The organism is Nostoc sp. ChiQUE02 (assembly GCF_034531305.2).
GTDB lineage: Bacteria > Cyanobacteriota > Cyanobacteriia > Cyanobacteriales > Nostocaceae > Nostoc.
The window spans coordinates 1-115,343 of sequence record NZ_JAVRBN020000022.1 but is presented as its reverse complement, the minus strand read 5'-3'; the positions used below and the strand labels follow the sequence as shown (position 1 = coordinate 115,343).

Sequence of the window (115,343 nt, the reverse complement as noted above, 5' to 3'; positions counted from 1 at the left end):
CTGATTGCGGATTGGTGCTTTGAATCCTGCCTGTTTGAGAGTTTGTGCCAATAATTGGATGCGTTCTGTTTTAGTGCCGTCGATTTCACCGAGAGTAAAGCGATCGCCTTCAATATGCTTAATCACACCTGGTTCAATTATCTCTGTTGCTGGGTAAACAACACAACCGATGGCGCGGTCAGCACCGATACTAGCTTCAATAATCCCATCTGGGTCAACAGATTGAATCCGCGTACCTTCATACTCACCGCCATGCTGACGAAAGTACCACCAAGGAACGCCATTTTGGGCTGTCACCACCATTGTGTGAGGATTGTAGAGTGCAGGGAGAAAAGGTGCGATCGCAGGCACACTGTGAGCCTTAACAGTTAAAATTACTACATCTTGTAGCCCCGCTGACTGGATATCGCTAGTTGCCAACGGAGTAGCAATTTGGCTAGAACCGTCTGCCATGAGCAACTTCAGCCCCTTTTTTTGAATTGCCTCCAAATGAGAACCACGAGCAATTAGCGTCACTGCTTCACCTGCTAGTGCCAGTTTTGCCCCTAAATATCCACCGATCGCACCCGCGCCAACAATACAGATTTTCATTTTTAGGGATAGTTAGCAAATAATTAACTAGTTATTTATCCTCAAACAGGCAGGCTTTCTATCGCTTTCAGCAGGTCTTGATGAACAGATTTTGAGGCCGCTACTATCAATCCAGGCAGGCTATAGTTTTGACAAGTATGCAGTGGTGGTAAAGTCGAACCGTCCAGAGTAGTTACAATCCAGCCAGCCTCTTTCGCAATAAAAGCGAGTCCAGCGCTGTCTATAAATTTACCTGATTTAATCACTGCTCCACTCAAGTCGCCGCTGAGAATACCATTGAGATTGGGAATTTGAATATCACTAGAGTAATCAGTCGCTATATCGATTACTTTATATCGATCTTTTAGTAAATGTGCGATCGAATTCATTCCCCATCCCAACAAAATAACAGGTTTAGGGGATGTTATATGTAACGGGGCACAGGCTTCTAAGTTCATCTCCAGCGTCCCTTTAAAAGCACCTTCGCCTCGAAGGGCGTAAAAATAAATGTTTTGGGCAGGGGAAATGGCGAGTACTGCTTCAAAGTCATCCGAATTTAGAATACTGAGAATAATTTGGTAATTAGAATGTCCATCCATGTAAAACTTCGTGCCATCGATCGGGTCGAGTGTGACTAAGTAATCACCTTCTAAACCGAGTTCGGTAGCGCGAAAATACTTAGTATTGTGAGAACTTGCATACTCTTCCCCAAAAAAGCGAATCTCTGGGAAAGTGCCCAGTAATACTACTTCTACTAAATTTTGAATCGCCACATCCGCATCAGTAAGTGCAGCACTAAAAAAGTTGTTTCCTTGTTCTTTGGCAGGAAGTGCAGCAATTTTTGGTTGAAGAAAATTGGCATAGGCTGCTGCTACTTTGAGATGGGGGAGTAAAGTCTCCAAAATTAGTCGAGTAGTTGGGGTTGTGGACATTGCAGCAAGCTCCTTTCAGAAATAATCTACCGTTGGCAGGGCGATAGAATTCTATCTATACAAAAGTACGGTATCATTTGGATGCAATGATAGCACCGTTGCTATATTACTTTAATCTGTTTGTCTCAAAGAGCCTATAGGGACATCGAAATTTTTATCAGAGAGTACGCACCTCATTTCCTTTCTAAAAAAAGTTTGATGGCACGAAAAAGATGATTGCAGTAGTTAAAATAGTAGGGACATAGTAGAAAATTTTCGATCTCAATTCCTAAAAAATAATATAGGAATCCAACTAGAGTCTTGCTAAATATAGGAATAACCAAAACCTGATCTAGTAAGCTTTCAGTCAGCTTGGCGTTTAAAAAATAAAATGGGATTCCTATCAAGTGAGGTCAACCAAAGGCTTTTTTGGAGGTTATAGCCATGATGGGAATATATTTGCTTTTCGTTTCCTGCTTTATTGGGTTAATTGGTTTAGCGCTTTTGGCGGAATATTTTCTGTATGAAGAAGAGCAAGAGTTGTGAGGGTGAGCACAGCTAGATAAATCAATCTGAAATCAGGCTGTCTCTAACTTTGCATGACATTTTTGCAGGATGATTGTGATGAAATTGTGGGATGGGTGTATTGTCCATCCCCTTATTTTTTGGGATATTTACATACATGTTTTTCACATAAAAACTTTATTAGTTAGTTCTCCAAGTTCTGTAGAAAGTTCTCAGAAAACTATTATCATACCTTCTGATACTGAAGGATTTTGGGTAGAACAATTGGTGCGATCGCACATTATTCAATGCTTTTAGGAAACTTTTTCGAGCTTCTTATGAGTAAATTTGGATAGCTTGTTACGCTTTAGTGCTGAAAGTGCGCCGAGACCAGCGAGGACGGGTAAGCTGAGAAGAGAGGTAGGTTCAGGGACGGTGATGATGGTTGCAGAGAAACTAATAGGTAATTCACTATCTTCCAATCCCAAATTTTCAAAACCTGGTATGATTGGCGGCGCAGAAAAAACCTCTAAATAACCTGGTGTTGGCAAAAAACTCGCGAAAAATGGACTAGAATAGTTTCCTCCCGAAGTTGAATACCCAAAACCGTCACCCGTTAACTGCACAGTATTCAGACTAATTAAATTGTCAACATTAAAAGGTTCGTTTCCCGGTATTGGAGTCCCAGTGGCTTGCAGACCAGTAATTGTTTCACCATTTCGTGTACCAGTAATTTCAGAAATCAGGTAAAAACCCAAATCGTTAGGGGTGTCATTAGTGGTGAAAGTACCGTTCGCCGCGATTCCAGTACCAGAATAATTCCAGTTCCAACTTAAAGCAGAGGCAGCTTGCATTGTCCCGAAAACTAATCCAGATGTGATGGCAAAGGCTGTGGCAGATAGTAGAGCTAGATTTTTCATGGAGGTCGTTAGTGCGATCGCGGATCTTGTAGAGGCTTCCCGTGTATTATACGGAAATTGGGAAAGGTAGTATTATTTGGGCAAGAATAATTCAAGAAGCATAAATTCAATCTGTTCACTACCAAGATGGAAGTGTTACAGCAAATGCCTCTGTTGATGCGGTACTCGATTTTTTCCGGCGTTGCATGGTTGCGGGATGATTTAGCAACTTCCAAAATTCTCCCCCTGCTTCCCCTGCTTGCCTTAATTCATCCCACTGTCCTGCAACGCCTTTTTTCCTAGTCTGATCGGCGGCTTCAGCCTTCTTGCACAACTAGTGCAACTTATCAAATAGCCATGCTAAAGCACCATCAACATCGGTAACCTGTTCCCCTGGCGGTATGGCTGGACGATTTAGCATTACAACCTTTATGCCCAGTTCTCGCGCTGCAATAATCTTCGGCTTTGTGGCATCGCCACCGCTATTTTTACTTACTATGGTATCAATTTTGTTACGAATCAGGATTTGTCTTTCATTATTGAGGGTAAAGGGCCCGCGATCGCACAATACCATCCCCAGCGGCACTAAAGCATCATCAGTAGGAGGATCAATCATCCGCATCAGAAACCAAATTTTCTCTAGGTGAGCAAAGGCGGCGAGTTCTTGCCTACCAACTGTCAAAAATACCCGCTGTGCCTGGTTTTGTAGGGCTGTTACAGCGGCTTCAACATTATCAACTTCAATCCAGCGATCGCCACTTACTTTTTCCCAAGGCGGGCGAATTAACATCAGACGGGGTACTCCGACTTCGGTTGCCGCATTTGCCGCATTGAAGGATATCTGAGTAGCAAAAGGATGGGTTGCATCAATTAATAAGTCGATTTGCATTAATCGCAGATAGCTAGCCAATCCAGCCACACCACCGAAGCCTCCAACCCGTAAATCGCCCAACGGTACTGACGGTTCACGGGTGCGACCAGCTAGAGACGTGATTGCTTCTAACCCTTGGATAGTCGCAACCTTGGCAGCTAGTTCTGCTGCATCTCCCGTACCACCTAGAATCAAAACGCGCATCATTAAGGTAAAGGGGGAATTTTTGCCAAAATGCCCTTTTTCAGAGCTTCTGGACGCTCTGACCAAGGCAGTAAACCATCTGTTTTGGCATAGTATTGACTAGCACATTGCAGCACAGCAGAAGCACTACCATCAACGGCTAAGTCACCAAATAAATATGTTAACTTGCCTTTGGCAGCAAAGGCGACTACACAAGAACGATTACAAGCACTCATGCATTCAACTTCCTGAATCGGAAATTTATCTCGTAACTCCCAATCTTCTGCCAGCTGCTGAAGTTGGTGTAGAAGTTTTTCACCACCACTTTCACCTAAGCGTTTTCCATTTTGCCAAATACTGGCACAGGTTTTGCAAACAAATAAAGTATGTTCAGCAACATCCAAGGGACTAGTTGGGGAAATATTTACAGTAGTAGTCATCTGTACCTCGCAGATATGTGGAAATGATAAATCTATTTCGGCGGGCATCCTGACTCACTCAATTTGGGATTTTCGATTATTTAGTTCCTTAATCTCAAATTGGTTCACAGTTGCGGGACAGCGCCGGATTTGCACCGAACTTTCCCCGTTACCTCTGGTAGCTGACTCCCACCAGAACCGAATAACCTTATCGATCATACACTAGGGTCATCTGAGAATACGAAATGTCCTGCGATCGCAAGGCATTGGTTCCTCTGAAAAAGCCTACCCTGTACGCACATCTCGGCACTAGATCCGAAACAACAAGCTTTGCGCTAATCATCAAACTGGACGACAACCAGACAAAATACTGTGCATATTCACTACTTGTCCAATGACTGCGATCGCAGGCGCACCAAATCCAGTTTGCTCTACCTGTTCTACAATTGTCTCTAAAGTACCAATCAATTCTTCTTGTTCTGGGCGCGTACCCCAGCGCACTAAAGCAATGGGCGTTTCTACATCCAACCCAGCTGCACTTAACTGTTCCACAATATAAGGGAGATTGTGAATTCCCATATAAATTACAATGGTTTCGGAACCGTGCGCGATCGCATTCCAATCCACTTTCGGTCTATACTTACCCGCCGCCTCATGACCAGTCACAAATGTTACTGAAGAACTATATAGCCGATGAGTCAATGGAATACCTGCATAAGCTGCTGCTGCAATCCCCGATGTAATACCTGGCACAACTTCCGTTGATATTCCAGCGTTGACTAATTCTTCCATCTCTTCGCCACCACGACCAAAAATAAACGGATCGCCACCCTTTAGCCGCACCACAATTGCATGATCCTGCGCTTTCTCAATCAGTAATTGAGTTGTTTCTTCCTGGAACAGCGAATGTTTTCCCCTCCGCTTACCAGCGTTAATTTGCTCGGCTTGGGGATTAATCATTGCCAGAATTGGCGGACTCACTAAGGCATCATAGATAACTACATCTGCACATTCCAACAAACCTTTCGCCTTCAGGGTAATTAGTCCTGGATCTCCTGGCCCCGCACCTACTAAATAAACCTTTCCCAAATACTTGTTCTCCTGTTTTTCTGTGCGGTTCATCTATCTGTTAAATCCCAAATTAGCTCGGCTAATTCTGCACTTGCTCCCAGTGGCTGTGCCAATTGGAAATTCACCGCAGAAAATTGTAATTTTAGCTCCTCTATTGAGGTGGCGATCGCATCAGTTATTCCACCTGTGAATAAAAAGTATGGCAAAATTGCAATTTCCCGATAACCAGCAGCTACCAACTCTTTCACCCGTGATTCTAAACTAGGAGGTACAGACCAATACGCAACCACTGCTCCCAAACTTCTTGCTATTGCTTGGACTGGTTTTTCCGAATCGGGGCGACGGCTACCATGAGTTAACAAAATCCATGCTTGTGCTTCTATAGTAGCGATTTGCTTTGCCAGTAATTTTTCCAAATCTGGGTGAGAACCTAAGTATGGTTGCAGGTCAATGATGATATCTTGACCAAGAGCCTGTTGTGCTAGTGCTACTTCGGCGGGAATATCTGTCATTACATGCACTCCCGGCAGCAGAAATAGCGGTACAATTTTGAGGTGATTTTCGTTTTGAGATAATTTGCGATCGCTTTGCCCGCCGCAGGCATCGCCAAAAGCGCTCTTAGCAAATTGTTGAATCTGCTCGTGTAAAGGCTGAGGACTCATTTCCAAAGCAGCTATGCCAACAAGATACTCGCTATTGTCGTGATTTTCTGGCAATTTTTTACATACCAGCTTTGCTAGTTGCTGCATAGCAACTTCTGGGCGCGGATCGCGACTTCCGTGAGATACTAGCAGATAGGCAGATGACATTGGCAAAGCTTGAACTCTCAGTGACTAATTCTCATATCTTACTTAATATTAAGCTGATGGTAATAGGTACTTTGGTGATTATTGAAACTATTATCAATTACTAAATAGAAGTATTTTTAATCACTTTTACAAGGAACTCCAAAAATTAAATTACTCAATTCCTACATCCAAGACGACTATCAGCTTCTGCTTCCCCTGCTGTTTACCTTATTGTTCTTCGGCAGTGTAAGTATAAAATTGATCAAAGGCTCCTACCGTTTCAAATTTGTAAGAGGGTATCCAAGAGTTTATTTTTAAATCTGTACGGTAAATGCTAAAAATAATATAATTTTGTCTTTCTGTAGTCCTGGCAATAATTCCTTGGATTTGTGGGTTAGCTGAGTCAACCAACTTATCACAATTAAAATGGATTAAATTTTCTATAATATTCGTGGTTTTTTTGCATACATCGGTTTTTAAGTACTCTGTCAACCGTTGCACTGCATATTCTTCATATTCAACCTGACTGGGATTAGTCTTTGCCATTGTCACACCCAAGGCGGCGAGTCCTGCTGCTGCTCCAGTATATGCAATGATGGTTAGGGGTTTCATGTTTGCCAAGTAAAATACATTGTAATCGTTAGATTTCAGAGACTCTAAATCAGTTGAGTCCGTTCCTTGAACATAAACTCTTGATCGTTTGCCAAATTATTGCTATAATTCAAATTGTTAAATGGCGAGCGTAGCCAAGTGGTTAAGGCAGTGGTTTGTGGTACCACCATTCGCGGGTTCGAGTCCCGTCGTTCGCCCTATAGAATTTTGTATTAATACCTATACTCCTGTAGAAGTGGGTTAGATGGTGTGAACCCTCATAAATATCACTTTAACAAGGATTTGTAATCTATAGCTTTGTAGACTTAGAAGGATTACAAGCCCACCATAATTCATTAGCTTATCTTATCGAGGAAGGCAGGAGTCCTCCTGCCTCCTTCAACGAACAAGTGCAAGCGGCGAATGAGGCGTTGTCAGAACTTGATCGCGCTAAGACCGTATTCTTTAGGTAAATTCTAGTAATAAAATTACCATAGCCGTTGGTTGAGCGAAGTTGAAACCAACTGAGTAGTCGAGAGTTGAGCGAACTTGTACTGAGTGACTTGTGCCGAGCGTATCGCTAAAGCGAAAGCTCCGCTAACGCGTAGCGTCTCGCAGAGAAGCCGAGGTAAGTCGAAGTAGTCGAAACTCGTCAACATAGGTATTTTTTCATCAGAAATCACCTTAGCAATATCTCGTATGAGTTTCGCACGCCTTTAACCGCTTTTAACGCTAGACCTATTACTCGACACTCAAGCCCCATTAGTACCACAACAGCGCGATCGCCTTGAACTCGTGCAGCGAAATGGACTTCGGTTGCTGAAATTAGTCAACATGCTGCTTGAGTTTTCGCAATTGCAAGCGGTAGGGATTGAAGCTTCATCAAATATGAATGATTCTAAAAACTTAGTCGAGAAAGTTATCACGTGCTTTTTTTATCTGTGACTCTATGTAAAGCTCTTTCATATTAAGATTCCCGACATTTTAGAAAAGTCGGGAATCTAAGCCTGAGAAGTTTTTGAACGCACATTTAACTCTTAGAAAATGCCTAGAAGTATTATAAGAGTCAGCCCACAGAAGGCAAGTAAAGAAAAAATCAAAATATTGCCTATACTGTGGTCAGAAGCTGTTAACTTATGTGTATTGGTAGCCATATAAATCGACCCCATTTAAACAACTTTCGCTTCAATTATAAATAGGCTAAATCCAAAATAGTCTATCTATAAACAAAAATTGATTTTAATTAATTGAAGTTTAACTGAATAATCAAGCTATAGGCAAAACAATTAACTTTTGTTTCATTTCTGGGAAACTAGATAATAGCAAAATAATTACTTATTCCTCAAATTTATAGAAGATCAACAATTATGATAATTGCAGAAGAGATTATCTACACCGGCTATGAAAATGAATATTAACACTCTGGAATAATTCAAAAAAGTATTGATTTACAAGTCTTGCCGAGCTTACCAGCTAAATCTTGACATTATCGGTGTGCTGATAATCAGATACACGCAAATCAATGATATAGTAAAGATTACATCAAGCATTTGAGGGCATGTTAGATTGTGCCCCAAATATTATTATGCAATTATTTACTAACATCTATCAAAAGAAATAAAAATTGTATTCCTTTAGTTAGAGCAAAAAATACTGAGTCATAGATACTTTAGGTAAAGTAGAACATGATTTAAGTGCCTGCTGAAAAGTTGATACTTGTAGGTACACAGATAAATAGGATTTATCTGTGTTATTTCGTGTTTATATGTGGTCTAAGAAAAGGTAGAGGCTTTTTTGTCTCGCCTTGAAAGTCAACAATGCAAACATCGTCATCTAGTGGAGTTGCCATGTCTGAATTGCTTCAAGCAGTCTTAGATAGTGAAGAAAAAAGTGATTTGCGTTCCTTTCTTAGTGAATTACGCCAACAAGAAAAGAAATACTTGCTGCGGAACGACATACTCAATGTATATAGTGAGTATTGCTCAAAGTCCCAGAAACCAGAGGCTTATTACACTACCTCTGAGTTAGGCAAACTGATTTACTATACTCAAGAAATTATTCAGGAGGACTCAAACTTTTGTTTCATCATCCGTTCTAAGATTGCTAGCCAAGAAGTTTATTGGTTGACATCAGACTTGAGCATTCAGCCGATGACGGTACAGGATTTGCTGGATTTGCGCGATCGCTTGGTGAATAAATTTCATCCCAACGAGGGCGACCTGCTAGAATTGGACTTCGGCCCGTTTTATGACTACACCCCAGTCATCCGCGACCCCAAAAATATTGGTAAAGGGGTACAATTTCTCAACCGCTATCTATCCAGCAAAATATTTCAAGATTCCAAACAATTGCTGGAAAGCTTATTGAATTTCTTGCGCCTGCACAACTACAACGGTGTTCAACTGCTAGTCAACGATCGCATTCAATCACAGCAGCAACTTTCCGAGCAAGTTAAGAAAGCTATAGCTTTTGTTAATAATCGCCCCGATGATGAACCCTACGAACAATTCCGATTCCAATTGCAGTCAATGGGTTTTGAACCAGGTTGGGGTAACACCGCAGTGCGAGTGCGAGAAACTTTAAATATTCTCGATGAATTGATTGATTCTGCCGATCCCCAGACCCTAGAAGCTTTCATTTCAAGGGTTCCGATGATTTTTAGAATCGTCTTGGTGTCAGCTCACGGTTGGTTTGGGCAAGAGGGAGTGTTGGGGCGTCCCGACACCGGCGGTCAGGTAGTTTACGTCCTTGACCAGGCAAAGAGCCTAGAGAAGCAGCTACAAGAAGATGTCCTGCTTGCGGGTTTAGAGAAATTGAATGTCGAGCCAAAGGTAATTATTCTCACCCGCTTGATTCCCAATAGTGATGGCACTCTTTGTAATCAACGGCTAGAAAAAGTCCACGGTACCGAAAATGCCTGGATTTTGCGAGTGCCTTTACGGGAATTTAATCCTAACATGACTCAAAATTGGATTTCCCGGTTTGAGTTTTGGCCTTATTTAGAAACCTACGCTATTGATTCAGAAAGAGAACTACGGGCAGAATTTCAAGGCACGCCTGACTTAATAGTTGGAAACTATACTGATGGCAATTTAGTGGCATTCTTGCTGGCGCGACGTTTGAAAGTTACCCAATGCAATGTTGCTCATGCTTTGGAAAAATCTAAATACTTGTTCAGTAACCTCTACTGGCAAGAATTAGAGGAGAAATATCATTTTTCATTGCAATTCACAGCCGACTTAATTGCGATGAATGCTGCCAATTTTGTGATCAGCAGCACCTACCAAGAAATTGTCGGAACACCGGATAGTGTGGGACAGTACGAGTCTTATAAGTGCTTCACCATGCCGGAGTTGTACCATGTGACCAATGGGATTGAATTATTTAGTCCCAAATTTAATGTCGTACCGCCTGGAGTAAACGAAAATAATTACTTCCCCTACACCCGGACTAAAGACCGAGTAGAGAGCGATCGCCAACGCCTTGCAGAAACACTCTTTACTCTAGAAGACCCCGCGCAAATCTTTGGCAAACTCGACGATCCTAACAAGCGCCCCCTCTTCTCAATGGCGCGTCTTGACCACATCAAAAACCTCACAGGTCTAGCTGAATGCTTTGGTCAAAGTAAAGAATTACAAGAGCATTGCAACTTAATTTTGGTGGCGGGTAAATTGCGCGTCGAAGAATCAGGTGACAACGAAGAACGTGACGAAATTATCAAACTCTACCAAATAATTGATGAGTACAATCTCCACGGAAAGATTCGTTGGCTGGGTGTGCGCCTGACTAAAACTGATTCTGGTGAAATTTATCGAGTGATTGCCGATCATCAGGGAATTTTTGTACAACCAGCTTTATTTGAAGCTTTCGGTTTGACAATTTTAGAGGCGATGGTTTCAGGATTACCGACTTTTGCCACACAGTTTGGTGGGCCACTGGAGATTATTCAAGATAAGGTTAATGGCTTTTTGATTAACCCAACAAATTTAGATGAGACAGCCACAAAAATGGTGGACTTTATCACAAAATGCGAACAGAATCCTAACTATTGGAATGAAATTTCGCAGCGAGGGATTGACCGAGTTTACAGCACCTATACTTGGAAAATTCACACTACTAAGCTGTTATCATTAGCACGAATTTATGGCTTCTGGAACTTTACATCGAAGGAAAATCGGGAAGATTTGTTGCGCTATATTGAGGCTTTGTTTTATTTAATTTACAAGCCAAGAGCGCAAGAGCTATTAGAGCAGCATAAGTATCGTTAGTTTGTCATTTGTCATTTGTCATTTGTCATTAGCTAAAGACTAAAGACAAATGACTAAAAATGACTAAGGACAATGGACAAATGGCTAAATTGTCAATGCCCGCCAAGTTCGTTGACCAACTACTCCATCCGTTGCTAAATTCCGTTGATTTTGAAAGGCTTTAACAGCAGTCTCTGTCAGTGCGCCATAAATCCCATCCACTCTAACGGCATAACCGTTAGACACTAACAGCCGTTGTAAGACTCTGACAGCAACACCAGAGCTACCGAAATAAAGAGTCGGCATAGGTTGGCTACTAAACTTCTGGAACCGTCCTGTAGCCTTTGTACGGACTTTACCTTCAGATTGAGAATACTTCTTAGACTCACCTAATTTAGAAGAAGCTAGGAACTGATTATTTTTGCCGATTTTCTTAAGTATGTGTTCTTTCTCTAGTGCGATCGCTGAGGGAGAAGCCTGGGAAATCTCATCTGTCTGCATGAATTCAGGTGGTGTGACTTGAGCAGTTATCTCTAACTGACTCTGTTTTGACTGGTTTACGTCATTTTCCATCTGAAATAATTGCTGCTGTGGCAAATTGGCCCCAGATGCTTGTCTTATTGTTAACACGCCCGTCATCATCAGGCCAATTTCACTCATTGTAGTTCATTTTAGTTCAACCAATATTTCTTTTAACCAACAACATTGCTGTTGTCCGGGATAGTGCATAGTGACCAAATAAAAAAGTCATGTACTAATTTTTTCAGCTAATATTGTCAGGCTCATGTTTCCTCACCTCCTATTCCGTTTAATCAGACTAATATCATTAGCTTTGTGCTTTTTTTATCTTTAATCAAGTCATCAAGCTGTCAGATATTGTATTTAAATCAACGGTTTAGACAATAACATACTATATGATCATCTGGGAATCTCATGAAACAAATTTGCCTAGCTATCTTTGGCTCATCCTTGGTATGCTGATGCTGCTTTTATCATATTTATACTGCCATAAAAAATACTGCTGTATTCACTGAGTCAGTTTTTTAAGCATTCATCAATGCAACATTTGACAACAATGATTAACTTTTAATTTCAAACAATTTGTCCTCCCTCAGAGGTTATTTTAAAGAAGAAGTCAGCATTCAGAAACTCTGGAAGTATTTAGCCAGAATTCGTAAATATCTGCTTTCTTGTGGAATTATTCTGGGAAAGTGCATACTTCAGCCTCAAGACAATTAAACTGCACAACGTTGTTGCGTGGTCTTAAATTTTCACTAGAGTTTAGACTACTGCATGACAAAATTACACAGGGGCACTGAAAAGAATGTCTATCCGATTCTCTTGCCTAATCTGTGTTAATTTTTATATCATTTTTAAATCTTGAGAAGAAAAGCACCTCAATAAAATGCGCGTAGACGTAGCTCGCCCTTAGACATCGCTTAGTACGCCCAGTTGTGGATACTAAAAAACTTTTTACTTTTTCTCATCTCGCCACAAAGCAATACCACCTAATAAACCAGTGATATTAGGGATGAGTTTTACATTTAACGGTAGCTGGAAATTGACTCTCACGGCTTCACCACCGCCAATGTAAAGGTAATCATAATTGAATAGATGTTGCAAGGATGCGATCGCTTTTTCTAAACGTCTATTCCATCTTTTCTCACCAATTTTTTCCAACTCTGCACGCCCTAACTGCTGCTCGAAAGTCTCTCCTTTGCGAAACGGATGATGCCCCATTTCCATATTCGGCACCAGCTTCCCATCCACAAATAAAGCCGAACCAAACCCTGTACCCAGAGTAATCACCAATTCTACACCTTTACCTGCGATCGCACCAAACCCCTGCATATCTGCATCATTAATCACCCGCACAGGCTTGTTTAAGTGTTTTAACAATGCTGTTTCCAAATCAAATCCGATCCAATCTGAATGTAAGTTTACCGCTGTTTCTGTGACTCCACACCGCACCACACCAGGAAAACCGACCGAAACGCGATGAAATTCACCTTGAGCCGCTGCTAACACAACAATTGCATTAATTACAACATCTGGTGTAGCAGGTTGGGGTGTATCTAAACGCGCCCTTTCCGTTACAGGATTCCCCGTAATATCCAAAACCATAGCCTTAACGCCACTACCGCCAATATCAACCGATAGGGTACGAATCGATCCATTTTCTTCAACCATTGGTTACATCCTTCTTACTGCTTGGTTAGTGTTTGTTACTTCGTTATTATGCTCTGCTGCATCTGATAATATCTGGATGTTTGGAGAGTCTTTATATTGAGGGGAAGTGGGGAGACAACGGAGGCAGGGGGAGCAGGGGGAGAGCAGAGGAAAATTGGGGACAAGGTGACTTGAGTGAGAAGTTGTAACAAGTCTTTCCCCTTGTCCCCAATTCTCCTTGTCCCCAAGTCCTCTTCTCCATGACCAATGACCAATAACTAATGACTAATGACTAATGACCAATGACCAATGACCAATGACCAATCCCCAATACCGCTAAGATAGAAATGGCACAATTTCAATAATATGCACAATTTCATCCCACCGGAACGCTTTTTTCCCTACCTCACCTGGACTGACATCCAGGCAATGCCAGATAAGGAAAATGTGGTAATCATTCAGCCAGTGGGGGCAATTGAACAACATGGCCCTCATCTGCCGTTGATTGTAGATGCTGCGATCGGTGTGGGGGTGCTGGGAAAAGCAATGGAAAAGCTCGATGCCAGTATTCCTGCTTATGCTTTACCTAACCTTTATTATGGCAAATCTAACGAACACTGGCACTTTCCCGGTACGATTACCCTAAGCACAGCAACTCTGACGGCAATCATTATGGAAGTGGGAGAAAGTATTTACCGGGCTGGGTTTAGAAAACTGGTGTTAATGAACTCCCACGGTGGACAACCCCAAGTTATGCAAATGGCAGCGCGGGATTTGCACGTTAAATATGATGACTTTTTAGTATTCCCATTGTTTACTTGGCGCGTGCCTAATATTACTAAAGATTTATTGACTCCGAAAGAAGCAGCGTTAGGGATGCACGCTGGAGATGCTGAAACTAGCATTATGTTATCGATTTTGCCAGAACAAGTGAAGCTAGAGAAAGCTGTTGCAGAATATCCGCCAGAACAGTCAGAAAGTAGTTTACTAAGTTGGGAAGGTAAGTTACCTGTGGCTTGGGTGACGCGAGATATCAGTAAAAGTGGAGTGATTGGCGACGCCACAACCGCAACTAAAGAAAAAGGCGATCGCATTCTCGAATCTGTCGCTAACGGTTGGGTACAAGTTATTCAAGATATTTATGCCTATCGACAACCAAAAGTGGGGGAGGGATTGACACCTTTTACTCAAAGTTAAAAATCCCATACATTAAATGCGGGACAGCATTTAGATTTGCTAATGTAAGAATAATGGAAATATTACTGGCGTAGCTGTTTAAAATCTATCGAGCAGCAAATTTCTATTAAAAGTAATATAAGAAAAAGAATTATGACGGCCTTTGAACCCAAGAGCCTCCGCTCTTATAGCCAAGAAGATGTCCAACAAATTCTGCACTTAGCGATCGCTCGTCAAGCTGATGATAAAGACACAGAATTTTCTTATGAGCAGATATTAGAAATTGCTGCTGAGTTAGAAATTTCACCTGAGTCTTTAAAATTAGCAGAACGCGATTGGGTAGTACAACAGGGTCAAGTCCAACAGCGAAAAGCTTTTGACGCCTATCGCATCAGAAGATTTCAGAAGAGACTCGGCAATTATACGATTTTCAATGGCTTTTTGATACTAGTTGATTTAATTGCTGGTGGCGGAATCTCTTGGTCACTGTACATTTTACTATTCTGCGGATTGCCAGTAGGGCTTGATGTCTGGAATACATTTCAAATCAAAGGTGAAGAGTATGAAATCGCATTCCAGAAGTGGAGCCGTAATCATCAGATTAAGAAAACCATCAGCACAGTTTTGAATAAATGGTTTAAGGCATTACAAGCTTAGTAGATTTGCTTGCTTGCGTAAGCATATCTTTACAGGGAAGCAAGCTACGCGTAGTGTCTTGTAGAGAAGCTCGTCGTAGACATCGCTAATTCAAAGAAAAACACTGCTTTTCTGTAATTTCAGTGTAGGGACAGCCTGAATAACAGCAGTATTTAGTTTGGTGACTTGTTAGCTGCCTACCCTACTTCAAGTATGGTTTTGTAGCCGAATCAGGAGGATGATATCATGTCCGGCTGATTAGTTATGATTCCTGCATCTGTGTAAAAACCTGAAAACTCTTTCTCCCCCTGCTTCCTGCCCCCTGCCCCCTGCCCCCTTGCGGTCTTAATGATAAGTCTTTAACCAGACACGATATGACTTCTTGGCTTAGGTATGCCAGATTGTCTAAACATTATTTGCTGAATTAAACTAGTGGCGATCGCTTCAGGAGGCAAAACTTCAACTGCTGCATTTAGCTGAACTGCTGCTTTCGGCATTCCATATACAACAGAACTTTTTTCATCCTGAGCGATTGTATGCCATCCCCGCGATCGCAAAAGACTGAGTCCCTGGGCACCATCTTGCCCCATTCCAGTCAGTAACACGGCGGTTCCTTTGCCGTTCCAGTATTGGGCAAGACTTTTGAAAAACAGTTTATGATTATTTATGGCGATGGAGCTCGCCATAACCGCCTTTCCAGTATAGGTTAAATTAATAACTGGAAGGCTGATGGCTCCTACTTTCCTCACTTACTGTGGGAGGGTAGGGCTTGGCTAAATGCATTACCTGACTCCCCTGTAGAAAGTGTAAGTCTACAAATCGCATCTCAAGGAGTCATGGTATGAAGCAGTTTCGTAAGTTTGAACCGTTTATTGCGTTACCCCACCTGATCAAGTGGTTGCCTATTTCCTTTGTAGTTGGCATTCTTGCTGGAACAGCTTCTGCGGCTCTTTTGGTATCATTGGAATGGGCAACTGATTGGCGAGAATCGCATCGGTGGATCATTGCCTTGCTGCCACTTGGTGGCTTATTGAGTGGTTGGATTTATCATCAATTTGGTCAGACTGTAGAAGCTGGAAATAACCTTTTACTTGAAGAAATCCATAATCCCAAAAATATTATTCCCTTCCGCATGGCTCCTCTTGTTTTACTAGGAACAGACCTCACTCATTTATTTGGTGGTTCAGCCGGTCGTGAAGGTACAGCATTACAAATGGGTGCTTCTTTGGCAGACCAGTTAACTAAAATATTGCGCTTTAAAGGAGCCAATCGGCGAATTTTGTTAACGGCAGGTATAAGTGGGGGATTTGCTTCAGTTTTCGGTACTCCCTTAGCTGGAACCGTATTTGGTCTAGAAGTTTTAGCGATTGGTAAAATTAATTATGACGCTCTTTTGCCTTCTTTAATTGCTGCGATAGTTGGAAATCAAGTAACCTTACTATTGGGTTTACATCATATAGCATACTTACACTCTCCCTCTATACCGCCGCTTACAATTTTGGCGCTGATTTATGCCATTATTGCAGGTGCAATCTTTGGAATAGTGGCAAGATTTTTTGCTCAAATAACTCACAAAATCAGCCACTTGTTTAAAGCCAAGATATCCTATCCTCCAATGCGTCCTTTGGTGGGCGGTGCGCTGATAGCAATAATTGTTGGATTGAGTGGTACAACTAAGTACATTGGGCTTGGTATTCCAACTATCGTTGATTCTTTCTCCACTCAGCTACCTCCTTGGGATTTTGCAGCAAAATTGGGTCTGACTGCTTTAACTTTGGGTGCTGGATTTAAAGGAGGAGAAGTGACCCCTTTATTTTTTATTGGTGCAACTTTAGGTAATACTTTGTCGTTGCTTTTGGCATTACCTGCACCACTATTAGCAGGAATGGGATTTGTGGGTGTCTTTGCAGGTGCAGCAAATACACCTTTAGCATCGACTCTAATGGGAATTGAGCTATTTGGTCTAGAATCGGGGGTATTTATTGCTATTAGCTGTGTAGTGAGCTACCTATTTTCAGGTCATTCCGGAATTTATACTTCACAGCGTATTGGGTTGAGTAAATACTCTGCTTTATATTTAGAAGAAGGGGTGACTTTGGCTAATTATGGACGAGAAAAAGTTAAGCCAAAAATTGATTTACCTGATGATGGCAAAGAAAGAGGAAGTGGAAGCATCTAATTTCGCCACTAATAATTTCAATTACAGCGACCAGATGTTAATTTTTCTAACCATCTTGATGCTTCGTTATAAGATTTGAACTGGCTTTCACTGACACGAAACTCTTTAGTGTGAACCATTCTTTTTCCCTGAACCCATTTCGTACCGTGGTATTTGTGCAGCAATTCATGATACAACACAAACTCAACTACAAATTCAGGTACTTTAGCATTATCAAGAGTCAAGCTCATCACTATTTTATCTCTGGCTGACTCGTAGTGTCCTAATTTACGGTAAGTGTTAATTCGGCTCCATGCTAGACGTGGTTTGACAAGACTTGCTGCGAAATATTCATGATTGACTTTATCAAATAACTCATCTAGATTATAAAACTTGCCTTGGGGATTTTCTGCTACTACCTCAGCAATCAAATCAAGCTCTAACAATACAGCAATATATTCTTCTGTACTGGCAAATGATCTGATGAGTCGTGTATTATCTTGACTCTTGCCAAAAAGAGCAGATTCCACTAACGCTTGTAAAACTGCTTTTGGTGCATTTATAAACCCCTCACTAATCATGATATCCGCTGCGTTTACAGACCTTTTACTCTGATATAGCCCAGCTAAATTAGTTATTTCAATCATTACTTGGAGTGATTTTTGACCATGTATAACCAGAAGTTTTTTAGCACTTTCCAGCAAATAGCCAGTAGTTTTCAGGTGAAGTTGTAGGTATTGTTCATCTGTCAAAAACTTGAGCCATGAGTAGATTTTACGAGATGAACTCGTCAGGTTTGATGGCGTTGCTTGTTGATTAGAACAGATTTTTTCAATTGTTGTTACTATTTGAATTAAAGTCTGATTCAGTTGTTGTATTTGATCTGACTCATAATTAGGATTTGAGGCTAAACGAAAAATTTTCTGTAATATACTATTTTGTTGTAATTTGATGTTTTTAAGTCGAATACTTTCAACGTTCATTTTAGTTTTGTAACTATAAGGAATATACCAGTTCTCACACCTCAATATTACTATTTGAGCTGAGGCAATGATTCCTTATAAGGAAAACGACAGTCAGGACAGAAACCAGAGCGATGCAATTATTAGGATTAACACTGTTGTTACCTAGTTATCTGAAGTATCCTTTCTATCTGTCTACGGTTACGACGATCTATCAATTGTCTGAAAGATGATTTTATCTAAAGTGGTTTTCAGATAACACCAGATGAAGCACGAAATAATATTTTTGATTTGTAAAAGATTTAGATAAGCCAGGTATAACCTGGCTTGAAAACCGAGATTTATTCTTAAAACAAATACTAACAGACCTTTATCACAACAACCAATAGATATGAAACAGCACCTATAAGAAAAACCAAGGAGGGTAGGGGCGCAAAGCCATACATGTCAACTTAAGGTAAAAGCGAGTCCAACAAGCTTTTACAGATTGTCTCGTTCCCAGTCGGAGACTGGGGAGGCTCCGCCTTCCTAACTCGCAGCAGCCCAATGAATAGCATTTCCAGCCTCTGGGCTGAAAATGAGGTTTTAAAGGAGTTTTAGCTTAATTTGACACCAATGGGCGCAGAGTAGCTCTTTCAAAAGGTGACTCATCCTGAGTGGACGGAAATACAAGGGACGGGCAAGATGCCATCCCACACAACCAGCCTTCGTCATCCCGCTTTCTCTGCAACACCGATAAAATCTCTACTTTCCTCTCTGCGTTCTCTGTGTCTCTGCGGTTCCATAAATCACTTTTAAACCGCAGAGGCGCAGAGAACATAAAGAAAACCTACGCTATTGTATTTATTTAAGTTTTTCGTGAGCAGCCAAAATAATTTTTTCAGTTTCTTCCCAGCTAATACATTTGTCAGTTACAGAAATACCATATTTTAATTCTTCTTTCCCAGTAATTGGTTGACTACCTTCATACAAATGCGATTCCAGCATCATGCCAACTATTGATGTATTACCATCCACTATTTGCTGAATAATATTTTCTAAGACAGCACCTTGTAATTTGTAATCTTTATTGGTATTTCCGTGGCTACAGTCAATAACAATTCTCGGTGGTAAATTTGCTTGTTTTAATTTCTCTTCTACCAGTTTGACATTTGCTGCATCAAAGTTGGGTTGACTACCACCCCTTAAAATTACGTGACCGTAGGCATTACCTTTAGTTTGAAAAACGCTGACCTGTCCGTTTTGATTAATTCCCAGAAAATTATGCGGGTTTCTAGCTGATTGTAGGGCATTCAGAGCTACTTGAATATTGCCGTCAGTACCATTTTTAAAACCCACGGGCATCGAAAGTCCGCTTGCCATTTCGCGGTGAGTTTGTGATTCGGTTGTGCGTGCTCCAATGGCAGACCATGTAATCAGTTCACTAATGTATTGAGGTATGATTGGATCTAGTGCTTCTGTACCAGCAGGTAATCCCAACTCTGTAATTTTTAATAATAGATCCCGTGCAATTAATAACCCATTCTCTACATGGAAAGAATCATCCATATCTGGATCGTTAATTAACCCTTTCCAGCCTACGGTTGTTCTTGGTTTTTCAAAGTACACTCGCATAATTAGTAGCAGGTTATCCTGGACTCGCTCGGCCAATATTTTCAACTTCTCAGAATATTCGAGCGCTGCTTTTGGGTCGTGAATTGAGCATGGACCAACTACTATAAATTTTCTACGATCCTGAAAATCCAGAATCTGTTCTATTTCCTGCCTATATGCTAAAACTCTTTGTTCGGCTAATTGTGTTAAAGGTAATTTTGATTTAACTTCATTAGGAGTTAATAAAATGTGATCGTTCTCAATGTTAGCGTTGTCGATATTACTATTAAATAATTTGTTGTGCATGGGGATGCTCTGGCAATTTTATTTACGCACTTCAACTCAAAAGTGTAACACAAACACATGAGATTTTAAAATAGCTTATTTTTTACTTGACAAATTTCTAGTTAAACTGTAGATGAGTTAGATAATAACTAAAAAAGGGGAAATATTTTTCCCCTTTTTCTTTGCTATTGGACTACTGCCTCAGTGATAGTGTATATCTTTACTGCCATACAAACACTTTAGCTTCGTATGGTCCCAAGTCAGTTATGATGCCATCATCACCAGCTTCGACATCATAATTGCCTGTCCACTCGTGCCATGTACCAGCGCTAGGAAAGTTCGGAACATGATAGTCAGCTAGGAAGTTTTCTGAGAAATTTGCTATTACGACTACACGAGAACCTTCATCATTCCAACGAGTATAAGCTAATACTTTTGCCTCTGGATTTTCGTGGATAAAATCAATATTTTCTGTGTAAAGGGCATGATTGCTTTTACGCAGGTTAGTTAAGCCTTTGTATGATTCAAATAAACCACGATTTAGATCGTTACCTAACAGCGTCCAATCGATTTTGGATGATTCAGGTTGTTTAGGTTTATACTCGCCGAATTCCTCTCCCATCCAAATCAAAGGTACTCCAACAGCAGTCATTAGGATGGCTACTCCTAATTTAGCCCGCCTAAAGGCTTCTTCGTCAAAAATTTCACGGTTCCCCAGTTCTACCATGACATGGTTATGGTCATGGTTGGTAAGATAATTTACTACGTTGGTGGCACCCAAGAAGCCTTGGCGCTTACAGTCAATGACATCTTTTAGACGCTCTAAATCAAATGTATCACCGCAGATATGTTCTAAAATGCAGTGATAGAAACTGTCATGCCAGCAACCATCCATTGGCCCATCTACATTGGTAATGCTGGTAGTTTCAGGAATGTGCTCGGCAACGTTATAAAAAGGCTTCATGCTAGCAGTTTTTTTGGCTTCCTGAACAATCCAGTGCATGAAATCGTAGTTGGCAATTTGCCGCGCTGCATCATAGCGAATACCATCAAGATGATATTCTGATATCCAGAAACGGATTGTTTCACCAATAAATTTCCGTGCTGGATAAACATCTAAATTTTCGTCGTAATGCTCGTAATTAAACTCGGGACCCCAGTTATTATCAGGATCGCGAGGTTCGTGATGATACCAATAATCGTGGTCAATTTGTGTTAACGGACTAGATGCTTCTGAGTGGTTATAAATACCGTCAATAATTACACGAACACCTCTGGCATGACACTCGTCAATCAATTTTTTTAACTCAGCAGTAGAACCATAACTAGATTCTGTTGCAAAGAAGTGGCGGGGGTTATAACCCCAACTATAATCACCAGGATATTCTTTAAGTGGCATCAACTCAATAGCGTTGATTCCTAGTTCACACAAATAATCTAATTTTTCAATGACATGTTTGTATTTGCCTCGTGCATAAGGATCATCCTCGCCACCAGAAAAGTCACCAACGTGCAATTCATAAATTACCAATTCGTGGTCAGCAGGTAAAGGTTTATCATCATGTTGCCAAACGTATGTATCGGTAATCCTTTCACCATCTTTAACCCGGACAATACTATCATCTTTTCCACTCAGTTCATCTATATCAGTTGCATAAGGGTCTGTGACATCAACCCATTGTTCTGGTTCAAAAAACCATGAATTTGACTGGATACGGAATTTATATTTATAAACGCCGTCTTCTAGTTCAACACTTGTGCGAAAATAACCATCATCACCTTTTTCCATTGGAATTTCTTGCCAATCAGAAAAAGAACCAATTAATGCGGCTCCTTTGTTGTAAGGTGCAAATAAATTAAATTCAATTGGCTTTGCCATAGAAGTGTTTGTAATATCAAGGGTTGATAGAAGTATTCTCTGATGCTCAATTGAATTTGCAAATCGCTCTAGAGAAAGAATTAGATAAGGTGTGCTTCTATCTTCAGGTATAATTTATAAATATTTTACATAAATTAACTGATTATTTTATTATTGACTGTTTATAGTATTTGTTGATTGGCTTAAATCCAGATTTACCATAGAGTATATTTTGCAAGTAATACTACTAAAATTAAAATTCCCTTGTATCAGATTGCAAAATTCACTAAATCAATCAATAGATTTCTATTAACTACTAATACAGCAGATAGTCGGTAAAATAAGATATTTTGTTGCCAAATATCTACTGATTCAGATTACTCTATTTTACCGTGAGTTTGTTGCAGATAACTTAACAACCAATTCGCTGCCGTGGCTCTGCGAGTTTGCCGAGGCCCAAATTCACCAATTTTATAACCTTTAAAACCAAGTTTTTCTTTGAGCATTTGTTTATTTTCAGCAGGAATGGAACGAGTCAACTTGACTGTTGCGGGACGAGATTCTATGAAATTTGGTGGTTGTGGGTACTCATCTTGCCATTCTGGTGCAACTAGGCTGATGTCCCATTGTGCAGTTGAGGAATCATAGCGATAACCTAAATAATGCCATAGCAACTGATTGACTGTGGCATCATCAAGTTTCTCGTCAAGAATTGCCCAAATTGTTTCTGTATTGAGTGGTGGCAGGTTAGACATAAGCAATTCAAAATTCTAAGTTGAATAACTGATTACTGACTAATTAAATTCACTACAGCAGTAGGTGTTGAAAAATCAATACGGTTCAGTTAAAAAAAATGTAGGTTGGGTTAAGCAAAGCGTAACCCAACAAAGCCACAGAAATGTTGGGTTTCGTTCCTCAACCTAACCTACACAGTTTAAGATTTTTGACGCTAACTGAACCTTATTGATTGAAAAATACTTTATCACTACTCTGCGACACTCCCAAAGAGAGGGATGATTTTATTTTTATCTACACCTACTGGAAGATTTATCCGCCACAAGCATTAGACAAACTACTAAAGTGACCGTAAATAAGGAGATTCGCCAACTCAGGAGGAAAATTATGGGAATAGGGGATATGTTCAGAAATATAGTCGGTGGCAAGCAGAAACAACGTGATGAAGAATGGGATAATCGCGATCGCCAGTACAGACATCGCAGTGATGATGACGATGACCGCGAGTACAGACATCGCGGCGATGATGACGACGAAGACCGTGAGTACAGACATCGCAGTGATGATGATGAAGACGAAGACCGGGATTAATTTCGCAATTTGGAGTTAAAAACAGATTGTGTATACACAAACTAGGTAGACTGGAAATCGTAAAGATTAGACCAGTCTATGCAGAATTCCACAGCACTGCCAAAGATCATCCGCGCCCATGTATTCATTTCTGGCCGAGTCCAAGGAGTGGGTTATCGCTACGCGACTGTGGACACAGCTAGCCAGTTGGGATTAACTGGTTGGGTGCGGAATCTCCCTGATAATCGAGTAGAAGCAGTCTTTGAAGGGGCGCGAGAGGTTGTAGATGATATGGTTCGCTGGTGTCACTCTGGGCCACCTGCTGCTGTAGTTAAAGATGTTGTGGTTGAGTATGAAGTACCGGAAGGGTTGCGGGGATTTGAAGTTAAGCGGGTTGAGTAAATAGTTGGTCATTGGTCATTGGTCACTTGTACTGAGCGTAGCCGTTGGCGCAGCCTCTCCAAGAGTTGTATTGGTCATTGGTCATCCACTAAGGACAAATGGCAATCAACCGCTATGGTGAAGTGACTTGTATGCTCGTGGGGTTTTTCCTGTCCATCGCTTGAAGGCGCGGTGGAATGCACTCGGTTCAGAAAAGCCACATCATGTATTGGTGTAGATGATTGGTCTTTAAAGACGCGATAAATCGCGTCTCTACATCAGGGTTTTGGGCTTATCTGAACTGTATTGGGTTAGAAACCACGTCTACACAAACAAAACCCACGGAGATGGGTTTTAAACCCTGAATTTTTTCTTACTTTGCCTGGTAACCGCGTACTCCTAGGTCGAAGTAAGCTACACGCAGTGTGCCGCAGGCAATTCCATTCGCTTGGGCTTAAGTTGACTAATCTATAACCAAAACAGCAGAACCTTCAATTTTCCCACTACGAAGAGCATCCAGAGCCTCATTCGCTTGAGTCAAGGGAAAGGCATTTACCTCTGTGCGAATCGGAACTTTGGGGGCTAAAGTCAGAAATTCTTCACCATCTCTGCGAGTTAAATTAGCAACAGACCGCAACACTCTTTCTTCCCAAAGAATGTCATAGGGAAAAGAGGGAATATCGCTCATGTGAATCCCTGCACAAACTACGACACCGCCTTTGGAAACTGCACGCAAAGCAGCTGGCACTAGTTTCCCCACTGATGCAAAAATAATCGCTGCATCCAAAGGTTCTGGAGGTAATACATCTGAGTCACCTGCCCAAGTTGCACCCAATTGACGGGCAAACTCTTGTCCCTCAAGGTCGCCAGAACGAGTAAAGGCAAAAACTTGACGCCCTTGATAACGAGCCAGTTGAATCAAAATATGGGCAGATGAACCAAAGCCATAAAAACCCAGTTTTTCGGCTTCACCTGTCATTCTGTAAGCGCGATAGCCAATTAAGCCACCGCACAACAGGGGTGCAGCTTGCAAATCAGGAAAGCTAGGGTCTAGGGGAAAGCAAAAGCGATAATCGGCAACGGTGTATTCTGCATAGCCGCCGTCAAGATTGTAACCAGTGAATTCGGCATAATCGCAAAGATTTTCACGATCGGAAAGACAGTAGCGGCAGCGATCGCCACAAGTATAACCTAGCCAAGGAACACCAACTCGTTGACCAACACTAAATTTATCAACGCTCTCGCCCATCGCCTCTATAGTACCGACAATTTGATGCCCAAGTATTAGAGGTAGTTTAGGGTGTGTCAATTCTCCATCAACTATATGCAAATCTGTACGGCAGACAGCGCAAGCATGAACACGAATCAGTACTTGCTCAGGATTGGGTTTTGGGACTGGCAATTGGACTAACCGTAGGGGTTGATGCGGTGCTTCCAGAATCATTGCACGCATAAGCGATTCCAAATTTTTTAACTAAATGGTGGCAAGTAACCTGTCTGTGAAGCTGATATCAGAATTTGTGGTTTATTTATTTTATATTTGCTTTGCGATCGCTCGCACCCATCACCATAAAAAAGTACTCAGGATTTTTGCCCGCTAACCATAGTTGGTATTTGAGATAAAAGTCTGATGGCAGCAAAATATCTAACTTATTGCATTTGATTTTAATATTCTTGTGTAATGGTATGTGATTTGATGGCTATAGCTTTCCACATTACCCAGCTTCTATCCAAAATTCCTATGTATAAATATGCTAGAAACTAAATCAAGTCCTCATACAGATACAAACACATCAACCAAAGCTGATACCTTAGCTGGCTCTGTTGTTTCCTCTTCTGCTCCTCAGAAAATCTACGATGTTGTAGTGGTTGGCGCTGGGCCTATTGGGTTAGCAACTGCTATTGGCTTACGTAAACGTGCTATTGAAAATGTTCTTGTCATCGATCAAACTCGCGCCTTTCGTCAAGTTGGACAAACATTGGATCTTCTCCCCAATGGATTACAAGCTCTCAAATATTTAGATTCTAACGCTTACGAAGAAGTCAAAAAAACTGGACTTGGTTTATTGAATCCCAAGCAGTCTAATGACCAGAAAACTGTCGAACCTACTCAAGGGCAACAACCTCCAAAGACTTCACCCCAATGGGCTTACAAAGATTTAAAAGGGCAGATAATTCGGTCAACCTCGCTTAGTTTCGATGACTGGTTTAAAGATTATGGCGAGGGTCGAGTGTCAATTTCTTGGTACAATTTGCAGACAACCCTCAGACAGCTACTTCCCCAAAACCGAGTTAAAGCTAATCACCGTTGTGTTAATGTTGTGAATGAGTCGGAAAACGGTTGTGTCCGGATAGATTGTCTAGCTGACACAGAAATAGAAGCCAACCCCTATGCGTATTGGATAGATGGGCAGAAAGATAATGACACACAGCCCCAAACCTCAGATATTGCCCCCCAAGAAATCGCAACAAAATCGATTAGAGCTAAACTAATTGTTGCAGCAGACGGGATTAATTCTACAGTTCGTAGGCTACTTTACACAGATAGTGAATACCATGATTTTGCCCGGCCTGAATACTCTGGATTTGCAGCTATATTTTGTATGGAAATAGCTGAGATAGCAAAGGAACTGTGGACGAAATTAAAAGAAGATTTCTTTCAAGACTCACCACTTGTAACAATCACTAATGATGAAATATCTGGAAATTATGTTTGTATAAAGAACATCAGGATCATTTTATTTCGTAGACCAACTGGTGAACTAGGGTACATAATACATCTTGCTTTGCCTTTAGACTCATTGCAAGGAAAGTCTGAAACTTCTTTAATTGACTTAGCTTTGCAGGAGTTGCAGAAGGCAAACTTTCCTAATGCACTGAAGCAATTAGTACGTATATCTCCTCCTGCAAAGATGCAGCAACGTCCATACTATATTCACCGCGCTACGATTTCGGATTCTCTACAAGTTTCTAACAATCCTGAAGGTAATCCTGGCAAAATTCCACCAGCCTGGAGTGTCGGACGAATCGTCTTAGTTGGCGATGCTGCACATGGAATGCCTCCCTTCATGGCTCAAGGAGCTAATCAAGGACTTGAAGATGCGCTAGCAGTTGCAACACTAATCGCTAAAATTGCCGAGGAGAATAACTGGGATGATACGCAAGCTATAGCCAAAGCCTTTGAGAAATATGAGTGTCTTCGTCGCCCATTGATAGCATACATCCAACAGGCAACATTAGAGCGATCGCCCTATTCTTCAGACAAACAGTGGCAGGAATATAACCAACAGGTATATCGCCGCAATTTCGCTCAATTCATAGAGGCGCTGTTGTAAGTACATAGAACAGGAGGCAGGTAACTAATTGCTAGAGTGAACATAGTAGTTTACCGCCTGTGAAAAATTTTGATTACAATGCAGATGTCCACTAGGCGGCGTGCTGTCTATCCACGTAAATCCAGAAGATAATCGATGAGTAATCAACTACAAGACTACAATCCTAGCGGCGTCGGTGAAATAAATGGCAACCTCTTAGGTTTACCCTGCGATTACGAGTCTGCAAACCTGATTGTCTTTGGTGTGCCGTGGGAAGTCACAGTTTCCTATGGTGCTGGCACTGCTAACGGCCCACAGCGAATTCTCGATGCTTCGACTCAACTGGATTTGTTCGATTTTGATAACCCTGATGGTTGGAAGCAGGGAATTTTCATGGTGGAAATTCCCCAAGATATTTTAGAGAAGAACACATACTACCGCACTTTGGCAGCAAAAATTATTGAGCGATTAGCTCAAGGGAAAGAACTCTCAGATACACCAGATTTAACTCCTGTTTTGACAGAAATTAATCAAGCTGGTGAACAGGTTAATCAATGGCTGTTTGAAAATTGTCAAGAAGCAATTAATAATGGTAAGCGAGTTGCAGTCATTGGTGGAGATCACAGTTCGCCTTTAGGTTATTTTCAAGCATTAGCAGCTAAATACCCAAACTATGGCATTTTGCACATTGATGCCCACGCAGATTTACGCGATGCTTATGAGGGATTTGAGTTTTCCCATGCGTCGATTATGTTTAATGCGATGAAAATACCGCAAATTTCCAAGCTGGTGCAGGTGGGTTTGCGTGATATTAGTCATGATGAAGTGCAAATGATTGACCAATCTGATAGTCGCATTATTGCTTATTACGACCCAGCTATTAAGCAAAAGCTTTACTCTGGAACAACTTGGATTGATTTATGTCGAGAAATTATCAGTCATTTACCTGAGTATGTTTACATTAGCTTTGATGCAGATGGTCTAGATCCAAAACTCTGTCCGAGTACAGGTACTCCTGTTCCAGGTGGGTTGGAATTAGAGCAAAGTTTTTGTCTGTTCCGGGAATTGGTTAATAGTGGGAGAAAAATTATTGGCTTTGATATCTGCGAAGTTGGTGATGCAGAGTGGGATGGTAATGTTGGAGCGCGGGTAGTTTACAAGCTGGCAAATTTAATGGATTTATCTCAGCAGAGTTGACAAGTAGCGATGTTTCCGATGGTCACTGGGTCATTGAGCGAAGTCGTACCACTTGCCTACGGGACGCTACGTGAACGTGGAAGCAAGCTACGCGCAGCGTCTCGTAGAGAAGCGCGGCAATCCCAAAGCGCAAGCGAATTGCTACCCTGCGGGAACGCTTCGCGAACATTCCACTTCGTTGCATTCGCAATGACATATCGTAAGTGATTTACCGAACTTGATATTACTCGAAGTGTCGAGTTCAGAACTCGGAAGTTGCACCTTTTAACTCGAACTGTCGAGTTAAAAAGGTAATTGCTTTGTCTTTTTTGAGAATTGGTCAATAGCGATCGCAAAATTATTTACTTTAATATCTGTAAAGTTAGTAATCCTGAATGGGATAACAATGTAGATGCACGGCTTGTTTGCAAGCTGGTGAATTTGATGGATTTATCTCGGCAACAAACCGCAGTTTGATCCCAGAGAATAAATAAATACTCTCCCTTTGGGCTTTTTTTTTGGGAAAATTAACTTATATACTCCTATACAGCTATTTAATCAAGTAGATTCAAGAATATGTCTAATGCGGTTAAAGTATTTTTTTCCTATTCCCACAAAGATGAAGCGTTGCGAGACGAGTTGGCAACTCATCTGAGCATGATGAAACGTCAAGGAGTTATTGAGGCTTGGCACGATCGCGAAATCAGTGCTGGGAGTGAATGGGCAAATGCGATCGATGACAATCTGGAAGTTGCAGATATCATTCTGCTACTGGTAAGTGCTAACTTTCTGGCTTCAGATTACTGCTACGACAAAGAAATGACACGGGCAATGGAGCGACATGAAACGCGGGAAGCTCGGGTAATTCCGATTATTCTTAAGCCGTCAGACTGAAATGGTGCGCCTTTTGGTAAACTGCAAGCACTACCCAAAAATGCTAAACCTGTCACCACCTGGCAAGACCAAGATGAGGCTTTTTTAAATGTCGCTCAAGGGATTCGCAAGGTAGTTGAGGAAATAGCGAAATCTAAACCCTCCTCCTCAACAGCTTCTGGAACTACTACACCCGCGACTTCTAGCCCTGCTGTAACGAGTGGGGGTTTAACTGAACGCCAGCGTCGCCGATTAGAGCAAGAACGGGATTCACTGCAACAACAGTATGACCTGGCTAGCACAAAATTAGGTCGGCTGCGCCAAGCTTACGCCATTGAAACAGATGTATCTACAAAATTGAAGCTAGAAATGCAAATTCAGGAAGCCGAAACAGAACAAAATAGATTAGATCGGCAGCTTGAAGAAATCGAGCAAAAACTTTTGTAGTTATATTTTAAAACAGCGACAGTATCGCCATGCCCCCAATGAAGTCTATTGAAGTTTTTATTTCTTACCATCAGAAAGATGAAGAACTATGCAAAGAGTTAGAGACGCATCTAGCGGCTTTGCGTCGGGAAAACATTATTACAAGTTGGAATAATCGCAAAATTGTTGCTGGGCAAGAAATCACAGGTGAAATTGACGAGCATCTAAACCAAGCTGGATTGATTTTGTTGCTAATTAGCCCTGATTTCATGAATTCTGACTATCATTGGACAGTTGAAGTTACGCGAGCCTTAGAGCAGAATGCAGCGGGGAAGGCTTGTGTTATCCCAGTGTTGCTACGCTATGCGGATTGGAAAACTCCTCCCATTGATCAACTGTCTCCACTACCTAGTAATATACCGATAAAAGCCTGGAATGATCGAGATGAGGCATTCTTGGAGGTTGTTAAAGGAATTCGAGAGGCGGTGCAATTAGTTGCTAACTCGAATTCCTCACCCGCTAAACAAACAACACAAGAACTGGAAGAACGTCAATATCAAGTCACAAGCCTGATAAACGAAGCAGATCGTTTGCACGAAGCTAAAAAGTTCGAGGAAGCAGCCGTGCAGTACAAAGCAGCTCTCTGTCTTGACCCGAACTCTGTACTCGCTCAGAATAACCTGGGGTTTGTTCTTAACGAGCTAGGTAGGCTAGAAGAAGCGATCGCCGCATATCAAAAAGCCCTGCAATTCGACCCAAACTATGCAACCAGTCACAATAACCTGGGGAGTGCGCTGAAAAAGCAAGGGAAGTTGGAAGAAGCGATCGCCGCATATCAAAAAGCCCTGCAACTTGACCCAAACTATGCAACCGCTCACAATAACCTGGGGTTAGCGCTGTCCGAACAAGGAAAGCTAGAAGAAGCGATCGCAGCTTACCAAAAATCCCTGAGCCTCGACCCAAACGATGCAACAATTCACAATAACCTGGGGTATGCACTTTCCCATCTAGGTAGGTTAGAAGAAGCGATCGCCGCCTACCAAAAAGCCCTGCAACTTGACCCAAACGATACAACAATTCACAATAACCTGGGGTTAGCGCTGTTCAAACAACGGAAGCTAGAAGAAGCGATCACCGCCTACCAAAAAGCCCTGCAACTTGACCCAAACGATCCAACCAGTCACAATAACCTGGGGTTAGTGCTGTCCGAACAAGGGAAGCTAGAAGAAGCGATCGCAGCTTACCAAAAAGCCCTGCGCCTCGAGCCAAACGATGCAACCAGTCACAATAACCTGGGGTATGCACTTTCCGAACTAGGCAGGCTAGAAGAAGCGATCGCCGCTTACCAAAAAGCCTTGCACCTCAACCCAAACTTTGCAACAATTCACAATAACCTGGGGTTGGCGCTGTTCAAACAAGGGAAGCTAGAAGAAGCGATTGCAGAACTGGAAAGAGCTGTTCACCTCAATCCTAATAGCACTCTTTTTCGTGAAAACTTAGAAATTTTTAGGAATTAAGAAGAAGGGTTTTTAGAGGCGTTTATTTGGTTAGTAGAATATTCTCAGTTTTATTCATGTTAATGGTGTGTGATCGCCTGTTGTTGATGATGCGATCGCTCCCCTTCAAACCTTCATCATTCCAGTTCGAAACTCGGAAGTTGCACCTTTTAGCATAAACTGTCGAGTTAAAAAGGCGAAGCCGATTAGCCCGTCGTAGGCATCACTTATAGTCTTGTGTACATTGCGTATTTGCAGAATGATTTAGCACAAAAAATCTTTCCTAGTTGTCCAGGCGCGGATAAGCATTACCATTGAAACTAAAGTCTCAAAGAAAATTATGTTAGATGAAGCAAATCTTGAACAACGTTTAGCGACTCTTGAACAAACAGTTGCAGATATCAAACATCGAGTCATTGATGCGCCTACCTATAGTAATTGGCTAGAAAAGGTTATTGGCTCAATCTCTGATGAACCAGCATTTTTGGAAGCTTTAGAGTATGGTCGGTCATTACGCCACGCTGACATATTTACAGAAGAGACTGGCGAACAACTGTGAGATATCTACTGGACACTGACCATATCAGTTTTCTTCAAAGACGCTCAGGAACAGAGTAAAGATTTACTTTCAACCTTCACTGTTTAACTTCTGAACTCGAAGCTTGCACCTTGGAACACGATCTGTCGAGTTAAAAGGGCGATCGCCCCATCTCTGAACTCGAAGCTTGCGCCTTTGAACTCGGAAGTTGCACCTTTTAGCATGAACTGTCGAGTAAAAAGAGCGATCGCTTGACCTTTGACCCTCGAAGTTGCACCTTTAACCCTCGAAATTGCACCTTTGACCCTCGAAGTTGCACCTTTGACCCTCGAACTTGCGCCTTTGACCCTCGAAGTTGCACCTTTAACCCTCGAACTTGCGCTTTTAACCTACATTCCGCAGGTGAGTTAGCAAAGCGCTTATCCTAAATCGTCTCACCGCTGAAGATTCATTTTATAAATCATTTCTTACAGTTGTGTTAAATCAATAACTTTATCAATCCGAAAATTATTAATCCAATCAGACAGAGTGTTTGCCAAAAGAGCAGATTCTTCAGGAATTTGCTCAAGTAAGCTGAAAATCAGCTTTTCATCAGTACAAAGTGCCGCTTGGTGTAGCTGTGTCACCCACTCAGTGGGCATCTGAGCCAGAATCTTTTCTAATGATAAAAGTTCAAGGTCTAAATTTTCTGCAATTTGGTTTGTTTCGAGGCGTTCCTGTTCATACACATAACGCACCCCCAAATATTTAGACATCATATTCAAGATTACTTCCTCTCGAAAGGGCTTACGCACAAAATCGTTACAGCCTGCCGATAAAACCACAAACCGCTCCTCGTCAAAAGCACTAGCAGTTAGAGCAATAATGACAGTAGCTTGACCTTTTAAAGTAGCTCTGATTTGTTTAGTAGCTTCATACCCATCCATTACAGGCATTCGCATATCCATAAAAATCAGATGGGGTTCCCAAGTTTGCCAGAGAGCGATCGCTTCTTGACCGTTAGCTGCTGTCAGAGTTTCAAAACCAATACTATTAAATAACTGCCTTAATAAATCGCAATTGTCTTCGCGGTCATCAACTATCAGAATTCTGTATACCGGTTGCCCTGGTTTCAAACCAATTACTCTGCGTTTAAGTGTTAATGGTGCAATTTCAAATGACTCTGCAAGTTCAATTTTGATATCGAAGTAGAAAGTTGAGCCACAGCCGACTACAGTATGAACTCGGATATCGCCACCCATTAACTGCACAAATTGACGGCTGATTGTTAATCCTAGTCCTGTGCCTTCTCTCACTTGTCTAGCACTTGCAGTCTGAACGAAAGGCTGAAATAAATTATCTAATTCCTCGGTGGCAATTCCCAATCCTGTATCTTCAATTTCAAAGGTAATCAGGGATTGGGGATTGGGCACAAGAGGCAGAGGGGTAGAGGGGCAGAGGGGCAGAGGAGAAAGACTTACTGCAACTTCTCCCCTGCTCCCCTGCTCCCCTGCTCCCCTGCTCCCCAAGCTTACCCGCAACGTCACTCCTCCGGTATTGGTAAATTTGATGGCATTTCCCAATAGGTTGATCAGCACTTGTCGGAGCTTACTTTCGTCTGTGAGGATATATTGGTGCAAATTCGGGGCAAGTTCAAATGAGAGTGATAACTTTTTGTCATTGGCTCGTACCTGGAACATCTGTTGCATTTCTTGCAATAATCTATACAAATCAAAGGATGTAGGGTTAAGCACAATCCGTCCAGCTTCGATTTTGGACATTTCCAGCACATCGTTAATTAAGTTGAGCAGGTGTTCTCCACTACGATTTATCGTTGCTAAAGAGTCTCGCTGACGTTTGCTGAGGGTAGTGTCTCGTTCCATTAACTGGGCAAAACCCAAAATGGCATTGAGTGGCGTTCGCAGTTCATGGCTCATGTTGGCTAAGAAGGCGCTTTTTGAACGGTTGGCAGTTTCGGCGGTTTCTTTGGCAATCCGTAGTGCCTCCTCGGCTTTGTGCCGCGATCGCCCTATGGCTATGAGTTCGCTCACCAATTGCAGTAAGTTGATTTCCTCTTGGCTCCAAGTTTTAGATTTGTTAACAGCATCTAATTCCAGTAGTCCAACGACTTTGCCAGCGTAAATCATCGGGACAGCAACTACAGATTTAATTAATTCTCTGTGGGTTAATTCTGTCTCGGCTCTCGCCTCTGGTGAAATATCTGCAATGCGAGACGCTTGTAAACCTTGGATAGGATTACCATTAAGAATTTGATTGTAAAACCAGGGCAACGGCTCAGATGAAGCGGTGTTGTTTAATAATAGTCTGTTGCTAGGCTCATACCACTCATGAGCCATCTGAAATTGCTGTTGTGGCTCGTGATATTCAAAGATACAGCTGCATTCAGCTCCCATAAATTCGGCGATCGCTTGCAGTGTAAAATTGATTGCGGTGTCTGCATCCTGGTCGATAAACTGGCGAGAAATGCTGTTTAGCAGTCTGTCTACCTGAGCGCGGTGCCAAAGTGTGGCTTCAACTTGCTTACGTTCAGTCAAGTCTTGCACCAACCCTTGAATAAGTGTGCGTTCACCCAACTTAAATACAGTTAACCACACCTCAGCCGGAAAATCTGTACCATCGGCGCGACGGTGAACCCATTCAAAACGATGTCTGCCTTGCTCGTAGGCGATGGCAATTTGTTCACCGGCTAAACTAGCAGAAGTTTGACCATTTGGTTGAAATGGCGGTGAAAATTCACTTGGATGCTTCTGCAAAAACTCTTGCCGAGAATAGCCGAATAGTTCTTCTGCTGCCCGGTTACAATCAAGGGGAATTCCGTTTTCCTGTAACATAACAGCAATACTGGTTGATTCGTAAAGAGCGCGAAATCTGGCTTCTGATTGTCGCAAAGATTCTTCGACAAGTTTGCGTTCGCGCAGCGCAGCTTGCTGTTCGCTAATATCTGTAATTACAGCATCTATACAGCCATCTTCAGCATTCCGTCTCAGTGATATTAGTCCCCAACCAAGAGATTTATCCCGACGACACAGTTGCAATTCAAAGTTACGTACTTCACCCTGCTGTGCCATTTCTGCCAACAGCTGTTGGCGATCGTTTGGATTCGCGTAAAACTCCGTCGTGAATTGCTTGCCAATGAGATCGGTGGCGGAACTATAACCCAAAATTTCGGCTTGGCGTTGATTAGCTTCCAGAAATAGCCCATCTTCTAAGCGAATGCGAGCAATCCCCACTTGAAAGTTTTCAAAAATGTTGCGATATTTCTGTTCGCTGCGACGTAGGGCTTCTTCTGCCTGTTTGCGCTCGGTAATATCGCGGAAGTACCAAATTCTACCGTAGTAATCTTCTGTTAGCGATCGCACAGATGCCGAATAGCGGTCTAAAGTCCGCCCATCTTTCAGGCGAATTTCATCCCGGCTGATTTGGTCTGGATGGGCGTAGAGATACTCAACTTTTGCCAGAAACTCCTGTGGCTGTTCCAGTTTATCGAGTGCTAATTTCAGTAATCGCCGATTGTTACCACTGACAAATATTTCTGGAATTTGCCATAACTTACAAAAACGCTGATTATAAGATACAACACGATTATTTTCATCAACGACTAAAATTCCATCAATTGAAGCTTCTTGTTGAGCTTTGAGTATGGCATTACTGCGGTGTAAATCTGCCTCTACTTGCTTGCGATCGCTAATATCAGTAACTACTGCTTCCATGCAGTTTTCTTCCAGATTCAAACGTAAAGAAAATAACCCCCAACGCACTTCTCCATCGCACCGACGAAACTCAAACTCGAAGTTATTGATTACACCTTTTTGTTGTAGTTCAGTTAATATAGAGGCGCGAACATCTGAATTTACATAAAAATCCGTGGTCAATTTTTCCTGAACTATGTCTGCGGCACAACTGTAGCCTAATAGCTCGGCCAAGCGTTGATTAGCATCCAGAATCAGCCCATCCTCAATCCGGCTACGGAAAATACCTACTTGAGAATTCTCGAAAAGGTGGCGAAACTTTTGCTCGCTCTTGAGCAAAGCTTTTTCAGCTTGTTTACGCTCTGTAATCACACGCGCAACGCTGATTAGTACCAAGTCACCATTGATATCATTTGTTGTAGCTAAATTCGTAGCTTGCCACTGCCAACTACCATCCTTGAGTCTAGCTCTATACTCAACTTCCAATCTCTCCCCTGTTGTTACTACCCTGTTGACTGCATCTAGACAACTTGGTAAGTCGTCAGGATGAAGAAAATCTGTAAATGCTATACCTTCTAACTCAGTGGTATCATAGCCTGTGAGCTTGGCTAAATTGGGTGAAATATAGCTGATTCGTCCTTCTAAATCAATCAGAGAAATAATATCATTAGAATTTTCTACAATGCGGCGGAACTTAACCTCGCTTTCGCTCAAGGCTTTCTCTACTTGCTGGCGTGCAGTAATATCCCGAAAGCTCCAAACACGTCCAATAATTTTACCTTCCTTCGATTGGGGTTGAGAGTAACGCTCAAAAACGCGTCCATCTTTCATCTCTACCAAATCAAAAGCTTCTTGTTCTGGGGACTCATAAAACAGTTCCTTGACTCTGGCAATAAACGCTTCAGAATCTCGCGTTTGTTCAGACATAAACTTGAATCGTTTATTGCTTTGAGAAGGTAGCAACAACGATTCTGGTATTGACCACATCTGGAGAAACTTTTGATTAAAGACTGCTACATTAAAGTCCTGATTTACAACTATAATTCCATCAGCTGTAGATTCAAGTGTTGCTTGCAAAAGAGACAAAGTTTCTGCTTGTTTTTGTTGTGCTAAGTAGCGTTCTGCTTCCCAGTGTTTTGCTTGAGTGACATCTCGAATTACTAGTATAGATGACCTGTCACCTCCTGCAAGTTCAACGCAGTTGCCTGATATTTCTAAAATTAAGGAGCGATGTCTGCCATCATGACATTCATATTCTTCTGTGATTTCATACTCTCCCCCTAGAACCCTCATATTTGGATAGGACTCTGGTGCAACGGCTTCACCAGCTAGGCTCAGAAATAACAAGTCACTCAGCTTGGCATTAAGAACTAAAATATGTGGTTGGTTGACCAGTTTGTCAAAAGCAGTATTGCACCATTGTATTTTGCCATCACTGCCAGTCCAGACAATAGCATCAGCGATCGCCCCCAGCGCCACCTCCATCTTGCCCAAAATTGCCCGTAATTGGTTGACCAAACTAGTCAAATTTATGCTCATCGGCAGACTCCTATTTTACAAGCAAGGGTAGAGATCAATTTCTGGTTTCTTTTTCTACCCATCTCTCCATTTCTTTTAAAGAGGACGCAACATGGCCATAAACACCCATTCTTCTTGATGTTTCTCTGCCATAATCAAATGCTCGGCTTCGATTTCTAGACCATCTTTGGTGATCCCAACTAAACGCAGTGGATGATTGAGAATAGTAGAATTTTCTGTTGAAAGAAAGCGGGAAAAACCAAGATGGTGCGGGGCATGAAAACCCTCTGGAATAACTACCGTAATAATTTGACCATTAATTTCAGCCATGCTCCAGCCAAAAACAGAAGTAAAGCGATCGTTTACATAAGTGACGAACCCTTGTTGATCTGTAATTACAACTGGCACGTCTATTTCTCGCTTCATGTCACTCAGGGTTTTCATCGCTGCTTCAGTCATAAAGTTGTGCTACGGTTGTCCCAAGAATAGATCACTTTTATTTTAATTGCTTAATTTTTTGATTTAGCCCCCGTTTCAGAGCTAAAACTGCCCCTAGAATGCCTATAGCTAATAAAAATCTCCTAAAATTAACTGTACAAGTACCTCTGTGACTAGCTTATGAGGTGCGATGCCTACGGTGAGTTGCACCAAGCCAGTTTCGTAGTCAGGCTAGTTTCTACAAGATAATAAGACTTTAAAATATTTATTAATAATAAATAGACAAAAAATGGTTATGTACATTCATACTAACTTAGTAAAAACCAACAAGAAAACTGTTTAAAATGTTTAGACATCTGCCCTCTGAATCTTATTAGTGAAACTCCTCACCAAAAGAAGCACTCCCAAGAAAGCTAGAAAAAGTAACTAGCATCCAGCCAAAACAAATATGCTTTTGGGTTTGCCAATCGTATCTACCTTCTATCGTCGGGATTGTGTTAGCTTCAACGATTTCTAATCCCCAGTAGCCCAACGCACTCATGCCAAACAACGTAGCGCTGACGATGGACAAATTAGCAATGATTTTTAGAATGTAATTGCTTAAAGTAGGCGGTATCTGAAAGGATTGTCTGTGACGATGATGGATAGTGAGTTCACTAGGAGCTACAACCTCTACATATCTTGGTTTTTGTTGAGTGAGTTGGGAGACAATTTGTTTATTATCAGTCATGGGTCGAACCTTAGCCGTTTGGTTGTAGCTAGATTAGTTTCAGTAATTATATTGTAAAGTTCCGTCCTAAATATGTGGTTAATTTTACATAAGATTATCACATTCAGAAAAGATATTGTAGTGATTAAGCGATCACAGATTTAGAAGTCCCAGTTCAGATAGAGGGACTCTCGGAAGTAGAGCCAAAACTAGATATACTGGGCTACCTCTTCATGCCTGTAGCCGTATTTCTATTGTCTCTAGCTGCAATTTTCATTAAATTGAGCGAAACCGAAATCAGTTCAAATGCTACAATTTTCAATCGATTTTGGATTGGCGCTGTTGCTTTTGGGTTATGGAATAGTATTCAGGCTAGGCGATACAAGCTATCGGCAGATTTCCCACTCCAAAAGGAATCGTACACAACCAGTGACATTATTCGTTTTGTGGTTTTAGCTATTATTAATATCGGTTCCTTACTCTCCTGGGCTTGGTCTATAAATCAGACCAGTGTTGTGAAAATACATGTTTATCGGAAGTGTTCCACTTTAAGTTCACGATCCACTAAACTTCAGAGTCAAGCAGCAATCAGTTGAAAAATCTATTATGTCAGATCAAACACGACCACCCACCAAAACGCAACAGGTGGTACAGGAAGCCGCTACTAAAGAGAATTCCGATATAACAACTCATACCATCTCGTCCCGACTGCTCAAGGCAATTCAAGCCCAGACCCCCAGCGAACTCCTTGCCAAGGCAAACTACATGAATCGCAAGCATGAACAGGGGAGCATTGATTTTACAGAGGGTGACGCCCACGAACTGCCTCCACTAGGCTTTGTGGAAGCCCTTCAGCGCTGGAGTATTCCGCAAAATGAGAGTTGGTTCGGTTACAAAGACAACCTCCCCCAGGCACGAGTCACTGTGTCAGAAGGTCTGAAGACGCAACGCGGGATCGCGATCGCACCTGAAGATATTTTCCTGACCAATGGTAGTCTGATTAGTCTGACTATTTGTCTTCAGATGCTGACCGAAATGGGAGATGAGGTGATTATCATCACCCCACCCTGGCTAAACTACAGGCGGATGATTCATGTCGCTGGTGCGGTTCCGGTTGGCGTTCCAGTAAATCCAACTACTTTTGATCTGGATCTAGATGCGATCGCAGCTGCCATAACTGAACGTACCCGAGCGATCGTTATCAATTCACCCCACAACCCCACAGGCAAGATTTTTTCAGCAACAACCCTACAGCAATTAGCAAGTCTGCTCACCAATGCCTCCAATCGCTACGGCAAACCAATCTACCTGATTTCCGATGAAACCTTCAGCCGCATTGTATTCGATCAACGAACTTGTCCTAGTCCCACCCAGTTCTACCCGTTTTCCTTCCTGATCTATGGCTACAGTAAAGTCTGGATGGCTCCTGGTCAACGCATCGGTTATATTGCCTTGCCACCCACAATGCCTGAACGTGACTCAATACGGCGCATAATTCGGACACTGCAAGGTAGTCCCTTTGGTTGGTGTTTCCCCAGTGCCCTGATGCAATACGCCCTCACTGATTTGGATGAACTCACCCTCGATCTGGATCATCTACAACACAAGCGGGATTGGATGGTGAAAGCGCTCCAGGAAATGGGTTACAAGTTGCAAATTCCGGAAGGGGCATTCTTTTTGTTAGTAGAGTCACCCTGGTCAGATGATTGTGCTTTTGCCGAGTTACTAGCAAGCCACGATGTTTTTGTGTTCCCTGGAACGCCCCAGGAAATACCGGGTTATTTCCGCATCTCTCTGACTGCCAACGCAGACATGATTTCCCGTGCCTTGCCAAAATTTCAAGTAGCTATAGAACACGCTACTGCCAAAGCATTTGGTGGAGTTTAGTCTGAAGTTTTTTCCCCAATATCAAATGGTAATACAACATTAGAAAATACTAGAGACATTCGGATGGCAACTTACAATAATATTCTGGAAGCGGTTGGCAGAACTCCCCTGATTAAACTTAATAGTATTAGTCAAGAAATTCAATCAATAATTTATAGCAAGGTAGAATACCTGAATCCGGGTGGTAGTACGAAAGATAGAATAGCTTTATCCATGATTGAAGCCGCAGAGAAAGCAGGAAAACTGCAACCCGGTGGGACAATAATTGAGGCAACAGCCGGAAATACGGGAGTTGGTCTGGCGCTAATCGCTGCGATCAAAATTATAAATAATTTTATCCAAAAAAAATCTAGTTAAATAGAATGAAAGATTTAGTTTTTTTAGCTGCTCATCAATTGGCAAATGCAATCCGCGATCGCCAAGTCTCTTCAACAGAAGTAATAGAAGCTTATTTGAGTCAGATTGCTCAATATAACCCAGGACTAAATGCGATTGTGACTTTGGATGCGGAAAATGCGATCACACAGTCGAAAGCGGCAGATAAAGCATTAGCTCAAGGAGAAAATTGGGGGATCTTACATGGAGTACCCGTAACTATCAAAGACACCCTCGAAACCAAAGGATTACGCACAACCAGCAGTTATCAACCCTTAGCTAATTATGTCCCCAAGCAAGATGCTACCGTCGTCGCTCGACTACGCGCCGCTGGAGCAATTATTTTGGCCAAGACGAATACACCACAACTAGCTGATAACTTCCAGACCAACAGTCCTCTGTTTGGTAGAACAAACAACCCCTGGAACCATAAGTGTACCCCAGGTGGTAGCACTGGGGGTGGGGCGAGTGCGATCGCTGCGGGATTATCCCCCCTAGAACTTGGTAGTGATATTGGTGGGTCAATCCGCGTTCCGGCTCACTTCTGTGGCATTTACGGCTTGAAACCAACCGAGCATCGAGTGTCAACATTTGGACATATTCCAGAGTTGCCAGGAACACCTAAAACCATTCGGCACTTACAGACAATAGGGCCTCTTGCCCGCTCTGTGGAAGACTTGCGATTGTGCCTGTCACTGATTCAATGTTCAGAACTGCGCCAGCCAGAGGTCATGTCGATATCTCAACAAGCCAACCCAGTGTCCACGCTACAGTCCTACCGCTACGCTTGGTCAGAAGGTTTTGGTGATATTCCAGCAACAGCCGAAACCAAAGCCACTCTAGAAAAACTAGCATCATCCCTAGCGGCTCTAGGGTGCTGTGTAGAGCAACACAACGAGCCGCCAAATTTTGATAGCAATGCGGTACGAAATACTTACCTCAACATTTATAATTTTGAATTGGGTTTATCACAACCAGACCTGACGCAAATTCAACAGCAACAAAACTATATTACCGCCCTGAGTGAGCGTGATACTTTAATTGCAACTATGGAAAATTTCTTATCAAATTGGGATGCTTGGCTGTGTCCAGTAGTACCAGTGCCTGCCTTCACCCATCGTCAGCCAGGAGAACCCATTGAGGTCGATGGTTGCGAGTTTTCTTATTTAGGAGCAATAGGTGCTTACACCACAATTTTCAACCTAACTGGCAACCCTGCTGTAGTAATGCCCTTTACCCAGTCACAAGATGGATTACCCATTGGTGTGCAGGTCGTAGGCCAACGTGGGAGTGATATGAAGCTGCTAGAAATTGCTGAAACATTAACTCAAGTAACTGGTTTTTTTCAACGCCCACCTGGATATTGAAAAGCGGTAAGTTTTTACAATTGATGATTTTACGTTACCCGACGAACGAGAAGGTGTGTATTTTCAACCTCACGCGCTCAAGAAGTTTCTGAAACATTGGGAAGAAAAATTGCAATCAGAAGTGACGCACCCTCATACTGGACAAAAAGTAGTGTACCGTCGCGCTCTTGAGTTGCAGGTACGGGAATATATTTCATGCTTGAAGGGTGAAGTGGAAGTTTACCGACCGATGATTTGGGAGAGATAGCCAAGAAAACTTATGTTAAGTTTGCGGTTGACGTTGTGAAAAATCCAAGGTGCTTTGTTGTACTCTTTGATACAATAACATAACCTTGAAAACTTAATCTTACGTTTCTAGGTGAAAGCAAAAGTATTTGTTTGAACTTTGCACACGTAAGTTTTTAGCGGGGGTAGACCGATCCCTGAAACCCTGATTATTTCGTTTACCCCCACTAATCGCTTACTGTACAAGGGTTTCAATACCGTCCATGAGTCGTCAATTGTCAATAACATTAATCATTCCCAGCGATCGCTCAAACAGTTTGCTGGGGATTTTTATTTTGTCTTTGATTTGACCCCATATTGCAGTAGTACTACTAACAGCTTTATCCCCTCCTGGGGATGAAAACAAGATAAAATATAGAAACTGTGGCTCAAATGATACTATGCCTCGACGCTCTCAAAAAAAGCCAAATATCCCTCCATCTCCGCTGACATGGCCGCTGGACACAGAGTTAATCGGCTTGGAATTTGAGTTAGTCCCTGCAAAAGATTGTGACCTCTTCCCTCAATACACCATTGGACTACACGCTTGGTTTCTCCAGCAAGTGCGTTCTACAGACTCAGAACTTTCTGCTTACCTCCATGATGGAGAGTCAGAGAAACCTTTTACTATCTCAGCTTTAAATGGAGAGATTACCAGTAGCGGTAGACAAATACAACTATCTGCAAACACTTCCTATCGTTGGTATGTCACAGCTTTATCTCATCGAGTACAACAGTGGATGGCGCAATGGGTAGAAAATTTGCCAGAGGTGCTGGAATTAAAAAATGCCCCTTTGCAGATTCGTTCTGTCAAAATTGCCCATCCTCCTACGACTTATATGCAACTGCTAGAATCTGAGCTTAATGAAACTTTCGCTCTGAAATTTCTCAGTCCTACAAGTTTTCGCCGCAAAGGTCATCACTTCCCCCTACCAGTACCAGTGAATGTATTTCATAGCTACCTGCGGCGCTGGAATGACTTTTCGGGGATGTCTGTTGACCAGGATGCTTTTTTAGCTTGGGTAGATGATTATATATTGATTACTCGTTGCCAACTAACAACCGCGAAGGTATTGGCGGGGAAGAAAGGCGCAGTCACAGGATTCACTGGGGCGATTGAGTTGAGTTTAGCTAAAGATGCAGCCAAACAGCCAGAATTTGGGCAGTTATTTTCTGCTTTAGGAAAACTTGCACCTTACTGCGGTACTGGTCACAAAACTACCTTTGGCTTGGGACAAACACGTTTGGGTTGGTCATCTCAAGTTATCCAAGACATACCTGATGTGCAAACTGTCTTGGCGAAACGCATTGAAGATTTAACACAGATTTTTAAAGCACGACGCAAGCGGACGGGTGGCGATCGCGCAGATGAAATAGCCTCAAAATGGGCGACAATCTTAGCACGGCGAGAAATGGGCGAGTCATTGCAGGTGGTAGCAGAAGATTTAGAGATGCCTTATGAAACGGTGAAGACTTATGTCAAGTTGGCACGACGCGCTTTGAAGAGTGAGGAGTAGTTTGGTATATTCTTGTTTAATCAAGCGGAACCTTGAAAATTTAATATTCCGTTTCCTAGTGAAAGTTAAAGTGTTGGTTTTTACCTTAAACACGCAAATTTTTCGCGGGGGTATGCCAATGCTTGAAACCCTGATTATTTCGTTTCCCCCCGCGAATCGCTTACTGGGTAAGGCTTTGAGATGTCTGTCTTAGTGGTTGATTGTCATTAAAATATGCTTATTGACAGCAAAATTAGACCCCCCGCGAAAATGGCACTTTCAAACCCAGTCGTAGCAAGTGTTCTAGAAGGGTAGGGTTTTCAAATCATTACCCCTCACGGGGATGGAAATACATTCAGGATTTAGTTAAAGTTGGAGTGGATTGTGCGATCGCTTTTAGTTAAAGTTGAATTTGTAGAGTGATGCGATCGCGCATGATTAAATAAATAATTGCTATAAACAAAATATCTATGGATTGGCTACCCTCAATTGATTTACCTCACCTGTGGGATTTGGTGATTTCCCAAACTCCAACTCCTACACCCACACCTTCACCAGTATTAACCCCTGCAAAAAATCTCAATGATATTGAACTACTCAAAAGCCAGTTAGAATTTCTTAAAGCGACAAATGGTCAACTAGGTGAAAGCTTTAACAGATTTGTTGGAGCGATGCAATTTACTTTAGTGGCATTTGCCTTTTTGGGCGGAGTTGTAGTTTTTGTGTTTGGTAACAACTTAAAAAGTGCTAAAGAAGTTGCCACTCAGACAATTCAGCAGGAAATTGATAATCATATTGCCGGGTTAGTAAAAAAGGAAGTTAGGAACGTTAAACGGACTTTACAGCGCGAACGGGTTATTAGTTCAACTACTGTAGATTATTATCTACCATCATTAGATGGAGAACCAAATGAGTATAAATTGCTGGTAGCTAGGGAATTTAAAAATGTGAAGTTTTGGAATAAAACAACGATTCCACAGAGATTTTTAGCTGATGTATGTGTTTTAGACTTAGAGAACTCTATCGATGCTGCGGGTAAAAAGTTTTCTGAATTGCCACCAGACAAACGACAAGAAACTGGTAAGCGAATTATTGATGAATTTCTTCAAAACTTACCACAAGCAGCAATTTTAGTCATCTATGTTGCTCCACCACATCTGAACGCAATTAATAATGCCACATTTAAAGGTAGGTATTATGCACCTGCAAATACAGTAATTACTTTAGTGGGTATGGTTGCTGATGCTGCTTATGTAGCACATGGACAGAATACTTAGGGGTAAATTATGATTCCTGAAATCATAAATACAGCAACTTATTTAGATGGTTTTTTAGGATAGCGTTCCCAAGGTTTTGGAGGTTCTACAGCTTTTGAACCTTCTGTTTTAGGAGATTTTATCGGCTTGGGAGAATCTGATGTTTTAGGGGGTTTTAAAGCTTGTGAATCTTCTGCTTTCTTCGGTTCTATCAGTTTGGGAGTTACAGGTTTAGAAGGCTTTGACAATTGAGGAGGTTCTGATATTTTTACGTCTTCTGTTTTGAGAGGTTTTGTCTCCTTGGGAGTCTCTACTAATTTAGGAGTTTTTCTCACTATTAATTCTGTTTGTATAACTGGTGAAATATCAGGCTCATCATTATTATCTACTGTTTTATAATAACGCATTAAGCGTTGCGACCAGCCTAATATTTGTATAATTACTAAGGGTTTTTTCTCATAAAGCCTGAGATATTGATTACATATTTCATTAATACTTTCGTAGTAACTAGTAGTTTTTTTGCTATGCCCAATTGTTTTGCCATATTCAGCTAATTGTTCAATATATGTAAAAAATCTTGAAGGTTTTCTTTCTTTTTTATCAATATTTAGATTTTGTTTTATTTTCGAGTCAAGATAAGTAATCAATTTACTTAATTCAGTACTAATACCTTCTTTACCTGGTTCAATACGCTGTTGTTCTTGGACTAAAAACTTAGCAATTTTATGAGCTATTTGCAGATGCTCATCAGCTATAAAATAGGTAATATTATTGTTCATGTTTTTTCATCAATAACTCTCGTGAGGTATACGATTAGTAGAAGGACTGAGAATTTCTGATAGTTTTTTTAATTGAGCTTTTTCAATTAATGCTTCATGCGCTTGTTTAATTTTATTTTGAATAAAAATATTTAGCGGCTCATCAGTTAAAACTTGATTGGATGGTAGAGTCCAAGACGTATAGCGATTGTATAAATCAGCTTGATTTTGAATGATTTCAGCTTCAGTGATGTCTACGCTTATGCTTCCCATCCCAATCGGCTTACCTGCACCAACTTTTAAGACTAGGGGATAGTTTTTATCTTGTCCTAAAGCAATCAGTAAAGCTCCTAATTCTTCTGACTTGAGATTTTTAAAATTTAATTGAGTACTAAATTCGTCATTTCTAAATGCTACTTGGACAGGAATACCATTATCTAAACCTTTGTCGATGGAATTTTTCATATTGTAATAAAATTTCCAACCTACGGTTTTTTTATCATCATAATATGCCTGATTCTCATCTGGTCTTGGTCGCCAAAGGTTAGGCATAAAATCAACTTCAAAACCTCTCACTTCACAATGAGCATCTTGAATTGTTATCAACCCTTGCCATCCCCATTTTTCACCAGATGCACCAAAAACTATACTAGCAGGACAAAGTTGATTTTTCTCAGTGGCTGGTAAACGTTCTTCTGGGTATTCATTAGGTTTTTTCGGCTTGACTCCTACACGACTATTAGTAATTGCCTCATAAACTGAACGAATACAACCTTTTAAAGAACTACCTTGAATTAATAGTTCTTTGTCATTCCCTTGAACCATTGTTTTTATTAAAGGAATATGTTCTCGATTAATATCGCTTCCCATAAGTACTACACCAGTTGAGATGTGCAGCGTTGTCTGAACTTTTAGGGTAAGAAATAAAGTCCCATGTAAATGGTTAGGTAAATATTTATCGTGTCCAGGAGGACTGTTTGAAGTTGGTGCTTTTTCAAGAAAATAAACAAAATCGTATGGTCTGGGGCCGCGTTCTTGATTTGAACCACCAAAATTTTGAGAATGGGAGGAATTGTTAGCCATGATGATTTTTAATCGTTAGTGCAACAAAATGTACAGTGGCAGTATTTTGATCGCGAAAATATCTTTGAGCAATATTTTTTATATCTTCAGAATTCAAACTTTTAGGAAAGCGGGTTTCTTTGGGTGAATGCAATAATGCATCTTGCTCTAAAATTTCCCAACTACCTTCTTTAATGGCACGAAAATTATATTGCTTATCTTGAGGCTTAAAAATAGGTGCTTCATCTTGGGAACTGAGAAGTAACACCTCATATTTTCCTTGTTTTTGCTGCCAACGCACTTCCAATATTGAATTAAATAGCTGTCCTTCCGGACTGGGGAAACTTTCGGGTTGTTTGGGGGTAGAATTATTGACAGGATTTGGTTGCAGATTGATAGGATTTTGTTGTAGGCGATCGCATATATCTGCTTCCAGACTAGAATATTCAGAATCTTCCGAACCTAGTCGCCAAAACCCTCCCACCCGATGCGCCCAGCGTAAGAAGTAATAACTGGGTGGAGTCGAAAGTTTTTCAAGTAGTTTAATTAATTCTTCCGCAGATAGTGGTTGCTGATTTACCCCTACGAAGCACATACCGCACCTCCTGTTTGCAGCAACTTACTCCAAGCAGCAACAGCTTTGGTAAATAAATCTGGGACACCATTTTTACCATCACCTTGCCAACGCAGTTGTACGCCAAAGTTAAAATCCATTGCTGTTAGCAAAATATCTTTTACTTCTTGTTTTTCTTGGTCGTTAGTTGGGAAATTATAAGGATTGGCGTTATCACCTCGTAAAAACTCCCCAGCCCCTAAAAGATAAATCTTATCCCACGGCGTTAAACTGCCAAATGGGTAAACTTGCTTGTCGCGCAATATGCAACCTGGGTATTGTACTACAGCGCTGTTGTACTCTAAGCGGACTATGCCTAAACCCCGTGATTTAGCAAACCCAATCCCAAACCAACCTGCATCTAAGTCACGCAACACCAATGCTATTAATCCTAACTGCGCTAAAGAAAAGTTTTTCAGGTGGATTTTGGTCTTAAACGCGCCACTGGTGCAAACTTGATAATCAAAAGGCCCGTGTGCTACTGAACCAAATACCCTATCGATCGCTACACCATTACGTTCTTCGATTTTGACTGGTACTGAGGTATCAGGATATGCATCTTCAATACGCAGACGGCTAGCGATCGCAACATTGCCAAATATCTGGTCAGTGAAGGATGATTCTTGGTAGATTTTATAAATTTCATCGGCAGGTAATTTCTTTTTGAATTCTTCTTGAGCTTTAATAGTTTTTTCGTCTAATGGATTACTTGCCCAAATTAGTTTGGAGTCAGACTCAGAAGGTTTTTTATCGTCGCCAACAGTACGCACAATGCGTTCTGCGTGGGCGCGTATAGCACCTTTAAGCGAACTACCAGGAAGATAAATTGTGGGTCTACCATTATGGAAAGTTTCGACAAATTCCATCTGTGGTTTAGTGGGATCTGCACCTTCTCGACCAGATTTAATCAAAATAGGGCCATCTGGAATAATTGTTAGGTCAAGTGTGCAGTGGTTAACAAATAGCTTATGCATGATTCTGATGGGAAGAAGTGGCTGTAGTGTTGGTGCGTTTATGCAGTTCAATAGAAAGGTGATTGATAAAAGTGTCCGCCCAAGCTTTTTTTAAAGGTTGGGCATCAATATAGGGAGAAGCTGGATTGGAGTTACTATCAATCAAAGCTTTGAGGTAATTTTTTACCTTGTCTGGGTCTGTTTGCGGTTTGTAATTTTTATCTTGTTTGTAATTTTCATCTCGGACATCGACCCAGTTCATCTTCTCAATTATGAGCTTGACAACTCCCAATCCACGAGAACGTCCGCCACCAAGGGGAATTTGTTCGGTTTGAAATTGATGCAACCCAATCATCAACATACCTAATTCCCATTCTTCAGCATTTTCAATCACTGCATGAAAGATAAATGGAGTCCCGGCTGGTACAACTTGAAAGTCATAAAGTTTACCATCACCAGCAGTTTCAGTATCTCTATCAATGGCAACACTATTGCGTTCTTGATATTGGTCAAACCAGTTTTCTTCAGGTTCGCTTACTGTTAAATCACGAATTTGGAATTTGCTTGCCAGCCAAGGAGAACCAAATAGTGAAGAAACTAAATCAGTGTTGTTGATAATAAATTCGTGTAATTTCTCTTCTTTTTCTTGTGGATTTAAATTTTTAATTTGCTCTTTAAATTCAGACATCATATCTGGAGGAATTGACCACTCCGATTCTTGGGTTGGGTTAGCAGCAAAATCAAGATGAATTCCGCGCAAAAAACTTTCAAGACGTGAACGTAATGCACCTTTGAAACTCGAACCTGGTATTAGGGGTCTACCTAAAGCATCTTTGATAACTGGTAAATCCGAGCCAATTGGTTCAGATGAACGTCCGGCACTGATTCTTAAAGCTGTAACAGTTTCGAGAATACCAATAATTTCTAGACGATTTTTAAAGATTTCAAACATAATTCAGAATATTTGTGTTTTGTAAAATATCTACACTATTTTTCTTTGTCACTTATTTTCATTTTTAAGATATTTAAGACGGCGTGAGCCATAACCGAGATAACGCCGAGTTAATTCCAACTTTACATATTTTAACTTTTCGGTATACTCTACTTTCTTAACTATCTCGCCAGCTTTTTGTGAGAGAAAATTATCAATATCATTAATAATTTTTTGAGCCAGTGAGTTTTTCCCTTGTCCCCATTTTTCACCCCGCCCTAATTGGTATCGTAAAAAATTTTTAATAACTTCTGTGCTATCAGTTGTATCAGCAACGTGCATTAAATTCCGATATTGTGATTCTTCTAAGTTCTTACATGAATCTTTGTCTTTTAAAATTTCCTCAATAGCTATGACTAAATCATCTTCAATTTGACGGATTTCTTTTTGAATTTTGAGTTCTTTTTGTTGTATTTCTCTTTGCTTCTCAAATTTTTGTTGCTGTTCAGTTAAATTTGTCATACTGCATCCTCACGAAATATTTGATGAAACTCGTTGCAAATTTCCACTTGTCCAAATCCCTCACAGGTGCGATCGCCTATTCCTTTTGCTTCTATAATTTCTAATGCTGCATACCATTTCTCTGGTTCGGTTGTGCTGAACAAGTACACAGAACCTTTATTCGTCAACAGTTCTACATCTTTCATTAATCCCCAAGCAGAATTCCAGCCAGAACGATATTCATAGCTGCTGTAAGCAACGTGCATGAACAGCGATGAATCAACTTTGGCAAAATCTTTCAGCATCTCGGCTGAAACTACTGTTGTGCGTTGCCAATTTTCTGTAAGAATCGCATCAGATTGCAAATCGAGAGTGAAATAAGTTCTATCTGTCAACAAGTCATGTTGAGGTTGACCAAAAACAGACCAAAGTCTCCACCTATTTTTTAATGCTTCGTTAAACTCCTCAATCCGAGATTTAATGCTTTTCGCTGGTGATTGTCCTTCGTTAACTGCTATTTTGACCTTACCTAAACCTCTAGAAGCCGAACCACCAATACGGAAGTTGCAAGAATTATTCTCGATGAATCTTTGCAACGCTTCAGCCAAAGTTTCATCAGGAACCACAACAAAACTATGAAAAACGAAGTTATCCCATTCATCCGTTTTAGTATTTTTCAAAAAAGACTCATTCAAAACTTGCACACTGTAAAGGATTTCTTCTTCTGCGGTAGCGCGACGACGATTAATTCCCACTCGTGTCAAAAAGCGGCTAGTTGCATCGTGGCTGTAATATTTATTTTTTACTTTGCTGTAAAAACTATTGTAAGTTTCGACCTGGGGGTTTGTTCCTTGTGCGATCGCTTTTGGGTCGCTGGGGTCGTAAGGTTGATTATAGGCTGCTGCACAAAACGCATCAATGAGAGTATCAAAAACTCCATGTCCACCACGACTGGAAGTAAAGCCTGGATTGGTTTTAGAACTAACAGCAGTCGCAGGTAAAACCTTAATCTGATGATTTACGACTATCGATTCATTGTCTATTTTCGTAACTGCGGGGTAAGCATTGCTAAAAATCGCTGGATTCTCCCCCAAAAATAGAGTTTGGAAGTTGCCGCCATCCTCCGCCAAATTTGCTGATTGCTGACCAGATAGTTGTAAAATTAGGGAAGCGATCGCACCCCGCAACACCGAACCAAAAATATAGTTTTCCACCTCGCTAACCGAACCACCGGGTTTTTGTCGTCCTGGTGCGAGGGGAGATAAAGCTGTAATGGTTAATTCCAGTCGTGTCATGATTCCGCCTTTGGTAATAAACTTAACCAAACTTCATCATCACTAAAAATTTGCGGTAGTCCCTCCCAATGCAACCATCCTAACCCCGCAGATTTGCTACCACCCAAGGCATGAATATGATGTAAAGCAGCAATTATCAAAGGTTTGGCGTAATTGGGACAATTTGGTAATAGATGAATTTCCCCTTCAAAACTTAATTGAGTATTTACTGGAGAAGTTTCTAATAAATACAATTTCTTCTCTTCTGCGGTACGTCTTTTGCGGTTAATTGTCACCCCAGGACGTAAAACTTCTGGTAAATCTCCTGCTGCAAAAGAGCAAATCAAATCATCAACAATCACTCGTGAAGGTAAAATCGGATCGCCAAATATCTGAGAAACAAAACAGTGATATCCTCGATAGCCTTCAACTTGATAATCGTTTCTAAACTGACTCAATACCTGTTCTTCAGTCGGACAAAGTAAATTAGCGGCTGGTGCAGAAAAGATTTGCCATCCTAAACTACGCGCTAGCTTTTCGCATTCATGACGCAATCTTCCTTTAAGTTGTGAAGCGGGTATCAGGAGTTGTCCTCGTGCATTGCGGACGATAGGTTTATCTGCCAATGAACCAGAAGAACCACCAGCACCTACACACAATGCAGTATCAATTACAGCCTTAAATCGGATAGTATCAGTTTGAATAGAGGAAAGGTTATCTAAATAAATCATTGCCTTACCTCTGGTGCGGTTGATTGTTCGGCAAGAGATTCACCAGGATTATCTGCTTCTTCAGCAATAAACGGATACAAATCAACTAATTCTCGCCAAATAGTCTCATAAGTCATTTTGGAATTATTTGCATCTTGTAAATCAGTTTCTTGTAAAGACATCCAAGGTGCTAAATTTCCATTATTAGATGATTCTTTTGGTTGACACCAAGCTGATTCAAATTGTTTTTTTAACTCTTGTTTAGCTGCTTCATTCGTCAAACGAATCCGAAAATAGCGATAGTTCAGAATAGCTGTACGCTTTCCTCTTTCTAATAAGCTGCGAATTTGGTAAAGTTGCGATCGCGGAAATTCTGCTTTTGTAAATGCTTTGACGGTTTCTATAAGTCCTCCCAATTCATGTAGAGTGTAGGGAGAAGCATAAAGCTTTAACTTAGATTCTCCATCTTTATTTTTGATTAATCCCTGTTCTCGAAACTCCTTAATATTCGACGAAATCATCGTTACAGCCTTCATAACCAAAAAATCAACTGTTCCACCATAATATTTATGGTCTTTCTTTAATTCCTTGGCATATTTCTTAGCCGATTTTAGTAGTTGACTTACCAGCTTGTCTGCATAATAAATTGGCGTATCCTGGGCTGTGATTAATACCCCTGTTGACATACTCAACAGACATTTAGAAGCTGGTGGTATATTACCTGTAGTGTAGCGATGAGCTAATAAATTAGGTGTTGTCTGCTGTAATGAATATCGGCCAGTTATCGACAAATATTCTTCAAACTCATCACCAATAGTTTTAGCAATTTCTAAAGATTTATCTGCTGGGACGATTAGCAATACATCATCACCACCAATAGTAAGAATTTCAAAAGGATGAATCCAAACAGGTTCTTTATTAATTCTGCTAGATTTAGCATCAGGTGTATATTGATAAGGATGCAAATATTTAGCTAAAGCTTTGTAAACGGATTTCTCTGTAGCATTAAAAATATCTTTACTAAAAAGTCGATAGTCTTGTGGTGTTTTAATTTTCTGACGAATATAGCCACCCATATTGTTACCATCAGCATAGATATAAGCCACAAATCCTGATGGATGACTGGCTGATGCAATTTCTCTCAGAGAACGCGCTTCTTTTACATCCTCTTGATTGACAGCACCATAATATCGATTAGCTAATTCTTGATTATTTTCTTCATTGAGAAATTCCTTAAACTTATTTACCCAGCTAGGAATATCAAAAGGCTCCCATTCCAAGTTAGCATTGTCATACCAAGCACGAGAACTTTCGCGTTTCGCTATCTCGCCTACCAAGCGTTTTCGTGCTAAAGGTTCTGACAAAAAACTGCTATTTGGAAACTCTACTTTCATTATTGCAGAACGGCGATCGCTTTCATCCCGTTGCAGATACGGATGAGTTTCAAACATAGGTGGATAGCAGCGACTGGGACGTTCTTTATTAGCTTCTTCTTTTTTGGGTAATTTATTACCGTTGCGTCTTTGTGTGAACTGGTTGGCTAATTTTCCTACCAGTTCGTTAAAATTCTTGCGATTTTGGAAACTTTCAAAAGGATCGCTAACTTCTGACTGGTCAAAATAAGCTTTGATGATGGGATTTCCTTGATTAATCTCATATTTATCAAACCAGAAAGTATCTTCAATTTTGTCTTGCAACAAACCAAATCGAAATTCTAATAACTTAAAAGTATCGCCAACTGCACAGGAATTAGCTGTTAAAGTTTCATGGGTATAGCGTTTTTCAATAGCATTTGCTAAATCATCAACAAATGCCGCAGGACAAAATGCAAGAATGCTACCACCTGTAGAATAAATAATTAGTTCAGGAATTAAAGCTTGTCTTAAATTAGGAAAATTATTATCTAACCACTCTTCAATTGATTTTGACCGTTGTCCTTTACCAAAAAATGCAGGTAAATCAACCAAATTTATCCTGTCAAGAAGTGCTGAAGTACCACGAATATCAGGTAATTTCGCCGCTTCAAAAACATATTGTTTAATTTTTGTCGCACCACCATAAACCAAGCCAATACGCGTTTTATCTTTCCAAAGTTTTAAGTAATCCTCTTTTTCATTTAACTCGTTGAGTTTTTTAGGAGTGTAGTCTTTAGGAATATCGTAGAGTCGTTGTGCTTGTTGAACAACATATCCCGTACTTTCCGGCACATCCTGCCCTTTTTGCAATGCTTGTCGCATTTGATGCAACGCACTGAGTTCATCCTGATTGAGATTGTGCTTTTTGCCCCAAGCAAGACACCAGGCTAATGCAGTAATTGTGCGTGTGCGAGAATCGTTTGTCATCGGCTTAAATCAAAGCAATGAGTGATTAGTCTCAACCTACCGGTAGTCTTATTTTCTGCTGAGATGGTTTTGTAGGAAGTAACTTTTTTATCTGTTAAGAAATTACACTACTATATACTAGGTGTCCAGTAAAAATAAAACTACTTTAGTGACTGACTCTTAAAAGTTAAGGGATCATCAACAAAAAACAAGGCTGGGAGAATTGAGGCAACTGGGGAAACCTACGCTAGATCTAGCGGTGCGTTAGTTTAAAGCCGTAATACACTCTACTTAAGATTTACTGCTGTAACTCGGCAAAAAGTTTTATTGAGTGAATAGCGATCGCTCTCTTAGCACTGGTGGTTCTGGGTTAGGGCAAGCGATGTCTGCGACAAGACGAAGCGTCTACGCACTGATAAAATTGCCGCAACCTGGGCAACAATTCTAGCCCGTCGGGAAATGTGCGAATCACTGGGAGCGATCGCTTGATTAATGGCTGGAGTTTAGTTTGCGGTTAGATCAGGTATAAACTCCAGTGTTCAAGCTAGACGAGAAAAAGGAACCTATAAGTACACAATGTGTTAAATTTAACTTTAATCACTCTAATTAACTATTGTTATATACTTGTAAATTTCCCCGCCAACTTACTCAATATTGAGATATCAAGTAATTCGCACTTGATTAACCATTATCATGTATAGTTATTAACTATGAGATTATTCAAATACTCAGTTAAGCTTGCTTCCTGTTGCGTTGCCGCCTGTATTATCGCTTCTACGGCTGCGGTAATTGCTCAACCCAAACCTTCACAAACCAACTCGGTATTAAAATTAACACCGACTCAGTTAAAAGTTTTGCGATCGCTAGGGTTAAAAATAGCATTACCAAGCTACATACCTGCAAATTTTCATGCCGACAAAGTATTAGTTGAGGCTGGGCGCGAAAATGTTCAGAGCTTACGTTACTTAGTTGTTTATCAAAATTTAAGTGCAGATAAATGCTTTGCGATTGAGTCAGCATCTGGTGGCATTGGCGACTTGCCCTCTGGGTCACGCAGTTACCCGATAAATTCTCCGATATTTGGAAGAAGCGTTTTGGAGCAAGGATTATACGGTAATGCCAAACAACCAACATTGCTATCACAGTGGTGGGGAGAGCAAAATGGGCCCTTTTACAGATTTGTTGGTACGGGAGTAATACCAGAATTGTCTAATTGTAGTAACGTTACTCCCCAAGAAGCAGTCAAAGTTTCGCAGTCGATTCGATACTTTAATTAATCGACTACGGCTACTAAACCGCAGCTTCTTCATTTCTTGGAGTCCAATTTCTAAGTTGCTATAATTTTAAACGCAGACATGATCCGACTGAGCCAAGAACACTTGCAAACTATCCGCATCCATGCAGAAAGCACCTATCCAGATGAGTGCTGTGGTATAATTCTGGGCTATCTGGCTAATGAGGGCAAAACTGTGGTAGAAGTCATACCAACAGAAAATGTCTGGAATACAGAAGCGGCTGCTGAGTTTCCAGGGGAACGCACAACAGAAAGTAAAAGACGGCAATATGCGATCGCACCCGAAGTTATGCTAAAAACACAAAAGGAAGCACGCGATCGTTCGCTGAACATTATCGGCATTTTTCATTCCCACCCAGATCATCCTGCTATCCCTTCAGAATGCGATCGCCTATACGCTTGGCAAGGATACTCGTATATAATAGTTTCCGTCCAAAACGGCAAAGCTGGGAAACTCCAAAGCTGGAGCCTTGATGATACTCATCAGTTCCAAGCAGAGGAAATTGAAAATATAATTTAATGGCTTAGTTTAAATACAGTCACTCATAGCGGTTTTTACCGCCACCACGGATGAAAATTCGTCTTCCCTACTAGACATCTCTATATGAGATCCAGTTTTTCGATAGGATTAATATTCCGCTCTCCCAGATCATAACTGCTATGCTCAATCCCAATCTGGATGAAATCCAGTTGACCAAAGACGACTATGAACGCTACTCCCGACACCTGATTTTGCCGGAAGTCGGACTAGAAGGACAGAAGCGCCTGAAAGCCGCCAGTGTACAGTGTATCGGTACAGGTGGACTAGGTTCACCACTACTTTTATATTTGGCGGCGGCGGGTATTGGACGCATCGGGATTGTCGATTTCGATGTTGTCGATACTTCTAACTTGCAACGCCAAGTAATCCACGGTACATCCTGGGTGGGTAAACCTAAGATTGAATCGGCTAAAAACCGCATTCACGAGATTAACCCCTATTGTCAGGTTGATTTATACGAAACCCGCCTAACTTCCGAAAATGCCCTGGATATCCTCCAACCTTACGATATCGTGGTGGATGGTACTGATAACTTCCCCACCAGATATCTAGTTAACGACGCCTGCGTATTGCTGAATAAGCCCAACGTCTACGGTTCAATTTTACGCTTTGAAGGGCAAGCTACTGTATTTAACTACCAAGGTGGCCCCAACTATCGTGACCTTTTCCCAGAACCCCCACCACCAGGAATGGTTCCCTCATGTGCGGAAGGTGGGGTATTGGGAATTTTGCCAGGAATTATTGGTTTAATCCAGGCAACTGAAACTGTCAAAATCATTCTGGGACAAGGTAACACTCTAAGTGGACGATTGTTGCTATACAACGCCTTAGAGATGAAATTCCGGGAGTTGAAGTTGCGTCCTAACCCGATTCGCCCAGTGATTGAAAAGCTGATAGACTATGAACAATTCTGCGGGATTCCACAAGCTAAGGCAGAGGAGGCAAAACAGCAGATGGAAAGTCAAGAAATGACCGTCAAGGATTTGAAGGAATTGCTGGATAGCGGTGCAAAGGATTTTGTACTGCTGGATGTCCGCAACCCCAATGAGTACGAAATTGCCAAGATTCCTGGTTCAGTGTTGGTGCCCTTACCAGACATTGAAAATGGGAATGGCGTTGCGAAGGTGAAGGAATTATTGAACGGTCACCGTTTAATTGCTCATTGTAAGATGGGCGGGCGATCGGCAAAAGCCCTGGCCATTCTCAAAGAAGCTGGGATTGTCGGGACAAATGTCAAAGGCGGAATTACCGCTTGGAGTCGAGAAATCGATCCTTCAGTTCCAGAGTATTAACAAGAGAGGCAGGATAGCGCAGCGTAAAGCCTTCGGCATGGCTTCGCTTAGAGCGAGTCCGCGAGCGTCGGCAGGAGGCAGAAGGCAGGAGGAATACTAGCCTCTGTTTTCTGCCTTGAGCAGAGCGAGTTTGCGGTTTAAGTTCCCATTCCCCTATCTCCTGATGACCTTTTTGGAATTAAAAATTAAAAGTTAAAAATTAAGAAAAAGAATAATTTTTAATTAATTTTGGTACAAAGCCAACAATAATATATGAGGCAGTGTTAGCGAGTCCACATACTCCTTCCCTATAGGACGCTGCGCGAATAGAGAAGCAAACTACCCGCAGCGTCTCTTAGAGAGCGTCTTGGAATTTTTAATTAATAATTTTTAATTTTTAATTGGAGCGAAGCGACTTGACTACCTCGAAATCTCCTCTCAATATTTTATGGGTGCAAGTTTGGGTGTTGGCAGCCGTGCAGGGAGCAATTACCCTCACCTGGTTAATTTATAATATCTATTTGCCACAACTTTTGACTCAGTTTGGTTTTCCCGCCTCATTGGCAGTTGGCTTGGTGCTGATCGAAAATGCCTTGGGTGCGGTGCTGGAACCACTGATGGGCGGACTTTCAGATCAAGCTAGGCGTTGGGTAGGAACTCGGTTTCCCTTCATATCAGTAGGTATGATTTTGTCAGCGACTTTGTTCATTGCCATACCGTCTGTTGTCAGCTTGATCCCGCCTACTACCGTGATGCGATCGCTCTTACCTATAGTATTGGTAGCTTGGGCATTAGCAATGACAATATTTCGCTCTCCAGCTATGTGCCTATTGGGGATGTATTCGACACCAGCCCAGTTACCTTTAGCAGTAAGTTTCGTAACTTTAACAGGCGGTGCGATTGGAGCTTTTAGACCGATAAGCTACAAGTTTATTCTAAGCTTAGGCCCAGTTTATACCTTTGCGATCGGTTCTTTCGTGATGTTGGGGGCGGCGGCTGTATTGCGGTTGGTTAATCCCCCAGAAGCACCAGTGGATAGACACCAAGCAGAAACAGTAAAGTTGCCCTTACAGAAATTGGCTTTGATTTTAGGAACTGGTTTCGGTGTAGCGTGGGGTATCCGATTTCTCATGGATGTCTTGGGCAAAGTGCTGAAAGCCCAACTGAATACTGATAATATTGATGTGCAAATGGTGTGGATCGGAATAGCGATCGCAATTGCCAGTATACCAGCGGGCATCTTCGCCGTCAAAATTGGCAATCGTCAAGCAATGCTTTGTGGGATCTGTGCAATCATTCCCTCGTTATTGATAATCATATCTGTGGGCGCACAAATTCCGATAATTTTGTTAATCGTTGCTGCCTTTAGTTTAATTGTCAATGGAGCAATTCCTTTTGCTTTGGGACTAGTGCCTCAGCGGTGGGTGGGATTAGGAATTGGGATGTATTTTGGTGGGTTCGCTTTAGCCATGAGTTTATTTGGCGTCATATTTCCTCAACCTCAAGCAATTACACCTCTTTTTGGTGCTGTTGGGGGTGCATTGGCATTTTTCCTCGCTGGTGTTTGCATTACGGTGAGTGGCATTTCGGAAATGCATAGGAACGCAGAGGTTTAACGCAAAGAAATGCAGAGTTATCTCTGCGTCCCTCTGCGTTTAAAACCTGACTTTCTTAATTACGAATGAGTTACAGGTTTCACTTGACTCAACAAACTGTGCAGTTTTTCCCCTTCAATGACCTCTGTTTCTAAGAGTTGAGTAGCGATCGCTTCTAGCAAGTCTCGATTCTGTCTGAGAATCTCTAGGGCTTGTTCGTGGGCTGTTTCCACAATTTCCTTGACTTCGCTATCAATGGCTTTGGATGTGTCTTCACTCACCGCCCGCCGGGGATTAGCCCCACCATTACCCAGGAATGCTGCTTGTTGTCCTTGTTGGTAAGCTAATGGTCCTAAGACTTTGCTCATACCATAAGCTGTTACCATCCGTTCTGCCAAGTCAGTTGCTCGTTGTAAATCGTTGGAAGCTCCTGTTGTAATACTGTTAAACACAATCTCTTCAGCGGAACGTCCACCTAATAGAGTCGCAATCTGACCCCGCAGTTCTGCTTCATTCATCAAAAAGCGGTCTTCAGTTGGTAATTGCAGAGTGTAGCCCAAAGCTGCCATCCCACGCGGAATAATCGAAATCTTTTCTACGCGACCGTTTCCTGTCGTGAGCGCCCCGACCATTGCGTGACCAACTTCATGGTATGCAACAATCTTTTTCTCAGTCTCGTTCATCACCCGACTCTTTTTCTCTAAACCGGCGACTACCCGCTCAATTGCTTCGGCGAAGTCTTCTTGAGCAACACTTTCACGGAGATTGCGAGCTGCTAATAATGCTGCTTCATTTACCAAGTTTGCCAAATCTGCACCAGCAAAACCGGGGGTACGAGTAGCGATCGCTCTTAAATCTACATCATCTCCTAATTTCACCTTTTGAGCGTGAATTTTGAGAATTGCTTCACGACCAGATAAATCGGGACGGTCTACCAACACTTGGCGGTCAAAGCGGCCTGGACGCAGCAATGCTGGGTCTAGTGTTTCCGGGCGGTTGGTAGCTGCTAACACAATCACTGTTGCATCCCCAGCCGCAAACCCATCCATCTCTGTTAATAGTTGGTTGAGGGTCTGTTCTCGCTCATCATTACCACCGTAGAAGCCATTACTACTACGAGACTTACCGATCGCATCCAATTCATCAATAAATACAATACAAGGAGCTTGTTTTTTGGCCTGTTCAAACAAATCTCTGACTCTGGAAGAACCTACACCGACAAACAGTTCTACAAACTCGGAACCAGAGATACTAAAGAATGGAACTCCTGCTTCTCCTGCTACGGCTTTCGCTAAAAGTGTCTTACCAGTACCAGGAGGGCCAACCAACAGCACACCTTTGGGAATCCTAGCGCCAATTTGCGTAAACCGTGCCGGAGTCTTGAGGAAATCGACAATTTCCACTAACTCAGTTTTCGCTTCTTCTACCCCAGCCACATCTGCAAAGGTGATTTTAGCTGATTCGCCTTCAACGTAAACCTTAGCTTTGCTCTTACCAATGGAAAGCGCACCTTGAGGGCCACCGCCACCACCACGGGCGAGAAAGAACTGCCAAATCCCAATAAAAATCAGTGGTGGAATCACCCAACTCAAGAGGGTTGTAAACCAAGTATTTTTGGGTGGAGGTGTAGCAGCGAATTCAACTCCCTTTTCTTCTAAAAGTTTGGGTAACTCTAAATCAAAGATTGGTGTAGTTGCAAATACCTGCCCCGGCTCGGCATTTTCTGTTTTTAGTTGGTAGATAATCTGGTTTTGACCAACGGAAACGCGACTAACTTCCCCTTCTTGTACTTGATGAATAAATAGGCTATAGGGAACACCAGCAGGGCCAGAAGCAAATAAACCCGGCAAAAATAAATTTAACAGCAGGAATAGCCCTGATACTGCCAGCAATATATTAGCAATGATCCGAAACCGAGGTGACTTAGGCTGTTCTTTAATTGCCATAGATGTTACCAATCCTTAGAATGAAAACTGTTGAGAATGTGACTTTCTGAGAAAGTCTGCTATTTCCAGCCCAAATAGTTAAAGCAGCAACTTATACTGTTTCCAACCAATCAAAAATTTGGGCTAACTGATCTAGTGTTACCAGCCCATACTGCCAGAGGGTCATGGCTAGAAAGTTGGGGGTCTGTTCACAATGTCGTAAGGCGAGAGAAATTGCTCTGCCAGGAATACCTAACTCTTCCTCTAAAAAATGCACCAATTGATCTGTAGCTTTCATCGCAATGTTAAACAATGTTAAATAAACGTTATTTTTGATTTAGCTCAAGGAACTTGATTAAAGATTTTTTACTTCCCTAAGAGCTTGTGGGGAAGGTGCTTTGCTGATGGCCAATTAGACGGACATCATCTAACGTAAATCCTAAGTGCAATGGGGTATCCGCCCACAGCAGGCGATATCTACGCAAAGTTGTTCAGTTTGTCTTGAGGGTCAAGAATACTACTGCATCTCATAATTTATCCCGTTTAGCAATGTTTGCTGCTATTTTTTATTTATGTAACTAAACTTAACAATTAAATTAATCTTTGGGAACTAACGAGCAAATACGGTTTACCGTACTCAAATAATCAAGGGACTTCCAACTAAAAAAATGTCCCATCGCTGTGTAAGCAGGAGGAGCGTACTTTGACTCCCTTCTCTACGAGAGGCTTCTCTTTCAGAAACGCGAACGCCAACGACTACGCTACCTCGGCTCCGGTTCCATCGAGCGACTTGTACTGAGCATAGTCGAAGTAAGTCGAGATGCTCGGCACAAGTCAGGGCATGTCGCTCAGTAACCGGGGGAGCAGGCGAGGAAGAATCTGATCATCATCTTCGCTCTAAAAATTGGATAATTTAATTTCTGGAAATCCTCAATACTACTAGCAAACAACATTATGTGAAAGTAGAGGTAAAGAGAAGTCTGAGCGACGGAAGCCGCTCCTCATAGCTTCGGGGAACATGGTGAATAAATTAAATTAATCTCTGTGTCCCCGCGTGCTATTACGTATTATATTTATGTTTCACCAATTATCTACATGTTGAGATAGAGATTTTCTCAACAGAGCGATCGCAAAATCCAATTGCAAATGTTTTTCTAAAGTCTTAAGCAATTTTTATTGCCAGTTTATCTTTACTTTGAATCTGCGTAGACGTAGCTCTTTGTAGACATCGCATTAACTATAAATACTTAATTATCTTGCAGTTCTCCCAAATTTAAAAATGTTACTGAAGAGAGTTTACCCTCTTAATATCTAACACCAAAAATCAACATATTTCTATTCTCTAGCAATCACAATGTCGTTGGATTTAATTACTGCATAAGCTTCTTTTCCTTCAGATAGTTCCAACTCTTCTGCGGAAGCTCTGGTGATAATTGAGGTTAATTCTACTTTATGAATAATCTCCAGAGTCACCTCACTATTAACTGCTCCATAAACAACTCGTTTAATGACACCTTTAAGAATATTGCGAGAGCTAACTTTTAGTGATTTCTTTTGAATACTACTTTCTATATCAACTTTTTGAGTGTAAGTATCTTCCTGTTCTTCTTGCTGAGTTGGTGGTGATATTGGTGCTGATGAGTGCTGATTGAGACTACGCACAAGTTCTCGCAGAATCTCAGTCTTGGTGCGTTGAGACTGTTCGCAGAACTCCTCTAAAATCTTCCGCTCGTCCTCTGAAGTTTGAAATGTTACCCATCCTTGTTCTTTTCTTGGCATAATAATATTATCAATTTTGGTTATCTTGGTAAAATTCTACCAAGTATCAATTCGATATGGCGTTTTAGTAATAACATTTTTTTGTCAGGTTTTTCGGCATTTTTATCGCAAATTAATCAAGTAATCTCATATAGTTAACTACATATATATTTATTTTTTTATAAATGCGAAATATTTTGTTACTTGCAATTGTCTAATAGCATCACTAATTTACCAACTAAAATGGTATAATATTGGTCTATGGTATTTGTTGAGATAGCAATCGCAGAGGTAATCTGGCAGAAAATTCCGCTGGCGATCGCATGAGTACCGTAGGATTATTTAACATGAGTTCACAGCAGGAGGATGAAACACTTAAAATCGCGTTCTCAAGACCTGCGAAGTTTATTTGAGAACAATATCACCATTGAATACGTGGCAGAACCCCTCAAAGCTATGCCAGCTGATGCAGAGGTGAAAGAAGTGCTGCATTGGATGCAGGCACAAAATTTTGATGTTATCGGCGTTGAGACGGGAGATATTATTAGCGGTTATGTAGAACGCTCTAGTTTGATTCAAGCCACATTTGGCAAATGTAGCGATTATCAACGGGTGTTTCATCCAAAAGAACTAATTGCCATTTCTACCCCACTTATGAAGTTGCTACCCATTTTGCAACAAACTCCGCGATTGTTTGTCTTAGACTGCAATCAGGTAAGTGGTATTATCACCTGTGGCGACTTGCAGAAAGCACCCGCGCGAATGCTACTGTTTGGCTTGGTAACGCTGCTAGAAATGAATCTGCTGCGGCTGGTGCGGATTTATTATCCCCAAGATTCTTGGCAAAAAGTTCTCAAACCTGAACGCTTAGAAGTTGCTCAACGGCTATGGCGAGAGAGCCAGGAAAGAAATGAAGCTACCGATTTGTTAGATTATCTGCAATTCTGTGATAAGCGAGAGTTGATTTTAAATCAACCAGAACTTCTCCAGCAACTGGGACTAAAATCCAAGCGGTTTGGCGAACGTTTCCTCAAGTCTGCTGAACAGTTGCGAAACCGATTAGCTCACGCCCAAAATTTAGTTACTGGCTCCTCTTGGACAGAGTTAATTTCTCTAGCAGAGGCGATGGAAACTCTGTTAATTCGCTGTGAGGAAGTTGAGTGAAGTAGTCACCTTTTGATAATACTATTGAACCAGCTTATCAAATCTGCCGCTATCGAGAAATCTAATAGTATCTTGCGGAAATCTTCTAATTGAGTAATAAATCATCCTCACGAATTTGTGATTATAATTTGATTATAGGGATTTTAGCTCAATTAATAAATCTGGAAATTAGTAATTAAAAACGAGTAAGCCCCATAATTTAATCTCAAGCTTTTAAAATTATTTTAGTCTAAATAAGACTAGGTTTAAATTAATCAATGAATTTTGCGACATCAAAATTTAGAATATGCAGGAGCAAGGATCGATTTGCGAATACCACGCTAAAAATAATCGTCGATTAGTTGACTTTTAGCATTACTAAGATTGCAGAATTAACTGATCCTAATATCTTAGAAAATCTAAAGTATGAAAGCCTTTTGATGCAATAGCGCGATCGCAGCGAGTAACTCACTGGGCATTCAAGACAGTTGCTACTGACGTGGCAAGTCTAAATTGGTGCTTGTCGGTCTCTTTTAACTTGCCCTTGCCCGGACTAAATCGACCGTCTAAAATACAGTAATTTTATACTACGGCAAATCGATAGATTTATAGTATGATTATTTTCAACTGCGATCGCTTCCTTTGGTATGTAGCCATTAAGTGCAAGCAACATACCAAAAGAAACGGACGAGTGCGATGCCCTATGAATCAAACTATGGAGAATTCACATGAGCAACAAACACATTGAAGTCAAACAGGTAGCTGGTTTCATCGGTGCCGAAATCAGCGGCGTAGACCTGTCGCGTCCTTTGCACGATGATGCAATCAAAGAAATTCGTCAAGCACTATTGAAGTGGAAAGTCGTGTTTTTTCGCGGTCAAAACATCGATCATGCGGCGCAGATTGCGTTCACGGCTCGTTTCGGCGAAGTCACTTACGCGCATCCGCACGAAGATGAGCCGATTGAAGGCTTCTCAGAAATCCTGCCGATAGACCGCAGCCGTTACGAGCGGCGCAATGGTCTGCGGCGTTCTAGCTACGAGAGCCGCTGGCACACCGATGTGACAGCAGTTGTCAACCCGCCTGCGGCGTCGATTTTGCGTGCGGTTAATGTTCCCAGCTTCGGTGGTGACACACAGTGGACTAATTTAGTCGCAGCCTACGAGGGTCTATCAGCACCTTTACGGGCGCTAGCAGACGGATTGAAAGCCGAACATCGCTTCAATGCGCGTTTGAATTTCCCCAGCAACAGCAAGATTGCCCAGCGCATAGCAGCCAATCCCCTCGTCTCAATCCATCCAGTAGTAAGGGTTCATCCTGAGACTGGTGAACGCGCATTATACGTGAACCCTGGTTTCACCTCGCACATTCTTGACGTATCACGACAAGAGAGCGACCTGCTGCTTGAGTTGTTCTTCAACCAGATCACCAAGCCTGCCTACACCACCCGCTTCCGTTGGAACAACGGTGACATTGCGTTCTGGGACAACCGCGCCACCTCCCATTTGGCCCCTCAGGATCTGGATCATCTAGAAGTTGAGCGCGTTCTCTATCGCACCACTATCACGGGGGATGTTCCAGTCGGTCCCGATGGTTTCCGCTCGCAAGTGGTTGAAGGTGAGGCTTTCAATAGTGAATTACCAACCATCTTGAAGAACAAAGCCGAGAAGCTGGAAGCAGAACCAGTACTTTCATAAGCTACAGAGTGGTAAGCAAGGGCTACGGAATATGACCGTAGCCCGGTTTACCCAATACTTTTCGGTCAACGGGGAAAGGGAAAAGGTTTAAATTCACCTTTCCCCCAAGCCCAGTAACCTTTTCCCAGACCAAAAGAGAGATTGTTAAGCTTATCCGAAAAGTATTGCATGCCGTAACACTTGCCTACGAGACGCTACGCGAACGTGGAAGCAAGCTACGCGCAGCGTCTCGTAGAGAAGTGCGGGCTACGCCTACGACAAAGTAATTGTTCAGAGACATCACTACATCCTATTCTCTGGCAATAACTATATCGTTGGACTTAATAACAGCATAAGCCTCTTTCCCCTCAGACAAATCCAACTCCTCTACCGAAACTCTGGTGATAATCGAAGTTAACTCAACTCTGTGAACAATCTCCAATGTCACCTCACTATTAACGGCTCCAGTGACAACTCGCTTAACAACACCCTTCAAAATATTGCGAGAGCTAACTTTGAGTGGTTTCTTTTGAATACTAATTTCTATCTCAGGTTTTTGAGTGTAGATATCTTCCTCTTCTGTGTTTATGGTTGGTAGCGAGTTTGATGGTAAAGAGTGTTGATTAAGACCACGTACCAGTTCTCGGAGAATCTCGGTCTTGGTTCGCTGAGACTGGCCGCAAAACTCTTCCAAAATCTTGCGCTCCTCTTCTGAGGTTTGGAATGTAACCCACCCTTGTTCTTTTCTAGGCATAATTTTACCGATATAGTTGGTTATATGTTGGTATGTTTGGTACTATTTTACCTAGCATCAATTTTATGGAAGAAACCTTTCAAACGCCTTTTTTATGAAAAGAAGACAAATTTTTGGCTTCCTGGGTATAGTCATTGCTGGCTTGCTGCTAGCAATTGGTTTACCGTTGGTTACTCCTTCTCCTGTAATAGCACAGTCAAACACCAACATACTCGTGTCTGCGGCCGCCAGCTTAAAAGAGGCAATGGAAGAAATTAAGCCTTTGTACCAACAAAGTAAATCAAATATCAATATTAATTATAACTTTGGAGCTTCTGGTGCCTTGCAGCAACAGATTGAGCAAGGTGCACCAGCGGATATCTTTATTTCTGCTGGCAAAAAGCAAGTGGATGCTTTGGAAGAAAAAGGACTGTTGCTACCAGGTAGCCGTACTAACCTGGCAAATAACCGTCTAGTCTTGATTGTGGCTCAGGATGTTGTTGGCATCAGTAGCTTCTACAATTTAACAGATAGTAAGATTAAAAAAATTGCGATCGGTGAACCTAGAAGCGTACCCGCTGGTCAGTATGGTGAGCAAGTCTTAAAGAAGTTGAAACTTTATGATCGGATCAAGTCAAAATTGGTCTTTGCTAACAATGTGCGTCAAGTTTTGGCAGCAGTAGAAAGTGGTAATGCCGAAGCAGGTTTGGTTTATGCCACTGATGCAAAAATTTCTAACAAGGTAAAAGTCGTAGTCGCTGCTGATGATAAGTTCCACTCACCGATTGTCTATCCAGTAGCAATAATTAAAAACAGTAAAAATACTTCTGCTGCCAAAGAATTTGTCCAGTTTCTATCTGGCAGTCAAGCCAAAACTGTACTCAAAAAATATGGGTTTATTGTGCGTTAAAGGAATATAAAATAATGACTCTGTTTCTTTAATAATTCCTCCAGTCTCTTCTCTTGAAGGCAAGGGAGTAAGATTCAAAGCCTCTCTCCTTTTAGGAGAGAGACCAAAACCTATTGCATTCAAACGAGAAACGCTATAAATGCCGAACGACTCAAAGCTACGGTTTATATTGTACATAGACAAAGTCTACAAAGACAGGCTATTTACGAATGTATTAAGGACTTCCCAATAAAAAATATCCAACTTTTCTTGTGGTAAGCACATTTTATCATTGGTGTCAACTTAAGCAGAAACTCCTTTAAAACTTCGTTTTCAGCCTCTGGCTGGAAATGCTCCTCATCGGGCTGCTGCCGCGATTAAGGAAGGCTCTGCCTTCCAGTAGGCATTACCAGCCCTTGTAGCAATTTTCAGGTAATTAGGGTAGCACAACTGTGTTGCTCTACTGGGGATTGAAACGAAATCCCTCAATACTTTAGAGTGAATAATAAACTCAACTCCAAAGTGCGATCGCAATGACTGATAAAGAACTCAAACATCTAATTGAGAGTAACGCTAAAACAGTCCAAGCTATGTTAGATGAAATGGCGGAAGCACGTCAGGAACGCCAAGAACTCCGAGAGGGAATGCTCCAAATCCAGAATGCAGTAGCACAATTAACGAACATACAAGAGAGAATAACCAATTTACTAGTTTCTCTTGATGGCGATCGCCCCACAATCCTCAAAAAACTCTCAGCACTTGAAACTAAGCTCGATCAACTACTACAGCAAAACCGAACAGATGAATTAGGGTAAATACTTATAATAATGCCTAGACGTGTTGAAACGACATTTATTTTCCTTAAACAGTCGATAATGTAAATAAATGTAAAAAATCCTCAGGCAGGACAGAAGTATCTATGCGTGTAATTTTGATGACCGGTAAAGGCGGCGTGGGCAAAACTTCCGTCGCTGCTGCAACTGGACTCCGTTGTGCGGAACTAGGCTATCAGACATTGGTTCTAAGTACAGATCCCGCTCACTCTTTGGCAGACAGTTTTGACATAGAAATGGGACATACACCCCGAAAAATTCGCCCAAATCTGTGGGGTGCTGAACTGGATGCGCTGCAAGAACTGGAAGGAAACTGGGGTGCTGTGAAACGTTACATTACCCAAGTTTTACAGGCAAGGGGTTTAGACGGCATACAGGCGGAAGAATTGGCAATTTTACCAGGCATGGATGAGATTTTTGGCTTGGTAAGGATGAAACGCCATTACGATGAAGGTGAGTTTGACGTTTTAATTATCGACTCGGCCCCCACTGGCACAGCACTGCGCTTGCTGAGTTTACCTGAAGTCGGTGGCTGGTATATGCGGCGTTTTTACAAACCATTTCAAAATATCTCGGTGGCACTTCGACCTCTGGTTGAACCTTTTTTTAGACCAATTGCTGGTTTTTCGCTACCTGATAAAGAAGTGATGGATGCACCTTATGAGTTTTATGAACAAATTGAAGCTCTGGAAAAAGTATTAACAGACAATACTCAAACCTCAGTGCGTCTGGTCACTAATCCCGAAAAGATGGTGATTAAAGAGTCTCTCCGTGCCCATGCTTATCTAAGTTTGTATAATGTTGCAACAGATTTAGTAGTGGCTAATCGCATTATTCCAAGCGTTGTCCAAGACCCATTTTTTCAACGTTGGAAGGAAAGTCAGGAGCAATATCGCCAGGAAATTCATGATAATTTTCACCCTCTACCTGTGAAAGAAGTTCCCCTATTTTCTGAGGAAATGTGTGGATTGGCTTCATTAGAACGCCTGAAAGAAACTCTTTATAAAGATGAAGATCCAACTCAGGTTTATTACAAAGAAACAACTCTTAGAGTAGTGCAAGAGCAAAACCAATACAGCTTAGAACTTTACTTACCTGGTATCCCTAAAGACCAAGTTCAACTCAGTAAAACTGGAGACGAATTAAACATTACTATTGGCAACCATCGTCGTAACTTAGTTTTGCCACAAGCCTTAGCAGCACTACAACCAGCAGGAGCAAAGATGGAAGATGACTATCTAAAAATCCGCTTTGCTGACAACACAATAGTTTAATTTTGTTGAACGTTCCTCTGTCAACAAAAACTTAAAACTAAACGGCAAGAATTTTATCTTGTACGCAACGCAGACGCAATTTTATTAGCGTCTGTTTTTATAATCTTTTGTGACTTATTATAAAAAGCAAATAAATATTTTTGTTAGTAATTTGCCGTAGTTTTACTGAAGACAACTTGATCAAACAAATTTCAAAATATTATTAGAATTAATTATCTCTGTTTTGCAAATTATTAATTGAATATATTATAAGCAATGACCTCCAACCCTGAACAAGATTTGCCCTTATGTCGCCATGAAGAAAGTTTACTACGCCGCATTACAAACCGTATCCGACGTAGCTTAGAGTTGGAAGAAATTATCACAGTAACAACGGCAGAGGTGCGATCGCTACTAAAAACTGACCGAGTGATGATTTACAAATTTCATGACGATAATAGCGGTCAAGTGGTTGCTGAGTCAATTTACAACAATTGTTTGCCATCGCTACTAGGACTGAATTTCCCTGCTGACGATATTCCACTCACCGCCCGTGAACTATTCATCAAATCACGGGTGCGCTCTGTTGTCAATGTTGATACTCAAGAGATTGGTCAAATTCACCTGCGTGACTTGAATAATGGAGAAACTATATCAGAGGAGATCCGTTACCGCCCTGTAGACTCCTGCCATATTGAATATTTGACGGCAATGGGAGTAAAGTCCACTGTAGTAGCGCCTATTTTCTATCAAGATGAACTCTGGGGGCTGCTGGTGTCTCATAATTCTGAAGCGCGTTTGATTTCAGAATATGAACTAGAAGCAGTACAGATGGTAGTGGATCAACTGTCAGTGGCGATCGCTCAAAGTACCCTTCTCACTCAAGTCCGCAAAACAGCCGAACGCGAAGCGATCGTTAACCGCATTGCTACCCTACTCCATTCATTACCGACGATTGTATTACAACCAGCCCTAGAAGCAGCTGTTGCTGCCTTTAATGGTGTCGGTGGCAGGCTTTGCATTAGAAATGCAGCTTCAGATTTCCACAGTGGCAATGTGACCAGCTTAACAGAATGCTTAATACCAGGAAATACTTGTATCAAGCTTTATATCTGTGGACAGCAACCTGCGATCCAAGAACAAACTATATATCCGCTCATAGAGCAATATAGTATCTGGCAGGAACACTACAAGTCTACTAATTACGATGTTTGGGCGATTTTAGATATATATAACACTCCTGACTTACGAAGTTTGCAAGTAGCTTTTCAACCAACTAAAATTCGCAGCATATTGATGATCCCACTCCAGTATCGTCAGCAGTTGCTGGGCTACTTAAGTATTTTTCGTGACGAAATAGATACAGAAACTTTATGGGCGGGGCAGTATGACAGCGATCAAAGACAACTGTACCCCCGGCGATCCTTTGAAGTTTGGCGCGAATCTAAAAAAGCACAAGCTCAAAAATGGACGATTGAAGAGATTGAACTGGCTAGAAATCTGGGTAAACACTTTGCTTCCGCAGTTCAGCAGTATGAACTACAGCAACAAGTACAAGTCTTCAATGAAAATTTAGAAAAACAAGTTAAAAGACGCACAGTTGAGTTACAACGCACATCTGAACAAGAACAGGCTGTGTTTAAAGTTATTGCAGAGATTCGGGAATCCCTGGACACAGATACTATTTTTCAAACCACTACTAAAGAGGTTTGTCAATTAATCAAAGCCGATCGCGTTTCTGTTTATCGTTTCGATTCTACTTGGGGTGGTGAGTTTGTCGGGGATTTCGAGGCTGCTAGTCCATACTGGTCGAATGAATCCGAACTAGGTATTAATACAATTTGGAATGACACCTACTTACAAGATACAGAGGGAGGACGTTACCGCAACAATGAAACATTTGCAGTCGATGACATCTACAAGATGGGGTTTACTCAATGTCATATCGAGAATCTAGAGCAGTTTCAAATTCACGCTTTTGTGCTTGCTCCGATTTTTGTTGGGCAAAAACTTTGGGGTTTGCTGGCAACTTATCAACACACTGGCCCTCGGCAATGGAAAACCTCTGAAGTGAACTTTCTCAGTCAGATTGCTGCCCAAATGGGAGTAGCACTCCAGCAAGCTGATTTACTCACGCAGACACGACAGCAGGCGTTAAATTTGCAACAAGCAGCAGAACAACAACGGGTATTGTTTGAAGTTGTGGCGAAAGTTAGGGAATCTCTTGACCTAGATGCGATTTTTCAGACAACCACCCAAGAAATCTGTAAATCACTACAAGCGGATCGAGTTGCAGTCTACCGCTTCCAGGCTGATTGGAGTGGTGAATATATCGCCGAGTTTGTGGGCGATCGCTGGATAAAGCTAGTAAGTTATGATACCAAGACAGTTTGGCAAGATAGCTATTTGCAGGAAACCCAAGGTGGGCGATATCGTCACAATGAAACCTTTGCAGTTGATGACATCTATGAAGCTGGTCACTCTCAATGCCACATTGCAGTTCTAGAGCAAATTCAAGCAAGAGCCTATGCGATCGCACCTATATTTATCGGGCAACAGCTATGGGGCTTGCTAGCAGCTTACCAGAATTCTGCACCCCGCCATTGGGAAGCCTCGGAAATTAAGTTTATTGCTCAAATTGCTAATCAGCTTGGGGTTGCACTCCAACAAGCCCAATTGCATAATCAAACTAAAGAGCAGACCCAAAAGCTGGCTCAAGCTTTGCATGATTTAAAGCAAACTCAAACCCAACTGATCCAAACTGAGAAAATGTCTTCACTGGGTCAACTGGTAGCTGGTATTGCTCACGAAATTAATAACCCCGTGAACTTCATTTATGGCAACATCAATCATGTCAACGATTACGCTCAAGATTTACTTAGTATACTAGACCTATATTTGCAAGAATGCACCAATCCTAGCCCTGAGATTAGCGATCGCGCCTTCGAGATAGATTTAGAATTTCTCATGGAAGATTTGCCCAAAACTCTATCTTCGATGAAAGTTGGCATCGATCGCATCCGGCAAATTGTCTTGGGTTTACGGAATTTCTCCCGCCTTGACCAGGCAGAAAAAAAGCCAGTTGATATTCATGAAGGCATTGATAGCACCTTGCTAATTTTGCAGCATCGCTTGAAAGCAAAACCAGAAAGTCCGGCGATTAAATTAGTCAAAGAATACAGTGACCTTCCCTTAGTAGAGTGCTATGCCGGGCCACTGAATCAGGTATTTATGAATGTTTTAAGCAATGCGATCGATGCTCTAGAAGATTATAGGGAATCTAAATCAAATTCTCATAATAGTGAAATTACCATCCGTACTTCTATTGGAGAGCTTGAAGGTAATATCAAAAGCGTAGTAATTCGTATTGCAGACAATGGCCCAGGAATACCCGAAGCCCTCAGAGCAAGAATCTGTGACCCATTTTTTACCACTAAGCCAGTGGGAAAAGGCACTGGCTTGGGGTTATCAATTAGTTATCAGATTGTCGTAGATAAACACGGTGGTGTGTTTAAATGTGATTCTCAGCCGGGGTTAGGTACAGAATTTTGGATTGAAATTCCGATTAAACAAATTAGTCATTAGTCATTTGTCATTAGTCATTTGTCATTAGCCATTTGTCATTTGTCATTTGTCTTAAACCCCTGTTCCATTTGGTCACGGCAGGAAACCGTGTTTCGACTACGCTCAACAACCGGGCAGTTTTCCTCCTGCCTCCTGCCCTCTGCCTCCTGCCTTCCTTGATAACTTCTAACTTCTAAGTTGCACAGGCATAGCTAAATAGGTCATTTTTAAACCACCCAATGGCGTAAAAATCACTGGAGTTAGGCTTTGATTCAAATGCATTTGAATTTCGGAAGATGGTAACTCTTTCAAACCTTCCATCAAATATTTAATATTAAAGGCAATTTCTATATTTTCCCCAGAAATTTGTGCTGGCATTGACTCTCTACCACTACCCACATCTTGAGCTTCACAAGATAAGGTAATTTCTTGGGCTTCGCTGTCAATACTGACCTTGACAATATTATTTTTCTGATCGGCTAGCACAGCAATCCGTTCCAAAGTGCTGACGAATTGTCGTCGTTCGATTGTCACTTGTCGCTCAAATTGGCGCGGGATTAATTGTCGATAAGCAGGATATTGCCCTTCTAATGTGCGACTAGTCAAGCGTTGATTTTGCCATGCAAACACAACTTGACCTTGATCGAAATATAAAGCTACGGGTTCATCTGATGAGGCGCTATGAGCTAACATTCGTTGGAGTTCGCGTAATGCTCTAGCTGGTACTGTTACTTCTAGTTGACTAGTTCCGCCTAAAGGACGCTCGTTACTAGTTTCTACTACTGAGAGGCGATGTCCGTCGGTAGCTGCAAATTCTAGGGTATCTTGTTTAACTGTTAAATGTACACCAGTGAGTACTTGCTTGGTTTCATCACCACTGGTAGCAAATAATGAACCGCGTAATCCCTCAATTAATGCGGTAGTGGTGAGATGGATTACTTCTGTATTTTCAATTACAGGTAGTTCGGGAAATTCTTCCGGCCCCATTGCTCGGACTTGGTAATGTCCACTCTTGGGTGTGAGTGTGACTATTAAACCTTCTCCACCGGGTGTTGCACCTGTGAGGGCTGATTCATCATCTAAAGTGATTTCGCCTTCTGGAAGCCGAGAGGTGATATCTACAAGTAACTTAGCAGGAAGTGCGATCGCACCACTTTGCCATACCTCTGCGTTAAAGCTGGTGCGGATTCCTAAGCTGAGATCGAAGGCTGTTAAGCTTACTTGGTTAGTTTCAGCATCCGCTTGCAACAGCACATTGGCAAGTACTGGATGAGTTGGTCGTGAAGGTACTGCACGACTAACGAGTGAGAGATTTGTACTGAGATCGCTTTGGGAGCAAACTAATTTCATAAGTCAGATTCCGCTGGTGAAAGATATCCTAACACCCTTATTGTTCATAGGCGATCTAAAAATGTGTAGGTTGGGTTGAGGAACGAAACCCAACATTTTGCGGGGTTTGTTGGGTTTCGCTCCGCTCAACCCAACCTACAAATATTTTTAACCGAGCAGTATTGCAACAGGACTTGATTTATTACGTTAACAAGCTTTAAGGGGCTATTTTATCTCAGAGAAAAGGCAAAGGCGATCGCTTCTACGCTTCAGACTGTGAAAATTTAAACCTTAGCAGCTAATGTTGCTTGATCTATAAGAAACGCTTAAGCATTTCTCGCAAACATATAAGCAGTTGCAGCAAATGCTTAATACTTTGCAACAAATGCTATTCCATGTATAAGAAACGCTTAAGCATTTCTTGCAAACATATAAGCAGTTGCAGCAAACGTTTAATACTTTGCAACAAATGCTATTCCATATATAAGAAACGCTTTAATCATTGCAGCAATTGTTGTAATAAATTTATGAATTTATTTATTACCTGAAACATAAAAACAGTCTAAGTGAAATTAACTAAATTATTCAAGATGCGATCGCAACTGATTTGCTATATTTTCCCATGACAATCCAAGGAATTTTTGTATAAAACAGTACTATCACCCTAGTAGCAGAGATGCATTATGGCACGTCCTAAAAGAAATTCTAGCGTTTTAGAAAAAGCCGATCGCCGGATTGAAAGTTTACAATCTATCAGCGTAGAACTTGACTTTGGCGAAGGATTGACTATACAAGCTTACAATATAATAATTAACGATTTACGGTCTAAGCTTGCTGCGTACAACACCGCGTTATCTACTATTGACAAACTCACAGATGATGTCAAAAACGCAGAACAGGCTGTAATAACAATGTCAGAAAAAATGTTACTAGGAGTTGGCAGCCGTTACGGTAAAACCAGCCAGGAATACGAGATGGCGGGTGGTGCGCGACGAGTTAATACCAAGAAGAAGCGAAGCACACTAAGCAATTCCAAACTCACCAATTCTTTAGCAACTGATCCTGTTCAGCTTTCTTCTGTAAATGGATCTATGAATGGGGCATCGCCTGCGATCGTAAGTTAGCTAAAATCTAATAGGAAACCAATGCCTACCAAACGGGAGATTCACAACATCGTCACTCTCCCGTTCAAGGCGTAAGAAGCCGTAGATTGAAAATTCCTAGAAAATCTTTGATGTTGTGAGTGACTAGGGGTAAATCATGGCGTAGAGCCGTGGCTGCAATCCAAGCGTCTTGAGGTGAAATTGATCGTCCCGCACTTTGTTGCTCCACACGCACCTGTGCCCATTGCCGACAAAGGGTTTGATCGACCGGAATTACGAGGTAATTCGACAGATATTGCTCTAGCTGTGCAAGGCGACGATCGCCCCACTGACGCAAAATTGCCCACTGAAAAAGTTCGGCGACGGTCATAAACGACAGTGCCAATTCCTGACTGCTCAAAAGTGGTAGGTAAGGGTCAGCATAGTCACTACCTTTGAAGATGAAAGAGGCGATGTCAGTATCGATAAGCACAAGACTCATGGGAGTTTGATTAAATTACCTCTTGGCGCTGCTGTCGCAGGAAGGTAAGGAAATCCTCAATGGAGTCTTCTTCGGGCCAAAAGTCAGCGGCGAGATCCTTGAGGTTATGAACGGTCGTGAGGGTTTGAGTGGCGAGTAGCTCCTTAAGCGTGGAGCCATGCCAAAACTGGGTACTGAGGGTTTTGAGATCGGTTTGGGAATTTGAGGTTGAATCGATTTGGGTGAGGATTTGCAGCAGTTGTAGGCGTTCTGTGGATGAGAGCAGTTGGATCGCTGCGATCGCAGCTTCGAGTTGTGGGGTCATAGCGAACCTTTTATTGATCTAGTTCTATGCTATGTGAATTCAGGAACAATCTTTGCTGCTCGGCACTGGTTCTAAAATTTCTTGATTATTTTGCAACCAACATGGCGAGAGCCGATGCAGACAATCCAAATTTGAGCATCCCGATGGCGAGCTTCGAGGCGAACGAGGCGAAAATCAAGGTTTTTAATCCGCCTACGCGGGTTTTGTCTGTGTAGTCGCGAAATTAAATTCGCCCGATGTAATATCTATAGCTCAAAAAATATTACAATTTATCAGAGATATTGTTAACACCACTGAGACGCTTCATAATGGCAACCACATCTTATGTTCAGGTAACTATTTCCCTGGCTGAACTGGGTTTAGACGAAGAAGAGTTGCAAGCTGAAGCAGAGAATTTGCTCCCACAGATTAAAGAAGTTGATGGAGTAGAAGATGCAGATTTAGTGGCAGTTACAGAAGCCCCCCAAGGTTCAAAGGCTTTCGGGGGTTTTGAGTTAGGGACATTAAAAGCTGTAGTCAATCCAGCCCTCATCAAACCTTTGTTTGGGTTTCTGGGCAGAGTATTGGGCAACAAATCAATTAAGGTGGGAATCAAAGCACCTGACGGCAGAGAACTTAACTTAGAAGCCAGTAGTCGTGAGGATTTGGAATTTGCTAGGCAGCTAGCAGAGGATTTTTTGAACAAGACAAATACACAAGATAGTAACAATGGCTAAGTTTGCACTGCTGATAGGGGTTAGTGAGTATGATCATCAGGATGAAGATTTAAAACCACTATCAGCTGCTGTCAAAGATGTTGAGGCGATGCAGCGAGTGTTGGTGAACCCGGAAATGGGTGACTTTGCAGTGGCGGATATCACGGTGCTGAAAAATCCCCAAAAGCAAGAAATAGAAGAGGCTATTGAAAACCTTTTCAACAATCGCCACAAGGATGACCTGTTGTTATTTTACTTTTCTGGGCATGGAATTAAAGATGATAGAGGGCAACTATACCTGTCAACTCGTGCTACTAAAAAACTAAACGGCAAGCTGGCAAAGTCTTCAGCAGTTGCAGCTAGTTTTCTGCACAACAATATCAACGATAGCCGCTCTCAGAGGCAAGTTTTAATTTTAGACTGTTGCTTTAGTGGAGCGGTCGCTCAAGGCATGAACGTCAAAGGTGTTAGTATCATCAATGTGCAAGATCAACTAGGCGGTAAAGGTACGGCAATCCTAACTTCTTCCACTTCTACTCAATATTCTTTTGAGCAAGAAGGCTCAGAACTCTCTATCTACACCCGCTATTTGGTTGAAGGTATTGAAACAGGCGCAGCCGATAAAGATACTGATGGCTGGATTTCCATTGATGAACTGCATGAGTATGCCAGTACCAAGGTGCAAGAAGCTGCGCCAGCAATGACTCCCAAGTTCTACCCAGTTGAAGAAGGTCATAAGATTCTGTTGGCAAAGTCGCCCAAAGATGACCCAAAGCTGAAGTATCGCAAGGAAGTGGAAAGTCGCATCAATCTCGGCAATTTTTCTATACCCGCCCGTCGTCTGCTAAATTCGCTACGCCTCCAATTAAATCTTACCCCAGAGGTTGCCGATGCGATCGAAGCCGAAGTTCAACAACCTTATCGAGAGTATCAGCACAAATTAGAAGAATATGAAGCAACGCTGGTTGAGGCAATTGCTGCTGAAGCAAAACTAAGTGAAACTACACTTAATGACCTAAGAGATTATCAGCAATATTTAGGGCTAAGGGATGAAGATGTAGTTTCAATAGAAGAACGGATTATTGGTCAGCAAAAACCGACTGTAGCTGTAGAACAAAGGCCTGTACCCCCAGAACAAAATCTAACTAATCAGTTTGAGTTTGAGGTGGTAACGGTAAATGCTAAGGGAGAACCAATTAATTGCAGTCGCAAACGAGCCGAGTTTTTCTCAGAAAATTTGGGTAATGGTGTAGTTCTGGAAATGGTTGCAATTCCTGGTGGAAAATTCTTGATGGGTTCCCCAGAGAATGAGCTAGAACGAAACTATTCTGAAAGTCCACAGCATACTGTCAGCGTTCAACCTTTTTTCATGGGTAAATTTCCAGTTACACAAAACCAATGGGCTATTGTAGCTACTCTGAAAAAGGTAAGTATTGATTTAAATCCCGACCCTTCGAGCTTTAAAGGCGCCAATCGACCTGTTGAACAGGTGTCTTGGGATGATGCAATTGAGTTTTGTGCCAGATTATCTAACAAGACTAGGAAAACCTATCGCTTGCCTAGTGAAGCAGAGTGGGAATATGCCTGTCGTGCGGGAACGACTACCCCATTTTATTTTGGTGAGACGATTACGACTGATTTAGTGAATTATAACGGAAAATACACCTATAATTCTGGGTCAATGGGTGAATTTCGTGAGCAAACAACAGATGTCGGAAATTTTCCACCAAACTCCTTTGGTTTATTTGATATGCATGGTGATATATGGGAATGGTGTCAGGATACTTGGCACGAAAATTATTATAACGGAGCGCCAACAGATGCTACCCCTTGGATGAGTGATAATGAAGAACGGCTGCTACGTGGTGGTTCGTGGAACAGCAATCCGTGGATCTGCCGTTCAGCGTTTCGCGGTAAGTGGGTGCGTGTCGTTCACAACGACCGCTTGGGTTTTAGGGTTGTGGTTGCAGCTCCCCTCATTTGAATTGATATCCCCGACTTCTCATAGAAGTCGGGGTTCTGTGGCTTTCACGAATGATTTAGGACTGCTATAGCGATGCCAGTAAATTGCGGAAAACCTGCCACAATTTCTGTTTAAATCATAAATTAGGCAAGTTTACCTTGTGGAAAACTTGTGGAAAAACTATTGTACTTTTCCACAAGGTAATTATACTTAATTAAGTTTTATCAGCAAAATATCAAGTTTTCCACAGTTTTTTCCACAAAAAGTAAGATTTTTTCCACAATCTAAGTTAAATTTAATCAATTTTTATACGTTACTTAATATTCTCGACTATTTATTCAGCTGTTAAGGCTCATAATCGCAATGCAGGTTGTGGAAAACTTAAAATACATCTTCAGGATGATTTTTGAGAACGGCTAGTCATATTGATGCGATCGCTCAGTTGGCGGAGAGTTTGTGCTAAAGTGCGATCGCTCTCCTGGAGTTGGGTAATTTTATCACAACTGTAGATCACCGTTGTATGGTCTTTACCACCAAACTCCTCCCCAATCCTCGGCAAACTCAGAGACGTGTGTTGGCGCATTAAATACATTCCTAATTGACGCGCCCAGCTAATCTCTCTTCGTCGCGAGTTACTTTTGAGGTCGTCTATTGAAACATCAAAATTATCCGCCACAACTTTTAAAATTGCTTCTGGGGTAGCTGCCATTTTTTCATTAGGCGGTTCTAAAACTGGTGTGATATTTTCTACCGTCATTGGTAATCCCCAAATGGAAATATAAGCCACCGCCCGAATTAAAGCTCCTTCTAATTCTCGAATATTAGAAGTATAGTTAGAAGCAATATACTCAATCACGTCGCGGGGAAGACGAATATTCTCATCCTCGGCTTTTTTCTGTAAAATTGCCATTCTCGTTTCTAAATCCGGCTTTTGAATATCTGCGATTAACCCCATAGAAAACCGAGAACAAAGCCGTTCTTGCAAACTAGGAATCTGGTTAGGAGGACGGTCGGAAGCAATCACAACTTGTTTGCCAGCTTCATGTAAAGTATTAAAAGTATAAAAGAATTCTTCTTGGGTGTATTCCTTCCCTTCAAGAAACTGAATATCATCAACTAATAAAACATCAGCAGCTCGGTAATGTTCTCGAAAACTTTGCATACTATCTTTACGAATCGCTGTAATTAAATCATTAGTAAACTGCTCAGTAGAAACATAAAATATTTTACAATCAGGAGAAATTTCCCAGCGATAATGACCAATAGCCTGCATAAGATGAGTTTTACCTAAACCTACGCCACCGCATAAAAATAAAGGATTAAACTCCCTACCTGGAGATTCTGCAACTGCCAAAGAAGCAGCATGAGCCATCCGATTGTTGGCACCAACTACAAATCGTGAAAAGACATATTTAGAGTTTAATTCAGTAGTTTTTTGATTGGGATTAGGAACGGCCTCAGAAATATTGCTAGGATTTGGTGATTCCCAAGAAACCTCTCGTTCACTAAAATGAGAAACTTCATCACCTTGAGCAACAGTAATGTAAATCCCCACAGGATGACCGAGAATATCCTGGACTACATGAGCAATGGTATTGATGTAATACTTCTGTAACCAATTACGAGCAAATGGGTTAGGGGTGCGAATCACTAAGCAATTATTTTCTAATCGCTCCGCACTAGCAGTTTTAATCCAAGTTTCAAAGGTCGGTCGGGATAGTTCAAGCTGTAGCCGCTCTAGTACCTGACTCCACAGACTTTCTATGGGAATTTCCATTATCCACCACCTTTGCTGCTAATCGTCACAATAGAAGAGAAAGCACCAATTTAGCATCCAGACAGGCTAGACCTAGAATAAGCTTTTAAGTTGTAATCATTTTGAGACATACCCAGTAGGCAAGATCCTAACACCCACTGACTGACACGGAGAAGCAACGACACATGAAGACAACAAACCATGATTTAGCGCCCAAGAAGATTGATACCAGGGGTTTACCACACAGGTTGTGGATGCTCTTATATGGGGTAGCAGTGGTGTTCCTGGGGAGCTGCTCTCTTCTACCTGCTAAGACCTTTGAGACTCGACAAAGCGAGACTCAAGCCCAAAAGCCAATAGAATCCAATCCGGTAATTGTCCCCCCACCAATTATCTCGTCGTCTGGAGATCCTAATTTTGTGGTAAAAGTAGTGCAAAGTGTGGGGCCTGCGGTAGTTCGCATTGATTCTTCCAAAACAATCACTTCTCGCGTACCAGACGAATTTAACGATCCATTTTTCCGGCGGTTTTTTGGAGATGCAGCGCCACAGCCTAGACAACGGGTAGAGCGGGGTAGTGGCTCTGGATTTATCATTAATTCCTCAGGTCAAATTTTGACCAATTCCCATGTGGTAGATGGTGCTGATAGAGTGACTGTCACACTCAAAGATGGCCGGACTTTTGATGGTAAAGTTTTGGGTGAAGACCCAGTAACAGATGTGGCTGCGATCAAAATTGATGCGAATAATCTGCCAACTTTATCTGTGGGTAACTCCGATGCCTTGCAACCAGGAGAAGCAGTAATCGCCATTGGTAATCCGTTAGGCTTGAATAATACTGTCACTTCTGGAATTATTAGTGCTACAGGTCGTTCTAGTAGCGACATCGGTGCTAGCGACAAACGGGTTGATTACATTCAAACGGATGCAGCGATTAACCCTGGTAATTCCGGTGGCCCATTGCTAAATGCTCGTGGCCAGGTAATTGCAATGAACACAGCTATTATCCGAGGTGCTCAAGGATTGGGATTTGCTATTCCCATTAATACTGTGCAAAGAATTGCCCAAGAATTAATTGCTACAGGCAAGGTGGATCATCCTTATTTGGGTGTTCAAATGGTGACATTGACACCAGAAAATAAAGAAAGAATCAAAAATGTAGCTGGCGATCGCTTAAATCTTACAGCAGATGAGGGCGTTTTGCTGGTTGAGATTGTGCCGCGATCGCCAGCATCTGTGGCTGGACTACGAGTTGGTGATGTGATTAAAAGCATTAATAACCAGCCTGTTACTAAAATTGAAGAAGTACAAAAGCTAGTAGAAAAGAGCAAAATCGGTACTAATTTACCAATAGAAGTAGAACGCAATGGGCAAACTGTCCAAGTAGGAGTCCAACCTGCTCCTTTGCCCGTGAGACGTGAAGGATGATGTTAGTTATTAGTCATTAGTCCAATACCCAATGCCCAATGCCCCATTCCCCAAAGGAGTTTCATCATGACTGAGTTAGCGCCAATAATTCAATTAGGCAATCCAACATTGCGTCAAAAAGCTGCTTGGGTTGAGAATATTCAAGATGAGCATATCCAAAAATTAATTGAAGACTTAATCGCCACTGTTGCTAAGGCTAACGGTGTGGGAATTGCTGCGCCTCAAGTAGCACAATCCTATCGTTTATTTATTGTGGCTTCCCGCCCTAATGCCAGGTATCCCAACGCCCCGGAAATGGAACCTACTGCTATGATTAATCCCAAAATCATTGCTCATTCAACTGAAGTTGTTAAAGATTGGGAAGGTTGTTTAAGTGTTCCAGGAATTCGGGGGTTAGTGCCTCGGTATAAAGCTATTGAAGTGGAATACACAGACTGTCAAGGCAACTTACAAAAGCAAGAATTAACCGATTTTATCGCTCGGATTTTTCAACACGAGTACGATCATCTCGACGGTATCGTATTTGTAGATCGCCTAGAAAGCACTCTCGATATGATTACTGAGCAAGAATATAGGATTAATATTTGATTTCTGAAAAAAACTCAGTATAACTAAGAAGAGTCCATTACCTAAGCTGATGCTTATCACAACATTGCCAGCTTGCCCATTGACTTCAGTAACCGTTAGGGTGTTGTTGTCGGGGTCGCTGTCAGGTGTGGTAGTATTAACTGCCAGAACATTCCCGTTCAGGAGAGTATTTTTATTGGTGCTGACGGCATCATCGACGGCAGTTGGAAGATTGTTAACAGAGGCGATATTAATTGTGCCGTAAATATCATTGTTATCGGTAGGCGTTCCAGCATCGTTAGCAGCACTGTTAGCGCTGAAGCTAGGAGAATTTTCTACAGAATTCACAGTCGGCAGAACGCTTGGCATTCACTGGTTGTTGCCGTTGGTGTTAGTGGTGGACTGCATGATGAAAATTGCACCCCCTTTGCCCAAGCCTGGGTTACCTACCGTACCGTCTATACCAACTCCCGTACCGCCTGTAGCTGTTTCTGTTTAGCCCTCTTCTGTCACTCTCCAGAGTGAGCAAGTAGTAACTAAGTGAAATTATCCAGAAGCATAACAGGGATTAAATTGATTCATTTCACTACGACCTGGGCGTTCTGGAACAGCCTTGTAAGCAATAACTTTAAGTAAAGTGCGATAAATGCGGAGACGTTCTTGAGAAGAAGCTGCTAATAATTTGGGATTAAATTTCACAATGGCTACCCAAGCGATGGCGATCGCAATATCTAAATCTTAAGCAAAGGAACGCCAAATAGCCTAACTGATTAATTTATCTCAAGCCATATCGTGTCAGAGTAAAGACTTATCCTATAGCCGATTGACTTCCGACGTGAAATACTCCAAAAATGCCATAATAGGCAATTTAATAGAATATTGAAGGCAAAAATGCACCTGCTGGCTCGTTGTATAGTCCCATACTCATCAATGTCATTGGTCGAACTACGTGCAATCCTTTCTCTAAGCACCAACGGAATAACTCAGTATTGCGCGTTGGCAAGAGAAATCCTGATTGGGAAATTGCTGTTGCGGCGCTCAGTAGTGCCTTGAGGTCTTGATTACTGTGGGCAACGCTGTGTCCATTAAAACCAAGAAAAGTTGTGTATCCTGTAATCTGACCGTTATATTCAACTACTGTAAGCGTTTGTTGCTCAATTGCATCAAGTAATTCGAGATGACGAACATGGCCATGAACTTGAAAACAAAGTTTGTTGCAGATATCGATATCTGCTGAGGTTGCTGTACGAACCACATACCCTAGAACTTCAAGTTTAAGTGTCGTACCTTTTAGGACTGCAAGCGGTTCTCGTACATGAAATCCAAGCTTGGTATATAAGGATAATGAACTACTATTATAGGCAGCCTGTACTAACCTAACACCTGCAAATTCCTGCTGCCGTGCGTAATCTAAGAGGTATTGCATAAGATGCTTACCGATTGAACGCCCTTGTGTCCTGGGACTAACTGAGAGTGGCCCAATTCCAGCAATTACTCCATTACTCCAGAGGAAATTGCTGCCCACAATATGTCCATCTAATTCAGCGACAACCGAGTAAATATTTTGACGCTTAAATAGAGACGAAAACCAGTCAATTGTAGCTTCGACTGAAGCCCAATCTACAGGAATATGATGTTGATCATTGAGTATCTTAAAGGCTTGGTAACAGATTGAACCGCAGTCATGGGCATCTTCAATTGTTCCCTCTCGCAAAATGAAGTTTGTGCTTTTCATAATCGGTAGACTAGCTGTTTTAAGATAAGTAAACCCCAGAAGGGGGATGCATTTAAAAAATTAGCAAAAAACCACTATAAAAGCGAGGCTTGCAGCGATAATCAAGGTGCTATTTCTCTCTATCGGCAACTGAACTTTGAATTTTATCCTATGTTGCCAAATTATTACGGACAGGATAAACATGCTCTACGCATGAAATTGCTTTTGACAGCAAAAGAATTCGTTAATGTAGGTGTCAATTTTGAAGAAATTGATAACCAGTTATGCGTAGCGCAAGTTGATGCACTGAAGTGTTCGCCAGTAGTCTTTGAGTTTGCAGTTTTGTGAGCGATCGCATCAGTAGACTATGAGAAAATGAGAACTTGGAATAAGCTTAAAATGGAGGATTTTAAACCACGATTCATCCACCCGTCGCACAGAATACATCCTGTATTCGCATCAAAACCAGTGGCTAGCGGCGCTTGAAGATCTCAAGAGTGAAGGGTTTGAGGATACAGTTGTTCCCAGTGTTGCATACGAATATGGGAAGAACGAGTTTGCCTATCAGTTCTGGAATCACTCAGAAGGAACTGAAAGTGCCGAAGGCCGTTGGGCAAAAGGCCCCTCAATGGATGGCAAAGGGGAATTTCAGTATGTGGAAAATCCTCAACCACTGGGGCCAAAACCTGAACTACCCCAGCCCGATCCACGACTGCATGGTACAGCGAAAACGCCACAGGCACAAGGCGATGGTTCGAGCGCACCCCCTTTGATTGAACGCACAACGACGATCGTTGGTGAGTAATCATTGGCACGTAGCTGCATTTACATCTCTTTTAATAACACTTGATTCCCCCAATCCTCCTTGCAAAGTAGGGTTGGGGGGATTTTGCTAGCTGAACATATATTAGATCGGTAGTCGTCCACGAATATTAGTTACGAATTAAGGACTGTTTCAATATTTCCAAAAGCGATCGCTCCATAACTTCACTGACAAATTTATTGCCTTGCAAGTTGAGGTGAATGTGGTCGTGAAATAAACCTTGCGGGTTGGTAGATGAATTGAAGCTCGGCAAAAAATCTATATAGTTTATTTGCTGCGCTTTGGTAAAATCGCTCAAGCGCTGACGTGCTTTAATTTCATAATCGCGGGGGCCTGGTTCACCAATTTCTCGCAGCAAGGGAGTCATAACTAGCAGAAATTGGCTGTTGGTTTGACGAGTCAGGGCTTGAATTTTAGCGATCGCCTCCAGATTAATCCCGACGCGATCGCCTGGTTCATTTTGCACGGCTTGTAGTTCAGGAATTGGCTTTTGCTTAACGATATAACGCTGCCACACTTCCACTAATGCTAGGGGAGGTTTACGATCTGGATAGTTGCGATCGCGTCCTACCGGTAAAGAAGTGGGAGGAGTGGCAAACAAATCATCGGTATTAATTAATAACACCACTGCTTGCGCGTTGAAATTGCCAAACTTCTGTAAATAGGCTAATTCGTTCCTTGGGCCCCAAGAGTTAGCTGAAGCATTCAGCACTTCTACTTCCTGATAATTACTGTTAGAAGATGACCCTAGAGAACGCATCATCAAACTAGATATTGTATTAGTCTGATCTGTCCACCAGCCACCATTAGCAATAGAATCACCTAAGAGGAGAATTCGTAGCTCAGAAGGTAGAGGTATCTTTTTTATCGGATTACCTCTCATAGAATATTCATTAATTTCAATGCGATTCCCAAAACGACGGGTACGCTGGTTAGGAGCTAATAAATAACCAATCTGCTCATCGCCAATATAAATCAGGGCATTACCAAAACCAAAGAGCGATCGTAGTCCAATCTCGACTACCACAAACAATCCCACAACCACCGCCGAAATTACGATCAGTGCCACTTTCACCTACCCGCACCCTTTTATACTGAGTTACTGTTCAACGATAGTAACTGACACATTGAACATTGGGTACAAGAGGCAGAGGGGCAGGGGGCAGGGGGCAGAGGAGAGAAAATTTCTCTCAGCTCCCTCATCCCCACTCCCCATTTTGTATAAATCAGACTAATACCTCTAAAGAAGTAAGTAATTGTGGGGTTTTAAAAATTGTGAAAGTTAAACAAAATAGTATTAGGAATTTAACATTATCCGCAAAAAGAAGGACTACAATCAAAACGGACAAATGTTCCATGCTCCAACAATAGAGGATTACAAAGCTGTGTCCGACTTAAATCGAGGAATTATGAAATTTGAGGGGGCAGATTCCCCAAAAGTAGTCACTATCTCTACCGTGTTGCTTTTGGGATCGATCGCTGCTCTCATTATCTGGGCGCTGCAAGCTGCCTATGCGCTAAACTAAAACCATTAGTAGCCTAGAAGGACACTGGCAAAAACGGTTTCCGTCATAGCCAAGTGTCCTTCTAGCAACTAGTAAATAAAAACGCCCTAATAACCATCAAAAATTTCAGAAAAACTTTAGATTTTAGATTTGAGGTTTTAGATGGAAAATTTAAATCTAAAATCCAAAATCCAGAATGTTTGAACCTTGGGGTGTCTTAGCTATTTTAATTGTCTGCCCCCTCTTGGGCGGATTACCCCTGATTGCATGGATTACTTACGCGCTGACGCGTAAGCAGTTATCACAAGTTGGCACAGGAAACATTAGTGTATCAGCTGCCTTTTATCATGGCGGTAGGTTTGTCGGAATTCTGGCAGTCTTGTCAGAAGCTTTTAAAGGAGTTGCAGCAGTCTTACTTACTCGCGTTTTCTTCCCAGATGGCTCGTCTTGGGAATTGATTGCGCTCATTGCTCTAGTAATCGGTAGATACTGGATAGGCAGAGGGGCGGGTACGACAAATGTCGTTTGGGGATTTGTCGTACACGATCCACTAGTAGCAATATTTGTATCTTTCTTTGCAGGCATTAGCTTTACAATTCTGCAATCGAGAAAGGTAGTCAAATTTGGGGTTTTGCTGCTTTTTCCTCTGTTTGTGATACTTCTGCATATTAGCGATATCCCCAGAATGCTTGCTGCTGTTGCCTTAGCTGCTTTAATGGGCTGGATTTACACCAGAATTCCTGATGATATGAACCTGCCAGCCCAAAAAGCGCAAACAGAATCGCAAGCGATGTTGGAATTTTTACGCGGCGAGCGAGCAATGGTTTCTCTAGATGAAGAGTTGGATGCTGCCATAGTTGGAGAAAAGGCGGCGACATTATCTCAAATTAAGCGCTGGGGCTATTCAGTTCCGAAGGGGTGGGTACTTGCCCCAATCGACGATCCCCAAGCGTTGACAGAATTTCTCCAGCCATCAGAATTATCCCCCTTAGTGGTGCGTTCTTCTGCCATTGGAGAAGACTCAGAACACGCTTCCGCCGCTGGGCAGTATGAAACAGTTTTAAATGTTACCAGCTCCCAAGCATTACAAGAAGCGATCGCTCAAGTTCAAGCTTCCTACAATCATCCATCTGCTGTGCAATATCGGCGCGATCGCGGCTTAAATGACACAGCAATGGCAGTATTAATTCAACAACAAATCCAGAGTGTATATTCTGGCGTCGCTTTCAGCCGCGATCCCATTACCCAGCAAGGTGATGCAATCATCATAGAAGCCCTTCCAGGTAGCCCAACGCAAGTCGTTTCGGGAAAAGTCACACCAGAACAATATCGCGCTTTTGTCGTTGAAATAGAAAATTCTTACTCTATACAATTAGAGGGTGAAGGACGAGTCCCTCAAGCATTAATCAAGCAAGTTGCATACTTAGCCTACCGACTCGAAAAACGCTATCATGGCACTCCTCAAGATATTGAGTGGAGTTATGATGGTCAAACGCTTTGGGTGTTGCAATCTCGACCGATCACTACTCTGTTACCCATCTGGACACGTAAAATCGCCGCTGAAGTGATTCCTGGAGTCATTCACCCCTTAACATGGTCGATTAATCGTCCATTAACTTGTGGAGTTTGGGGAGAGCTTTTTACTTTAGTTTTAGGCGATCGCGCCTTAGGGTTAGATTTCACCGAGACAGCAACTCTGCATTACTCTAGAGCCTACTTTAATGCATCCCTCTTAGGAGATATTTTTCTCCGTATGGGACTGCCGCCGGAAAGTCTGGAATTTTTAACCAGAGGAGCTAAATTAAGTAAACCGTCTTTGCAGTCAACCTGGGAAAATTTGCCAGGGCTAGGGAGGTTGCTGAAGCGGGAATTAAGTTTAGAAAAGGACTTCAAGCAGGATTATCACAAACGCTTCATTCCTGGGTTGTCGCAGTTGGCACAAGAAGATATAGATAACTTAGAACCAGCTAAGTTGTTGGCAAGAATTGATTTTATTCTGGAGTTGTTGCGTCATGGGACGTATTACAGCATATTAGCTCCCTTGAGTGCTGCCCTGAGACAGGGAATTTTTCGGGTGAAAGATGGGCAAATCGATCATAGCGTCACCCCAGAGGTAGCAGCATTGCGATCGCTCAGTGCCATAGCTACAGATGCCAAGCAAGTATTGCTGGAGTTCGAGCCACAGCAGGTATTTGAGCAATTAAAGCAAACCTCAGAGGGAGAGAAAATCCTGCAAGAATTTAACGAATTGCTTCAGGATTACGGCTATTTAAGTGAAGTAGGAACTGATATCTCCGTTCCCACTTGGCGGGAGAATCCCCAGATGATCAAGCAGATGTTTGTGCAGTTAATGCAGGGGAACGAACCACAATCAGGTGCTAAAGACGCGATTAATAGTATCTTTGCTGGTAAGCGCAAACGCTCTTTTGTGCAACGGCGTGTGGATATCAAAGGACGAGTCACCGAAGTCTATTCACGGCTTTTGGCTGAATTGCGTTGGAGTTTTGTCGCTTTAGAGAAGCTTTGGTTAAAGTCCGGCTTACTCAAAAAAACCGGAGATATCTTTTTTCTCAACTTTGATGAAGTGCAGCGTCTAGTTGTGGGTGAAGATTCCAGCTTAATTGAGCAGTTAGATAAGTTAGTAGAATCGAGGCGATCGCAATTCGTCCAAGATAGCGAGTTCATTCAAGTACCTCTTTTAGTCTACGGCAATACGCCCCCTCACCCCTTAGCTCCCTCTGAACTCTACTCTGACCAAATTTTACAAGGTATTGGAGCCAGTCACGGGCAAGCTGAAGGCAGAGTGAAGGTGTTGCGAAATTTACAAGATGTGCCAGAGATTGACCGAGATACGATTCTGGTAGTACCTTACACAGATTCCGGCTGGGCACCTTTGTTATTAAGGGCTGGAGGATTAATTGCCGAAGCTGGTGGACGGCTTTCTCACGGTGCGATCGTTGCTCGTGAATATGGGATTCCCGCTGTGATGGATGTTCGAGGTGCTACATGGATACTGCAAGATGGTCAACGGGTACGGATTGATGGGTCTAGGGGTATTGTGGAATTATCTAACGATTTAAGACCCGAGTAAACAACTCGCCGCTAAATCGGAGTACCAATTGTAGCGGGAGCTTTATCCCAGATTTCGCCTGTCGCAAAGAGAGGCAATTGCCCTTCTAGTTGACAAGCAATCCCCGGAACTTCGGGCGAGTTTACAAAAGTCACCCCAAGAGCAGCAATAATATTGGCCGCGTTGATATCAGCATCATGTTCAAATCCGCAATGCCCACACTTAAAAACTTTTCCGTTGCGATACGACTTCCCTTTGATTGGGTGGATGTGATGGCAGCGCGAACAAGTTTGACTCGTATAGGCAGGTGGAACAAATACCACTGGAATACCAACAATATTGGCTTTGTATCCAACGAACAAACGCAGCTGATAAAACGCCCAATTATTAGTTCTACGACGCTCTACTTTGCTTCGTCGCTTTTGATTCAAAGACTCTCGAATGTTAGTCAAATCCTCAAAAGACAATGCCGCGTTCAATCGTTTTGCATCTTGAACAATCTGCTTGCTGATATTGTGATTCAACCATTCTTGAAACTTCCGCTCTCTCCCAGAAAGCCTTCTCAAAAGTCGTCTAGACGACCGAGTGCGTTTAGATTGAACGTTAGCCCTGACCTTACTGTATCGGTCACGAGTATTTTGAATCTGTTTACCACTCCACGATTTTCCCGTGGATGTGGTGGCGATATCGCGCCTGCCCAAGTCAACCCCAATCACTTTTGGGGTTTTACCAGTGGGCTGAGTCGGGATATTAACGACAAAGTTGATAAAATATTGCCCCTGTTTGGTTCTATTCAATGTTGCGCTAGTGGGGTTTTGCCCGCGCAGCAGTGCAATTTGATAACCACCAATGGACAATTTAAATTCAACTCGTCCACACATCAAAGTCACCCCTACCGATTGAACTTCTTCCTTATAAACAAAGGTGCGAACATCCAAACTGATAGAGGTGGGTCTAAATTTGTGGATTTGCTTAACAGCCTTAGCGTTACCAATAACTCTTCTGATAGCCTGACAAACATGGTTAGCTTTCAATCCAGTCGCTTCACGCACAGACTTATAAACCAAATGGTGAAGCTTAGTAGTATTCCAGCAATTCTCACGTTTTGCTACTTCCAAAATCTGATTACAAGCATCAGCAAACCCCTCCATCGTGCGGTCGATTTCGCCGACAAAGTTAGATGGAACTATAAGCTTGCATTTAACAGATATGGATTGAGTCATAATAGTATTGTAACTCATCCACTTAAATTATTAACGACAACTCGCTCACCCCGCGCATTGTCTGAACTACGTTCAAAGTTATTTGGGGGTGAAGCTCATTGCCGTTCCTCCATTCTTCTCACCGCCAACTGTTCCAGTGTGGCGGGAGTCTCCTGGAGGTTTAGATGATTACCACTTCCCTCAAAGACTTGCCAGAAGAGTCTGTTTCTCACAATGCCGAAATCAAGAAAAAGGTGATGCTACGCTTCGGCGATTTACCTCACCTGACTAACTTTTCTCAAGCGCGTTTTGCTCCTGGACAAACCGCACCAGCACACGCGCATCAAGATATGTGCGAAGTATTCTTTGTGGAAGCTGGTTTGGGAGTAATTCACATTGATGGTACAGAATACCCCCTGCTTCCAGGGAACTGCGTAGCGATAGAACCGGGAGAAGTACATGAAGTTGTCAATAGTGGCTCAACTGAGCTTGTTTTGACATACTTTGGTTTACGAGTCGAAAAATCAGCCTAATTATTTTGAATACAAGATACAGTGAGGGCACAACATTGTTATGCCCTCACCAAAGTTTGGGATGTTGCTTATAAACAAAGATAAATTTGTAAAATCCTAATATACCAAGGGTGTCGCGCCGCGCATCTGACGTAAAGAATTTATACAAGCAGGACAATCGCAGCCAAATAAGTTGATTGCCACATTGCTTTCTTCGTCATTGAATTCCAGCATGGGAGCATCTTCTTGAGAAAACTCTATTTCACGTTGATAATTAGGAATTTGAGCCAACACGGAAGCCCTTGCACATACTAAACCCGCTTTATGTTTATTACGTATACAAGATAGACGATCTGTGGTTTTGGCTTCTGGTTGTGGCTCCATAGCTTGCGCTTGATTAAGCATTACTCCCATAGAGAGAATAGAGCTAATCAGCACAGGAGACGAAAGCAAACTCAGTAGGAATTTGTTCATTAGTTTTTTTAGAAAACATCTCGATTGCTCAGATTATCCGATTAAATCTTACAGTGCAAGTCAACGTTTATCAGGAATGTCGCGAGTCATATCATCTCGTGCCTTCTCCCTTGTTTGTTGGTCAATCCCATAGCAAACCACGTGCTTTTCACAAGTTCCGCCTCTAGGTAATCTAGATGCTGCGCGATCTGAGATTCAATGCTCTTGCATTTCTTGCTGACGCATAGGCATAGCGTCAATTTCCTCAAAAATTGCTGTTGCCTGCACTGGTGTAGGATCACTGCGCTTAATTCCACCATCTTTGCCCACCAAAATCACGCGAAAATTTTCTTTGTCAACCCCAAACCGTTCGCGCAACTCGGCAGCAGAAGACTCATCTATTGGCTCTATATTGGCATAGCTTTCATCTGTTGCCAAAACCTGAACGAGAACTAAATCCCGATCTGCAAAACCGCTGTTATGCTCTTGCAATAGTTGCATTTGCTGTTGATAGGTATGGTTATCAACAGACGGTGCAAAGACTAGTAGCACGCGGTTTTTCCATTTTTGGGAACTGAGGTTAAATGAAGACATTTTGATGGCGTGATTAGTTGAACCTTGAACAATATCAGCTTTACTAACTGGCGACAGGACTATACACACTAATAAGTGAAGGGCAATTAATACTAAATTATTCATAATAATATTTTATCTGTTTTATATGCTCTAAAGCTATCATTACTTAACCCAAGTTTTCTCTATCTGTTGATGCTTTTTCTTGATATTTAGAAGTAGGTTGGTACGAATCACTCAAACTATAACAGGCTGATGGGTTATCAATATATAGTTTGAAAACACTAAAGATTGCCCCTCAAAACCCAAACAGTTTTGAGGAACAAAGGTCAGTTTGAATCTCAAGTTTAAAAATTATGGAGAGTCAAGTCTCTACATTTACGTCCGCCGAGGTTATTTAATAGACTTCTTGCAGAAGTCGGGAAAAGGGGAAAGGGAAAGGGTAAAGGTTTTGTATTTAAGCCTTCCCCTTTAACCTTTACCCTTTTCTCACAAGAGTGCAAAAAGCACTTTTGCAAGAGACTTCATGAGCTGCGCTCACAAGGAACAATGAAAATGTCTTTCCCTCCTGCCTCCTGCCTTCTGCCTTCTGCCTTATTTTCAAGGCAGTCTTAATGAAAATTAGAATTGTGCCGGATCAAATTCATAAATTCCTCACGAGTCCGCACATCTTCTGCAAAAACACCGCGCATTGCACTAGTAACAGTCCAAGAACCTGGTTTCTGCACACCACGCATCACCATACACATATGGGTTGCTTCTATTACCACTGCAACCCCTTGAGGTTTAAGTAATCCTTGTAAGGCGTCAGCAATTTGTACGGTTAGACGTTCTTGAACTTGTAAACGTCGTGCATACATTTCGCAAACACGGGCAATCTTAGATAATCCTATTACTTTGCCATTGGGAATGTAAGCAACATGAGCACGACCAATAATCGGCAGAATATGATGTTCACAGGAACTGAAAATATCGATGTCCCGAACCAATACCATTTCATTGGCATTTTCTGTAAATACTGCTCCGTTTAGCAGTTCATCCAAAGATTCATGATATCCTTTTGTGAGAAACTGTAAGGCTTTCATCACCCTTTTCGGAGTATCTTTTAGTCCTTCGCGGTCTGGATCTTCTCCTAATCCAATCAGCAAAGTACGCACAGCCTGCATCATTTGGGCTTCTGTTACAGTTTGCTGTTGCCCAGTCGCTAAAGATGACAGTACCTGATCGGCAGAAGTTAGATCGGGACGAATCGATAGAGTCATTTTGTGAGTTCTGTGGGAATGTTTGGTAAATTAGTCTGTTGTCAGATGTCGGTTGCGATTGACTTCTGGCTCGTAACCAAGTGTAACATAACTTTACACTTCTTAATTATTTAAAACATTTTGTCAGTTTAAAAACGACACAATGCCTAAAGAGCTTACTTTAGTTAATTACCTGTGTCCCTTTGTCTCAATATCAGCTTCAACCCGTGAAAATTAGCGTTCTTATAGTAATAGGCCCTTTTTGTCAATATATAACTACCTGAATTAGCCCTTTCTAGGTGACTCGTAAAATTTCTTGTTTTTCACAGCGTTCACCTTAGGGTAGCTGCTGCTCAGGCTTTTCTCTGTGCCTCTGTGGTTTAAAAGTAATTTATTTAACTGTATCTGTACAGAGATAAGAGGTTAAAGAGGAATTTATTGACTAAAATTTCTACCCACCTTGGAAGGGCTACTAATTGAATTTACCAGAAATTTTCCGGCGATCGCTTTCAACGTTCTCTCGCAAAATGAAACAGCATGAGAGTTTGCAAGAAGTCAATTTTTCAGTAACTTTCCACCATAAGTTATCTAATGTTAAATCTTTAGACAGAATTGTTACAGTTATGTTTATTATCTCTAGCTTTAATAATTTTTACTATTAGTAAATTATTAGAAAACTGAAAACTTTTAAATTATTACTTGGAAATTCAATTTTGCTGATCTACCTGTAATATAGTAAGACTTAAGCTTATAGCCACAGAAATTAGCTCCATCTAGTATGAAGCGATTCACTTTTGTATAAATAATGTCTAGCTCTGACAAATATAATATCAAGTCCGGTTAATCACTTATGATTACTGCATCTGTGTAAAAATCGGAAAAGCCTCTGTCCTCCTGCTCCCGTTCGGCTGACGCTCACGACGAAGCCTGCTCCCTGCTTCCAGCAATAACTGCGGTCTAAATGATAAGTCTTTACCCGAAGACGATATAATTTGTAGCGGTTTTGAATCTAATTGGTTCTGAATTATAGCTTATGAATTGTTCTTCAATTAATAGGTCGATTTTAAACTCTCAATCACCTATAAATGTAAAAAAGTCCGCTTTCACGGACTTGTATAAGGGCTTCTGTCACTTTTCTCGGCTACAATCATGTATGAATCATGATGTTTTTATTGTTGATTATTAGTTCAAAAAAAGCAAGCTTTTTAAATTATTTTAATAGACATAAATACTGGAATTATATCTTTTTCGCGAAATGTTCAGCAATTTTTATAGAGAATGATATCATCATATTTTTTCTTGTGATTCTAGATAACAGCAGTTTAAAATAACACGATTTTACTAACTTATAGAATTATTTCGGGACAAAATACAGATATATATGTCTTTTAAAACTTCAGTATTTACAAGATTTTTACATTAAAAAGGTAAAGGTGGTCAGGTATAACCGCCCCAGGAATGAATTCCCAATCCTGGGGTTTTTTTATGCGATCGCTTAGAGCTTAAAAAAGTGGATTTAAAAAAGTGTCTATCCTACCTCCCCAGCAACAGAGAAGTTTTGCCTTGTGTTTCATCCACATTTCTGAGTTATTTCTTTACAGCGCCGATTATGCCTGCTGTTCGGTATAGCGACGCGGCGTATAAACCCAGATAGTACCATCGCTGCGCTTGATGGTTCGGGTTTTTGTGGAACCGACGAGAATAATTGTCCGCATATCAGCAGTTGCTGGTGTTAACTGGTCAAGTGCGATCGCTTTCACTGTCTGTCCTGGTCTACCGAGATTCCGTGCCAACACTACTGGGGTATCCGGTGTTCTATGTCGCAGCAAAATATTTCTCGCTTCTGCCAGTTGCCAGGTACGCTCTTTGGAAACAGGATTGTAGAAAGCAATGACGAAATCAGCCTCAGCAGCAGCGGCAATTCGTTGTTCGATCGCAGACCAAGGCTTCAAAATGTCAGAGAGGGAAATAGCACAGAAATCATGTCCAAGAGGCGCACCAATGGCTGCTGCTGCTGCCTGCATAGCGGAGATGCCTGGTGCTACATGAATGTCAATACTTTCCCATTCAGGTTTAGCATAGCGATCGCATACCTCAAAAACCGCTGTTGCCATTGCATAGATACCGGGGTCGCCAGATGAAACTACAGCTACATATCGCCCAGATGCTGCCAAATCAAGGGCCATCATTGCCCGTGCTTCTTCTTCGCGGTTGTCAGACTCATGCCGTTGCTTGCCATCAGCCAGAGAACCAACTAAATCTAAATAGGTTTTGTAACCCACTAGGTCAGTTGCCGACTTGAGTATCTCCTTCACTTCTTTTGACATCCACTCTTGACCACCAGGGCCAGTGCCAATAATCGCTAACCGTCCGCGTGGCTGACCGATGGTGTTGGGGTCAATTGGTTGGGGGGCAATGGCGATCGCAATGTAGGGAGATGGAGATAAAGGGGATGTGCCTGTAGCTGCGATCGCTGCCGCTTGGGCGGGGCTATAACCTTGCGAAAGTAGACTTTCTAACTGATTTGGGGTGAAAAAACGGGCAGGCACTTCCAAGGCGCTAGCTACGGCATGGATTGTTGGATCGGCAGCGACGCTGATGGGTGCAAATATCCCGGCGACTGATGCGCTTTCTAGTTTGGCATCAGCTAGTAGCTGTTGTACGAAAGCGACTGCATCATCAATAGTGCCACTAATTGCGATCGCAATGGTTGCTGGGTGGTAGACAAGACAGTTGGCTGTAGGAGTCACCAAACGTTCCGTAACTTGGATGGTCAAATCTCCCTTTGGGTCTATGGGTAGTTTACTATCGCTCAACCAAGGTGCTGTTCCTTCTAGCTTGACTTGCGCCCCGGCTAGCAAATCTGAGATAAATTTCTTAGCATCGTCTGGGTTCGCTAAATGGTATCCAGGGGGAGGAGACAACAGTGTTGTGCCCAAACGTAAATCGCCTGTGGTCGTAATTGCAGGTTTGACATCAAGGGCTTCGGCAATGCAGCGTGCCAAATCGTTTACCCCACCAAGTCCGCCTAAGAGGGGGACAACAGCGCTACCATCTTCAGCCACCGCTAGCACTGGTGGTTCCTGTCGTTTATCCGAGAGTACCGGAGCTAGCGTCCTAATTAAAATGCCGGCGGCACAAATGCCAATCAGCGGTGTTCCCTGGACAAATAACTCGCGCAGCGTCTCGCCAAAATTCGTGAAACTGACATCAACCCCAGATGTGCGACCCACTAGACCGTATAGCGTCGCCCCTGGTAGAACGCTGATTATTTTGCGTGCTACTGTCACGCTATTTTGACCTAGTACTACAATGGCGGGTGCAACGTTCATCATCACTTAATTACGAATTACGGATTACGAATTATTTAATTAGCACTTTAAATAAATGTTCTTAGAAATTTGAGTGCTTCAATTTTATTGTTAAATATGGCGTGAATTAAGTCACCATTATTATAGCGAATATCAATTTCGTATTTCAATGCTGGGGCAAATGTGGGTTGATTATCTGGATAATTATGAATATATTCAATAGCATTTTCAACAGTGGCAGTTTGTTGAGATAGCCCATGTAGGACAATGACATTTACCTGTTGGACTAGTCTAGCAAATGACTGCTCTAAGGTATTGATAAATTTATCTATCTGGAATTTTTCAAGACTTAGCATTTGATTCTTGATGTTAGTAATATCCTGCGCTGATAATTTTTTCCATTGCTCAATCTTATTTTTAAAGTCTGCTTCTAGCGTACTTTCGTTGAAAGATGCATTTATACCAACAGATGTAAATGATTTAACAATGTTTTCATACTTAAGATAAAGAATTTTAAAGCCCTTAGATTCTAATTGGTCAAGCGCTCCTTGAGTAAACACACCAGCTAGAATAGCTCCTAAAAATGGGTTAAGGTGACTATAGGTGTCTGCCAGAGGAATAAGCGCCCCTTCAATTTCTTGAACCTTGTTTCTAGAATGCTTGGTATAACGCCGCCAGGCAGTCTCAATAAATGCTACTGGAAGACCAAGAGTATCTTCTGTACCTCCTCGTTCCAATACATAATCAAGGTCATGATAGTTACCGTAGCGATCCTGCCATGATACCTTTTTAGTGATTCGTGCCTTGCGCTTTCTCTGAGAGTCTAAGTAAAAACCATGCTCATCAGCCACTTGTTGAAGTGTCTCACGAATAAATTCTTGGATGAAATGCCCTAAAATCTGACCCCATTTATGTGAAAACGACTCTGCCATTACATTTGTGCAAAAATAATTTGTGTTGTGATTACCCTATCCGTAAACCCACAAACAACCTTCGCAAAGAGGAACTCTATGCTTGCGATTTTTCCACTTCACATTTCGGTCACGAATTTTCTCAAAATTAAAAGATTCAAATCCTGCTGCTTGTGCTAATAAACCCATCCATTCAATCACCGGAATATAAACACCATAAGGAGCAGAATCGCCAATCATAAAGCAAACTGTTGCAGGACTTTTGCATACTCTGCGAAGCGCTATCCAAACTCTAGCCATATCCAGAAAATAGCAGGCAATCATCAAATGATAATTCTTTTTACCTCCATGTAAATGTCGTTCTTGGGACAATTTGTGACAGGTTTCAATAATACTAGCTTTGATTGGATATAGTTCATGAGATGCTAGAACTTCATCGAGGTTTACATTCTTATTGGTTACATGCTGCGAACATGAACGAATTAAGTATTGCCTCACTGCACTTTGTAAATCACCCCAACCGGAAATTTCTTTCATAAAACACATTTCTAGACGTGTAGCATCTGCATAGTCATAGTTGTTAGCATACGGTGGTGATGTGATTACTAAGTTGGCAAAATTATCAGGTACACCCTGGCAAGTCCGAGCATCAGATTGAATAAGTGTAGCAACAGAAGCCGCCATTTTTCCTGCAATTCTCATATCTGTAGCTATACTCTCTGCCATTAGCCCAAAAGCAGACATTACATCTAAAGAATATTGTTTCTTTTTATTTGGTAAAATGTACTGCCAAGGTGCAGTTCCAGCATGAGAAACATGACGAAGAATTGATACAAGTGTTAACCAAACTAACTGAGATTCAGATGAATCATCAGCAAGTTTTTCCCAAGATTGGCGCAATCTATCTAGAGACTCAAGTGAAGATATACTAAAGCATTCATGAATCAGTTTTGGGTATGTATCTACACAGGGTTGAACGTTTTCGGCACGTTTTATAACTTTTTCTATATGTTCAAGATAAGCTTCAGCATCAGTTTGATATAAAAGTTTAGCTCTTGCTATACGCACAACAAAGGGATGAGCCTCAATTCCCAAACATTCAACTCCAAGCTTTTCAGATGCAAGTAAGGTTGTACCAGAACCAGAGAATGGATCTAAGACAGTAATTTCTCCTTGTTCTTTAGCTTGGGTAATTATAGTTTCGACCCATTGTGCAGAGAAACCTGCACTAAATCTAAACCAGCGATGAACTGGCAATTTCATGTTATTAATGAATGTAGATGAACTGTCGAAGGATTTAGAAGTGCAAGAATAAAATTTCTGAGATGGCAATTTTAATTGTTGATTCATGTGGATAGTTATTATTGTTTATGAAGCGATCGCTTCATAATAAATTGGGAAAATGCGGCTTTGCAATACTAGTACACAGTATTTATTGCAGTTGGTTAAAATCTTTCTCTGTAATAAATACCCAACTACTTTAGATTTTCATAAAATGCATAGGAATTGTGGTTGCTCGTCCATCTGGATGTTGCCAACGAGCATGACTGCCTTTGTGTCGCACTTTTTCAAAACCGAGTTTGGGCGCCACTCGTTCTAATTCACTGGCTTTAGCTGGCATTTGCAATTACCAGTTCAACGTCTTCGGGTAAAAAACGTCCTTGTTCTTCGTATTCTTCCTGAATCATTTCAAAAACATAGACAAGTTCAGCACGGGCTTCATCTGGCGTTTGTCCCCAAGCATGACAACCCGAAATCGCTGGTACATAGGCGACAAATGTACCATTGTTATCGGGACGGATAACAGTAGTGTAGTCTTGTAAAGACTTCATAGGGATAGCCGCAAGTTTAAGTTACACCTTCAGTTTACAGCGATCGCATTCTCTCAAAAAAGGCGATCGCTTCTTAAACTGGGGATTGGGACTCCAACCAAATCTCGAAAGAATTTCTTCCCCAGCCCCCAATCCCAATTCAATTAGCTTTACGCTCTTTCAGCACTTGATCTAGCAAGTTTCTAGCAGGTTGTGCTTTAGCCAACGCTACCTGATGGTCATTATAAGCACGAACAAGACGAGAAAGACTGCTCACACCTGCCTTGAGTTGCTCAAGCTCTTCACCAGCAACCAGTTCTCCATCAAGCATCCGCCCAATCAACGGTTTGATGTCGCCCACTTCCTGCCGAACTTTTTGGAGCTTTTCTAGGGTACTCAGTAAAGTTTTTAGTGAGTTCAATATATCGTCAATATCCTGGGCATCCTCTACTGGCTCAGGCGAATCTTCAATTGTTACCGTATCTTTGTCTGAAACTGTAGACAATTCCTCTACAGACGTTTCACTTGTAACCCCGTTTGACCGTGCCATCAACGCTTCCTCAAGGAATTTTCCTCAGTGTATCGCTAATTTTAAGTTGGCAAAGATAGTATTGTTATAATTCGTTAAATAATTACTTGTACAAATTCAACTGTACGTAAAAATAATTGGTCAAAGACTTATTCAGCCATAAATGCCTATCAAACAATACATTTGTGTCAGATGCAAAGCACTCACGCCATTTTCTAGAATCATTTGTACATTATTTACAGTGTTGCTGGAGAAGAGATACAGCTATATCAAAACTATTAGGTTGAGTTTGGACTGCATAAGCTTCTCTTTCCAAATCTTGCCTGTGGACATCGGTATATCGCATAAAAAATGGTCGGGCATAATTGATAGGCTGAATATTTAAACCTAAAGTTTTTATTTTCCCTTTTCCCGCACATACTTGTGCAGCATGAACAGCTTCGTGAATTAGGGTCTGAGTACCAATGTGTAGCTCAAAAACTACCGGATTAATCCAAATTTTTTTGTGAGCCTCTTCTAATAACCCATAGGCTCCTCGCTTTGGTGGTAACTCAATTATTACCTTAAATCCAAAATTTTCTAATTTATTTTTTAAATCGAGAAATTTTTGTTCAGGGGTGGATACTTGAGAAAGTAACAATAAAGAATTTAACAGAAAAGTTTCTATCATTACACTTTATAAAAATGTTGGTTGAAGACTCCGAAGTTTAATCCTAAAAACCCAAAATTTTTTAGGATTAAACGTTTTTTATGGTGCTTCTAATTTGAATAAGGTACACGGGTAGGGGCGCACATCTGTGCGCCCCTAGGAGGATCTATGTTAATCTGTGGTTAATTTTTTTCTGTACCTTACCTGTGCGAAAACTGCCAAAAGTCGGGCATGAAAAGCATAGAAGGAGATTTATTTAACTAAATCCTTCACCTTGTTTATAATACTCACTGGATCAATGCCTTGGTGCGGAAATTGTTCCCACAAACCGCCGCAACCTTCTTTATGAGTGCCAAGATGCGCGTATTTGGGAGTAAACCCACGTTCTAACAGCCAGCTACCAAAACGGCTGCCCAATCCAGTTCGACGATTAAAGGATTCCACCACAAGTGCAAAAGGAGCATTACCGATTTTCACCATCATCTCTTCATCAATAACATTCAGGGTTGGTTTATTGATCAAACCTACATCCAGCCCTTCTTGCTGAAGACGCTCGACGGCATCGAGGGCACGATACAGAGCTTCACCAAAGCTGATGATATAGCCTTGCGTTCCTTCTCGAATCACCTCATCTTTGCCTGGGACAAATCTATAGTCGCTACCAAAAAGATCATTACCGTTTTTGTCAAGAATGTTAGGTACTTTAGAACGGGTGGAGAAAATGAACCGCAGTCCCGGATCAAAAAACACAGCTTCTACACAGGCTTTCATTTGATTAACATCAGATGGAAAGTAAAGACGTGTTTCGTAACCATCATCCAACCCATTGTCAGCGAACATATTGTTCAAACCGAAGTGGCAGGTGTTATCTGCCATGTCATCGATACCTGCATGAGAAAAGTGGCAAAGTACATTGGAGTAGTTTAGCCGCGCCATCGTAATCTCTGAGATACACATTTCCAAGAAAGCGCTAAAGGTTGCGAAAATACCTTGCTTTCCTGGTTCCATCCCAAATCCAGCAGCAGCAGAAAAGTTTCCCCGCTCCATAATGCCAGAGGAGATAAAAATTTCAGGGTATGCATCGTGAATCTTCTTCAAACCACAGGAGCCTTCAAGATCGCTATCGATGACTCTGATGTTTTGCTTACGCTCTGCTTCACTAATGCGACTTAAGACACCAACCACAGCATCACCGAACACATTGCGGTTAGCATCCCATTTATTACTGGAGCCAAGAAAAGTGTAGGTTTGTTTTGGTTTTTGAATGCTCTTGATGTATTCGACAGCAGCAGTTTGTTGGCGCGATTCGAGATATTGAATTGCTAGCTCTACGGAAATCACATCATGACCGTGAGTAGAACCTTCTAACCCTTTAATCCCAGGACACATGGGGCGTTTATTGATAATGGCAATTGGCCCAGGAGTAGTTACAGCTTCGCAAATACGACGGTATAGGTCGTCTAAGTCTTCCCCATCTCCTTCGAGTACCTTCAACCCATGACCTTCTAAGGTTTTGGCAACGGTAAAACCGGGTAAATATTTTGAAGGATGTCCTGCGATTGTCACATCATTATCGTCAATGATTAGCTTGACATTAAGATGTTGAGCGACAGCCAAGCGAGCAGCTTCAGCGTCATTGCCTTCCTGCTGGGAACCATCGGAACCAAGACAGAAAAGAACTTTACCCGGATTTGCGATCGCCACACCATTAACGTAAGGCCACACATGCCCTAATCGTCCAGAACTAAACTTTACACCAGGAGTTAGCCCCAGTTCTGGGTGTCCTGGTAAACCGGAGTGTGCTTCACGATAGTGTAAGAGTTGCTCACTTGGTAAGTCACCATGTAAAGCTGCCATCAGATACTGAGTTGCAACTCGATGTCCTGCTTCATCAAAGAAAATCGGCACAAATTGATCCGATGCTGCCCGAAACAAGGCATCAAGTATAATCACCTCTGGTACTGTGTCATAAGGACCCCCAGTGTGACCGCCAACTCCTCTAGCAGCTCCGGTGGCTGTAAAAAAGACGATCGCATCACGGCACAGTTGAATATTTGTTTTTAAGCTCTCTCGTTGCTCCAGGGTAAGAGTTGCATTCGCTGGATTAAGAACCAAAGGCTTGTAAGCACTCAAATCAATTGGAAACTGAGTTTTAGTAACAGTCATAAATTATTCCTTGGATTTAAATCGATTTAGACAGAACAACAGCATTTGCAAACTTCGGAAAAAGCTATATCAGAAATTCGGGCAATAGTAATCTAACCCCTTTTTATCAACAAAGCAGGCTGTGAAAATTCATTGAAAAGGCAGCTAAGATTGTTAAATCTTGCTTGCGTGAATGTGCTTGAATTTATTTAAATGTGCTCAGAAATATGCAGAAACCTGCACACCTATGAGTATAAACTCACAAACGTGCAATTTCAAGATCAAATACGCAACTTCAGGAAAATAAATTATGCTAACTGCGGAGCGACGACAATTCATCTTGGAAATTCTGCGTCGTGACAAAAAGGTGCTGTCATCAGAACTCAGCGCTGTTCTAAAGGTTTCTGAGGATACGATTCGTCGGGATCTGCGAGAACTAGCTGAATCCGGTTTATTGCAGCGCGTTCATGGGGGGGCACTTCTGGCTTCTCCAGCTCTTGCTAGTTATGCAGATCGCCAAAAGCAAGCACCGAAAGAAAAAGAAGCGATCGCTCGTGCAGCTGCAAAATTAGTCTGTACAGGGCAGGTGGTGATTTTAGATGGAGGTACGACAACACTCCAAGTAGCTCGTCATTTACCTTTGGATTTGCAAGCGACAATTGTCACCAATAGCCCCCCGATTGCGATCGCCTTGGCAGAACATCGCCATGTTGAAGTTGTAATGTTGGGTGGACAACTCTACAAAAAAGCCTTGGTAAACGTTGGTGCTACTACAGTTGAGGCATTACGGATGATTCGTGCAGATTTGTGCATGTTGGGGGTGTGTAGTCTACATCCAGAATTTGGGATTAGTGTACAGAACTTGGATGAAGTGCATGTCAAACGAGCGATGATTGCTGGAGCAGCGGAGGTCGTTGGATTAGCTACAGAGGAGAAGTTAGATACTGCTGCTCCTTATGTTGTGCAGTCAATTCATGCACTAACTTACCTTGTAACGGCACCGACTGTATCCGATCGGATGCTAACTTCTTACAAAGCTTTAGGTTTGACGATTATCCGTGATGAGTCGGCTTGAACTGATTACTGGGTCGTCATTTCGTCCAGATACTTTGGTCGGCGATGGAACGCACCTCGATCTGTGCAGGCAGGATTTTATCCTCATAGGAACGATCAGCCACAGTTTGCAATCCGCGGATAGCATCATCCGCAGCGTTGAGCGAGGTATTCAGTGGCAATCGCGTAAACCTGAGCATAGGCGTCTGGATTTGCGATCGCCCAGTCCCCAATTCAATCTAATCTTTGATAATAGCTAAGTGTAAAAACGTAGTATCCTAAATATTGGTATCTAAAAATAAGTCCAAAATCATGAGGAGAAACCCCATAGGATTATTACTTAGCGGAGTGATTGTCAGCTTCGGACTGTCATCATTGTTAGCTCAAGCACAACAACAGGTTTCTGATGCTCAAGTTGCGGCGATGGTAGAAGCGCTGCGACTGGCTGCACCGCAGACGGGTATCGCAAATGATGGACTTTATAGTGAATGGCAAGTCAAACCAGAAACCTTAAAAGGCTGGTCGAAAAACTGTCTCAAAAAAGAATTAACACCAACGCAGTTTGAAAACAGCCCCGCGACGGCACGTCAAGTAGTGTCCTGCATCACGCGCCGTGAGTTAAACAAGCAGTTTCTCGCCACCAATAATAATGAAACCGCTGCTGTGCGTGGCGTCGGTTGTTGGTGGATGACTGGCAGCTATACAGGCTGCAACACCGGATTTACTGCTGCATATCTTCAAAAAGTTGTGGGTTTTTACCAGCAACAGCGTTCAAAACCAGCAACCACTCCATCCTCATTACCAAATTAGTTGCTGCGATGTGACAATGATTATGCGATCGCAATTAAGGGAAATCAACCCTGACAGCATTGCTTAGTTCAATATAATACGACGTATTCAACACCAACAGTTCGATATAGGATTGTTTGACCTTTGCTAATCCTGTTAAAATGCATCGATGTCAAAAAAGCAACATCTCTTAAACAAAAAACTTGGTTGGTCTTTGGATGAGCGAGATCCAAAGTTCATAGAATCTCTGATGCCCTTGTTTGGCTTTTTGTATCACCACTATTTCCGAGTTCAAACTAGTGGCTGGGAAAATATTCCACCCCAAAAAAAAGTCTTATTTGTCGGTTCGCACAATGGGGGACTCGCGGCACCCGATATGGCAATGATGATGTACGACTGGTTCCGACGATTTGGTGTCGAGCAACCCGTTTATGGTTTGATGCATCCCAAGGCTTGGCAGGTTAGCCCGCCACTAGCGCAACTGGTCGCCAAGGCTGGAGCTATCATCGCCCATCCGAAAATGGCTTACACTGCCTTGCGCTCTGGAGCTAGTGTGTTAGTTTATCCAGGTGGAGCGGAAGATGTCTTTCGACCGCATTATTTACGTGACAAAATCTGCTTTGCGGGGCGGCAAGGATTTATCAAGTTAGCTTTACGGGAAAATGTGCCGATTGTGCCTGTGATTTCTTGGGGTGCTCACGATACGCTGATTGTGCTCGCTGATTTCTACAAAATTGTGCAGCAACTCCATGAATGGGGGATGCCTTGGTTGTTGGGGATTGATCCGGAAGTTTTTCCGATCTATTTAGGACTGCCTTGGGGATTAGCAATTGGCCCATTGCCCAATATTCCATTACCTGTCCCCATGTATACGCGGGTTTGTCCGCCAATTGTATTTGAACGCTACGGTAGAGAAGCAGCCAGCGATCGCCACTATGTCAATGAATGCTATGAATTAGTTGTTAGTCAGATGCAGCAAGAGTTAGATAACTTAGTAAAGCTAACTGCTAAGACTAATTCTCTTTGAGTAGTTATGAGTTAAAAGTTTTGAATCTTCAACTCATCACTTATAACTTATAACTGTTTTGCTAGCCGCCGCTAACTGGTGGAATTAACACAACTTCATCCCCATCTTGTAAAAGGGTATCTGGTTCGACAAATATTAGATTAATCCCAAAACGGGTGAGATCGCGCCATTGGGAGAGTTCAGGGTGTTCAGCTATGAGGCGATCGCATACTGCTTTGACTGGCATACTATTGGGAAATTCCAGCACCAGTTCCGAAACCTTAAAGGCCTCTTGATAAGCAGCGAACAACTTGACGGTAACAGTGATTGCAGATTTAGACATACAACATGCTTTAGCAGTACCAGCAAGCGGTTTAAGACTTGACAAGCACCCTGAACTCTTGGGGTTAATTATACATTACTAACTGCATGATTTCATCTCATATCCAGATAATTGGTTATGATTTCCACAGTTATTGCACCCCAAATGCCAGTTGCTTCTACTTCCCAAAGCAATCAATAATTATCTTCCTAGTCAAAAGCTATTGACTATTCAGCATTGAGAATTTTGGGGACTTTGAAAAATTCGCCTTCCTGTTCCGGTGCACTGTTGAGAATGCTTTCCCGGTCAGGATAGGGTTGCAATTCATCCTCTCGTGTAATATTGCTGACATCAATTGCCCGTGTTGTTGGGGGAACATTGCTGACATCAAGTTCATTCAGCTGTTCGATATAGTCAAGAATACTTCCTAACTGGGTAGTGAATTGTTCTTCTTCTTCTGGAGTCAATTCTAAACGAGCAAGATTAGCTACTCTGTGAACTTGTTCTTGGTCAATCATATTTTTTTTGTTAGGAGACGCGATTAATCGCGTCTGTACAAGAGGTAGGAGAGACGTGATTAATCACGTCTGTACAAGAGTTAGGAGTGAATGATTCATAATTCCTAACTCTTCGACTTTTAGAAGAATACGTCAATTTGCGATCGCCCGGTGGTTTTCAGCCAGTTTTGAGCTTCAATGTAGTTATTGGGAGCCATACGAATAGCTCGAATCCAATAGTCTGCTGCTTGGTCAAATAGGGCTTCACCAGCCTCGTTATCTCCAGATTCTTTCTCCTTTTCGCCTTGGTAGTGATAAATCACGGCGATGTTGTTTAAAGCTTGGGGTAGGCGTGGGTTTAACTCAATTGCCTGGTGATACAGTTCTAAAGCTTTGTTGTGGTCACCGTTGCTGGCATAGATTAGCCCCATATTGTAGAGAATATAGCCGCGATCGTTGGTATCTTCTTCTAGTGTTAGAGCTTCTTCATAATATTCCAATGCTTCAGCATATTCACCTTCTGCTTGGGCTGACATGCCATCTCGATAATAAACAAACGCTTCTTTAGCTTTTTTGTTGGTTGGCAGGATCTTCAGAATGATATCCGCCATCACTGTAAAGGATTTGTCAACAAAATTATCGTTCTTTTGTGTTCTTGGCATAGTTGTCTCTGGGGAATGGGGAACTCGGGGCCCCCTCTGGGGATAAGGGGCAATGGGGAAGAAGCAAGGGAGCAGGGAGCAAGGGAGAAGAGTTTTCCCCTCTACCTCCCCAATCCCCTAGATGCTCAATAGCTAATTTAACTGATTTGCGGTGGCATTCTTTTCACTGAGTGGGATGATACACTCTGGACTATTATGCCGAGAGTTGTTTACCAAGGTGCTAACTGGATACGCAGTCATTGCTGGCGCTGGATAGGGACGCAATAGCAGCTGTAGGGTTTGGGGCCTTTGCACTTGGGAATCTAGCCATAAATCGTAATCTTTTGGCTCTAGAATCACTGGCATCCGCTCGTGGATAGGTTGGAGTAATTCGTTAGCTGCCGTTGTCAAAATTGTACAAGAGATTATTTCTTCGTTAGCAGGCGATCGCCATTTCTCCCACAAACCTGCAAAGCCGAAGGGTTGCCCATCTTGCAGGCGAAAATAAAATGGCTGCTTTTTGCCTTGTTGCCGTTGCCACTCATAAAAGCCATCAGCTAGCACTAAACAGCGTCGATGCTTAAAAGCCGAACGAAAAGCGGGTTTTTCGGCAACAGTTTCTGCCCTAGCGTTAATCAGCTTTGCCCCCATTCCTGCATCTTTTGCCCATGACGGAATTAATCCCCAATGCAACTGCTTAAATTCTCGCTTTTCGCTTTCGGGATTTTGTAACACTGTTGCCACCATTTGCGTAGGGGCAATGTTATATTCGGCTGCTAAATCTGGAACTGGCTCCACATGGAAAACTTCAGATATTCCTGCTGCTGACTGGTTTAGAGTAAATCTTCCACACATATTTTCATTCTCGACCACTAACTAAATTAAACATCTCAATCTAAAAATAAATAATACTTTTTTTTATTTTTTCAGATAATTTTATCTAGTACGTCAGGATGCTAAATATAAAAAAAATATCCGGTTTTGGGAAAATCTTTTGGTAAAATATTGTATTTTAAACCTTCACTTATCAACATATTCCTAACTGTATTTTAACATGGAACTACTGCGTTTGTACGATTTTTTACCTTCTGGCAATGGTTATAAGATACGTCTTTTATTGACACAACTAGGTATGCCTTTTGAGAGGATAGAGCTTAACATCTTGAAAGGCGAGACTCGAACACCAGAATTTTTAAGTAAAAATCCCAATGGGAAGATACCCGTTCTGGAAATCGAGCCAGGGAAATACTTGGCAGAATCAAATGCCATATTGGTATATCTGAGTGAAGGTACAGAGTTTTTACCCTATGACCGCTTTTTACGAGCGCAAGTGCTGCAATGGTTATGTTTTGAACAATATAGCCATGAGCCTTTTATTGCTACATCAAGATTTTGGATTTCTATTTTAGGTAAAGCTGAAGAATATAGTGAAGCTATCAAGCAAAAGCTTGAACCAGGTTATGCAGCACTTAGCCTGATGGATAAACACTTAACTTCTCACACTTTTTTTGTAGGGGAGCGTTACACGATCGCTGATATCGCCTTGTTCGCTTATACTCATGTAGCTGATGAAGGTGGGTTTGATTTGACACAATTTCCTGCTATCCAAGCTTGGATAAAAAGAGTCAAAGCTCAACCAAGGTATATCAGTATTACACAAGCATAAAAAGCCGATTTTGCGAGTTTGTGTCTCTCGTTTCTTGGCTCTGGTAGAGAATGTATTGGGTGGGACATCGCCTCACATTCAGGAGGAGGCAGAGTCTTTAAAAAGATGTTATTAAGCAGCAACTAGATATCTGTATCGATTTCTATCAGCTTTTGCCGAGAGGACAAACCTGACTTAATTCTAATATCAGATTTGGCTACATCAAATTTCTTTGCTAGTAGTTTAATTAATTCTTCATTAGCCTTACCATCAACTGGAGGCGATTTTAAATATACAGTCAAACTGCCATCAGGTTGTTCTTCAATTTTTTGCTGTTTTGAATTAGGTTTAACCTTGACTTTTTTTTGCATAACCTATTTTATGTAATTGTCGCAGCCACAACCAACCTAAAACACAACCCAATGCATAATGAGGAAAATCCCACCAAACAAAGGTAGTACCAAGTAACAATTTTCCTATCAAGGTAGTGCGAATCTCCTCTAATAGTGGCGGATGCCAAAGTTGCAAGAATTCTAGTATACAGGTGATAATAAAAACCCATATAGGAATTTGGATTATTGCCGCCCGACTTCTGAAAAACCAAAATCCAAACAGACACCAAAATATTTCGTAAAGTACATCTCCTCCATAGTCATTAAACCAGCGATCGGCAGGCCCAGTATAATACTTAAAGAAAAGGCCCATCGGTACAACGATGAGCGCAGAAATAATAATAAATATTTTTTGATTACGATCTTGGAGCATTTTGTCAAGGCTAAACACTAACGAAAATTTTAGCCTCTCCATAGTCGTTTCTCAATAATTCGTAATATTGAATGTTAATTACAAATTACGTAGCTTGCTTCTCGCCGGAGGCGAGTATTACGAATTATTTGGTTATGGATATCTTCTGCTACCAGCGCCCACTACACCGATTTTGTGGCGATAGGAAAGTTCGGCACCGAACCAGCCGGAAATACTAGTTAGTGTACCGACAATAAGCGAGAGTAACAGTCCCCAAGGTACTATTCGTGACTCAGCGTCGCCCCAACGCAGGAGAAAGTTGACGAGTGATAAAACTAGGATAGCAACGTTAAGTATTAAATGTGCCCAACCGGCGGTACGCTTACGGACTCGTTCAATTTTCAAAAAGTCGCTCAAACCGATCGCAGCAGCGAGTAACCCTCCAGCTAATCCGAGTCCGATTAACCATAGCGAAGCCCTAGCCCAAAAGAAATCACGAGTTAACCAGTAGCCGATATCGCTTCCCAAAGCGGCGGCTAAAAAGGCGATGGGAAAGATCACACTCAACGGGTGTAGGGGATGTCCTGCGATCGCAACTGTACTAGGTACGCCGCTATCACGATACTCACTGTCGTTACTTTCAATAACTGGTGGAATATTTGGGAAAGGCGTTGAACTTGTTTGCGTTGTGTCTGTAGTTTCCATTATTAGTATCCTGAATTTATTAGCGTCTTATTTTTAAGCAGCAGGAATCTGTTCAACATAAGCTTCAGCTTCTAAGGTTAGTTTGCCTACTTCTATTTTTAGTTGGTTAACTTGTAGACTCATTCCTTCTAAATCGAAGTTACTCAAATTCAGAATCTCGCTAGTTTTATCTATCAAAGCTTTTGTCAATTCTGGCGATATTTCTCCACTCTCGCCATACTCGACATTTTCCAGAGTAACAGTTTTTCCATTGCCGCTGATCCTGGGGACTGCCGAAAAAGCAACTTGCTGATTTTCACCAGTTTCTACTAATTTTATGCTGGCATTTAGTGCTACTTTCCCATCGCCAGGTAGTCGAAAGTCTACATGTTGAGGTTCAATAGTCGTCAGTTGCCCGTTAATGTGGATTTTTTGGCTTTGCAGTTGCGATCGCACATATTCTGAGTTGAAGGCGCGATTAATATCAGTCTCAGTTAACACAACCTGTGCATTAGCTTCAGTAGGTTTAGTTAGTTCAATTTTACCGAAAGCTACACTCAGAGGATTAATGGCAACATTAGTCATTTGCATGTCAAATTCCTCCATGCGGAGGTCTTTCTGCATAACCATACCTTCACCTTCAATGGTGACAGAATCCACCTCTCCCTGCACTAGTTTCAGCGGGTCTGTTTTGATGTCTATATCTAAATTTTCTACTTCATCTAATTGGCTAGATAATCCTATTTCTGCGGCTTTATTTAGCGCCTGCTCTCCTAACCCAGGATTGTCTGGCATTATTAAATTAACTCCTATAAGTAGCATATCCTTGAGTTAATTTAATAATTTATCATCAAAATCTTATCTATCTGGCGATGGAATATAGGTTTAAATATTGTCTATCTAAAAGTAGAATTACATTTTTTCTCTAATAAAAAGTTTTGCTTTTCTACCCATAAGCTTTCAGGTGCAGATGTAGAGCGGCTTATCGTCAAATATCGTTCAAAAGAAAGATGGTATCTTGATAATTTAGTCGTTATGCTACTTCTTATAATGAATGCTACACCAAAACCCACTTAAGAAAAAACCTTGTAGCGTAGTCTTAAACAAATAGATTTTTTGGTTGGTGCATCCTTGGATCGAATTAATATAAAATATGGTCAATTAATTTTATAATAATTTTCTTAAAGGCAAGGAAAAACCAGGCACAACATCTTCACCGCTTAATACTGCTGTAGCTGGATATTGAGTAATTGAACCATCCCGGCGATAAACTAAAGCTTGTTTATTTTTACTATCAATTAACCATGCTAATTGAACACCATTACTAATATATTCTTCCATCTTGGCTTTAAGTTTTGCCAAACTATCGTTTTTAGAACGAATTTCAATTACAAAGTCGGGTGCTAAATTAATAAATTTGTCTTCTTCATCCCAACCTTCTGGCAAACGTCCTTTAGCTACAAAAGCAGCATCAGGTGCTCTGACAGCAGTATTTGCTAATCTAAAACCTGTACTTGAACTAAAAACTTCACCTAAATCCTGACTTTCTACCCAATTCAACAAATAGGCTCCTGCTTTTATTTCTCGATTACCAGAAATTCCACCAGTTGGGGGCATAGTTTCTAACGTTCCATTAGCATTGCGTTCAAACCGCAGTTCTGGGTTTTGCGAACTCATCAGCATTAATTCTTCATCAGTGACAGTATACAAAGACTGCACCGTTATTTTTTCGCTGGTCATGATGATCCCATAGCAAGCTTGATAGATATCTCAATTTTAGGCTGAGATTCAATTACTTCTGTACCCCTCTCCTGCTCTGCGTTCTCTGTCTCTGGAACAGTTTGTTATAAAATTGACATTAACACCAAGGCAATATCTGACTACAAGCTGTTTTATTCCTTCAAAACAATGCTCTCAGAACGCTTTACCACAGCGCTTACCTACGCCACCCAACTGCACGCCAACCAAGTTCGTAAAGGTTCAGGTGTTCCCTATATTGCCCATTTATTAGGTGTTGCCAGTATTGCTTTAGAATACGGGGCAAATGAAGATGAAGCGATCGCAGCCCTCTTACACGATGCGATCGAAGACCAAGGTGGGGTTACAACACGGGAAGAAATTCGCCGCCGCTTTGGTAACAATGTAACGGCAATTGTAGATGGTTGTACTGACGCTGATACAACTCCAAAACCACCCTGGCGACAGCGCAAGGAGGCATACATTGCTCATATTCCTACCGCTTCCCCATCAGTTTTGCTAGTGTCATTAGCGGATAAACTTTACAACGCCCAGTCTATTCTCAAAGATTATCGCGTTTTGGGCGAATCACTTTGGGAACGTTTTCAAGGGCGTAAAGAAGGTACTCTTTGGTATTATCGAGAGCTTGTGGATGCTTTCAGGAAGACTGGAACCACTGTAATCATTGAGGAATTAGAACGGGTCGTTGCACAAATTGAGGTATTAGCATCTAAATAAAAAACTTTATTTACCTAGAAGTAGATAAAAGATTCATGGGAACTAGACAAATAGCTTTTTTACAGAGACGATATAGTCATATCTCTCACAAATAAATTTTGGCTTTTAGGTTCTCTCTCTAGATAAAAAATCTTTCTCTCGGTAGATAGGTGTACTTAAAATATTATGGCTGCTATGTTACCAATATGACGATAGTAAGACAAAACACCCTAAATACAACCGTAAGTTCTTCAGTAAATCCTCCAGAAAACTTAGCAGAAAAGTATATTGAAGCAGAGCGTATGCATGATGTTCTACTTTTACTGCAAAACTTGATTAACAGTGAAGAAGCCACTGTTAAACTAATTCTGGATTGTCTCTATGATGTTGGTTCAGTCAATCTGATCAATCAAAAGCTTCGCTCGAAGCCTCTAAACAGGGTGATGAAATTAATTGCCCGAATGTCCAAACCAGTTTTTAGAACCTTAGCTTTAAATTGGTTTAAAAAGAACTGTCCCCAACTGATTACTAATTGGCTACATACCCAGGTCTCTTTTGGAAATCCACTAAATACACCCCAACAAGTAGCGATCGAAGTTACACAGTTGCAACCATATCCCATACCACAGACAGAAAGTCTGAGCCAAGAGATTAAAAATCTGCGCTACCAAGTCAGATGGCTAGCTGGAATTTCAATAATAGCGATCGCTGTTTTAGGAGTAACAGCCACTTGGTTAAACTGAAACCCATAAGTAGCACCGCGATCAAATTTAATAGATCCAGCAAGCTATTTTCAGCGTAAAATCTACGTGGATTTTCCAGCAATCCTAAATTGTTCGTGAACATTTTCTCTATTTCTTTTTTCTGGTGTCTCTGCTGCGCCTAGCTTGCTTCTTTGCAGGAGTATCTGTACTTTGTGTAGTTGCAGTGCCTTTGCTGCGCGTCGCTTACTTAAGTGATTTATGATTAAAAAAAAGACCTCTGTTGACGAGTTTCGACTACTTCGACTCCTTTCGACTTCTCTACGAGACGCTACGCGTTAGCGGAGCTTTCGCTTTAGCGATACGCTCAAGGCAAGTCGCTCAGTACAAGTTCGCTCAACTCTCGACTTATCTGTAGGAGTACGCGAGATATTTTCATTATTTTTTGTTTATGACCTATCTGGGATTGTTGTATGAGCAAATAATTATTAATTGATCATCTCTAATTGATGCTAGAGAGCAAGTAAATTTATTTATGAAAATTACCCAAAAACCAGCATCATTATTTCAAAAAGCCCATTCATAACTGGGTTAATAATTACGATTTAGGAATTACGAATTAAGTTAGCGCAGCGTTAGCGACGCAGGAGCGTCATTACGAATTATTATGCCTCTGCCTAAACCGATCTTGGAGGACATCGAAATACATCTGCTTTTGGAAGGAGTGTATCAGTACTACGGTTATGACTTTCGCAATTATGCTCTTTCCTCACTCAAGCGCCGTATTCAGAGCTTCATGCACTTAGAGGGGTTAGCAAATGTTTCTGCATTGCAAGAGCAGCTACTACACAACCGTGGCTATTTAGAACGATTTTTGCTTGCTCTGACAGTGAATGTAACCTCAATGTTTCGCGATCCCAGCTTTTATAACACCTTCAGAAATCAAGTTATCCCCTTCTTGCAAACCTATCCATTTATTCGCATCTGGCACGCTGGATGCTCTACTGGCGAAGAAGTCTACTCAATGGCAATTTTACTCCAAGAAGAAGGACTTTATCACCGTTGCCGCATATATGCCACTGATACGAACGAGAAGGTATTACAAAATGCCAAAAGTGGTATTTTTTCCCTGAAAATGATGCAGGAATATACTCAGCTTTATCTAAAAGCAGGCGGCAAGAAGTCTTTCTCAGAATATTATACAGCAGCTTATGATAATGCTATCTTTCGAGCATCCCTAAGAGAAAACGTTGTTTTTGCCCAGCATAATTTAGCAACTGACAGTTCTTTTAATGAGTTTAATGTCATCCTTTGTCGTAACGTCCTCATATATTTCAATCAGGTACTTCAAAAGCGGGTACATGAACTGTTTTATAATAGCCTTTGCACCTTTGGTATCTTAGGTTTAGGAAAACAAGAATCTATCAGGTTCACCCCTTATGAGCAGTACTATGAAGAGATAATCAAAGGTGAGAAAATATATAAGAAAATTGCAGGTGGCTGAAGAGAATGCTCTGGTGGGGAACACAGATAGCAGGGGAGTAGGGGAGCAGAGGGGAAATAACCAGTACCCCAAAAACTATGAATAAATTACGTTTGCTGTCAAAAGACAGGCTGTCAAACATTTTTAATTGTGTTCAGAAGATAGACTTAGCGATCGCTTAAGGTAAATTACACATTAAAGTCTTAAAGGAGATTGTCGATGCAACTTCTCGAATGTCCTCCTGTTGCAGTCATTGCTGGAGAAAATGCGGTTCATGTTTCTCAACTACCTTCTACGTGGCAAGACATTGCTAGAGGAAGCACGAGTGTCGGACTTTCCCATCCCCAGAGTTATGTTGAGATGGCACAGTTGTTCCTATACAAATTAGAACATGGTGATGTTGACTTATTTAGCGATCGCCCCCAGCTAGCTCACTTAATACCGTCATTCTCCCAGCTATTTGCACAACTGGCATGGGAAACCCTTGACTTTTTTGGGCAAGACTTTCTCAAACACAACTATCCCAACTTTGCAGAAATTCTCCGTGATGTGGAGTCAAAAGGAATCGATGGCGCTGATGAAGTAAAAGTGGCTCGCATTGGCATAGATTTGTTTAATGAGTTTGGTTATGAGCTACCTGCCAGCTTTTATCATGTGCATTTAGCACCAATTTACCGCGATCATGTTTTTGAAGAACGTGCCTTACGATTTGACCCCCGCGATATCGAACATAAACGTTCTTGGGATGCCATACTCCATGCAGGTAAGGTGTTTGCTATCCAGATGAAGGTGCAAAGTATTGCTTCCAAATATGGTTTTACTTATCAACATGGCTGCGGTTGCAACTCTCACCTATCTTCTATTGATGTATCTCGTGGGGCGTTTGAATATGAATTGAGTCCCGAAAAGCGTCAGCGATGGATTCGCAGTTTCATCTGGACTGCCTGGTATGAGTATGCCTTCTTTGCGATCGTACCCAATACGAGTTATTTAGTTTAACGCCTCCCGCCTTGAAGCCTTTTTACTAATTCGTAATTCGTAATTTTGGGGTTTGAATTGTAAAACTGTAGGGTGGAATGTCACTTACTTAACCTAGATTTAGATCCCCGACTTCTTGAAGAAATCGGGGATCTGGGCAGCAACTTTTGCTTAAGATTAAGTACCATTCCACTGTAGTGGCGTGGCAAGGCTAAAATAGTGCAATATAAAATTTGTATTTTTCCTAAAAAATAAGGTTTTACCACAATTATCTA

The 115,343-nt window shown here is 41.7% G+C and carries 110 protein-coding genes, 1 tRNA gene, 5 pseudogenes and 2 riboswitches (1 of these 118 running past the window's edge); of the genes and pseudogenes, 51 read left to right on the top strand and 65 right to left on the bottom strand.

All coding sequences use genetic code 11. The features are described 5' to 3' along the window. Positions 1-591: the 5' portion of a 2-dehydropantoate 2-reductase gene (locus tag RM347_RS22075; protein WP_322715843.1), read on the bottom strand. Its footprint begins 387 nt before the window's first position; only the first 591 of its 978 coding nucleotides appear in the window; it begins with the start codon at positions 589-591; the stop codon falls past the left edge of the window. A gap of 41 nt (positions 592-632) precedes the next feature. After that, positions 633-1,502, bottom strand: coding sequence for an inositol monophosphatase family protein (locus tag RM347_RS22070; protein ID WP_322715842.1), 870 nt, complete (start codon positions 1,500-1,502; stop codon positions 633-635). A gap of 603 nt (positions 1,503-2,105) precedes the next feature. Between RM347_RS22070 and RM347_RS22065 the strand changes: the two genes are divergently transcribed. Further along, positions 2,106-2,303, top strand: a complete 198-nt coding sequence (locus RM347_RS22065; RefSeq protein WP_322715841.1) for a hypothetical protein — start codon at positions 2,106-2,108, stop codon at positions 2,301-2,303. Here the strand turns inward: RM347_RS22065 and RM347_RS22060 are convergent. The 7 genes from RM347_RS22060 to RM347_RS22030 form a co-directional block, all read right to left on the bottom strand. Further along, positions 2,300-2,905 carry a PEP-CTERM sorting domain-containing protein gene (locus RM347_RS22060; RefSeq protein WP_322715840.1) on the bottom strand — a complete coding sequence of 202 codons (606 nt, stop codon included), beginning with the start codon at positions 2,903-2,905 and terminating at the stop codon, positions 2,300-2,302. The two genes, RM347_RS22065 and RM347_RS22060, sit on opposite strands and share 4 nt — an antisense overlap. 118 nt (positions 2,906-3,023) lie before the next feature. Further along, the gene (locus tag RM347_RS22055) at positions 3,024-3,218 is read right to left on the bottom strand and encodes a hypothetical protein (protein WP_322715839.1); all 195 of its coding nucleotides are present in this window, start codon (positions 3,216-3,218) and stop codon (positions 3,024-3,026) included. Further along, positions 3,219-3,959, bottom strand: coding sequence for a cobalt-precorrin-6A reductase (locus RM347_RS22050; RefSeq protein WP_322715852.1), 741 nt, complete (start codon positions 3,957-3,959; stop codon positions 3,219-3,221). A gap of 2 nt (positions 3,960-3,961) precedes the next feature. Next, a complete protein-coding gene (locus RM347_RS22045; protein ID WP_322715838.1) occupies positions 3,962-4,378 on the bottom strand; it encodes a DUF1636 domain-containing protein in 417 nt (138 codons plus the stop codon). A gap of 22 nt (positions 4,379-4,400) precedes the next feature. Next, positions 4,401-4,575, bottom strand: a riboswitch (cobalamin riboswitch). Positions 4,576-4,699: 124 nt separating this feature from the next. Then, a complete protein-coding gene (gene cobA / locus RM347_RS22040) occupies positions 4,700-5,479 on the bottom strand; it encodes a uroporphyrinogen-III C-methyltransferase (protein ID WP_322715837.1) in 780 nt (259 codons plus the stop codon). Continuing rightward, positions 5,476-6,237 (bottom strand): sirohydrochlorin chelatase, encoded by a 762-nt coding sequence (locus tag RM347_RS22035; RefSeq protein ID WP_322715836.1) that lies wholly within the window; start codon positions 6,235-6,237, stop codon positions 5,476-5,478. Before RM347_RS22035 ends, cobA begins: the two co-directional genes overlap by 4 nt. A gap of 207 nt (positions 6,238-6,444) precedes the next feature. Continuing rightward, positions 6,445-6,828, bottom strand: a complete 384-nt coding sequence (locus RM347_RS22030; protein ID WP_322715835.1) for a DUF4359 domain-containing protein — start codon at positions 6,826-6,828, stop codon at positions 6,445-6,447. A 124-nt stretch (positions 6,829-6,952) separates the two neighbouring features. On the opposite strand from RM347_RS22030, the gene RM347_RS22025 reads away from it, so the two are divergent. After that, positions 6,953-7,025, top strand: a tRNA-His gene (locus tag RM347_RS22025). A 270-nt stretch (positions 7,026-7,295) separates the two neighbouring features. On the opposite strand, the gene RM347_RS22020 is transcribed toward RM347_RS22025, so the two are convergent. After that, on the bottom strand, positions 7,296-7,466 hold the full coding sequence (locus tag RM347_RS22020) for a hypothetical protein (protein ID WP_322715834.1): 171 nt from the start codon (positions 7,464-7,466) through the stop codon (positions 7,296-7,298). Positions 7,467-7,545: 79 nt separating this feature from the next. Between RM347_RS22020 and RM347_RS22015 the strand changes: the two are divergent. Beyond that, a pseudogene (locus tag RM347_RS22015) lies at positions 7,546-7,752 on the top strand (hypothetical protein); the annotation flags it as partial. 902 nt (positions 7,753-8,654) lie between these two features. Continuing rightward, the gene (locus RM347_RS22010) at positions 8,655-11,075 is read left to right on the top strand and encodes a sucrose synthase (RefSeq protein WP_322715851.1); all 2,421 of its coding nucleotides are present in this window, start codon (positions 8,655-8,657) and stop codon (positions 11,073-11,075) included. Positions 11,076-11,159: 84 nt separating this feature from the next. Here RM347_RS22010 and RM347_RS22005 read toward each other — a convergent pair whose 3' ends face one another. Both RM347_RS22005 and RM347_RS22000 read right to left on the bottom strand, forming a co-directional pair. Next, positions 11,160-11,714 (bottom strand): peptidoglycan-binding domain-containing protein, encoded by a 555-nt coding sequence (locus tag RM347_RS22005; protein ID WP_322715833.1) that lies wholly within the window; start codon positions 11,712-11,714, stop codon positions 11,160-11,162. Positions 11,715-12,527: 813 nt separating this feature from the next. Further along, a complete protein-coding gene (locus tag RM347_RS22000; protein ID WP_322715832.1) occupies positions 12,528-13,244 on the bottom strand; it encodes an ROK family protein in 717 nt (238 codons plus the stop codon). Between the two features lie 345 nt (positions 13,245-13,589). Between RM347_RS22000 and RM347_RS21995 the strand changes: the two genes are divergently transcribed. Together RM347_RS21995 and RM347_RS21990 are read left to right on the top strand one after the other, a co-directional pair. Then, a complete protein-coding gene (locus RM347_RS21995) occupies positions 13,590-14,420 on the top strand; it encodes a creatininase family protein (RefSeq protein WP_322715831.1) in 831 nt (276 codons plus the stop codon). A gap of 132 nt (positions 14,421-14,552) precedes the next feature. Continuing rightward, complete coding sequence (locus tag RM347_RS21990) at positions 14,553-15,056, top strand: 2TM domain-containing protein (protein WP_322715830.1); 504 nt, start codon at positions 14,553-14,555, stop codon at positions 15,054-15,056. 338 nt (positions 15,057-15,394) lie between these two features. On the opposite strand, the gene RM347_RS21985 is transcribed toward RM347_RS21990, so the two are convergent. Continuing rightward, positions 15,395-15,721, bottom strand: a complete 327-nt coding sequence (locus RM347_RS21985; RefSeq protein ID WP_322715829.1) for a chemotaxis protein CheB — start codon at positions 15,719-15,721, stop codon at positions 15,395-15,397. Beyond that, positions 15,695-15,781: riboswitch (Fluoride riboswitch) on the top strand. Its footprint overlaps the gene before it by 27 nt. Positions 15,782-15,876: 95 nt before the next feature. Between RM347_RS21985 and RM347_RS21980 the strand changes: the two genes are divergently transcribed. Then, positions 15,877-17,214: a voltage-gated chloride channel family protein gene (locus RM347_RS21980; RefSeq protein WP_322715828.1), complete on the top strand. Its 1,338-nt coding sequence runs from the start codon at positions 15,877-15,879 to the stop codon at positions 17,212-17,214. 17 nt (positions 17,215-17,231) lie between these two features. Here RM347_RS21980 and RM347_RS21975 read toward each other — a convergent pair whose 3' ends face one another. From RM347_RS21975 to RM347_RS21955, 5 genes are all read right to left on the bottom strand, one after another. Next, a complete protein-coding gene (locus tag RM347_RS21975; protein WP_322715827.1) occupies positions 17,232-18,176 on the bottom strand; it encodes a M48 family peptidase in 945 nt (314 codons plus the stop codon). 580 nt (positions 18,177-18,756) lie between these two features. Then, positions 18,757-18,975 (bottom strand): hypothetical protein, encoded by a 219-nt coding sequence (locus RM347_RS21970; protein WP_322715826.1) that lies wholly within the window; start codon positions 18,973-18,975, stop codon positions 18,757-18,759. Positions 18,976-18,998: 23 nt separating this feature from the next. Next, the gene (locus RM347_RS21965) at positions 18,999-20,054 is read right to left on the bottom strand and encodes a 3-deoxy-7-phosphoheptulonate synthase (RefSeq protein ID WP_322715825.1); all 1,056 of its coding nucleotides are present in this window, start codon (positions 20,052-20,054) and stop codon (positions 18,999-19,001) included. 199 nt (positions 20,055-20,253) lie between these two features. Then, the gene (locus RM347_RS21960) at positions 20,254-21,912 is read right to left on the bottom strand and encodes an alpha-amylase family glycosyl hydrolase (RefSeq protein ID WP_322715824.1); all 1,659 of its coding nucleotides are present in this window, start codon (positions 21,910-21,912) and stop codon (positions 20,254-20,256) included. Positions 21,913-22,268: 356 nt separating this feature from the next. Then, the gene (locus RM347_RS21955; RefSeq protein WP_322715823.1) at positions 22,269-22,646 is read right to left on the bottom strand and encodes a DUF1823 family protein; all 378 of its coding nucleotides are present in this window, start codon (positions 22,644-22,646) and stop codon (positions 22,269-22,271) included. Between the two features lie 367 nt (positions 22,647-23,013). Here RM347_RS21955 and RM347_RS21950 point away from each other — a divergent pair, with 367 nt between their 5' ends. After that, on the top strand, positions 23,014-23,217 hold the full coding sequence (locus tag RM347_RS21950; protein ID WP_428850595.1) for a polyribonucleotide nucleotidyltransferase: 204 nt from the start codon (positions 23,014-23,016) through the stop codon (positions 23,215-23,217). A 78-nt stretch (positions 23,218-23,295) separates the two neighbouring features. Next, positions 23,296-23,598 carry an acylphosphatase gene (locus RM347_RS21945; protein ID WP_322715821.1) on the top strand — a complete coding sequence of 101 codons (303 nt, stop codon included), beginning with the start codon at positions 23,296-23,298 and terminating at the stop codon, positions 23,596-23,598. Between the two features lie 105 nt (positions 23,599-23,703). Here the strand turns inward: RM347_RS21945 and RM347_RS21940 are convergent. Together RM347_RS21940 and RM347_RS21935 are read right to left on the bottom strand one after the other, a co-directional pair. Beyond that, positions 23,704-23,793: pseudogene (locus tag RM347_RS21940) on the bottom strand (hypothetical protein); the annotation flags it as partial. Between the two features lie 247 nt (positions 23,794-24,040). Continuing rightward, on the bottom strand, positions 24,041-25,030 hold the full coding sequence (locus tag RM347_RS21935) for a zinc-dependent alcohol dehydrogenase family protein (protein WP_322715820.1): 990 nt from the start codon (positions 25,028-25,030) through the stop codon (positions 24,041-24,043). A gap of 25 nt (positions 25,031-25,055) precedes the next feature. On the opposite strand from RM347_RS21935, the gene RM347_RS21930 reads away from it, so the two are divergent. The 7 genes from RM347_RS21930 to RM347_RS21900 all read left to right on the top strand — a co-directional run bounded on the left by RM347_RS21930 (position 25,056) and on the right by RM347_RS21900 (position 31,811). After that, entirely contained in the window at positions 25,056-25,178 is a 123-nt protein-coding gene (locus tag RM347_RS21930) for a hypothetical protein (RefSeq protein ID WP_322715819.1), read from the top strand. Between the two features lie 150 nt (positions 25,179-25,328). Continuing rightward, positions 25,329-26,912 (top strand): FAD-dependent oxidoreductase, encoded by a 1,584-nt coding sequence (locus RM347_RS21925; RefSeq protein ID WP_322715818.1) that lies wholly within the window; start codon positions 25,329-25,331, stop codon positions 26,910-26,912. A 135-nt stretch (positions 26,913-27,047) separates the two neighbouring features. Then, on the top strand, positions 27,048-28,088 hold the full coding sequence (gene speB, locus RM347_RS21920) for an agmatinase SpeB (RefSeq protein ID WP_322715817.1): 1,041 nt from the start codon (positions 27,048-27,050) through the stop codon (positions 28,086-28,088). A 555-nt stretch (positions 28,089-28,643) separates the two neighbouring features. Next, a complete protein-coding gene (locus RM347_RS21915) occupies positions 28,644-28,961 on the top strand; it encodes a toll/interleukin-1 receptor domain-containing protein (RefSeq protein WP_322715816.1) in 318 nt (105 codons plus the stop codon). A gap of 455 nt (positions 28,962-29,416) precedes the next feature. Next, positions 29,417-30,883: a tetratricopeptide repeat protein gene (locus RM347_RS21910; RefSeq protein WP_428850594.1), complete on the top strand. Its 1,467-nt coding sequence runs from the start codon at positions 29,417-29,419 to the stop codon at positions 30,881-30,883. 319 nt (positions 30,884-31,202) lie between these two features. After that, positions 31,203-31,421: a transferase hexapeptide repeat containing protein gene (locus RM347_RS21905; RefSeq protein ID WP_185579945.1), complete on the top strand. Its 219-nt coding sequence runs from the start codon at positions 31,203-31,205 to the stop codon at positions 31,419-31,421. A gap of 237 nt (positions 31,422-31,658) precedes the next feature. Continuing rightward, the gene (locus tag RM347_RS21900) at positions 31,659-31,811 is read left to right on the top strand and encodes a hypothetical protein (protein ID WP_322715813.1); all 153 of its coding nucleotides are present in this window, start codon (positions 31,659-31,661) and stop codon (positions 31,809-31,811) included. Between the two features lie 56 nt (positions 31,812-31,867). Here RM347_RS21900 and RM347_RS21895 read toward each other — a convergent pair whose 3' ends face one another. The 3 genes from RM347_RS21895 to RM347_RS21885 form a co-directional block, all read right to left on the bottom strand. After that, positions 31,868-36,628, bottom strand: coding sequence for a PAS domain-containing hybrid sensor histidine kinase/response regulator (locus tag RM347_RS21895; protein WP_322715812.1), 4,761 nt, complete (start codon positions 36,626-36,628; stop codon positions 31,868-31,870). A gap of 75 nt (positions 36,629-36,703) precedes the next feature. Then, positions 36,704-37,066 (bottom strand): PAS domain S-box protein, encoded by a 363-nt coding sequence (locus tag RM347_RS21890; RefSeq protein WP_322715811.1) that lies wholly within the window; start codon positions 37,064-37,066, stop codon positions 36,704-36,706. Positions 37,067-37,418: 352 nt separating this feature from the next. Continuing rightward, the gene (locus tag RM347_RS21885; protein ID WP_322715810.1) at positions 37,419-37,775 is read right to left on the bottom strand and encodes a hypothetical protein; all 357 of its coding nucleotides are present in this window, start codon (positions 37,773-37,775) and stop codon (positions 37,419-37,421) included. 585 nt (positions 37,776-38,360) lie between these two features. On the opposite strand from RM347_RS21885, the gene RM347_RS21880 reads away from it, so the two are divergent. From RM347_RS21880 to RM347_RS21855, 6 genes and pseudogenes are all read left to right on the top strand, one after another. After that, positions 38,361-39,641, top strand: coding sequence for an aminotransferase class I/II-fold pyridoxal phosphate-dependent enzyme (locus RM347_RS21880; RefSeq protein WP_322715809.1), 1,281 nt, complete (start codon positions 38,361-38,363; stop codon positions 39,639-39,641). Positions 39,642-39,704: 63 nt separating this feature from the next. Beyond that, positions 39,705-39,962 (top strand): annotated as a pseudogene (locus RM347_RS21875) (pyridoxal-phosphate dependent enzyme); the annotation flags it as partial. 41 nt (positions 39,963-40,003) lie between these two features. Further along, the gene (locus tag RM347_RS21870; RefSeq protein WP_322715808.1) at positions 40,004-41,383 is read left to right on the top strand and encodes an amidase; all 1,380 of its coding nucleotides are present in this window, start codon (positions 40,004-40,006) and stop codon (positions 41,381-41,383) included. Between the two features lie 10 nt (positions 41,384-41,393). Next, positions 41,394-41,630 (top strand): annotated as a pseudogene (locus RM347_RS21865) (CRISPR-associated endonuclease Cas1); the annotation flags it as partial. Between the two features lie 418 nt (positions 41,631-42,048). Then, on the top strand, positions 42,049-43,164 hold the full coding sequence (cas6, locus tag RM347_RS21860; protein ID WP_322715807.1) for a CRISPR-associated endoribonuclease Cas6: 1,116 nt from the start codon (positions 42,049-42,051) through the stop codon (positions 43,162-43,164). A 449-nt stretch (positions 43,165-43,613) separates the two neighbouring features. Beyond that, positions 43,614-44,420: a hypothetical protein gene (locus tag RM347_RS21855; protein ID WP_322715806.1), complete on the top strand. Its 807-nt coding sequence runs from the start codon at positions 43,614-43,616 to the stop codon at positions 44,418-44,420. Positions 44,421-44,458: 38 nt separating this feature from the next. Here RM347_RS21855 and RM347_RS21850 read toward each other — a convergent pair whose 3' ends face one another. Genes RM347_RS21850 through cas10 form a run of 9 tightly spaced genes read right to left on the bottom strand, consistent with a single transcriptional unit; the run spans position 44,459 to position 53,543 of the window. Further along, positions 44,459-45,178: a hypothetical protein gene (locus RM347_RS21850; RefSeq protein ID WP_322715805.1), complete on the bottom strand. Its 720-nt coding sequence runs from the start codon at positions 45,176-45,178 to the stop codon at positions 44,459-44,461. Between the two features lie 9 nt (positions 45,179-45,187). Next, on the bottom strand, positions 45,188-46,240 hold the full coding sequence (locus RM347_RS21845) for an RAMP superfamily CRISPR-associated protein (protein WP_322715804.1): 1,053 nt from the start codon (positions 46,238-46,240) through the stop codon (positions 45,188-45,190). Further along, the gene (locus tag RM347_RS21840) at positions 46,233-46,814 is read right to left on the bottom strand and encodes a hypothetical protein (protein ID WP_322715803.1); all 582 of its coding nucleotides are present in this window, start codon (positions 46,812-46,814) and stop codon (positions 46,233-46,235) included. Before RM347_RS21840 ends, RM347_RS21845 begins: the two co-directional genes overlap by 8 nt. After that, positions 46,802-47,806, bottom strand: coding sequence for an RAMP superfamily CRISPR-associated protein (locus RM347_RS21835; RefSeq protein ID WP_322715802.1), 1,005 nt, complete (start codon positions 47,804-47,806; stop codon positions 46,802-46,804). The genes RM347_RS21840 and RM347_RS21835 overlap by 13 nt, the downstream gene beginning before the upstream one ends. Next, positions 47,799-48,737 (bottom strand): type III CRISPR-associated RAMP protein Csx7, encoded by a 939-nt coding sequence (gene csx7, locus RM347_RS21830; RefSeq protein ID WP_322715801.1) that lies wholly within the window; start codon positions 48,735-48,737, stop codon positions 47,799-47,801. Before csx7 ends, RM347_RS21835 begins: the two co-directional genes overlap by 8 nt. 48 nt (positions 48,738-48,785) lie before the next feature. After that, positions 48,786-49,238, bottom strand: coding sequence for a hypothetical protein (locus RM347_RS21825; RefSeq protein WP_322715800.1), 453 nt, complete (start codon positions 49,236-49,238; stop codon positions 48,786-48,788). Beyond that, on the bottom strand, positions 49,235-50,512 hold the full coding sequence (gene csx10, locus RM347_RS21820; RefSeq protein ID WP_322715799.1) for a type III-D CRISPR-associated RAMP protein Csx10: 1,278 nt from the start codon (positions 50,510-50,512) through the stop codon (positions 49,235-49,237). Before csx10 ends, RM347_RS21825 begins: the two co-directional genes overlap by 4 nt. Next, on the bottom strand, positions 50,509-51,222 hold the full coding sequence (locus tag RM347_RS21815) for an RAMP superfamily CRISPR-associated protein (RefSeq protein ID WP_322715798.1): 714 nt from the start codon (positions 51,220-51,222) through the stop codon (positions 50,509-50,511). The genes csx10 and RM347_RS21815 overlap by 4 nt, the downstream gene beginning before the upstream one ends. After that, the gene (cas10, locus tag RM347_RS21810) at positions 51,219-53,543 is read right to left on the bottom strand and encodes a type III-B CRISPR-associated protein Cas10/Cmr2 (protein WP_322715797.1); all 2,325 of its coding nucleotides are present in this window, start codon (positions 53,541-53,543) and stop codon (positions 51,219-51,221) included. The genes RM347_RS21815 and cas10 overlap by 4 nt, the downstream gene beginning before the upstream one ends. Before the next feature lie 689 nt (positions 53,544-54,232). Between cas10 and RM347_RS21805 the strand changes: the two genes are divergently transcribed. The 4 genes from RM347_RS21805 (at position 54,233) to RM347_RS21790 (ending at position 58,244) form a co-directional block, all read left to right on the top strand. Then, positions 54,233-54,799 carry a hypothetical protein gene (locus tag RM347_RS21805; RefSeq protein WP_322715796.1) on the top strand — a complete coding sequence of 189 codons (567 nt, stop codon included), beginning with the start codon at positions 54,233-54,235 and terminating at the stop codon, positions 54,797-54,799. A gap of 78 nt (positions 54,800-54,877) precedes the next feature. Continuing rightward, positions 54,878-55,336 carry a M67 family metallopeptidase gene (locus tag RM347_RS21800; protein WP_322715795.1) on the top strand — a complete coding sequence of 153 codons (459 nt, stop codon included), beginning with the start codon at positions 54,878-54,880 and terminating at the stop codon, positions 55,334-55,336. A gap of 140 nt (positions 55,337-55,476) precedes the next feature. Beyond that, positions 55,477-56,649: a molybdopterin-synthase adenylyltransferase MoeB gene (gene moeB, locus RM347_RS21795; RefSeq protein WP_322715794.1), complete on the top strand. Its 1,173-nt coding sequence runs from the start codon at positions 55,477-55,479 to the stop codon at positions 56,647-56,649. A 395-nt stretch (positions 56,650-57,044) separates the two neighbouring features. Further along, complete coding sequence (locus RM347_RS21790; protein WP_322715793.1) at positions 57,045-58,244, top strand: MFS transporter; 1,200 nt, start codon at positions 57,045-57,047, stop codon at positions 58,242-58,244. A 59-nt stretch (positions 58,245-58,303) separates the two neighbouring features. Here RM347_RS21790 and ftsH4 read toward each other — a convergent pair whose 3' ends face one another. From ftsH4 to RM347_RS21775, 3 genes are all read right to left on the bottom strand, one after another. Next, complete coding sequence (gene ftsH4 / locus RM347_RS21785; RefSeq protein ID WP_322715792.1) at positions 58,304-60,169, bottom strand: ATP-dependent zinc metalloprotease FtsH4; 1,866 nt, start codon at positions 60,167-60,169, stop codon at positions 58,304-58,306. A 91-nt stretch (positions 60,170-60,260) separates the two neighbouring features. After that, the gene (locus RM347_RS21780) at positions 60,261-60,446 is read right to left on the bottom strand and encodes a DUF2949 domain-containing protein (RefSeq protein WP_322715791.1); all 186 of its coding nucleotides are present in this window, start codon (positions 60,444-60,446) and stop codon (positions 60,261-60,263) included. A 1,037-nt stretch (positions 60,447-61,483) separates the two neighbouring features. Continuing rightward, positions 61,484-61,927 carry a TOBE domain-containing protein gene (locus RM347_RS21775; protein ID WP_322715790.1) on the bottom strand — a complete coding sequence of 148 codons (444 nt, stop codon included), beginning with the start codon at positions 61,925-61,927 and terminating at the stop codon, positions 61,484-61,486. Positions 61,928-62,272: 345 nt separating this feature from the next. Between RM347_RS21775 and RM347_RS21770 the strand changes: the two genes are divergently transcribed. Together RM347_RS21770 and RM347_RS21765 are read left to right on the top strand one after the other, a co-directional pair. Continuing rightward, complete coding sequence (locus RM347_RS21770; RefSeq protein ID WP_322715789.1) at positions 62,273-63,070, top strand: hypothetical protein; 798 nt, start codon at positions 62,273-62,275, stop codon at positions 63,068-63,070. A gap of 707 nt (positions 63,071-63,777) precedes the next feature. After that, the gene (locus RM347_RS21765) at positions 63,778-64,746 is read left to right on the top strand and encodes a TauD/TfdA dioxygenase family protein (RefSeq protein ID WP_322715788.1); all 969 of its coding nucleotides are present in this window, start codon (positions 63,778-63,780) and stop codon (positions 64,744-64,746) included. A gap of 289 nt (positions 64,747-65,035) precedes the next feature. Here the strand turns inward: RM347_RS21765 and RM347_RS21760 are convergent, their stop codons facing one another. After that, a complete protein-coding gene (locus RM347_RS21760) occupies positions 65,036-65,479 on the bottom strand; it encodes a TOBE domain-containing protein (RefSeq protein ID WP_322715787.1) in 444 nt (147 codons plus the stop codon). 94 nt (positions 65,480-65,573) lie between these two features. Between RM347_RS21760 and modA the strand changes: the two genes are divergently transcribed. The 4 genes from modA (at position 65,574) to RM347_RS21740 (ending at position 72,018) form a co-directional block, all read left to right on the top strand. Next, positions 65,574-66,368, top strand: a complete 795-nt coding sequence (modA, locus tag RM347_RS21755; RefSeq protein WP_322715786.1) for a molybdate ABC transporter substrate-binding protein — start codon at positions 65,574-65,576, stop codon at positions 66,366-66,368. 512 nt (positions 66,369-66,880) lie between these two features. Continuing rightward, positions 66,881-67,162 (top strand): hypothetical protein, encoded by a 282-nt coding sequence (locus RM347_RS21750; RefSeq protein ID WP_322715785.1) that lies wholly within the window; start codon positions 66,881-66,883, stop codon positions 67,160-67,162. Positions 67,163-67,266: 104 nt separating this feature from the next. Further along, entirely contained in the window at positions 67,267-68,454 is a 1,188-nt protein-coding gene (locus tag RM347_RS21745) for a TRC40/GET3/ArsA family transport-energizing ATPase (protein ID WP_322715784.1), read from the top strand. 255 nt (positions 68,455-68,709) lie between these two features. Next, positions 68,710-72,018 carry a GAF domain-containing protein gene (locus tag RM347_RS21740; RefSeq protein ID WP_322715783.1) on the top strand — a complete coding sequence of 1,103 codons (3,309 nt, stop codon included), beginning with the start codon at positions 68,710-68,712 and terminating at the stop codon, positions 72,016-72,018. A gap of 165 nt (positions 72,019-72,183) precedes the next feature. Here RM347_RS21740 and dnaN read toward each other — a convergent pair whose 3' ends face one another. After that, the gene (dnaN, locus tag RM347_RS21735) at positions 72,184-73,347 is read right to left on the bottom strand and encodes a DNA polymerase III subunit beta (RefSeq protein WP_322715782.1); all 1,164 of its coding nucleotides are present in this window, start codon (positions 73,345-73,347) and stop codon (positions 72,184-72,186) included. Positions 73,348-74,009: 662 nt separating this feature from the next. Between dnaN and RM347_RS21730 the strand changes: the two genes are divergently transcribed. Further along, positions 74,010-74,450, top strand: a complete 441-nt coding sequence (locus tag RM347_RS21730) for a hypothetical protein (RefSeq protein ID WP_322715781.1) — start codon at positions 74,010-74,012, stop codon at positions 74,448-74,450. 64 nt (positions 74,451-74,514) lie between these two features. Here the strand turns inward: RM347_RS21730 and RM347_RS21725 are convergent, their stop codons facing one another. Both RM347_RS21725 and RM347_RS21720 read right to left on the bottom strand, forming a co-directional pair. Further along, complete coding sequence (locus tag RM347_RS21725; RefSeq protein ID WP_322715780.1) at positions 74,515-74,910, bottom strand: type II toxin-antitoxin system VapC family toxin; 396 nt, start codon at positions 74,908-74,910, stop codon at positions 74,515-74,517. Between the two features lie 10 nt (positions 74,911-74,920). Then, the gene (locus tag RM347_RS21720; protein WP_322715779.1) at positions 74,921-75,214 is read right to left on the bottom strand and encodes a hypothetical protein; all 294 of its coding nucleotides are present in this window, start codon (positions 75,212-75,214) and stop codon (positions 74,921-74,923) included. A 308-nt stretch (positions 75,215-75,522) separates the two neighbouring features. Between RM347_RS21720 and RM347_RS21715 the strand changes: the two genes are divergently transcribed. Together RM347_RS21715 and RM347_RS21710 are read left to right on the top strand one after the other, a co-directional pair. Continuing rightward, positions 75,523-75,930, top strand: coding sequence for a sugar ABC transporter permease (locus tag RM347_RS21715; protein WP_322715778.1), 408 nt, complete (start codon positions 75,523-75,525; stop codon positions 75,928-75,930). Next, a complete protein-coding gene (locus RM347_RS21710; RefSeq protein WP_322715777.1) occupies positions 75,923-77,893 on the top strand; it encodes a caspase, EACC1-associated type in 1,971 nt (656 codons plus the stop codon). The genes RM347_RS21715 and RM347_RS21710 overlap by 8 nt, the downstream gene beginning before the upstream one ends. A gap of 373 nt (positions 77,894-78,266) precedes the next feature. Here RM347_RS21710 and dnaA read toward each other — a convergent pair whose 3' ends face one another. After that, a complete protein-coding gene (gene dnaA, locus RM347_RS21705; protein ID WP_322715776.1) occupies positions 78,267-79,649 on the bottom strand; it encodes a chromosomal replication initiator protein DnaA in 1,383 nt (460 codons plus the stop codon). Between the two features lie 164 nt (positions 79,650-79,813). Between dnaA and RM347_RS21700 the strand changes: the two genes are divergently transcribed. Both RM347_RS21700 and def read left to right on the top strand, forming a co-directional pair. Continuing rightward, the gene (locus RM347_RS21700) at positions 79,814-81,055 is read left to right on the top strand and encodes an HhoA/HhoB/HtrA family serine endopeptidase (protein WP_322715775.1); all 1,242 of its coding nucleotides are present in this window, start codon (positions 79,814-79,816) and stop codon (positions 81,053-81,055) included. Positions 81,056-81,121: 66 nt separating this feature from the next. After that, positions 81,122-81,643, top strand: a complete 522-nt coding sequence (gene def, locus RM347_RS21695; RefSeq protein WP_322715774.1) for a peptide deformylase — start codon at positions 81,122-81,124, stop codon at positions 81,641-81,643. Here the strand turns inward: def and RM347_RS21690 are convergent. From RM347_RS21690 to RM347_RS21680, 3 genes are all read right to left on the bottom strand, one after another. Then, the gene (locus RM347_RS21690) at positions 81,590-81,991 is read right to left on the bottom strand and encodes an Ig-like domain-containing protein (RefSeq protein WP_322715773.1); all 402 of its coding nucleotides are present in this window, start codon (positions 81,989-81,991) and stop codon (positions 81,590-81,592) included. The genes def and RM347_RS21690 overlap by 54 nt on opposite strands. Before the next feature lie 177 nt (positions 81,992-82,168). Further along, on the bottom strand, positions 82,169-82,321 hold the full coding sequence (locus RM347_RS21685; protein WP_322715772.1) for a hypothetical protein: 153 nt from the start codon (positions 82,319-82,321) through the stop codon (positions 82,169-82,171). A gap of 169 nt (positions 82,322-82,490) precedes the next feature. After that, positions 82,491-83,357, bottom strand: a complete 867-nt coding sequence (locus tag RM347_RS21680) for a GNAT family N-acetyltransferase (protein ID WP_322715771.1) — start codon at positions 83,355-83,357, stop codon at positions 82,491-82,493. Positions 83,358-83,507: 150 nt separating this feature from the next. Between RM347_RS21680 and RM347_RS21675 the strand changes: the two genes are divergently transcribed. Next, positions 83,508-83,684, top strand: coding sequence for a hypothetical protein (locus RM347_RS21675; protein ID WP_322715770.1), 177 nt, complete (start codon positions 83,508-83,510; stop codon positions 83,682-83,684). A gap of 109 nt (positions 83,685-83,793) precedes the next feature. Further along, positions 83,794-84,141, top strand: a pseudogene (locus RM347_RS21670) (manganese catalase family protein); the annotation flags it as partial. 127 nt (positions 84,142-84,268) lie between these two features. On the opposite strand, the gene RM347_RS21665 reads toward RM347_RS21670, so the two are convergent. Then, positions 84,269-85,234, bottom strand: coding sequence for an SGNH/GDSL hydrolase family protein (locus RM347_RS21665; RefSeq protein ID WP_322715769.1), 966 nt, complete (start codon positions 85,232-85,234; stop codon positions 84,269-84,271). 274 nt (positions 85,235-85,508) lie between these two features. On the opposite strand from RM347_RS21665, the gene RM347_RS21660 reads away from it, so the two are divergent. Together RM347_RS21660 and RM347_RS21655 are read left to right on the top strand one after the other, a co-directional pair. Then, positions 85,509-85,685: a hypothetical protein gene (locus RM347_RS21660; RefSeq protein ID WP_322715853.1), complete on the top strand. Its 177-nt coding sequence runs from the start codon at positions 85,509-85,511 to the stop codon at positions 85,683-85,685. Positions 85,686-85,860: 175 nt separating this feature from the next. Then, entirely contained in the window at positions 85,861-88,755 is a 2,895-nt protein-coding gene (locus tag RM347_RS21655) for a glycerol-3-phosphate acyltransferase (RefSeq protein WP_322715768.1), read from the top strand. 11 nt (positions 88,756-88,766) lie between these two features. On the opposite strand, the gene RM347_RS21650 is transcribed toward RM347_RS21655, so the two are convergent. Further along, the gene (locus RM347_RS21650; RefSeq protein WP_322715767.1) at positions 88,767-89,957 is read right to left on the bottom strand and encodes an RNA-guided endonuclease InsQ/TnpB family protein; all 1,191 of its coding nucleotides are present in this window, start codon (positions 89,955-89,957) and stop codon (positions 88,767-88,769) included. A 164-nt stretch (positions 89,958-90,121) separates the two neighbouring features. Here RM347_RS21650 and RM347_RS21645 point away from each other — a divergent pair, with 164 nt between their 5' ends. Beyond that, positions 90,122-90,469 carry a cupin domain-containing protein gene (locus tag RM347_RS21645; protein ID WP_322715766.1) on the top strand — a complete coding sequence of 116 codons (348 nt, stop codon included), beginning with the start codon at positions 90,122-90,124 and terminating at the stop codon, positions 90,467-90,469. Positions 90,470-90,565: 96 nt separating this feature from the next. Here the strand turns inward: RM347_RS21645 and RM347_RS21640 are convergent, their stop codons facing one another. The 11 genes from RM347_RS21640 to RM347_RS21590 form a co-directional block, all read right to left on the bottom strand. Next, positions 90,566-90,922 carry a hypothetical protein gene (locus tag RM347_RS21640; protein WP_322715765.1) on the bottom strand — a complete coding sequence of 119 codons (357 nt, stop codon included), beginning with the start codon at positions 90,920-90,922 and terminating at the stop codon, positions 90,566-90,568. A 195-nt stretch (positions 90,923-91,117) separates the two neighbouring features. Next, positions 91,118-91,600 (bottom strand): DUF4174 domain-containing protein, encoded by a 483-nt coding sequence (locus RM347_RS21635; protein WP_322715764.1) that lies wholly within the window; start codon positions 91,598-91,600, stop codon positions 91,118-91,120. Between the two features lie 485 nt (positions 91,601-92,085). Beyond that, on the bottom strand, positions 92,086-92,736 hold the full coding sequence (gene folE / locus RM347_RS21630) for a GTP cyclohydrolase I FolE (protein WP_322715763.1): 651 nt from the start codon (positions 92,734-92,736) through the stop codon (positions 92,086-92,088). A gap of 1,586 nt (positions 92,737-94,322) precedes the next feature. Continuing rightward, on the bottom strand, positions 94,323-96,050 hold the full coding sequence (cobJ, locus tag RM347_RS21625; protein WP_322715762.1) for a precorrin-3B C(17)-methyltransferase: 1,728 nt from the start codon (positions 96,048-96,050) through the stop codon (positions 94,323-94,325). Positions 96,051-96,094: 44 nt separating this feature from the next. Continuing rightward, a complete protein-coding gene (locus tag RM347_RS21620; RefSeq protein WP_322715761.1) occupies positions 96,095-96,958 on the bottom strand; it encodes a hypothetical protein in 864 nt (287 codons plus the stop codon). Positions 96,959-96,994: 36 nt separating this feature from the next. Further along, positions 96,995-98,200, bottom strand: a complete 1,206-nt coding sequence (locus tag RM347_RS21615; RefSeq protein ID WP_322715760.1) for a DNA methyltransferase — start codon at positions 98,198-98,200, stop codon at positions 96,995-96,997. A 217-nt stretch (positions 98,201-98,417) separates the two neighbouring features. After that, the gene (locus tag RM347_RS21610) at positions 98,418-98,558 is read right to left on the bottom strand and encodes a type II toxin-antitoxin system HicA family toxin (RefSeq protein ID WP_322715759.1); all 141 of its coding nucleotides are present in this window, start codon (positions 98,556-98,558) and stop codon (positions 98,418-98,420) included. Continuing rightward, on the bottom strand, positions 98,548-98,769 hold the full coding sequence (locus RM347_RS21605; RefSeq protein ID WP_322715758.1) for a type II toxin-antitoxin system HicB family antitoxin: 222 nt from the start codon (positions 98,767-98,769) through the stop codon (positions 98,548-98,550). Before RM347_RS21605 ends, RM347_RS21610 begins: the two co-directional genes overlap by 11 nt. A 139-nt stretch (positions 98,770-98,908) precedes the next feature. Then, the gene (locus tag RM347_RS21600; protein WP_322715757.1) at positions 98,909-99,298 is read right to left on the bottom strand and encodes a hypothetical protein; all 390 of its coding nucleotides are present in this window, start codon (positions 99,296-99,298) and stop codon (positions 98,909-98,911) included. Positions 99,299-99,509: 211 nt separating this feature from the next. Further along, positions 99,510-99,947, bottom strand: coding sequence for a hypothetical protein (locus RM347_RS21595; protein ID WP_322715756.1), 438 nt, complete (start codon positions 99,945-99,947; stop codon positions 99,510-99,512). A gap of 231 nt (positions 99,948-100,178) precedes the next feature. Beyond that, a complete protein-coding gene (locus RM347_RS21590; protein WP_322715755.1) occupies positions 100,179-102,092 on the bottom strand; it encodes a transketolase C-terminal domain-containing protein in 1,914 nt (637 codons plus the stop codon). A gap of 289 nt (positions 102,093-102,381) precedes the next feature. On the opposite strand from RM347_RS21590, the gene RM347_RS21585 reads away from it, so the two are divergent. The 4 genes from RM347_RS21585 (at position 102,382) to RM347_RS21570 (ending at position 104,940) form a co-directional block, all read left to right on the top strand. Then, on the top strand, positions 102,382-103,146 hold the full coding sequence (locus tag RM347_RS21585; protein WP_322715754.1) for a DeoR/GlpR family DNA-binding transcription regulator: 765 nt from the start codon (positions 102,382-102,384) through the stop codon (positions 103,144-103,146). Then, positions 103,133-103,384, top strand: a complete 252-nt coding sequence (locus RM347_RS21580) for a hypothetical protein (protein WP_322715753.1) — start codon at positions 103,133-103,135, stop codon at positions 103,382-103,384. Before RM347_RS21585 ends, RM347_RS21580 begins: the two co-directional genes overlap by 14 nt. A gap of 52 nt (positions 103,385-103,436) precedes the next feature. Further along, positions 103,437-103,934, top strand: a complete 498-nt coding sequence (locus RM347_RS21575; protein ID WP_322715752.1) for a hypothetical protein — start codon at positions 103,437-103,439, stop codon at positions 103,932-103,934. A gap of 148 nt (positions 103,935-104,082) precedes the next feature. Further along, positions 104,083-104,940, top strand: a complete 858-nt coding sequence (locus RM347_RS21570; protein WP_322715751.1) for a lysophospholipid acyltransferase family protein — start codon at positions 104,083-104,085, stop codon at positions 104,938-104,940. Positions 104,941-105,001: 61 nt separating this feature from the next. Here the strand turns inward: RM347_RS21570 and RM347_RS21565 are convergent, their stop codons facing one another. The 4 genes from RM347_RS21565 to RM347_RS21550 all read right to left on the bottom strand — a co-directional run bounded on the left by RM347_RS21565 (position 105,002) and on the right by RM347_RS21550 (position 107,234). After that, complete coding sequence (locus RM347_RS21565) at positions 105,002-105,262, bottom strand: MoaD/ThiS family protein (RefSeq protein ID WP_322715750.1); 261 nt, start codon at positions 105,260-105,262, stop codon at positions 105,002-105,004. A 206-nt stretch (positions 105,263-105,468) separates the two neighbouring features. Continuing rightward, on the bottom strand, positions 105,469-105,759 hold the full coding sequence (gene gatC, locus RM347_RS21560) for an Asp-tRNA(Asn)/Glu-tRNA(Gln) amidotransferase subunit GatC (protein WP_322715749.1): 291 nt from the start codon (positions 105,757-105,759) through the stop codon (positions 105,469-105,471). A 119-nt stretch (positions 105,760-105,878) separates the two neighbouring features. Next, positions 105,879-106,400, bottom strand: coding sequence for a photosystem I assembly protein Ycf3 (locus RM347_RS21555; protein ID WP_322715748.1), 522 nt, complete (start codon positions 106,398-106,400; stop codon positions 105,879-105,881). Between the two features lie 132 nt (positions 106,401-106,532). Next, positions 106,533-107,234, bottom strand: coding sequence for an SOS response-associated peptidase (locus RM347_RS21550; RefSeq protein ID WP_322715747.1), 702 nt, complete (start codon positions 107,232-107,234; stop codon positions 106,533-106,535). Between the two features lie 199 nt (positions 107,235-107,433). Here RM347_RS21550 and RM347_RS21545 point away from each other — a divergent pair, with 199 nt between their 5' ends. Continuing rightward, a complete protein-coding gene (locus RM347_RS21545) occupies positions 107,434-108,045 on the top strand; it encodes a glutathione S-transferase family protein (RefSeq protein ID WP_322715746.1) in 612 nt (203 codons plus the stop codon). Positions 108,046-108,167: 122 nt separating this feature from the next. On the opposite strand, the gene RM347_RS21540 is transcribed toward RM347_RS21545, so the two are convergent. The 5 genes from RM347_RS21540 to RM347_RS21520 form a co-directional block, all read right to left on the bottom strand. Then, the gene (locus RM347_RS21540) at positions 108,168-108,395 is read right to left on the bottom strand and encodes a DUF167 domain-containing protein (RefSeq protein WP_190895654.1); all 228 of its coding nucleotides are present in this window, start codon (positions 108,393-108,395) and stop codon (positions 108,168-108,170) included. After that, positions 108,373-108,789, bottom strand: a complete 417-nt coding sequence (locus tag RM347_RS21535; protein WP_322715745.1) for a DUF2809 domain-containing protein — start codon at positions 108,787-108,789, stop codon at positions 108,373-108,375. The genes RM347_RS21540 and RM347_RS21535 overlap by 23 nt, the downstream gene beginning before the upstream one ends. A gap of 132 nt (positions 108,790-108,921) precedes the next feature. Then, positions 108,922-109,473, bottom strand: coding sequence for a DUF2231 domain-containing protein (locus RM347_RS21530; protein WP_322715744.1), 552 nt, complete (start codon positions 109,471-109,473; stop codon positions 108,922-108,924). A gap of 33 nt (positions 109,474-109,506) precedes the next feature. Next, positions 109,507-110,247, bottom strand: a complete 741-nt coding sequence (locus RM347_RS21525; protein ID WP_322715743.1) for an LmeA family phospholipid-binding protein — start codon at positions 110,245-110,247, stop codon at positions 109,507-109,509. Positions 110,248-110,619: 372 nt separating this feature from the next. After that, complete coding sequence (locus RM347_RS21520; protein ID WP_322715742.1) at positions 110,620-111,192, bottom strand: Uma2 family endonuclease; 573 nt, start codon at positions 111,190-111,192, stop codon at positions 110,620-110,622. Between the two features lie 168 nt (positions 111,193-111,360). Here RM347_RS21520 and RM347_RS21515 point away from each other — a divergent pair, with 168 nt between their 5' ends. The 4 genes from RM347_RS21515 to RM347_RS21500 all read left to right on the top strand — a co-directional run bounded on the left by RM347_RS21515 (position 111,361) and on the right by RM347_RS21500 (position 115,089). After that, positions 111,361-111,927, top strand: coding sequence for an HD domain-containing protein (locus RM347_RS21515; protein ID WP_322715741.1), 567 nt, complete (start codon positions 111,361-111,363; stop codon positions 111,925-111,927). A 185-nt stretch (positions 111,928-112,112) separates the two neighbouring features. Further along, positions 112,113-112,649, top strand: a complete 537-nt coding sequence (locus RM347_RS21510; protein WP_322715740.1) for a hypothetical protein — start codon at positions 112,113-112,115, stop codon at positions 112,647-112,649. A gap of 625 nt (positions 112,650-113,274) precedes the next feature. Continuing rightward, positions 113,275-114,111 (top strand): CheR family methyltransferase, encoded by an 837-nt coding sequence (locus RM347_RS21505; protein ID WP_322715739.1) that lies wholly within the window; start codon positions 113,275-113,277, stop codon positions 114,109-114,111. A gap of 198 nt (positions 114,112-114,309) precedes the next feature. Then, a complete protein-coding gene (locus RM347_RS21500; protein WP_322715738.1) occupies positions 114,310-115,089 on the top strand; it encodes a hypothetical protein in 780 nt (259 codons plus the stop codon). Positions 115,090-115,343 lie beyond the last annotated feature (254 nt).

What these genes read in the sequence shown, in the direction of transcription:
- RM347_RS22070 (WP_322715842.1), bottom strand. Translation starts at nt 1,502, where the DNA reads ATGTCCACAACCCCAACTACTCGACTAATTTTGGAGACTTTACTCCCC.
- RM347_RS22065 (WP_322715841.1), top strand. Translation starts at nt 2,106, where the DNA reads ATGAAATTGTGGGATGGGTGTATTGTCCATCCCCTTATTTTTTGGGAT.
- RM347_RS22060 (WP_322715840.1), bottom strand. Translation starts at nt 2,905, where the DNA reads ATGAAAAATCTAGCTCTACTATCTGCCACAGCCTTTGCCATCACATCT.
- RM347_RS22050 (WP_322715852.1), bottom strand. Translation starts at nt 3,959, where the DNA reads ATGCGCGTTTTGATTCTAGGTGGTACGGGAGATGCAGCAGAACTAGCT.
- RM347_RS22045 (WP_322715838.1), bottom strand. Translation starts at nt 4,378, where the DNA reads ATGACTACTACTGTAAATATTTCCCCAACTAGTCCCTTGGATGTTGCT.
- cobA (WP_322715837.1), bottom strand. Translation starts at nt 5,479, where the DNA reads ATGAACCGCACAGAAAAACAGGAGAACAAGTATTTGGGAAAGGTTTAT.
- RM347_RS22035 (WP_322715836.1), bottom strand. Translation starts at nt 6,237, where the DNA reads ATGTCATCTGCCTATCTGCTAGTATCTCACGGAAGTCGCGATCCGCGC.
- RM347_RS22030 (WP_322715835.1), bottom strand. Translation starts at nt 6,828, where the DNA reads ATGAAACCCCTAACCATCATTGCATATACTGGAGCAGCAGCAGGACTC.
- RM347_RS22020 (WP_322715834.1), bottom strand. Translation starts at nt 7,466, where the DNA reads ATGTTGACGAGTTTCGACTACTTCGACTTACCTCGGCTTCTCTGCGAG.
- RM347_RS22010 (WP_322715851.1), top strand. Translation starts at nt 8,655, where the DNA reads ATGTCTGAATTGCTTCAAGCAGTCTTAGATAGTGAAGAAAAAAGTGAT.
- RM347_RS22005 (WP_322715833.1), bottom strand. Translation starts at nt 11,714, where the DNA reads ATGAGTGAAATTGGCCTGATGATGACGGGCGTGTTAACAATAAGACAA.
- RM347_RS22000 (WP_322715832.1), bottom strand. Translation starts at nt 13,244, where the DNA reads ATGGTTGAAGAAAATGGATCGATTCGTACCCTATCGGTTGATATTGGC.
- RM347_RS21995 (WP_322715831.1), top strand. Translation starts at nt 13,590, where the DNA reads ATGCACAATTTCATCCCACCGGAACGCTTTTTTCCCTACCTCACCTGG.
- RM347_RS21990 (WP_322715830.1), top strand. Translation starts at nt 14,553, where the DNA reads ATGACGGCCTTTGAACCCAAGAGCCTCCGCTCTTATAGCCAAGAAGAT.
- RM347_RS21985 (WP_322715829.1), bottom strand. Translation starts at nt 15,721, where the DNA reads ATGGCGAGCTCCATCGCCATAAATAATCATAAACTGTTTTTCAAAAGT.
- RM347_RS21980 (WP_322715828.1), top strand. Translation starts at nt 15,877, where the DNA reads ATGAAGCAGTTTCGTAAGTTTGAACCGTTTATTGCGTTACCCCACCTG.
- RM347_RS21975 (WP_322715827.1), bottom strand. Translation starts at nt 18,176, where the DNA reads ATGAACGTTGAAAGTATTCGACTTAAAAACATCAAATTACAACAAAAT.
- RM347_RS21970 (WP_322715826.1), bottom strand. Translation starts at nt 18,975, where the DNA reads ATGTTCTCTGCGCCTCTGCGGTTTAAAAGTGATTTATGGAACCGCAGA.
- RM347_RS21965 (WP_322715825.1), bottom strand. Translation starts at nt 20,054, where the DNA reads ATGCACAACAAATTATTTAATAGTAATATCGACAACGCTAACATTGAG.
- RM347_RS21960 (WP_322715824.1), bottom strand. Translation starts at nt 21,912, where the DNA reads ATGGCAAAGCCAATTGAATTTAATTTATTTGCACCTTACAACAAAGGA.
- RM347_RS21955 (WP_322715823.1), bottom strand. Translation starts at nt 22,646, where the DNA reads ATGTCTAACCTGCCACCACTCAATACAGAAACAATTTGGGCAATTCTT.
- RM347_RS21950 (WP_428850595.1), top strand. Translation starts at nt 23,014, where the DNA reads ATGGGAATAGGGGATATGTTCAGAAATATAGTCGGTGGCAAGCAGAAA.
- RM347_RS21945 (WP_322715821.1), top strand. Translation starts at nt 23,296, where the DNA reads ATGCAGAATTCCACAGCACTGCCAAAGATCATCCGCGCCCATGTATTC.
- RM347_RS21935 (WP_322715820.1), bottom strand. Translation starts at nt 25,030, where the DNA reads ATGCGTGCAATGATTCTGGAAGCACCGCATCAACCCCTACGGTTAGTC.
- RM347_RS21930 (WP_322715819.1), top strand. Translation starts at nt 25,056, where the DNA reads ATGGTGGCAAGTAACCTGTCTGTGAAGCTGATATCAGAATTTGTGGTT.
- RM347_RS21925 (WP_322715818.1), top strand. Translation starts at nt 25,329, where the DNA reads ATGCTAGAAACTAAATCAAGTCCTCATACAGATACAAACACATCAACC.
- speB (WP_322715817.1), top strand. Translation starts at nt 27,048, where the DNA reads ATGAGTAATCAACTACAAGACTACAATCCTAGCGGCGTCGGTGAAATA.
- RM347_RS21915 (WP_322715816.1), top strand. Translation starts at nt 28,644, where the DNA reads ATGTCTAATGCGGTTAAAGTATTTTTTTCCTATTCCCACAAAGATGAA.
- RM347_RS21910 (WP_428850594.1), top strand. Translation starts at nt 29,417, where the DNA reads ATGCCCCCAATGAAGTCTATTGAAGTTTTTATTTCTTACCATCAGAAA.
- RM347_RS21905 (WP_185579945.1), top strand. Translation starts at nt 31,203, where the DNA reads ATGTTAGATGAAGCAAATCTTGAACAACGTTTAGCGACTCTTGAACAA.
- RM347_RS21895 (WP_322715812.1), bottom strand. Translation starts at nt 36,628, where the DNA reads ATGAGCATAAATTTGACTAGTTTGGTCAACCAATTACGGGCAATTTTG.
- RM347_RS21890 (WP_322715811.1), bottom strand. Translation starts at nt 37,066, where the DNA reads ATGACTGAAGCAGCGATGAAAACCCTGAGTGACATGAAGCGAGAAATA.
- RM347_RS21885 (WP_322715810.1), bottom strand. Translation starts at nt 37,775, where the DNA reads ATGACTGATAATAAACAAATTGTCTCCCAACTCACTCAACAAAAACCA.
- RM347_RS21880 (WP_322715809.1), top strand. Translation starts at nt 38,361, where the DNA reads ATGTCAGATCAAACACGACCACCCACCAAAACGCAACAGGTGGTACAG.
- RM347_RS21870 (WP_322715808.1), top strand. Translation starts at nt 40,004, where the DNA reads ATGAAAGATTTAGTTTTTTTAGCTGCTCATCAATTGGCAAATGCAATC.
- cas6 (WP_322715807.1), top strand. Translation starts at nt 42,049, where the DNA reads ATGCCTCGACGCTCTCAAAAAAAGCCAAATATCCCTCCATCTCCGCTG.
- RM347_RS21855 (WP_322715806.1), top strand. Translation starts at nt 43,614, where the DNA reads ATGGATTGGCTACCCTCAATTGATTTACCTCACCTGTGGGATTTGGTG.
- RM347_RS21850 (WP_322715805.1), bottom strand. Translation starts at nt 45,178, where the DNA reads ATGAACAATAATATTACCTATTTTATAGCTGATGAGCATCTGCAAATA.
- RM347_RS21845 (WP_322715804.1), bottom strand. Translation starts at nt 46,240, where the DNA reads ATGGCTAACAATTCCTCCCATTCTCAAAATTTTGGTGGTTCAAATCAA.
- RM347_RS21840 (WP_322715803.1), bottom strand. Translation starts at nt 46,814, where the DNA reads ATGTGCTTCGTAGGGGTAAATCAGCAACCACTATCTGCGGAAGAATTA.
- RM347_RS21835 (WP_322715802.1), bottom strand. Translation starts at nt 47,806, where the DNA reads ATGCATAAGCTATTTGTTAACCACTGCACACTTGACCTAACAATTATT.
- csx7 (WP_322715801.1), bottom strand. Translation starts at nt 48,737, where the DNA reads ATGTTTGAAATCTTTAAAAATCGTCTAGAAATTATTGGTATTCTCGAA.
- RM347_RS21825 (WP_322715800.1), bottom strand. Translation starts at nt 49,238, where the DNA reads ATGACAAATTTAACTGAACAGCAACAAAAATTTGAGAAGCAAAGAGAA.
- csx10 (WP_322715799.1), bottom strand. Translation starts at nt 50,512, where the DNA reads ATGACACGACTGGAATTAACCATTACAGCTTTATCTCCCCTCGCACCA.
- RM347_RS21815 (WP_322715798.1), bottom strand. Translation starts at nt 51,222, where the DNA reads ATGATTTATTTAGATAACCTTTCCTCTATTCAAACTGATACTATCCGA.
- cas10 (WP_322715797.1), bottom strand. Translation starts at nt 53,543, where the DNA reads ATGACAAACGATTCTCGCACACGCACAATTACTGCATTAGCCTGGTGT.
- RM347_RS21805 (WP_322715796.1), top strand. Translation starts at nt 54,233, where the DNA reads ATGAGATTATTCAAATACTCAGTTAAGCTTGCTTCCTGTTGCGTTGCC.
- RM347_RS21800 (WP_322715795.1), top strand. Translation starts at nt 54,878, where the DNA reads ATGATCCGACTGAGCCAAGAACACTTGCAAACTATCCGCATCCATGCA.
- moeB (WP_322715794.1), top strand. Translation starts at nt 55,477, where the DNA reads ATGCTCAATCCCAATCTGGATGAAATCCAGTTGACCAAAGACGACTAT.
- ftsH4 (WP_322715792.1), bottom strand. Translation starts at nt 60,169, where the DNA reads ATGGCAATTAAAGAACAGCCTAAGTCACCTCGGTTTCGGATCATTGCT.
- RM347_RS21780 (WP_322715791.1), bottom strand. Translation starts at nt 60,446, where the DNA reads ATGAAAGCTACAGATCAATTGGTGCATTTTTTAGAGGAAGAGTTAGGT.
- RM347_RS21775 (WP_322715790.1), bottom strand. Translation starts at nt 61,927, where the DNA reads ATGCCAAGAAAAGAACAAGGATGGGTAACATTTCAAACTTCAGAGGAC.
- RM347_RS21770 (WP_322715789.1), top strand. Translation starts at nt 62,273, where the DNA reads ATGAAACACTTAAAATCGCGTTCTCAAGACCTGCGAAGTTTATTTGAG.
- RM347_RS21765 (WP_322715788.1), top strand. Translation starts at nt 63,778, where the DNA reads ATGAGCAACAAACACATTGAAGTCAAACAGGTAGCTGGTTTCATCGGT.
- RM347_RS21760 (WP_322715787.1), bottom strand. Translation starts at nt 65,479, where the DNA reads ATGCCTAGAAAAGAACAAGGGTGGGTTACATTCCAAACCTCAGAAGAG.
- modA (WP_322715786.1), top strand. Translation starts at nt 65,574, where the DNA reads ATGAAAAGAAGACAAATTTTTGGCTTCCTGGGTATAGTCATTGCTGGC.
- RM347_RS21750 (WP_322715785.1), top strand. Translation starts at nt 66,881, where the DNA reads ATGACTGATAAAGAACTCAAACATCTAATTGAGAGTAACGCTAAAACA.
- RM347_RS21745 (WP_322715784.1), top strand. Translation starts at nt 67,267, where the DNA reads ATGCGTGTAATTTTGATGACCGGTAAAGGCGGCGTGGGCAAAACTTCC.
- RM347_RS21740 (WP_322715783.1), top strand. Translation starts at nt 68,710, where the DNA reads ATGACCTCCAACCCTGAACAAGATTTGCCCTTATGTCGCCATGAAGAA.
- dnaN (WP_322715782.1), bottom strand. Translation starts at nt 73,347, where the DNA reads ATGAAATTAGTTTGCTCCCAAAGCGATCTCAGTACAAATCTCTCACTC.
- RM347_RS21730 (WP_322715781.1), top strand. Translation starts at nt 74,010, where the DNA reads ATGGCACGTCCTAAAAGAAATTCTAGCGTTTTAGAAAAAGCCGATCGC.
- RM347_RS21725 (WP_322715780.1), bottom strand. Translation starts at nt 74,910, where the DNA reads ATGAGTCTTGTGCTTATCGATACTGACATCGCCTCTTTCATCTTCAAA.
- RM347_RS21720 (WP_322715779.1), bottom strand. Translation starts at nt 75,214, where the DNA reads ATGACCCCACAACTCGAAGCTGCGATCGCAGCGATCCAACTGCTCTCA.
- RM347_RS21715 (WP_322715778.1), top strand. Translation starts at nt 75,523, where the DNA reads ATGGCAACCACATCTTATGTTCAGGTAACTATTTCCCTGGCTGAACTG.
- RM347_RS21710 (WP_322715777.1), top strand. Translation starts at nt 75,923, where the DNA reads ATGGCTAAGTTTGCACTGCTGATAGGGGTTAGTGAGTATGATCATCAG.
- dnaA (WP_322715776.1), bottom strand. Translation starts at nt 79,649, where the DNA reads ATGGAAATTCCCATAGAAAGTCTGTGGAGTCAGGTACTAGAGCGGCTA.
- RM347_RS21700 (WP_322715775.1), top strand. Translation starts at nt 79,814, where the DNA reads ATGAAGACAACAAACCATGATTTAGCGCCCAAGAAGATTGATACCAGG.
- def (WP_322715774.1), top strand. Translation starts at nt 81,122, where the DNA reads ATGACTGAGTTAGCGCCAATAATTCAATTAGGCAATCCAACATTGCGT.
- RM347_RS21690 (WP_322715773.1), bottom strand. Translation starts at nt 81,991, where the DNA reads ATGCCAAGCGTTCTGCCGACTGTGAATTCTGTAGAAAATTCTCCTAGC.
- RM347_RS21680 (WP_322715771.1), bottom strand. Translation starts at nt 83,357, where the DNA reads ATGAAAAGCACAAACTTCATTTTGCGAGAGGGAACAATTGAAGATGCC.
- RM347_RS21675 (WP_322715770.1), top strand. Translation starts at nt 83,508, where the DNA reads ATGTTGCCAAATTATTACGGACAGGATAAACATGCTCTACGCATGAAA.
- RM347_RS21660 (WP_322715853.1), top strand. Translation starts at nt 85,509, where the DNA reads ATGTTCCATGCTCCAACAATAGAGGATTACAAAGCTGTGTCCGACTTA.
- RM347_RS21655 (WP_322715768.1), top strand. Translation starts at nt 85,861, where the DNA reads ATGTTTGAACCTTGGGGTGTCTTAGCTATTTTAATTGTCTGCCCCCTC.
- RM347_RS21650 (WP_322715767.1), bottom strand. Translation starts at nt 89,957, where the DNA reads ATGACTCAATCCATATCTGTTAAATGCAAGCTTATAGTTCCATCTAAC.
- RM347_RS21645 (WP_322715766.1), top strand. Translation starts at nt 90,122, where the DNA reads ATGATTACCACTTCCCTCAAAGACTTGCCAGAAGAGTCTGTTTCTCAC.
- RM347_RS21640 (WP_322715765.1), bottom strand. Translation starts at nt 90,922, where the DNA reads ATGAACAAATTCCTACTGAGTTTGCTTTCGTCTCCTGTGCTGATTAGC.
- RM347_RS21635 (WP_322715764.1), bottom strand. Translation starts at nt 91,600, where the DNA reads ATGAATAATTTAGTATTAATTGCCCTTCACTTATTAGTGTGTATAGTC.
- folE (WP_322715763.1), bottom strand. Translation starts at nt 92,736, where the DNA reads ATGACTCTATCGATTCGTCCCGATCTAACTTCTGCCGATCAGGTACTG.
- cobJ (WP_322715762.1), bottom strand. Translation starts at nt 96,050, where the DNA reads ATGATGAACGTTGCACCCGCCATTGTAGTACTAGGTCAAAATAGCGTG.
- RM347_RS21620 (WP_322715761.1), bottom strand. Translation starts at nt 96,958, where the DNA reads ATGGCAGAGTCGTTTTCACATAAATGGGGTCAGATTTTAGGGCATTTC.
- RM347_RS21615 (WP_322715760.1), bottom strand. Translation starts at nt 98,200, where the DNA reads ATGAAATTGCCAGTTCATCGCTGGTTTAGATTTAGTGCAGGTTTCTCT.
- RM347_RS21610 (WP_322715759.1), bottom strand. Translation starts at nt 98,558, where the DNA reads ATGCCAGCTAAAGCCAGTGAATTAGAACGAGTGGCGCCCAAACTCGGT.
- RM347_RS21605 (WP_322715758.1), bottom strand. Translation starts at nt 98,769, where the DNA reads ATGAAGTCTTTACAAGACTACACTACTGTTATCCGTCCCGATAACAAT.
- RM347_RS21600 (WP_322715757.1), bottom strand. Translation starts at nt 99,298, where the DNA reads ATGGCACGGTCAAACGGGGTTACAAGTGAAACGTCTGTAGAGGAATTG.
- RM347_RS21595 (WP_322715756.1), bottom strand. Translation starts at nt 99,947, where the DNA reads ATGATAGAAACTTTTCTGTTAAATTCTTTATTGTTACTTTCTCAAGTA.
- RM347_RS21590 (WP_322715755.1), bottom strand. Translation starts at nt 102,092, where the DNA reads ATGACTGTTACTAAAACTCAGTTTCCAATTGATTTGAGTGCTTACAAG.
- RM347_RS21585 (WP_322715754.1), top strand. Translation starts at nt 102,382, where the DNA reads ATGCTAACTGCGGAGCGACGACAATTCATCTTGGAAATTCTGCGTCGT.
- RM347_RS21580 (WP_322715753.1), top strand. Translation starts at nt 103,133, where the DNA reads ATGAGTCGGCTTGAACTGATTACTGGGTCGTCATTTCGTCCAGATACT.
- RM347_RS21575 (WP_322715752.1), top strand. Translation starts at nt 103,437, where the DNA reads ATGAGGAGAAACCCCATAGGATTATTACTTAGCGGAGTGATTGTCAGC.
- RM347_RS21570 (WP_322715751.1), top strand. Translation starts at nt 104,083, where the DNA reads ATGTCAAAAAAGCAACATCTCTTAAACAAAAAACTTGGTTGGTCTTTG.
- RM347_RS21565 (WP_322715750.1), bottom strand. Translation starts at nt 105,262, where the DNA reads ATGTCTAAATCTGCAATCACTGTTACCGTCAAGTTGTTCGCTGCTTAT.
- gatC (WP_322715749.1), bottom strand. Translation starts at nt 105,759, where the DNA reads ATGATTGACCAAGAACAAGTTCACAGAGTAGCTAATCTTGCTCGTTTA.
- RM347_RS21555 (WP_322715748.1), bottom strand. Translation starts at nt 106,400, where the DNA reads ATGCCAAGAACACAAAAGAACGATAATTTTGTTGACAAATCCTTTACA.
- RM347_RS21550 (WP_322715747.1), bottom strand. Translation starts at nt 107,234, where the DNA reads ATGTGTGGAAGATTTACTCTAAACCAGTCAGCAGCAGGAATATCTGAA.
- RM347_RS21545 (WP_322715746.1), top strand. Translation starts at nt 107,434, where the DNA reads ATGGAACTACTGCGTTTGTACGATTTTTTACCTTCTGGCAATGGTTAT.
- RM347_RS21540 (WP_190895654.1), bottom strand. Translation starts at nt 108,395, where the DNA reads ATGCAAAAAAAAGTCAAGGTTAAACCTAATTCAAAACAGCAAAAAATT.
- RM347_RS21535 (WP_322715745.1), bottom strand. Translation starts at nt 108,789, where the DNA reads ATGCTCCAAGATCGTAATCAAAAAATATTTATTATTATTTCTGCGCTC.
- RM347_RS21530 (WP_322715744.1), bottom strand. Translation starts at nt 109,473, where the DNA reads ATGGAAACTACAGACACAACGCAAACAAGTTCAACGCCTTTCCCAAAT.
- RM347_RS21525 (WP_322715743.1), bottom strand. Translation starts at nt 110,247, where the DNA reads ATGCCAGACAATCCTGGGTTAGGAGAGCAGGCGCTAAATAAAGCCGCA.
- RM347_RS21520 (WP_322715742.1), bottom strand. Translation starts at nt 111,192, where the DNA reads ATGACCAGCGAAAAAATAACGGTGCAGTCTTTGTATACTGTCACTGAT.
- RM347_RS21515 (WP_322715741.1), top strand. Translation starts at nt 111,361, where the DNA reads ATGCTCTCAGAACGCTTTACCACAGCGCTTACCTACGCCACCCAACTG.
- RM347_RS21510 (WP_322715740.1), top strand. Translation starts at nt 112,113, where the DNA reads ATGACGATAGTAAGACAAAACACCCTAAATACAACCGTAAGTTCTTCA.
- RM347_RS21505 (WP_322715739.1), top strand. Translation starts at nt 113,275, where the DNA reads ATGCCTCTGCCTAAACCGATCTTGGAGGACATCGAAATACATCTGCTT.
- RM347_RS21500 (WP_322715738.1), top strand. Translation starts at nt 114,310, where the DNA reads ATGCAACTTCTCGAATGTCCTCCTGTTGCAGTCATTGCTGGAGAAAAT.